Here is a 114,443-nt window from a genome sequence, read left to right as displayed (position 1 = left end):
CGGCATCGCCTCGCTCACGCACGGCCTTGATGATATCCAGCACCCGCTGATTGACCGAGTCGTCGGACACACTTTCCCAGCTCAACAGATGATCCAGATGTCGGGCGAAATCCGGATCAGCAGCGTCGAGTCGGCGAATGGCAGTGGAAGTGGTCATAGCGAGGGCCTCATTGATTGGCGAATGCTCAGGTGCCGTTAAGCTACCAAGCCGTCCGCGCGGGCACCTGAGAAATTTGGCTATGACACGGATAGCTGGGCGCGACGTAGCGTCGCGCGGGTCAGTCAGCCGCGGTGTCGCGACTCTACGGCAGTGCGCAGGGTGTCGATCAGCGCCTGGATGCGGGCGTGCTGCATTTTCATCGAAGCCTTGTTCACCACCAGGCGCGAGCTGATGGTCGCGATCAGCTCCTGGGGCTCAAGACCGTTGGCGCGCAGGGTGTTGCCGGTGTCGACGACATCGATGATCTTGTCGGCCAGGCCGATCAGTGGTGCCAGCTCCATGGAGCCGTACAGCTTGATGATGTCGACCTGACGACCCTGCTCGGCGTAGTAGCGCTTGGCAACGTTGACGAATTTGGTAGCCACGCGCAGGCGGCCCTTGGGCTCCACCGCGCCAATGGCACCGGCGGTCATCAGCCTGCACTTGGCAATTTGCAGGTCCAGCGGCTCGTACAGGCCCTGGCCGCTGTATTCCATCAGCACGTCCTTGCCCGCGACACCGAGGTCGGCCGCGCCATGCTCGACGTAAGTCGGCACATCGGTGGCACGCACGATCAACAGGCGCACATCGTCCTGAGTCGTGGGGATGATCAGCTTGCGGCTCTTGTCCGGATTCTCGGTCGGCACGATGCCCGCTTCAGCGAGAAGCGGCAGGGTGTCGTCGAGGATGCGGCCCTTGGACAGTGCGATGGTCAACATGGAAAACGTAAGTCCTTATCAGGAAACGTATGCCCGAACGCAATCGGCGTCGAACAATACCCGGACCCGTGACGCGGCCCGGGGCAAAACGAATTCGGTCATCCGGTGCTGGCACCGGATGACGCACAGCTACTAGCCCGGAACGCGACGAATCTTGGCGCCCAGCATTTGCAGCTTCTCTTCGATGCACTCGTAACCACGGTCGATGTGGTAGATGCGGTCGATCAGGGTATCGCCCTGGGCAACCAGCGCCGAGATCACCAGGCTGGCCGAGGCCCGCAGGTCGGTAGCCATGACTGGCGCGCCCTTGAGGTGGTCGACACCGGTGACGATCGCCGTGTTGCCTTCGACCTGGATCTGCGCGCCCATGCGGTGCATTTCATACACGTGCATGAAGCGGTTTTCGAAGATGGTCTCGATCACGGCGCCAGTGCCTTCACCGATAGCATTGAGCGAGATGAACTGCGCCTGCATGTCGGTCGGGAACGCCGGGTAAGGCGCGGTACGCACGTTAACGGCCTTGGGACGCTTGCCGTGCATGTTCAGCTCGATCCAGTCCGGACCGGTAGTGATTTCAGCACCGGCTTCCTGCAACTTGAGCAGGACCGCCTCAAGAATGGTCGGATCGGTGTCCTTGACCTTGACGCGGCCTCCGGTCACGGCGGCGGCAACCAGATAGGTGCCGGTTTCGATACGGTCAGGCATGACCTTGTAGGTCGCAGGGCCCAGACGCTCGACGCCATCGATAGTGATGGTGTCGGTGCCAGCACCGCTGACCTTGGCACCCATGGCATTGAGGAAGTTGGCCAGATCGACCACTTCCGGCTCGCGCGCGGCGTTCTGCAACACACTGCGGCCTTTGGCCAGACTGGCCGCCATCATGATGTTCTCGGTACCGGTCACACTGACGGTATCGAAGAAGAAGTGCGCGCCACGCAGGCCGCCTTCTGGAGCGCGGGCTTTAATGTAGCCGCCTTCGACGTCGATGATCGCGCCCATGGCTTCCAGGCCACGGATGTGCAGGTCAACCGGACGCGAACCGATGGCGCAACCGCCCGGCAGGGCAACTTCAGCCTCGCCGAAACGGGCAACCATCGGCCCCAGCACCAGGATCGATGCACGCATGGTCTTGACCAGTTCGTACGGGGCGATCAGGGTCTTGATGGTGCGTGGATCGATTTCAACACTGAGCTTTTCGTCGATCACAGGCTCAATGCCCATGCGCCCGAACAGCTCGATCATGGTGGTGATGTCGTGCAGGTGCGGCAGGTTCTGCACCACAACCGGGCCATCGGCCAACAGGGTTGCAGCCAGAATCGGCAGGGCAGAGTTCTTCGCCCCGGAAATGCGGATTTCGCCATCAAGACGAACGCCGCCAGTAATAATCAGTTTATCCATTGGAATCTCGACGCCTTTTGGCTCAGGTGCGCTCGGCCCATGCAGCGCGGCTGAAAAATTTCATGGTGACCGCGTGGATACTGCCATCGGTAATCCAGGGGTTCAGGTGCGCATAAATCTGCTGCTGACGTTTTACCGGGCTCAAGGCAGCCAGTTCGTCACTGATGACATTGAGCTGGAAATTGCAGCCTTCGCCCTCAACTTCCACCTGAGTCTCGGCCAGCTTTGCTTCAAGAAAGCTCTTAACTTCTACGGCCTGCATGCTTAACCTCAATCGGCGCCCTACGCGCGCGGGTCGGCCATCATACAAAAAAGCCCGTGCAATGCGAACCCCGCAAAGCAGGACCCGGACAGAGGGCTTTTCAGTAGACGGCGATTATGAATGTTGCAGAAGCGCTTCGAGCTCCGACACCTTGGCAATTTCGCGCATATCCAGCGGCAGTGCGCGCACGCTGACAGCCTTACCCAGAGCAGCGCCATCACGCATGAACGCCAGCAGCAAGGCCAGGCCGACACTGCTGGATTTCTCCACTGCCGAGCAGTCCAGTACCACGGACGGTGCCTGGCTCGACTTGATCAGCGCCGCACCCTGCTTGCGCAGGGCCGGGCCGGTGCGGTAGTCGAGCACGCCGACCAGTTCGATCTCTCCGGCTGCACCAAGGCGAACGAGCGACTCACTCACCTTGTGGCGCCTTCTGTGCGGCGTCGACGGTGGTTTCCTTGGCCTTGGCAACTTCGCCGGCCCAGCCATCGATGGTTTTGTCGAGGTCATTGCCATTACGCTGCATCGAATCGGCAAACTGGTCACGGAACAGCTTGCCGATATTGATGCCGTTGATAATCACGTTGCGCACCTTCCACTGGCCGTCGATTTTTTCGAGGGTGTAGGAAACCGGGTAGACCGCGCCGTTATTACCCTTGACCTGCATATCCACGCTGGTCCGGTCGGCGCCTTCTTCCTTCGCCGGCGATACGGTAATGCCCTGGTTGTTGTACTCGAGCAAGGCATTGCCGTAGAACTGGATCAGGCTGCGCTTGAAGTTTTCCTGGAAGCGCTGCATCTGCGCAGGCGTGGCCTTGCGCGAGTACTTGACGGTCATGATGCTCTTGGAAATGCCGTCGGCATCGATGGCCGGGCCGACGATACCGTTCAGCGCATCATAAAAAGCACTCGGGTTGCTTTTGTAGGTTTCTTTGTTCGCAGCCAGGTCACTCAACAGCTGCTTGGTCGTGCGGTCCACCAGATCATGGGCGGACTGGTCTGCCGCAGCGTTGGCCAGCATTGGCACTACAGCCAGCAGGACCAGCAGACCGCGGCGCAAGGTCGAGATCATGTCAAACATCCTCATTTAGCGTCTTTGCTCACTGTGTTGAGCAGGAATTTGCCGATCAGGTCTTCCAGCACAAGGGACGACTGGGTGTCGTGAATCACGCCGCCATCGGCCAACAGCTTCGAATCGCCGCCGACGCTGAGGCCGACGTACTTCTCGCCCAGCAACCCGGCTGTCAGGATCGAAGCAGTCGAATCGATTGGCAGGTTATTCACGCCCTTCTGCACTTCCATCGTCACCTTCCCGGTAAAACTTTCACGATCCAGATCGATTGCCGTGACCTTGCCGATGGTGACACCGGCCATGCTCACCTTCGCTCTGACAGTCAAACCGGCGATATTGTCGAAATACGCATAAAGTTTATAAGTATCGTTGGCCGTCGTAGCTGTCAGACCACTGACCCGCAGGGCCAGCAAGAGCAAAGCCAGCAGGCCGGCCAGCAGGAACAGGCCGACACCTGTTTCGATGGTGCGGTTTTGCATCAGAAATCTCCAAACATCAAGGCGGTCAAAATGAAGTCCAGGCCCAATACGGCCAAGGAGGAATACACGACAGTCTTGGTCGTGGCACGGCTGATCCCTTCTGAAGTGGGCTCACAGTCGTAACCCTGGAACACGGCGATCCAGGTCACCACAAAAGCAAAGACTATGCTTTTAATAACACCATTGGCTACGTCATCTGCAAAAGAGACGCTGTTTTGCATGTTGGCCCAGAAGGAACCCTCATACACACCCAGCCAATCGATAGCCACCCAGGATCCGCCCCAGATACCCACCACATTGAAAATCAACGCCAACACCGGCAGGGAGATGAAGCCCGCCCACAAACGTGGCGCTACGATGTACTTGAGCGGGTCGACCCCAATCATTTCCAGGCTCGACAGCTGCTCGGTGGACTTCATATTGCCGATCTCGGCGGTCAACGCCGAACCTGCGCGCCCGGCAAACAGCAAAGCTGTTACCACCGGTCCCAACTCACGTAGCAAGGTCAATGCCACCATTTGCCCAACGGCCTGCTCGGAACCGTATTTGGCCAGAATGCTGAAACCCTGCAACGACAGCACCATGCCGATGAATATGCCTGATACGACGATGATCGCCAGCGACAGGACACCCACCGAGTACAACTGTTTGATCAGCAGTTGAAAGCCGCCGCCAATCCCGCCACGGCCCAGCAGGGCGTGGACCAGGAACAAACCTGAGCGTCCCAGTATCGTGACGGTTTCAATGGCCCCTTGCCCCAGATGGGCAACACGGTCCAGTAATGACTTTCTGCGCATCAGCGCTTCCCCAAAAGATCTTCGCGAAAATCCGGCGCCGGATAGTGGAACGGCACAGGGCCGTCCGGGTCGCCGGTCATGAATTGGCGCAGGCGCGGGTTGTCCGAGTTCATCAGGTCCTGCGGCGTACCCTGGCCCAGCACCTGACCGTCGCCGACCACATAGAGGTAGTCGGCAATGCTCGCGGTCTCGGCCAGGTCATGGGAAACCACGACACTGGTGATCCCCAGCGCATCGTTGAGCAGGCGGATCAGGCGTACCAGCACGCCCATGGCGATCGGATCCTGACCAACAAAGGGTTCGTCGTACATCAGCACCTGAGGATCCAGGGCGATGGCACGGGCCAGGGCCACACGCCGCTTCATGCCGCCGGACAATTCATCGGGCATCAGCTCGATGGCGCCGCGCAACCCCACCGCCTGCAACTTGAGCAGGACAATGTCACGAATCATTTCTTCGGGAAGTTCGGTATGCACACGCAGCGGAAAGGCCACGTTCTCGAAGACATCGAGATCAGTGAACAAGGCACCGCTTTGAAAAAGAACACCCATTTGCTTGCGGGCATCGAACAGATCACTGCGCGACAGTTTCGGCAGATTCTGCCCATTGACCCAGACTTCACCGTTTGACGGACGAAGCTGTGCCCCCATCAGACGCAGCAAGGTGGTCTTGCCGCTGCCCGAAGGCCCCATGATGCCGGTGACCTTGCCCCTGGGAATTTGAATGTCGACATTATTGAAGATGCTGCGCGTACCGCGCTTGAAGGACACGCCCTTCAGCTCGATCGCGTAGGCGTTATCGGCGCTCATCTAGACTCCTTGCGATACAACCTCACTCTCAGCTGCCGAGCCCTATGGCAGGGGGACAGGCTATCTAGGTGGGTCGAACAAGCGGCGAACTATACCACCGCATGAGAGGGACGCCAAAGAGAGAACCCTGCTTCATTCAGCACGAGGACAGATATTTGATACATCCCTGGCACATGCAGGGATATGGCAAATGGCCCGCATTTACGGCCTGCCGCACGCAAGAAATGTGCGCAAATTCAAAGTGCGACGATCAAGCGTGAGGGAATCGTGCATTACCGTTATAATCGCCGCCTTTTTACAGGCTGATCAATTTTCACCATGAGCCAATCCAGCGACCTGATTCAATCCGCACAACGCACCATCCGCCTCGAAATGGAAGCCGTAGAAGGCCTGCTGGGCTTTATCGATGCGGAGTTCGTGCGCGCGTGCGAAATGATTCTGGCCAGTCGTGGCCGCGTCGTCGTGGTCGGCATGGGCAAGTCCGGGCATATCGGCCGCAAGGTCGCCGCAACCCTGGCCAGCACCGGCACCCCGGCTTTTTTCGTGCACCCGGCCGAAGCCAGTCATGGCGACATGGGCATGATCACCCGGGATGACATCATTCTGGCGCTGTCCAACTCGGGCACCACCAACGAAATCGTCACCCTGCTGCCGCTGATCAAACGTCTGGGCATCAAGATGATCAGCCTGACCGGCAACCCCACATCGACCCTGGCCAAGGCCGCCGACATCAGCCTGAACGCCCATGTCGAGCATGAAGCCTGCTCGCTGAACCTGGCACCGACCTCCTCGACTACTGCTTCGCTGGTCATGGGCGATGCCCTGGCGGTAGCCCTGCTCGATGCCCGCGGCTTCACCGCCGAAGATTTCGCTTTCTCCCACCCTGGCGGGGCACTGGGCCGACGCCTGTTGCTCAAGGTGGAGAACGTCATGCACACAGGCGATGACCTGCCCCAGGTGCAGCGCGGCACCCTGCTGCGCGACGCCCTGATAGAAATGACCCGCAAGGGCCTGGGCATGACCGCGATCCTGGAAACCGATGGCCGTCTGGCCGGGATCTTCACGGACGGCGACCTGCGCCGCACCCTGGACCGCCCGATCGATATCCGCCAGACCACCATCGACGAAGTAATGACCTTGCACGGCAAGACCGCCAAGGCCGACATGCTCGCCGCCCAGGCCCTGAAAATCATGGAAGACCACAAGATTGGCGCGCTGATTGTCGTCGACGAAGACGACCGTCCGGTGGGCGCCTTCAACCTGCAGGACCTTCTGCGCGCGGGCGTCATGTAATGGAGAGCGCCGAAATGAACACAGATCTGCTGCAACGCGGTAAACAGATCAAACTCGCCGTGTTCGACGTCGACGGCGTGCTGACCGACGGCCGCCTGTACTTCCTCGAAGACGGCAGCGAATTCAAGACCTTCAACACCCTCGACGGCCAGGGCATCAAGATGCTCATGGCGGCAGGCGTTACCACGGCTATCATCAGCGGACGCAAGACCCCTGTGGTCGAGCGCCGGGCGAAGAATCTGGGCATCCCGCACCTGTATCAGGGCCGCGAAGACAAGCTGGTTGTACTCGATGAATTGCTCGGCCAACTCAACTTGAGTTACGAACAGGTCGCCTATCTGGGTGATGATCTGCCAGACTTACCCGTTATCCGTCGTGTCGGCCTGGGCATGGCCGTCGCCAATGCCGCCAGCTTCGTGCGTCAACACGCCCATGGCGTGACCCGGGCACGCGGTGGCGAAGGCGCTGCGCGCGAGTTCTGCGAGCTGATTCTCAGCGCTCAGGGCAGCCTCGAAGCGGCCAACGCCGCCTACTTATAGAAGCCATTTATGCTAAGCAAAAGATTTCGTACGTTCCTGGTCTTCGGAGTGCTGGCCCTGCTGCTGGCGGCCGCAGGCTACTGGAACATCAACCCGGAAAGCTTTCTGGACAAGACCAAGGCGACCATCGACGACACTGCCATCGACTTCTATGCGACCAACGCCCATACCGTGCAGTACCTGCCCGATGGCGGCGTGCAATATGAACTGACGTCCGACAAGGTCGAGCACCTCAAGGCCACCGACGTGAGCTGGCTGACCAACCCGGACATGTTCATGTATCGCGGCACGGCCTTCCCATGGCACGTGCAGAGCAAACAGGCAGAAGTGTCTTCGGGCGGCGACCAGGTCGAACTGATCGACAATGTGCGCGTTGCGCGCACCGATGAAAGAAACCGCACCACCATCATTACCAGTAGCCGTATGACTGTATTCCCACAGAAGCAATATGCGCAGACCGAGCAAGCCGTTAGAATCGACGGCGCTGGCGGTGTGACTACGGCCAAGGGAATGAAAGCGTACTTGAATGACAGCAAGATAAACTTGCTATCCAACGTAAGAGGGCAGTATGAGGCTCGTTAATACCCTTCCTTTTTTGCTTGGCCTGGGTGCAGCACTGGGAAGCGCGAGCGCCTGGTCCCTGCCGACCGACCGCGATCAGCCAATCCACATCCAGTCTGACGATGCTCAGCTCGATGACAAGCAGGGCGTTGCCACCTACAAGGGCAACGTCATCATCACTCAGGGCACCATGAAGATCACCGGCAACACCGTGACCATCACACGTAACGCCCAGGGTGACGTCGACGTCTTCACTTCGGTCGGTAACCTGGCCTACTACGAGCAGAAGCCCCAAGTGGATAAACCCATCGTCCAGGCCTATGGCGTAACGATCCAGTACTTTGCCGCGCAGAACCGCATCGTGCTGATCGACAAGGCCAAGGTGATCAACGATGGCAACACTTCCGAAGGCGAGAAAATCGTCTACGACACCGTCAAGCAAGTGGTCAACGCCGGTCGTGCCAATGGCGCCAAGGTCACCGCGCCACGTCCGCGCATCGACATGGTTATCCAGCCGAAGAACAAAACCACTCCACCGAACACTCCGCAGAAGGCCCAGTAAATGGCAACGCTGAAAGCCCAGCATTTGGCTAAAAGCTATAAGGCCCGCCAAGTGGTGCGCGATGTGAGCCTGTCCATCGACAGCGGTCAGATCGTCGGCTTGCTCGGCCCTAACGGCGCAGGCAAGACGACCTGCTTCTATATGATCGTAGGCCTGGTCCAGGCGGACCAGGGTCGCGTACTGATCGACGATCTGGATGTCAGCCACCAGCCCATGCACGGCCGTGCCCGCGCCGGTATCGGCTATCTGCCTCAGGAAGCCTCGATCTTTCGCAAGCTGTCGGTTGCAGACAACATCATGGCGATCCTTGAAACCCGCAAGGAACTGGATACCGCTGCCCGCCGCAAAGAGCTGGAAAGCCTGTTGCAGGAATTCCACATCAGCCACATCCGCGACAACCTGGGCATGAGCCTGTCCGGTGGCGAACGTCGCCGGGTCGAGATTGCCCGCGCGCTGGCAACCTCACCGAAGTTCATCCTGCTCGACGAACCCTTCGCCGGTGTAGACCCGATTTCGGTCGGCGACATCAAGCAAATCATTTATCACCTCAAGGCCAAGGGCATCGGCGTCCTGATCACCGACCACAACGTCCGTGAAACTCTGGACATCTGTGAAACCGCCTACATCGTCAACGACGGGCAACTGATCGCCGAAGGCGACTCGGCAACCATTCTGGCCAACCAGTTGGTGAAAGAAGTCTACCTCGGACACGAATTTCGCCTCTGATGGCTGCGATGCTTCACTGCCCTGCAACGGGCAATGCCTGAGGGCCGGGGATGATGCAATTTTAATTGCATCACACTCTAGGCAAACACTTCGGTTTCAGGCATATAATTTGCTTATGTTGGCGCCCCGGCGCCCTGTAGTGGATGGCGCGTGTGCGCCGGCGAATAAGGTGTTTAGCCCCTGCCATGAAACCATCGCTAGTCTTGAGAATGGGCCAGCAGCTGACGATGACGCCGCAGCTGCAACAGGCCATCCGCTTACTTCAGTTGTCGACTCTGGACCTTCAACAGGAAATCCAGGAAGCGCTGGAGTCCAATCCCATGCTGGAACGCCAGGAAGAAGGCGACGACTTCGACAACGCCGACCCACTGGCCGACAACGTCGAAGCGAAAACCAGCACCGAGATCCAGGAGCCAACCTACCAGCAGGAATCCGCGCCAACCGTGGACAACCTGGAAGACGGTGAATGGGGCGAACGCATCCCCAACGAATTGCCGGTGGATACCGCTTGGGAAGACGTCTACCAGACCAGCGCCAGCAGCCTGCCCAGCAATGACGACGACGAATGGGACTTCACCACCCGTACCTCGGCCGGGGAAAGCCTGCAAAGCCACCTGCTTTGGCAACTGAACCTGGCGCCAATGTCCGACACCGATCGCCTGATCGCCGTCACTCTCATCGACTGCATCAACAACCAGGGCTACCTGGACGAGACGCTCGAAGAAATCCTCGACGCCTTCGATCCCGAGCTGGACATCGAACTGGATGAAATAGAAGCGGTTCTGCACCGTATCCAGCAATTCGAGCCAGCCGGCATCGGCGCGCGTAACCTCAGCGAATGCCTGCTGCTGCAACTGCGCCAGCTGCCCGCCAAGACCCGCTGGCTGGCCGAGGCTCAGCGCCTGGTCACCGACTACATCGACCTGCTGGGCAGCCGCGACTACACCCAACTGATGCGCCGCATGAAGCTCAAGGAAGAAGAACTGCGCCAGGTCATCGAGCTGGTACAGAGCCTCAATCCGCGCCCGGGCTCACAGATCGAGTCCAGCGAAGCTGAATACGTGGTCCCCGACGTGATCGTGCGCAAGGACAACGAGCGCTGGCTGGTCGAACTCAATCAGGAGTCGGTGCCGCGCCTGCGCGTCAATCCGCAGTACGCCGGTTTCGTCCGTCGCGCCGATACCAGTGCCGACAACACCTTCATGCGCAATCAGTTGCAGGAAGCCCGCTGGTTCATCAAGAGCCTGCAGAGCCGCAACGAAACCCTGATGAAGGTCGCCACCCAGATCGTCGAGCATCAGCGCGGCTTCCTCGAGTACGGCGACGAGGCGATGAAGCCTCTGGTCCTGCACGATATCGCCGAAGCGGTCGGCATGCATGAATCGACCATTTCCCGCGTCACCACGCAGAAATTCATGCATACCCCCCGCGGCATCTACGAACTGAAGTATTTCTTCTCAAGCCACGTAAGTACCTCCGAAGGCGGAGAATGCTCGTCCACGGCCATCCGCGCGATCATCAAAAAACTGGTTGCTGCGGAAAATCAGAAAAAGCCGTTGAGTGACAGCAAGATCGCTGGTTTACTGGAGGCACAAGGCATTCAAGTAGCCCGTCGCACAGTAGCCAAATACCGCGAATCACTTGGGATAGCACCGTCCAGTGAGCGCAAGCGCCTGATGTGACGATGGCAAGCTGGCAGCGTTCCAGTGGCAGGCATAAGCCTGCCTCTCTATGCACTGGCAATAAGGAGAAAGCGGTATGCAAGTCAACATCAGTGGACATCAACTGGATGTGACCGACGCCCTACGCGACTACATCACCGAGAAACTCGGACGACTGGAGCGCCACTTCGACAAAATCACCAATGTGCAGGTGATCATGGAGGTCGAGAAGTTGAAACAGAAAATCGAAGCCACCCTGCACATCCCCGGCGGAGAGGTGGTCGCCAACGCGGAACATGCCGACATGTACGCAGCGATCGACCTCCTGACCGACAAGCTCGACAGACAATTGCTCAAGCATAAGGAAAAACAGCAACGCAGCCTGCAAGGTGCAGCGGCGCGCTGATACCCCACCTACATGATCCGACTTGAAAATATCCTGACCCCCGGCCGTTCATTCGTGAACGTGCCGGGTGGCAGTAAAAAAAGCGTACTCGAAAAAATCGCCGAACTGATTACCCATGACATTGCTGCCCTGGATAATCGCACGGTGTTTGAGAGCCTTGTTGCCCGCGAAAAACTGGGTTCGACCGGTTTTGGCAACGGCATCGCCATCCCCCATTGCCGGATGAAGGGCTGCATTGACCCGGTCAGCGCGGTATTTCACCTGGAAAAGCCCATCGACTTCGACGCCATCGACGGCGCACCTGTCGATCTGCTGTTCGTCCTGCTGGTCCCCGAAGCGGCCACCGACGCCCACCTCGAGTTGTTGCGCCAGATCGCCGGCATGCTGGATAACGCAGAAACCCGCAAAGAACTGCGTAGCGCCAAAAGCAGTGATGACCTCTATGAAGTGGTCAAAAAAGTGCAGGGCAAAGGTAACTGATCATGCGCATGATCATCGTCAGCGGCCGCTCCGGCTCAGGCAAGAGCACGGCCCTCGATGTTCTGGAGGATAGCGGCTTCTATTGCGTCGACAACCTCCCCGCCGGCCTGCTGCCGGAGCTGGCTGAACGCGCCTTGATTAATACCGAGCTGGCCGAGCCGATGCTCGCCGTGTCCATCGATGCGCGCAACCTGCCCAGCCACCTGACCCGCTTCCCGCAAATGCTCGAAGAAGTTCGCTCGCGCAATATCCGCTGCGACGTTATCTATCTTGATGCGGACGAAGCCACCCTGTTCAAGCGCTTCTCGGAAACCCGTCGTCGCCACCCACTGAGCAATGCCAATCGCTCCCTGGCTGAAGCGATACGTGACGAGAGCAAATTGTTGAGCCCGATCATCGATCTGGCCGACCTGTCCATCGACACGACCCACCTGAATCTCTACCAGCTGCGCGACACCCTGAAACTGCGGCTGCTGGACAAACCGGAGCCTGGCACTGCGTTCCTGATCGAATCCTTTGGCTTCAAGCGCGGCATGCCCGTGGAAGCCGATGTGGTGTTCGACGTACGCTGCCTGCCCAACCCTTACTGGAAACCCGAACTGCGCGAGCAGTCGGGGCTTGATCAACCCGTTGCCGACTACCTCGCGGCCCAACCTGATGTCGAAGAGATGTTTCAGGACATCTTTGCCTACCTCAACAAGTGGCTGCCGCGCTTTGCCGCCAGCAATCGATCCTACGTCACCATTGCGATTGGCTGTACCGGTGGGCATCACCGCTCGGTCTATCTGACGGAACGCCTGGGCCGAGTGCTGCAACAATCCCTCAAGAACGTTCAGGTCCGCCACCGCGACCTCAGCTGAAAGGACTTTCACTGCGATGCCCGCTCGTCAAATCACCATCATCAACAAGCTCGGCCTGCACGCACGCGCAGCGGCTAAATTCGTCGGCGTGGCGGGCAAGTTCCCCTGTCAGATCAGGGTCGGCCGTACCCCGGAAAGCATGGTCGACGGCAAGAGCATCATGGCAGTCATGATGCTGGCAGCAGGCAAAGGCACCGACATCCACCTGCACACCGAAGGCGATGACGAACAGGCGGCACTGGATGGGTTGGTCGAGTTGATCAATAACTACTTTGATGAAGGCGAGTAAACCGCCGACGCCTCAGCCCCTGTGGGACCGGCTTTAGCCGGGAAGGGGCTCGTACATCCGATACATGTGCATTGTCCGTAATGCAGTCTTCCCGGCTAAAGCCGGTCCCACAGGTTAAAAAGCCAGCCAGCCCAGCGCCCGGCCAATCAACAGTAAGACACCGAGCAAAAACACAATCAATCCTGCCGCCCGGCGAAATCTTCGCCCCCTGCCGACCTTATGAATATCCAGACGCATAAACTGCCTTAATTCTTGTTATATGAGACTCAGGCCACGGCGGCCAGATAACGCCTGGACACTTCGCCCCAGTTGATCACGTTATAGAAAGCGTTGATGTATTCAGGACGACGGTTCTGATACAGCAGGTAGTAGGCGTGCTCCCAGACATCCAGGCCGAGGATCGGCGTATTGCCATTCATCAGCGGGCTGTCCTGGTTGCCACTGCTTTCAACGATCAGTTTCTTCTGCGGGGTCACGCTCAGCCAGGCCCAGCCGCTGCCAAAACGGGTCAGCGCAGCCTTGGTGAAGGCGTCCTTGAACGCATCGAAGCCACCCAACTGCTCATCAATGGCCTTGGCCACCTCGCCCTGTGGCAAGCCACCAGCGGCAGGCGCCATTACCGCCCAGAACAGCGAGTGGTTGGCATGCCCGCCGCCCTGATTGATCACGGCCGGGCGCAGTTTTTCTGGAAGCTGCTGCACCGCTGCCATCAGCTTCTCGATCGGCCATTCAGCCCATTCGGTGCCTTCGACGGCAGCGTTGAGGTTGTTGATATAGGTCTGGTGATGCTTGCTGTAGTGGATTTCCATAGTCTGCGCGTCGATGTGCGGCTCCAGCGCGTCGTAGGCGTAAGGCAAGGCAGGCAAGGTATAAGGCATATCAATGAACTCCGTAATTGTGGCCGGGGTAGGTGGAATCGGGGATGGCCGCAGCATTGCGCTGCAGTGACATGCGCGATTGCTCGCCGCCACTGATGAGCAGTCGGTGAGTGCGTGGGTACTCGCCGTATTCGCTGATGAAACCGAGCAGCTCGATGTAGGTTTTGCTGCTGTGACGCAGCGCCGCCTGGCGCAAGGCCGGGGACAGGCGCTGCTCCTGCATGACCTGGAGCAAATGCTGATGAACCGCGCAGAGGTACTCCGCGCTCTCCTCCGGCTGCCCCAGAGCCAGGTGCAGATCCGCCAGGTTGTGGTGCGAGATGACGAAGGCGGCAACCGCCTCATCCACGTTCGCCCAACGCTCGAACAACACCTGGGCCAGCGCCAGCGCCTGCAGGTACAGCTCACGGGCATCAACCAGATCGCCGCGATTGAAACAGCGATTGGCCTCTTCAATGGTGCGTTTCCAATGCTGCATGACATACCTCCTGAGACGCTGACGGGTGTCGGTCAAAGACCGGCGGCTATGAGTTCATGGGGTGTGATCGAAGGCTGCAGGACGCAGGCGGCCAATTCGTGGACGCAGGCTTGATAGCGTTCGCGACGGGCCGGGGTTTGCGCCAGAGCGTGCAGGTCACGCAGGGGGCGCCAGGCCTGATCCAGACACAGGCAGCGCCAATGCCAGGGCAATACCGTGTCGCGCGCGGTATCGAGCAAAAGACGCAAGGTGGTTTCGGCGATCAGTGGCTGAGGCGTGGCGGTGAAGCGCGCCAGATAGCGCCCTTCGGCAAGGTAATGTTCGATTGAGCGGGGTTCGTCAGCATCGAGGGCGCAGCGCACCCGCACACCCAGGAAACGCCAGTGGTCCAAATGCGCAGATTCGTGCAGAACAAGGCCCATGACTCAATCTCATTATTGAAATGATATTCATTATTAAATGAGATTGATAATCACTACAAGGACAAAGATGAATTGAACTGCGATTTTTGTGGGACCGGCTTTAGCCGGGAAAGCGGCTGATCTGAGCAAAGAGATGCAGCGGTTGGACCGGCCCTTTCCCGGCTAAAGCCGGTCCCACAGGTATCACTTCAATTCGGGGCGGTTCAGCTCCCCGCTACGGTCATGCGCTCGATCAGCACCGAACCCGTACGGATATTGCTGCGCAGCTCCAGATCGCTGCCCACGGCGACGATCTGTTTGAACATGTCGCGCATATTCCCGGCAATGGTCACTTCCTGCACCGGGAACTGGATTTCACCGTTCTCGACCCAGAAACCTGCCGCACCACGGGAGTAATCCCCGGTGACCATATTCAGGCCGCTGCCCATCAGCTCAGTGACGAACAGACCGCGGCCCATGCGGCGGATCAGGGCCGCCTGGTCTTCCGCGCCATGGGTAACGTACAGGTTGTGCACGCCGCCGGCATTGGCGGTGCTCGGCAGGCCCAGCTTGCGCCCGGAGTAAGTGCTGAGGATATAGGACACCAGATCGCCATTTTCGACGAACGGCTTGGCATAGGTGGCCAGGCCGTCGCTGTCGAACGCCGAGCTGCCCATGGCACGCATCAGGTGCGGGCGCTCGTCGATGGTCAGCCACTCGGGGAACAGGCGCTGGCCAATGGTGCCTTCCAGGAACGACGACTTGCGATACAGGTTGCCACCGGAAATTGCCCCGAGGAAGCTGCCGAACAGACCACCCGCCAGTTCGGCGGAGAACAGCACCGGCACTTCGCAAGTCGGCACCGGCCGCGCACCCAGGCGGCTGGCGGCGCGTTCAGCGGCCTTGCGGCCGATGCTCAGCGGATCGGCGAGCAGTTCACCCTGGCGGCTGACGTCATACCAGTAATCGCGCTGCATCTGGCCGTCACCTTCGGCGATCATCACGCAGCTCAGACTGTGGCGAGTCGAAGCATAACCACCGACAAAGCCATTGCTGTTGCCATAAACGCGGCAGCCCTGGTGGGTATTGAGGGTGGTGCCGTCGGCGTTCTTGATCCGGCTGTCGGCATCGAACGCCGCCGCTTCACAGATCAGCGCCTTCTCGATGGCCTGCTCGGGGCTGATGTCCCAAGCGTGGTACAGATCGAAGTCCGGCAGGTCCTTGGCCATCAGAGCGGCGTCGGCCAGGCCCGAGCTTTCGTCCTCGGACGTGTGCTTGGCGATGGCCAAAGCAGCGGCAACCGTCTCGCGAATGGCGTCGGCGCCACTGGCCGAGGTGCTGGCCGAGCCTTTGCGCTGGCCCACATACAAGGTAATACCGAAACCCTGGTCACGATTGAACTCGACCGTCTCGACCTCGCGCTGACGCACCGAAGTCGACAGCCCCTGCTCCAGCGACACCGCTACCTCACAGGCGCTGGCGCCCTGGCGACGGGCTTCGGCGATGATTTGCTCGACCTGCTCCTGCAGTTCGGGCAGGGCCTGCGGGCCGACGCTTTGGGATGCACTCATGACTTTCTCCATCAAATTCTGCTTTCGGCACAGACCGAATACCGAGCGGGCCGGACAAGCGGCCCTCGACTGGTTATCATGGCGGCGTTTATTTTCGGACGGCCCCCATGGTTGATTCTTACGACGACTCCCTCGACGGGGAGAAAAGCAAAACCCAGATCAAGCGTGAACTTCACGCTCTCGTTGATCTGGGCGAGCGCCTGACCACACTCAAGGCCGATGTACTGGCCAAGCTGCCGCTGACCGATGCGCTGCGCAAGGCCCTGGCCGACGCGCCCAAGCACACGGCGCATATCGCGCGCAAACGGCACATCCAGTTCATCGGCAAACTCATGCGCGACCAGGACCTGGACGCCATTCTGGTGTTGCTCGACCAACTCGATGCCTCCACTCGCCAATACAACGAACGCTTCCACAATCTGGAACGCTGGCGTGATCGCCTGATCACTGGCGCCGACGACGTGCTGGAGAAGTTCGTTGCCGAATATCCCGAAGCTGATCGCCAGCAACTGCGCTCCCTGATCCGTCAGGCCCAGCACGAACTGGCACAGAACAAGCCGCCAGCTTCGACCCGCAAAATCTTCAAATACATCCGTGAGCTGGACGAGACACAACGCGGATTGCGTTGAGTCCTGCCTCACTTCCCACCGACAGTGGGATTTTGACTCTGTGGGACCGGCTTTAGCCGGGAAGACTGCATTACATTCGACACATATGTAGCGAATGTACGAGCCGCTTCCCGGCTAAAGCCGGTCCCACACACAAGCCAGTGCTCACAGGTTCTGCCAATTAACCGCCAGTACCACCGACCGTGATCGCATCGATCTTCAACGTCGGCTGCCCCACGCCCACCGGCACCGACTGCCCGTCCTTGCCACACGTCCCCACGCCGCTGTCCAGCGACAGATCGTTACCGACCATCGACACCTTGCTCATCGCCTCCGGGCCGTTGCCGATCAGGGTCGCGCCCTTGACCGGTGCGGTGATCTTGCCGTCTTCGATCAGGTAGGCCTCGCTGGTGGAGAAGACAAACTTGCCGCTGGTGATATCCACCTGGCCACCGCCCAGGTTGGCGCAGTAGATGCCGCGCTTGACCGACGCGATGATCTCGGCCGGATCGCTCTGGCCGCCAAGCATGTAGGTGTTGGTCATGCGCGGCATCGGCAGGTGCGCATAGGACTCGCGACGACCGTTGCCGGTGCGGGCTACGCCCATCAGGCGGGCATTGAGCTTGTCCTGCATGTAACCCTTGAGCACACCGTTCTCGATCAGCGTGGTGCATTCGGTCGGAGTGCCTTCGTCATCGACGCTCAGGGAGCCGCGGCGCCCGGCCAGAGTGCCATCGTCGACGATGGTGCACAGCTTGGAAGCCACCATCTCGCCGACCCGGCCGCTGTAAGCGGAACTGCCCTTGCGGTTGAAGTCACCTTCCAGACCGTGGCCGACGGCTTCGTGCAACAGCACGCCGGACCAGCCCGAGCCCAGCACCACAGGCAGCGTACCCGCTGGCGCCGGAATCGCTTCGAGATTGACCAGCGCCTGACGCAGCGCTTCGCGGGCATAGCCCATGGCGCGGTCGTCAGTGAGGAAATAGCGATAGTCGGTACGCCCGCCGCCGCCGTGACCACCGCGCTCGCGGCGGCCGTTCTGTTCGACGATGACGCTGACGTTGAACCGTACCAGCGGACGTACGTCGGCCGCCAGGCTGCCGTCGGTGGAAGCCACCAGAATCCGCTCCCAGACCCCGGCCATGCTTACCGACACCTGCTGAATGCGCGGGTCCAGGGCACGGGTGGCGACGTCGATGCGCTTGAGCAGCTCGACCTTTTCCGCGCGGGTCATGACTTCCAGGGGATTATCCGGAGCATAGAGCTGGGCCACGTCCTGGCTGGTAAAGGCCTGGACGGTGCCGTGTTGCCCGGCGCGGGAGATCGAACGAGCCGCCTTGGCCGCCGAACTCAAGGCTTCCAGGGTGATGGCGTTGCTATAGGCAAAACCGGTTTTCTCGCCCGATTGCGCACGCACGCCGACACCCTGGTCGAGGTTGAAGCTGCCTTCCTTGACGATGCCGTCTTCCAGGGACCAGGACTCGGAAATCTGCCCCTGGAAATACAGGTCGGCAGCGTCGATACCCGGGCCGGCCAGTTCGCCCAGCACCGATTGCAGGCTGTCCAGGTTCAGGCCACCGGGCGCCAGAAGGTGTTCACTGACTGAGGAGACGTCGCTCATATTCACTCCGAAGCAGGCCGCACTGCGTCCTGCACAAAAAATCGCCGGTGACTGGACACCGGCATCCGCGCCCGGATGGACGCCTGTTCTTCACTGTCGCGCTGGGCCAGCAAGACCGCCTCGCCCTGTGCCTGCTCGGCCAGTACCCGACCCCAGGGGTCGATAATGGCGGCATGGCCCCAGGTCTCGCGCGGGCCTGGATGAACCCCGCCCTGGGCGGCCGCCAGCAGGTAACACTGGGTTTCAATGGCGCGCGCCCGGATCAGAATGTCCCAGTGCGCCGCGCCGGTCACAGCCGTGAAGGCCGACGGCGCGGTAATCAATTCGGCACCTGCTGCTCGCAGGGCTGTGTATAACTCGGGGAAGCGCAGGTCGTAGCAGACGCTCAAGCCCAGGCGTCCCACCGGCGTATCCACCGCGACGACATTATTGCCGTGAGCATAGTCATCGGACTCGCGATAACGCCCGCGGCTATCGGCCACATCCACGTCGAACAGGTGCAACTTGTCGTAACGCGCCACCTGCTCGCCGTGTTCATCGATCAACAGCGAACAGGCCGTGACCTTGCCATCGGGCCGATCACTCGGCGGCAGCGGCAAAGTACCGGCAACTATCCATAACTTGAGGTCGCGGGCGGTGCTTTTCAACCATGGCAGGATCGGCCCCTGCCCCAAGGCCTCGGCGCGGCCGATATCAGCGACGTCGCGACGGCCCATGGCGGCGAAGTTTTCCGGCAACACTGCAAGCCTGGCGCCGGACGCAGCCGCCTGTTCGAGCAGACGCCGAGCCTGGGCCAGGTTGCCCAGGACATCGCTCTGGCTGACCATCTGGATAACGGCAAAAGACATGGGGGCACTCCTTGTCGGTGATGACAGGCACTTTACTCCTTGCGGTATTCCCTGTGGGAGCGAGGCTTGCCCGCGAAGAGGCCATTACATCCGACACATTTTCTGTGCCTGACATATGGCCTTCGCGGGAAAGCCTCGCTCCCACATCGCATTCGATCGCCAGCAAGCCGGCCCTACGGGGGACGTCTTTGTTACTGCGGCTTTTCGAAAGGCTTGTCGAAGGTGATCTTCGGCTCTTTCCACGGCCCTTCGACCTTGTACTGCACGCTGGCAAAGCGCGCCACGCGGTCGCCCAGCAGCTTGTCCACCAGGAACAGCGCGCCGCCAATGGCGGGAGCACCAACGATCAATGCGGCAATCGGCAGGTTATTGGTCACCGGCAACGTCACCAGCAGCTTGGCGTCGACGCGGTCCTTGACCATGTCCAGAGTACCGTCCAGCTCCAGGTTGCTCGACGGCCCGGCCAGCGTGATGGGCTTGCGGGTGACGTAGACGCCGTCACTGGCGACCAGCAGGCCCTTGACCTTGTCATAGCTCAGGCCCTTGCCGAGCAGGTCGGAGAAGTCCAGGCGCAGACGGCGGCCGATGGAGTTGAAGTTGAGCAGGCCGAACACCCGCAGCGCCTGGGCGCCGCCCTCCACTTCGACGAACTGCCCGCGCTCAAGGGTGGCGTCGAGGCTGCCCGAGTAACGCTTGAGCCCGACCCAGGCCGGTGAGCCTGGCCAGCGACCATCGACGTTCAGTTCGAAACTCTCGCTGGTCACCGTCGGGGCAAAGCCCCAGCCCTTGAGTACATCGGCCAGGTTCTTGCCGCTTATCCTGCCTTTGTACCAGCTGCTGGTGGACCCCGGCGCGCCTTCCCAGCCGCCGTCACCCAGCAGCAACATACCCTTGAGGCCCATGTTCAGATCGGCCAGCTGGATACCGTTGGTGGTCGGGCGCACCTTGAGCGACCAGGCGCCGACCAGTTGATCGCCCTGGAACAGTTGGCTGATATTGATATTCAGCGCCGGAATCTGCCGGGGATCGACGTCGGCCAGCGGGTCCGGCGCATTCTCGACCACTGCCGCAGCCGGGTCTGGCGCAGGCAGGCGCACGTACTGCATATCGATGCCGATCGGCGCGGCCTTGGCATCGGGCAGGCTGGCATTGCCCTTGGCTACGGTGCTGTCCAGGGTCAGGTTCCAGGCTGCGGTGTCGCGTTTGAGCTGCACCCGCGCCTGATCGAGGGTAGTGCCCATGGCGATCAGCTTGCCGATCTGCAGATCGACGCCGCTCAACAATTTGGCGCTACCGCCCGGATCATTGCCAGCATAACGGCCGGCAGTGGCTTTCCAGGTGTTTACATCCAGCTCCGACAAACTGCCGCGAATCCGCAGACCCTTGCCATCCGGGACCGCCGCCGTGCCGTCACCGAGCAACAGCTCGCCACGGCCGTCGGCAGGCGTGCTGGCAGGCGCACTGTAGGCCAGGCTGGCCAGGTTGCCGTACAGCGCGTTATAGCGGCGCTCAGGTCCTTGCAGGCTCATGCGGAACTCACTGTCGCGGGTTTCGTCGGCGGTCTTGCCAAAAGGCGCTGGCAGGTCCACCACCAGGCCCTTGAGGTTGGAGTTGATCTTCAGCTGGCTGTCGGCGCCGCCCAGGGTCACTTGCAGTTGATAAGGCAAATCGCCGGACACCGGCAGCGGCTGGGTGATACCGAGCCAGTCGTTCAGGCGCTTCTGTGCCACCAGGCCGCTGGCATTGATCCGGGTGATCGGTGCGCCGGGCTTGCCGTCGGCAATGATCTCGGCTGTGATCGCGCGGTCGAAGGCCTGAGCCTTGATGTTCTTGCCGCTCAGCCCTTTGGTACTGTCAAAACGGAAATCGCCCTTGAGCTGGCTGAATTCCAGCACCGGATCGGCAATCTTCAAGCGGGCGTTATCGGTGCTGAAATCCACACCGATTTTCGCTTCCTGGCCTTTGACCAGCGGCACATCGAGTTTCAGCTTGCCTTGGAGCGGGCCGTCGCCAGTCCAGCCGGCAAAGGTGCTGGCCGTGCCGATCGGTGCGGTCTGGAGGATCTTCACGCCATCGGCCAGGGTGCCATTGAAGTCGCCATCGACGAACAGGTGGCTGCTCTGCCCGGCAGGTACATGGGGAATATTGACCAGTACATTGCTGACCTGGGTGTTGAGCATCTGCGCCTTGCTGGCCTTGATGCGCACGCCGCTGTTTTCCACGAAGACATTGCCATCCACGCCCGTGAGCTGCGGCCAGCCGGGCTGGAAATCGAGGGTGGCGTTACGCACCTTGAAGAACAAGCTGATCACCCGTGCCGCATCCATGGCGCCGTGATCGAGCGAGCCCTGGTACTGGAAGAAGCCCTGATCCACTGCGCCGCCCAGCACGGCCGTGCGCAGCCAGCTGTCCAGCGCCGGGCTCAACGCCGCAGGCAGGTATTTGCTGGTGTAACGGCCATCGCCATCGACCATACCGACCCGCAGGTCCATGTAGTCTTCCTGATCGTGGGTGAAGTGCAGGCGGATCAGGAAGTCGGCAGCAATCTTGCCCTCATCCCCAAGCACCTTGATGTACGGGGCGATCAGGGTGAAGCCTTCCTTGTCCAGGTGCCAGGTCAGGCGCGCGTTGGCCTTGGTATAGGTCCAGGGATTGGCGAAGATCGGCGCCAGATGCAGCATGAAGTTGTCCGTAGCCAGGCGCAGCTCGCCCTGGCCGAGGTCGCCGCTGATGGCGCCGCTGACATTCCCGGCCGCCGGAGCGCCGTGATAGGCATTGAAACCGAGTTTGTCGAGGTTGGCGGCGAACATCAGCTTCTTGTCGCCCTCCACACCTGGGCGGAAATCGAGCAGCACGTTGGTCAGGGCGCCAGTAAACTTGAGGTTGTCCAAGGCGACTTTCGCGCCGTCAGGCACCGGCACCAGGGCGTCGAACAGCGGCATCAGCGGGGTCAGGTCCAGGCGGTCGGCCTGTACGTGCCACAGCTCGTCAGTGCCGGCGGTAGCTTCTTCCTGGGTCAGTTGAATGCGGCTTTCCCAACGGTTGCTGCCCAGGCTCATTGCCAGGGAACCCAGGGTCAGGCTGAAGCCCTTGTCAGTGCGTTGCAGCCAGGCATTGAGCGCCAGGTTACCGATCTTGGCCGGCTTGCGATCGGCATAGGCGGCCTTGATGGTCGGTGCATTCAGACGCAGCGCAGCGCTCTGCATCGTGCCTTTGGCCCAGCTCAGCCACAGCTCGCCACCGGCCTGCAGGGTGTCGAAATTCCACTGTTTGGTCAGGCTTTTTGGCAGCCAGTGCGCCCAGTCACTTTGCGGCAGGCTCAGGTAGAGATCGGCGTTGCCGTCGCGCCACTCGCTGGCACGGATATGCGAGCGCACGTTGAGGGCCAGGGGCTGACCATCAGGCAAGGTTACGCGGGCATCCAGGCGCTGATTGACGCTGCCGGTCTTGAGGCTGAGGCTGATGTACTTGAAGGTCTGCGGCTGTTGCTCGAAGGGTTGCAGGGTCAACTGGCTGTCGAACAGCGTCAACCGCGAGATAACCTGCATTTGGGTCAGCAACTGCTGCGGATCGAAGGGTTTGTCGTCGCTGACCGGCAGACCTTGCAGCGCCCAGTGGCCGTCCTGGTCTTCCTTGAGGCTCAGTTGCAGGCCATCGAGTTCCAGACGAGCAATACGCACCTGCCGGGCGCGAACGCTGGCCCAGAAGTCCGGCACAGCGCGCACATGCTCCAGGCGCATGGAATTGCTGCCCTGCCCCACCACCACATCGCGGGCGACGAATATCGGCGCAAAACCGTGCCAGGTGCCTTCGAGGCCACCGATACTCACCGGCATTTGCAGCGCCGTGGCGACCTTGCTCTCGATATCAGTGCGATATTCCGCCACCAGGGGCGCCAATTGCCGCCCCAGGCTGACATACAACGCCGCCAGCACCAGAATCAGCGCGCAAAGGCTCAAGCCCCAACGGGTCAGCGTTGCCGAAAGGCGGGTCAGACGTTGCATATCAGAGCGCTCCCACACAGGGGTGGGATAACCCGGCTCGTTTTTGCAGACATCAATAGGTTCCGGGATTGCTCAATTGCCACGCATCGATCTCGTTATAAGGGCGTCCTTGCCACAGGTCCGTCGGCTGCACGGGGTTCAGGCTCGCGAGAGCGCTGCGAACTCAGAGCAAAACAACGTCGTATTGTTCCTGGGAATACATGGTTTCTACCTGAAAGCGGATGGTTCGGCCAATAAAGCCCTCCAATTCCGCGACATTACCCGATTCTTCATCGAGCAGACGGTCCACCACCCGCTGGTTGGCCAGTACACGATAGCCCACGGCCTGGTAGGCGCGGGCCTCGCGCAGGATCTCGCGGAAGATTTCGTAACAGATGGTTTCCGGGGTCTTCAGCTTGCCGCGCCCCTGGCAACTGTTGCACGGCTCGCACAGCACTTGCTCCAGACTCTCACGGGTGCGCTTGCGGGTCATCTGCACCAGGCCCAGCTCGGTAATCCCGATGATGTTGGTCTTGGCGTGATCGCGCTCCAGCTGTTTCTCCAGGGTGCGCAGGACCTGGCGCTGATGCTCGCCGTCTTCCATGTCGATGAAGTCGATGATGATGATCCCGCCCAGATTGCGCAGGCGCATCTGACGGGCGATGGCGGTGGCCGCCTCGAGGTTGGTCTTGAAGATGGTTTCCTCAAGATTGCGATGACCGACAAAGGCGCCGGTATTAACGTCGATGGTGGTCATGGCCTCAGCCGGATCGATTACCAGATAGCCGCCGGACTTGAGCGGCACCTTACGATCCAGGGCTTTCTGGATTTCATCCTCGACGCCATAGAGGTCGAAGATCGGCCGCTCGCCGGGGTAGTGCTCCAGGCGGTCGGCGATTTCCGGCATCAGTTCAGCGACGAACTGCGTGGTCTTCTGGAAGGTTTCCCGCGAGTCGATACGAATTTTCTCGATCTTCGGGCTGACCAGATCGCGTAGGGTGCGCAGGGCCAGGCCTAGGTCTTCGTAGATCACATTGGGCGGGCTGATGGTCTTGATCTGCTCGCCGATCTGGTCCCACAGGCGCCGCAGGTAGCGGATGTCCATGAGAATTTCATCGGCACCGGCGCCTTCGGCGGCCGTACGCAGGATGAAGCCACCGGCTTCCTTGATCCCTTCCAGGGCCACGCAGTCGCTGACGACTTTCTTCAGCCGCTCGCGCTCGCCTTCGTCTTCGATCTTCAGCGAGATACCGACATGGGCGGTGCGCGGCATGTACACCAGATAGCGCGACGGGATCGACAATTGAGTGGTCAGGCGTGCGCCCTTGCTGCCAATCGGATCTTTGGTGACCTGCACCACCAGGCTCTGGCCCTCGTGCACCAAGGAAGCAATGCTCTCCACGGCCGGGCCTTCGCGCATGGAAATTTCCGAGGCGTGAATGAACGCCGCCCGGTCCAGGCCGATATCGATGAACGCCGCCTGCATGCCAGGCAACACCCGCACTACCTTGCCCTTGTAGATATTGCCGACGATCCCGCGACGCTGGGTCCGCTCGACATGGACTTCCTGCAAAACACCGTTTTCCACCACAGCCACGCGTGATTCCATCGGCGTGATGTTGATCAGAATCTCTTCACTCATGGCTTTTCACCTTCCAGGCATTGCCAACAGGGTATGCCGAAACGGCTCAGCAGTTCTGCGGTTTCACACAAAGGCAGGCCGACTACCGCCGAATAACTGCCTTGCAGCGCCTCGACAAAGATCGCCGCCAGGCCCTGAATGGCATAACTGCCGGCCTTGTCACGGGGTTCGCCGCTGGCCCAGTAGGCCTGAATTTCCTCGGCGCGGATCGGCCGAAAACGTACGTAACTGCTCACCACCAGCGCCTCACTGCCCTGCCGATTGGCCACGGCCACGGCGGTCAGCACCTGGTGTTCGCGCCCGGAAAGCGCAGTGAGCATGGCGCGGGCATCGGCTTCGTCCAGCGGCTTGCCGAGAATGCGCCCGTCCAACACCACCGCCGTATCGGCACCGAGCACGCAGGCTTCGGATGCAGCACTCAGCGCCGCCAGCCCGGCCTGGGCCTTGCCGCGCGCCAGGCGCTCGACGTAGGCCAGGGGCTGCTCATCAGCAAAGGGGGTCTCATCGATTTCGGCGCTCAGAGCGGTGTAAGGCACACCGATCTGGGTCAGCAGCTCACGGCGACGTGGCGAGCCGGAGGCAAGATAAAGGGGGGACATCCAGACTTCTCCATGTCAGTGGTCATGGTGACGGCCAGCCTCATGCCAGCCGTAACCACGCAGCGCTCAATTGATTTTCAAACGCTTGCGCAGGCCACGCATACCGTAGCTCACCCAAGGCCACAGCAGGACACTGACCAATGCTGGCAACAGCAACGCCAGCGTCGGCTGACGATTACCGGTCAAGGCGCTGAGCCAGAGTTGCGCCAATTGCGCCAGGCCGAAGATAACCAGCAGGATCAGGCATTGCTGCCACATGGGGTACATGCGCAAGCGTTGCTGCAAGGACATTACCAGGAAGGTGATCAGGCTCAGGATCAGGGCGTTCTGCCCCAGCAACGTGCCATACAGCACGTCTTCCATCAGGCCCAGCACCCAGGCCGTGGTCATGCCGACCTTGTGCGGCAGGGCCAGGGTCCAGAAGGTCAGTAACAGCGCCAGCCACAGTGGCCGAAAAATTTCCATGAACTGCGGCAGCGGCGAAACGCTCAGCAACAGCCCCAGCAGAAACGAGAACCAGACAACCCAGCCATTGCGTGAAGGAGCCAGATTAACCATCGTTTCGCTCCCGGGTACCGGTCGCCGGCGCTGTGCCCGGCGCCGCAGGCGGCCGGCTCGCCGCAGGCCGGGTCGGCTTGCGCGCAGGCTTGACCGGAGCCGCAGCCGGAATCAGGGTCACCGTCGGGACCTCGGGGATGGTCAACGGCGCAGTACCCGGCACCACATGGTTGGCCGGGGAACTCGCCGGCGCTGGCGCCGTCACGGGCGTCGCCGCTGCCGCAGGGGCTGCCGACGTGCCCGGCTCCGCGCCGCGCTCGATATTTTCCTGGGCCTTGGCCGCATCGGCAGCGCGTTCTTCCGGCGAGCGGCCGTCGGAGAACACCAGCAGCAGATAACGGCTGCGGTTCAGGGCCGCAGTCGGCACGGCGCGGACAATGGCGAAAGGCTGGCCGGAGTCATGAATCACTTCCTTGACCGTCGCCACCGGGTAACCGGCAGGGAAACGCTGACCAAGGCCGGAACTCACCAGCAGGTCGCCTTCCTTGATGTCCGCAGTATCCGCCACATGGCGCAACTCCAGGCGCTCCGGATTACCGGTGCCACTGGCGATGGCGCGCAGGCCGTTACGGTTGACCTGTACCGGAATGCTGTGGGTCGAATCGGTCAGTAGCAGAACCCGCGAGGTATACGGCATCAACTCGACCACCTGGCCCATCAGGCCACGGGCATCAAGCACCGGCTGGCCCAGCACGACGCCATCGCGCTCACCCTTGTTGATGATGATGCGATGGGTAAAGGGGTTGGGGTCCATGCCGATCAGCTCGGCCACTTCGACCTTCTCGTTGACCAGTGCCGAGGAATTGAGCAACTCGCGCAGACGCACATTCTGCTCGGTCAGGGCCGCCAGCTTCTGCAGGCGCCCCTGCAACAGCAGAGTCTCGGTCTTGAGTTTTTCGTTTTCGGCGATCAGTTCAGTACGGCCGCCAAACTGGCTGGCAACGTTTTGATACAGACGCGAGGGCAGATCGACCACCCAGTAGGACTGCATCAGCACCAGTGACATCTGGCTGCGCAGCGGCTTGAGCAATTCAAACCGCGCATCGACCACCATCAGTGCTACCGAAAAAACGGCCACTGCCAACAGGCGCACGCCCAGGGACGGGCCTTTTGCGAAGAGCGGTTTAATAGGCTCCTCCCGGGCATGCATCCGATGGGCTGAGCTGTACGTGGCTGTGCTTATTCATGCGGCATTGGACCGGCCAGGACAGTAGAGAAGGTGAGCGCCAGATTTCGGCGCCAGCGCAAAGCATACAGGTAGCACAAAGCGCTACCTGTATTCAAAGGCTGCCATGAAGTGTTTTTCCGGCGATCACTCGCTGGAAAGCAGATCCATGGTGTGCTTGTCCATCATCTCCAGGGCACGACCGCCACCACGAGCCACGCAGGTCAGCGGGTCTTCGGCGACGATCACCGGAAGGCCGGTTTCCTGAGCCAGCAGCTTGTCGAGGTCACGCAACAGGGCGCCACCACCGGTCAGCACCAGACCGCGCTCGGCGATGTCCGAAGCCAGTTCCGGAGGCGACTGCTCCAGCGCGCTTTTCACGGCCTGAACGATGGTTGCCAGGGATTCCTGCAACGCTTCCAGCACTTCGTTGGAGTTCAGGGTGAAGGCACGTGGTACGCCTTCGGCCAGGTTACGGCCGCGCACGTCCACTTCACGGACTTCGCCGCCCGGATAAGCGGTACCGATTTCCTGCTTGATGCGCTCGGCGGTGGATTCACCGATCAGGCTGCCGTAGTTGCGACGCACGTAAGTGATGATCGCTTCGTCGAAACGGTCGCCGCCCACACGTACGGATTCGGCATAGACCACACCGTTGAGGGAGATCAGCGCGATTTCAGTGGTACCACCACCGATATCGACAACCATCGAACCGCGTGCTTCCTCGACCGGCAGGCCGGCACCGATAGCGGCGGCCATTGGCTCTTCGATCAGGAAGACTTCGCGGGCGCCAGCACCCAGGGCCGACTCGCGAATGGCGCGGCGCTCAACCTGGGTGGATTTGCACGGTACGCAGATCAGCACCCGAGGGCTTGGCTGCAGGAAGCTGTTTTCGTGAACCTTGTTGATGAAGTATTGGAGCATCTTTTCACAGACGCTGAAGTCGGCGATGACGCCGTCTTTCATCGGGCGGATAGCAGCGATATTGCCCGGGGTACGGCCGAGCATGCGCTTGGCTTCCATCCCGACGGCGACGACACTCTTCTGGTTGCCATGGGTACGAATGGCTACAACCGAAGGTTCATTCAGAACAATACCGCGCTCACGCACGTAAATAAGGGTATTGGCAGTCCCCAGGTCGATAGACAAATCGCTGGAAAACATGCCACGCAGTTTCTTGAACATGGGAAATGGACCCTAGGGAGCGCGTGGGTAAAAAAGTGCGGCAAACTCTAACAACGACAGGGATTTTGGGCAAGGAGCCAATATGTTAAATTGGTGGTTTTCCGAGCACGACGCTAGACGTTCGCGGCCCTTTGACCGTAAAAACCCTGTCGTGTTCCGCAATCCGCCCCACGGACTGGATCCGTGCGCATTCCACAGGAGAACCCCATGGCGCTTGATCGCTCCGACGTGGAAAAAATCGCTCATCTGGCCCGACTTGGCCTGAATGACGCCGATATCCCGCGTACTACTGAAGCACTGAACAGCATTTTGGGCCTGATTGACCAGATGCAGGCCGTCGATACCAGCGGTATCGAACCCCTGGCCCACCCCCTGGAAGCCTCCCAGCGCCTGCGCGAGGACGCCGTAACCGAGCCCAATCGTCGCGATACATATCAAGCCATCGCACCGGCGGTCGAAAGCGGCCTTTATCTGGTTCCGAAAGTCATCGAGTAAGGGATTGAGCCTTTTATGCATCAAATGACTCTGGCCGAGATCGCTCGCGGACTCGCCGAAAAAAAGTTTTCTTCTGAAGAACTGACCCGTGTTCTGCTGGCGCGCATTGCCCAGCTCGACCCTCAGCTCAACAGCTTCATCACCCGCACCGACGACCTGGCCATCGCCCAGGCTCAGGCTGCCGATGCCCGCCGCGCCAAGGGCGAGAACGGCGCCCTGCTGGGTGCCCCGCTGGCCCACAAGGACCTGTTCTGCACCCAGGGCGTACGCACCAGCTGCGGCTCGAAGATGCTCGACAACTTCACCTCGCCCTACGACGCCACCGTGGTCGCCAAACTGGCCGCTGCGGGCACCGTGACCCTGGGCAAGACCAACATGGACGAATTCGCCATGGGTTCGGCCAACGAATCCAGCCATTACGGCGCGGTGAAGAACCCGTGGAACCTGGAACACGTGCCCGGCGGCTCGTCCGGCGGTTCGGCGGCGGCTGTGGCTGCACGCCTGCTGCCTGCGGCCACCGGCACCGATACCGGGGGTTCGATTCGCCAGCCCGCGGCCCTGACCAACCTCACCGGCCTGAAACCAACCTACGGTCGTGTATCGCGCTGGGGCATGATCGCCTACGCCTCCAGCCTTGATCAGGCAGGCCCCATGGCCCGCAGCGCTGAAGACTGCGCCCTTCTGCTGCAAGGCATGGCCGGTTTCGACCCGCAGGACTCCACCAGCATCGACGAACCGGTTCCGGACTACTCCGCCAACCTGAACGCGTCGCTGCAGGGCCTGCGTATCGGCATTCCGAAAGAGTACTTCAGTGCCGGTCTCGACCCGCGCATCGCTGACCTGGTCATGGCCAGTGTCGAAGAACTGAAGAAACTCGGTGCCGTGATCAAGGAAATCAGCCTGCCGAACCTGCAACACGCGATCCCGGCCTATTACGTCATCGCTCCGGCAGAAGCCTCGTCCAACCTGTCGCGCTTCGACGGCGTGCGTTTCGGCTATCGCTGCGCAGACCCCAAAGACCTGACCGACCTGTACAAGCGCTCGCGCGCCGAAGGCTTCGGCCCGGAAGTGCAGCGCCGCATTCTGGTGGGCGCCTACGCGCTGTCAGCCGGTTACTACGACGCCTACTACCTGCAGGCACAGAAGATCCGTCGCCTGATCAAGAACGACTTCATGAATGCCTTTGCTGACGTCGACGTCATTCTCGGCCCGACCACGCCTAACCCGGCCTGGAAAATCGGCGCCAAGACCAACGACCCGATCGCCGAATATCTGGAAGACTTCTACACCATCACCGCCAACCTCGCGGGTCTGCCGGGCTTGTCCATGCCAGCAGGCTTTGCCGGTGGACTGCCGGTCGGCGTGCAATTGCTCGCCCCGTATTTCCAGGAAGGCCGTCTGCTCAACGTCGCGCACCAGTATCAGCAAGTTACTGACTGGCACACCCGCGCACCTGAAGGCTTCTGAGGAGAAACACACATGCAATGGGAAGTCGTCATCGGGCTGGAGATTCACACCCAGCTCTCGACCCAATCGAAAATTTTCTCCGGCAGCGCCACCACGTTCGGCTCCGAGCCCAACACCCAGGCCAGCCTGGTTGACCTGGGCATGCCCGGTGTCCTGCCGGTGCTGAACAAGGAAGCCGTGCGCATGGCCGTCAAGTTCGGCCTGGCTATCGACGCCGAAATCGGCCAGCACAACGTCTTTGCGCGCAAGAACTACTTCTACCCGGACCTGCCCAAGGGCTACCAGATCAGTCAGATGGAGCTGCCGATCGTCGGCAAGGGCCACCTGGATATCACCCTGGAAGACGGCACCGTCAAGCGCGTCGGCATCACCCGTGCCCACCTGGAAGAAGATGCCGGTAAGAGCCTGCATGAAGACTTCAGCGGCATGACCGGTATCGACCTGAACCGCGCCGGCACACCGCTGCTGGAAATCGTTTCCGAGCCGGACATGCGTTCGGCCAAGGAAGCCGTGGCCTATGTCAAAGCCATGCATGCGCTGGTCCGCTACCTGGACATCTGTGACGGCAACATGGCCGAAGGCTCGCTGCGTTGCGACTGCAACGTCTCGGTCCGGCCCAAAGGCCAGGTCGAGTTCGGCACGCGCTGCGAAATCAAGAACGTCAACTCGTTCCGTTTCATCGAGAAGGCGATCAACAGCGAGATCCAGCGCCAGATCGACCTGATCGAAGACGGCGGCAAGGTCATCCAGCAGACCCGCCTGTACGACCCGAACAAAGACGAAACCCGCGCCATGCGCAGCAAGGAGGAAGCCAACGACTACCGTTACTTCCCCGATCCGGACCTGTTGCCGGTGGTCATCGAGGATTCCTTCCTCGAAGAAACCCGCGCCACCCTGCCGGAACTGCCGCCGCAGAAACGCGAGCGCTTCCAGAGCCAGTTCGGTCTGTCGGCCTACGACGCCAGCGTGCTGGCCTCCAGCCGTGAGCAGGCCGACTACTTCGAACAGGTCGTGGCCATCAGCGGCGACGCCAAACTGGCCGCCAACTGGGTCATGGTCGAACTGGGCAGCCTGCTGAACAAACAGGGCCTGGACATCGAACAGTCGCCGGTCAGCGCCGAGCAACTGGGCGGCATGCTCAAGCGCATCACCGATAACACCATCTCCGGCAAAATCGCCAAGATGGTGTTCGAGGCGATGGCCAATGGTGAAGGCAGTGCCGACGAAGTCATCGAAAAGAAGGGCCTGAAACAGGTCACCGACAGCGGTGCCATCGAAGCCATGCTCGACGAGATGCTCGCCGCCAACGCCGAACAGGTCGAACAATACCGCGCCGCAGACGAAGCCAAGCGCGGCAAGATGTTCGGCTTCTTCGTCGGCCAGGCGATGAAAGTCTCCAAAGGCAAGGCCAACCCGCAGCAGGTCAATGAACTGCTCAAGAGCAAGCTGGAAGGCTGATCGGACAGGTCGGTGATTTTTTTGTGGGACCGGCTTTAGCCGGGAAGACATAGGTAAGGTCGATACATATCTATTGCCTGTCCTATTGCCTTCCCGGCTAAAGCCGGTCCCACAATGCGATGCAGGTCGCCAGGTTCATTGGCTTCAAGGAGCAACACACCATGCTACGGCTTCTCGGCGCCTCTTCCCTGCTCCTGCTGCTGGCCGGCTGTGCCAGTGATCGCGAGATCGATCCCCACGGCTACGACGAAACCGGCAGTGCCTCGTACTACGGTTCGCAACATCAAGGCAAACGCACCGCCAGCGGCGAGCGTTTCGACCAGAATTCCCTGACCGCCGCCCACCGCCAGCTGCCTTTCGGCACACGGGTGAAGGTCACCAACCTCGACAATGACAAAAGCGTCGTGGTGCGCATCAATGATCGCGGGCCCCATACCCGCGGCCGCCTGATCGACGTTTCAAGGTCGGCCGCCGAACAGTTGGGTATGCTGCGCAGCGGCACCGCCAAAGTGCGCGTGCAGGATTTGGAAGACTGACTCTTCTTACACATTAAGGGACATCACCATTCTCCAATTATCGAACCTGCCCCTGCCCGTCGTCCTGCAATTCCTCAGCGGCCTTGTGCTGCTGGTCGCAGGCGCGGAGCTGTCGGTGCGTGGCGCGGTACGATTGGCCGCCCTGCTGCGGGTGCGCCCATTGATCATCGGCCTGACCGTGGTCGCCTTTGGCAGCAGCGCGCCGCAAATGGCCGTCAGCCTGCAATCGGCGTTTTCCGATAACACGGATATCGGCGTCGGCAGCGTCATCGGCGGCAACATTTTCAATGTCCTGGTGACCCTGGGCCTGTCCGCCCTGATCATCCCCCTGCGCGTCGCCCGGGAACTGGTGCGCATCGATATCCCGCTGATGATCGGCGCCAGCCTGCTGGTCTGCCTGCTGGCCTGGGATCATCAACTGGGGCCGTTTGAAGGGGTGATTCTGCTGATCGGCCTGCTGGCCTACCTGCTGATCGTGCTGCGCCAGTCCGGCTATGGCGCCCGTCATGGCAAAGTGATTAACGACCCGCGCCCCCGGCAGACCGGCCTGCTGCTGATTCGCCTGGCCGCCATGGCCGTTGGCCTGGCCTTGCTGATCAGCGGCAGTCATCTGCTGGTCAACAGCACCGTGGTCCTGGCCGCAGACCTGGGTCTGTCCGAGCGGATCATCGGCCTCACCGTGATTGCCGTCAGCACCTCCCTGCCCGCCCTCGTCACCTCGCTGATCGCCGCCATTCGCGGTGAACGGCATATCGCCGTGGGCAACGTAGTCGGCAGCAACCTGTTCAACCTCTGCGGCGTACTGGGCCTGACCGCGCTGATCGCACCACAGCCGCTGTCAGTCTCGCCCAATGCCCTGACCTTCGATCTGCCCATCATGCTCGGCGTCGCCGTGCTGTGCCTGCCGCTGATGCTCTGCGCCTACCGCATCACCCGCGCCGAAGGCCTGCTGCTGCTTACCCTGTATGCGGCCTACGGCCTGCATCTGGTGGCCCTGAGTACCGGCATGGCCCTGGCCGAGCGCCTGGAGCAGGTGGTGATTTGGTATGTGTTGCCGGTGTTGGCGGTGGTTATTGTGTTCAGCATGATCAGAATCTGGCGCCGCTGACGGCACATGTGGGACCGGCTTCAGCCGGGAAGAGGCTTGTACATCCGACAGATGTGCGTCACCTGTAAGGCCGTCTTCCCGGCTAAAGCCGGTCCCACATTAGAGTTCCCCTATCAGGTTGATGTTAACCCCATTGATTACGTGTGTTCTTCAGGAGCAAATAGCATGAGCGAAGCAAAATCGAACGGTGAACAACTGCGTCGTCAGGTCATGGGCGATGTCTTCGTCGACCGCGCCCTGGGCAATGCCACGGACTTCACCCAGCCGCTGCAGGACTTCGTCAACGAACACGCCTGGGGCAGTGTCTGGGGCCGCGAGGGCCTGCCGTTGAAAACCCGCAGCCTGATCACCCTGGCCGCGCTGACCGCCTTGAAATGCCCGCAGGAACTCAAGGGCCACGTGCGCGGCGCGCTGAACAACGGCTGCACCGTCGACGAAATCCGCGAAGCGTTGCTGCACTGCGCGGTGTATGCCGGGGTGCCAGCCGCCATCGATGCGTTCCGTGCCGCCCAGGAAGTGATCGACAGCTACGAGAAGCCCGCCTGACGCCTTGATCCGATAGGTTGTCGGCTTTCAAAGCCGCCTACCTATCGCTCGGACATGTCTCACAACTGAAACAGATGCAAGCTGACAGCCTATTCACTCTTCCCTGAAGAAAAATGCCCGCGCCTTGTACGACCGCTCCCTGCGCGTCGCCTGGCAGCGTTTCCTCAGGAGATTTCCCTTTGACACACCTTGCCACGCGATGGACCCTCGCCGCAGCACTGCTGGCTGCCCCTCTGCTGGTAGCCGCCAAAGACATCGACTTCAGCGAAGTCCTGTCACGCTACAAACAGTCCCAGGCAGGCATTCCTCTGAACTATAAAAGCACCGGCACGCAGCAATTCCCCGGTGTGGAAAAACGCAGCTTTGCCATGGAGTCGCAAAACTGGTCACCACTGGACATGGTCGAACCCGCCAAATGGCAGCATGAGGTGGATATCTACATCCCCAACAACGCGTTGCCGGGCCAGGCGTTGTTGGTCGCCAACAATGGCACCCACTATCCAGCCTCCGACAAGATCGCCCAAGGCCCCACGGACTTTACAGAGCAAATGGCTCTGACAATTGCGACAGCTACCCGGACCATCGTGATCTCCACCAGCAATATCCCCAATCAATACCTGACCTATTCCGATGATGGCATCCCCCGCACTGAAGACAGCAGCATGGCCCATAGCTGGAAGCTGTTCCTTGAAGATCCGGCAACGAAAACCTACCTGCCAGCACATATCCCCATGATGCATGCGCTTGTCCGAACCATGGACCTGGCCCAGCGTGAACTGGCGCCATGGCAGGTCGACAGCTACATTGCCGCTGGTGCCTCGAAGCGCGGATGGGCCAGTTGGCTGGCAGCGCTGACCGATAAACGCATTGCGGCCATCGTGCCCTTCGTGATCGATATCCTGAATATGGATGAGGTCCTGGAACACACCTATCAGACTTACGGAAAAAGCTGGCCTTTGGCATTTTTTGACTACCACAACGAAGGCATCACCGATCAGCTCAACACCGAGAACTTCGCCAAGCTGCGAATGATCGAAGATCCGTTGTCATACCTGGACAGCGCCTACGCCGAGCGCCTGGCCATTCCCAAATACCTGGTCAACGCCAGTGGCGACGACTTTTTCGTGCCAGACAATTCGCGCTTCTACTTCGACAAACTGCCCGGTTCGTCAGCCCAGCGCGTGGCGCCCAACTCTGATCATTACGGCATTCGTGCCCATATCGAAGAAGCCTTGATCCCCTTCATCAATCGCCTGCGCCAAAACCGCGCCATGCCTTTGGTCGAGGTCAAGAACGAAGGCGAACACCGCCATAGCGTGCAGTTCTCAGAAAAGCCGACGAGGGTGGTCCAATGGACAGCCCTCAATCCTCAGGCTCGGGATTTCCGTAAGGCCTGCGGGATCAGCTATGCATCCATGGACCTGACAAACGAACAGCACGTGACGATAACGCTCAAGGAGCCGGAGAAAGGCTGGATGGCCAGCTTTGTCGAGGCGACATTCGATGACGGCCTGGTGCTGACTACGTCGGTTTACGTCTTGCCGCAGACCTATCCGACCCAGGCACCGCCAGTGGTGGAGCCGTCCTGCAAGACCTTACAGGGTGCCTAGATCCAACCGCCCCACTGCAGGATGAAAATGCCGATATTGGTCGTCACCGCCGCTGCCAGGGTGGTGATGACAATGATCGCGGCCGCCAACTCATGATTGCCATTGGCCGCACGGGCCATGACGAAGCTGACGGCGGCGGTCGGGCTGCCAAAGTACAGGAATAGAATCCCCAGTTCCGCATGACGGAAGCCCACCAGCCAGGCCCCGAAGGTGCATATCACCGGCAGCCAGATCATCTTGACCATACTGGCACTGATCGCCAGCTTGCCGCTTTTGCGCAGCGAGGCCAGGGACAGGGTGCCGCCGATGCAGATCAACGCCAGGGGCAACGTCATCTGCGCCAGATAGTTACCGGAGGTTTCCAGCCACTTGGGCAGGCCGATGCTGAAGTAGGCAAATGGCGCGGCAGCAAGCACGCTGATGATCAGCGGGTTGGCCAGGATGCTCTTGAAGATGCTCCACGGGTCGGACTTGATCACCGGGCTGTACACCGCCAGCACGATGGTCGACAGGGTGTTGTAAAACAGGATGATCAACGCCGCGAGGATCGCCCCCAGGGAAATCCCGTAGTCGCCGTACATGCTCGCCGCCAGGGCCAGGCCGATCACGCCGTTATTGCCGCGAAACGCGCCCTGGACAAAAATCCCCCGGTCGATCAGCGGCGCCCGCCAGATCGCATAGCCCCAGGCAAAGGCAAAACCGGCCAGGGTCGCCACGGTGAAATAGATCAGCAGTTTGGGCTGCAAGGCCGCGTGCAGGTCGGCGTGGATGATGCCGAGGAACAGCAGCGCCGGCATGGTCGCGTTGAACACCAGGGCCGAGGCGGTGATGATAAACCCGTCGTTGATCCAGCCAATGCGCTTGAGCAGCACGCCAAGAAACAGCATGGCGAATACCGGGGCCGTGATATTCACGGTTTCAAGAAAAATACCCAGCATGCCGCGATTCCCTGCCCAGTCGTTAGTTGGCTAATAATAAGTCACTAACGACTGGGTTGTTACAGAGAATTTCAGCGGTCAGGCCTTGGCAGGCTGCAATTTCTGCTCGAATACCGCCACACCATCCAGATCACGTAGCGTCACGGTCAACTCCGCGCTCTGGCCGTCGATATTCACCTCGCCAAAAAACTGAAAACCGGCAAAGGGCGAGGTGTTCTGCGCCGGTGGCGCCTTCTGGAACACCAGTTCCGGGCCAAAGGTCTTGTCCAGCGGATTGGGCCCGAAGCTGCCCGCATTCAACGGCCCGGCGACAAATTCCCAGAACGGGTCGAAGTCCTGGAAGGTCGCCAGCTCCGGCTGATAGTGGTGGGCCGCGCAGTAATGCACGTCGGCGGTCAGCCATACGCAATCGCGGATTTTCTGCGCGCGCAGGAAGGTCAGCAGCTCGGCGGTCTCCAGCTCGCGGCCCTTGGCCGGGCCGTTGTCACCATTGGCAATCGCCTCCCAGCGCCCCACGCCGGGGCTGACTTCGCCATCAGGCACACCCAGGCCGATGGGCATATCGGCAGCAATCACCTTCCACTGCGCCGTCGAGCCTTGCAGCTCGCGCTTGAGCCATTCCAGTTGCTCGCGACCCAGGAACGCCGTCTGCGCGCTGGCCTGCTCGGACAGGTTGGCATCGTTGCCGCCGCGATAACTGCGCATGTCCAGTACAAACACATCCAACAGCGGCCCGTAACCGAGCTTGCGATAAATGCGCCCGCCCTTGTCCGCCTGTTGCAGGCGCATCGGCGCGTATTCGAGGTAGGCCTGGCGCGCGCGGGTCACCAGCAACTGGATATCGCGGGTCTTGTAGCGCTCGTCCAGTTGCTTGCTCGGCGACCAGTTATTGATCACCTCATGGTCGTCCCACTGCCAGATCTGCGGCACCTCGGCATTGAAGCGACGCAGGTTGTCGTCCATCAGGTTGTAGCGGTAATTGCCGCGGTATTCGTCGAGGGTTTCCGCGACCTTGCTCTTGGCCTCGGTGGTGATATTGCGCCAGATCCGCCCGCCCTCGGTGACTACTTCGGCAGGCACCGGGCCATCGGCGTAAATGGTGTCGCCGCTGTGGATAAAGAAGTCCGGCAGGCGCAGGCGCATGGCTTCGTAGATGCGCATGCCGCCGATCTCCGGGTTGATGCCAAAGCCCTGGCCGACGGTGTCGCCGCTCCAGACAAAGCGAATATCGCGGCGCTGCTGCGGCGCACTGCGCAAGTGGCCGAACCAGGGTTCGCTGGGGGTGCCGGTCTGGGCGTCTTCGAAATGCACGCGATAGAAAATCGCCTGATCAGTGGGCAGGCCGATGAGCTCGACCCGCGCCGTGAAGTCCGTGCGCTGATCAGCCAGCAACGACACCGCACGGCGCGGGTTAGTGAACATGCTGCGGGTGTCCCACTCCACCACCATGCGCGAAGGCCGGTCGCTGCGGCTCCAGACCATGGCCCGATCACCGAGCAGGTCGCCGGACTGCACGCCATCGGTCATCTTCGGCCGGTCCTTGACCGACGCCAGCACCGCAGGCGCCAGGCCCGGCAACAGCAGGCCCGCGCCCACGGCCTGGATTACCCGACGACGCTTTAGATCGAATTCGCTCATGGCCATTCACTCGCATAAAGGTGAAAGGCACACGCTAGCAGGGGTTTGTGGGGTGAATATGACAGCGAATTTCCAGCCGGTTGCCGATCCCGTTGGAGCGAGGCTTGCCCGCGAAGGGTTCACCTTGGTATGTCTGAATTACCGCGTCGCCTGATTCGCGGGCGAGCCTCGCTCCCACAGCGGTGGCCGTTACATTTGTGTGCTTGCCTCATGCGGGCAGAATTTCAACCGACCACCGCCCCCAATGAAACGCCGCGCCCTCTACTAAAACTGATTAACCTGGACCACCAAGAGTGTTTCAGCATATTAACCAGCCAAACTATCAATTATTTAAAAGCACTCATCCAACAGCAACTTGTAGGATATTTCCCCTTTATTACGAAGGGCATTTCCCAAACTTATGCAGAGGTATGGATTAACAGTTAGAGATAATTCACTGTTGCCCATCCAGCCCCACCTGGGCTTATAGCGCCCTCCACAGCTCTGCCAAGCGATCACATCGCCATGATGCAGCCGTGCGCCTTGCAATACCCAAGATCAAATAAAAAGGAAAGGACAATGAAGTATTCACAGAATACTTATATTAAACAAAAAAACTCGCCCCCCATAAACAACCAATTCCGGCCACACTCGCACCATAACTCGACCGATACACGAAGAGTGAGCCAAGCCGGCCTACTGATTACCCCAAAACCCAAAGCCGTTGTCCCCGAACGCCTGCGGCAGAAGGGGCATCAATCCCATGCCTAACCCATTACGCCCAGCGCTGCTGTGCGGCCTGGCGGGCAGCCTGATGATGCAAGCGGTACAGGCCAGCACCATCGAAGCCATCAACCACACCCACTGGGCTATCAACCGCTTCAGCGTTGATGGCCAGTTGGGTATCGACATTATCGGCGCCTACCAACGGGGTGGCGGAGGTTGTTGCTATATCGCCCCCAAGCGGTGGCAGCCGGGTATGACGGTGCGGGTGGATTGGGAAACGGGTGCCAGTGGGGTGAGTCCCCTTGCCTATGAGTTTCCGGGATTTGCCGATAGAGCCAAGTATTACGCCTGGGTTGACAAGCTTGAGGCACAAAAACGCAAACACAGCAAAGTCGTGTCCGTCCCCGACTACACGGGCCAAAAAGTCTGCGGCATCACCGTGCATTTCCTGCCCTGCGATGAATTGCAGGTCAGCACCTCCTGCCATGCCTATGGCAGCCCCGACTACCCGATCAAGACCCCGTTGCAATTGCCGGAGCCACAATCATGTCCGCAATGAAACCTGCCTCTCTCTGGTACCCGCCGCAATTTCCCCTGCAGGGCCGTTTGCCCAGCCGCCCAGAGCAGGTCCAGCAGAATATCCAGCGTCAGCAGCAACTCGAAGACGATTATCAGGATGCCCTGAGTGTGGCGGCCGGGCACCCGGTTGAGCCACCGTGCTGCAAGACCCTGCATATCAGCCTGTTTTTCGACGGCACGGGCAATAACCTCAATAACGACCTGTATGAGTCCGGCAATGCGCCGCACCCGACCAATATCGCCCGGCTATTTCGCGTCAGCATTGGTGATGGCTATGCCGCAGGCACTGCCCATAACGATCAGGCCCAGCGCCTGACCGATGAACCCGGCACGGGCAATGGCCAGTACTACAAATACTACATGCCCGGCGTTGGCACGCCCTTTCCGGAAGTGGGCGACTTTGACTACGGCACCTATGGCCTGGCTTTCGCCGGTTATGGCGAAGAACGGATCAACTGGGGCCTGCTGATGATCATCGATGCCCTGCGCCGTGCCCTGAAGTTGCCCCGGCAGGACAACGACAGCCTGCGCGCGGCTGTCAAAGCCATGGGCACCACTCACGGCATGGAGGCCTTGAGTGGTAGCCAGAATCGCAAGCGCCAGTTCATCACGCAATTCTGGCCCCTGGTCAAACCCCTGGAAATTGCCATGCGGCCCAATGCCGGTCAGTGCCAACTGCTGGGGGTCAAGCTGTATGTCTATGGTTTTTCACGGGGCGCGGCGGCGGCGCGGGCTTTTGTCAGTTGGCTGCACGAGTTGCTGATCCCCTTCGGCAAAACGGCTTACGAGAATCCGCCTGCCCTGAAAATGAACAATAGGGTGACGCTACCCATCACGGTCGAATACCTCGGCCTACTGGACACCGTAGCCTCGGTGGGCGCGGCCGATATCATTCCCTGGGCCGAAGGCCATCAGGGCTGGGCCGACGGCAATCAGCAACTGCCCGACGGTGAACTGGTCAAGCGTTGCCTGCATATCGTGGCCAGCCATGAGCAGCGGCTGTGCTTTCCGCTGGACTCGATCCGGCGCGAGGATGGCCGTTACCCGACCAATAGCGTGGAGGTGCTGCATCCCGGCATGCACTCCGATCAGGGCGGGGGATATCCGCCGGGGGATCAGGGCAAGGCCATAAGCGACGATCCCCGGGTAGGTGACGGCCTGTTGCTGTCGCAGATTGCCCTGAACGATTTGTATGCAGATGCCTTTGCTCATGGCGCGCCCTTGAAAGTGCCCATTCTTGTCTTGCCGGTATCAAGGAGTCATGAACGCTGGCGGGTGATGGATCCTGAGCTTGGAAGAGAGTTTGATGTCGAAACACAACTGGTCAACCGCTTCAACGCCTGGCGTCAAGTCACCCTCGGTCTGCCTCCTGCCGAGCAACCCATCACAGACGAACAGGCCATACGCTATGAGCCAGTGTCCGGCAGCGTTGCGCTGGAAGAATCCCTGCTCACACAGATGGCCTGGATCACTGCCTGGCGCATTGACCGTTATGCCGGTGGCAGCCTCATGCAGACCGCGTTCTACCAAGCGGCAACGGATGATCATGCCGACCCTGCCATCCGCGCCGAGGCCGAAGCCCTGCGCAACCGCAAACATGCGCTGATCGTAGCGGACCGCAAGCAGCAATATGCCAACGAGCGCGGCGGTGGCACGGTCAAAAAGCCGATGAAACCCGGCATCAAGGACTTTGATCCGGATATGGCGCGAACCCAGTTGCGCGAAGCGGCCGAGGAGTTTGCCGAGCATTACCGCGATAGAGGCCCTGACGCCTTGGCCATCCGGTTGGGATGGGATAAGCCCACAACGGCTGAGGCTGCCCGGCAGTTCGAAGCCGCCATTACCGGGGGCGAGTGGATGACCGTGCAAGCTCAGGCCTTGGTCGGCCGGATGTTCCCACCCGCGAAAAGTCTCGCAAGTGAGCGCTGGCGCACCTACCAGGATGATGTACGTGAAGCCAGTCAGCCCGAGCGCTTGTTGCGCGATCTTTTCGACGATCAGGTCCACGACTCCCGCGCCTGGTTTCTTTATGCAACCCTGATGAAGATACCCGGCATGAACCGACGCGAGCCCCTCGGCAGCTACCTGCGCGAGCGCATGGTGTTCTTTGGCAAGACCAGCTCCAGAAAGCTGACGCCCTATGACAGAAACGGTCAGGCGCTACTGCCGGGTGACCCACGCTTGCAAGGTATTGAGCAGGCGCTGCCCGCGCAGCCAGCGCCCATGGACGCCGAGCGCAAGGCCGAGGCACAAAGATCCATCGCCGCCCGTTGGGACGCCTATCACGCCCAGGCCAGCGAGGTGAACGATGCGCCGGTCTGATGCTACTCACTATTACTTTGCCCCACTGCGCTCGCTGTTTGCTGTTCTGTGCGGGATGGCCGCCACGGTGATTAGCCTGAACGCCCAAGCCAGCACCATCGAAGCCATCAACCACACTCACTGGGCCATCAACCGCTTTAGCGTCGATGGCCAGTCGGGGATCGACATTATTGGAGCCTACCAACAAGGAGGCGGGGGTTGCTGCTATATCGTCCCTGCAACCTGGCAGCCGGGCATGACGGTACGGGTTGACTGGGAGACCGGCGTCAGCGGCATGAGCGATCTTGCCGGTGAATTCCCGGGTTTTGCTGACGAAGCAAAGTACGTGATCTGGCGAGATAAGGTCCGTGCCCAAAAACGCAAACACAGCAAAGTCATCCCCGTCCCCGACTACACCGACCAAAAAGTCTGCGGCATCACCGTGCATTTTCTGCCCTGCGACGAGCTTGAGGTCACGACGTCCTGCTACGCCTATGGCAGCCCCGACTACCCGATCAAGACGCCGCTGCGCCTGCCGGAGCCGCAGTCCTGTCCGGCGCGAGGAGGTTAGGGGCTTGCGACAGCAACTGCAGGACCGGTCGTAGGACCGGCTTTAGCCGGGAGAACGTCATCACTGATGAAGGAGATGTCGCCCTCCTGGCTAAAGCCAGTCCTACAGGCCTTGGTTGGGCCGTTACATTTGTGTGCTTGCCTCGCGAAAAACCGGGAATTAACCTCCCGGCCTGCTGAATTTTCAGCACTGGATTTGGCGATCCAGATAGGAAAAGAAGCTCACCATATCGATACCGGTACATAATTATGTACCACCCGTTTTTATGGTGGCTGTGCGTGGGAGACCTTCGGGTCTGCCGGTCTTTTCCTTCCGGTTCGCCAACCCGCGTACAGCTGCCACCTCATTTGTTTGGCGACATTTGAGTGGCAGGTATTCAACAAAGGAAAATATCTATGCTGACACCTGAACAAACCTGCCACACCCCCACCCGCTTCACCCGCCATCACCTCCACCTTCACGCCCTGCTACTGGAAGGCCAGGTGTGGTTCTGCGCCCATAATCTGGGCCGGTTGATGGGCTATCGCCTGGAGGAGCGCAGTATCCGCAAGCTCGATCCGGATCAGCACTGCCTGCTCACTGTGCGCGAGCTGGGCGAGGTGCTGATGATCAGCGAATCCGGCGCCTACGCCCTGCTGATCTACCACTCAGCGCCCCACACCCGGCAACTGCGCGAATGGCTGACCCTGCACGTCGCTCCGACCCTGCGCGACGCCAATGACCTGGGCCATAGCGAACGCCCGACCCAGGGCCTGCTGGACTGGGCCGGCGCCTCGCTGAACCTGCTGCACTGGCAGAACGAGCCGTGGATCCGCCTGCGGGATATGCCGAACGTGCTGCTCCACGAAACCCGTGAAAGCCTCGGCCAGACACAGCCATGGTGGAAGCGCGCGACGCAGTTTCTGGCGATGTAGCACGACAGTGCACCCTGTGGGACCGGCTTTAGCCGGGAAGAGGCTCGTACATCGGGTACATGTGTGTCGCCCGTAATGCCGTCTTCCCGGCTAAAGCCAATCCCACAAAAGCCCCTATACATTCAAGATGGTCGGTGAGGCCTACGCCGCAACCGGGACGATATCCATCTCCACCCCTTCCGGCCGTTTGAGCACGGCGTACAGCACGCCAGTGACGACGCTGCCGATCACAATCGCCAGCAAATACAGCAGCGCATGGTTGATGGCATTGGGGATCAGCAGCACAAACAGGCCGCCGTGGGGCGCCATGAGTTTGCAGCCGAACAGCATCGACAGGGCACCGGTCAGGGCGCCGCCGATGATGCTGGACGGGATCACCCGCAGCGGGTCTTTGGCGGCGAAGGGGATGGCACCCTCGGAGATAAAGCACAGGCCCAGCACGAACGCAGCCTTGCCCGCTTCGCGCTCGCTCTGGGCGAATTTGCGTCGGGCGATCAGGGTGGCGATGCCCATGCCGATCGGTGGCACCATGCCTGCCGCCATCGCGGCAGCCATGGGCGCGTAGCTCTGGGACGCCAGCAGGCCCACGGAGAAGGCATAGGACGCTTTGTTGATCGGCCCGCCGAGGTCGACGCACATCATCGCGCCCAACACGATACCCAGCAGAATGGCGTTGGTGGTGCCCATGCTGTCGAGGAACTGGGTCAGGCTGGCCAGCATGCTCGCCACCGGCTTGCCGACCACGTAGATCATCACCATGCCGGTGATCAGGCTGGCCAAGAGCGGGATGATCAGGATCGGTTTGAGCGCTTCGACACTGGCTGGCAGACGCACGTAGTGGTTGATCGCCTTGGCGCAGTAACCGGCAATGAACCCGGCGACGATGCCGCCGATAAAACCGGCGCCCAGGGTACTGGCGAGCAAGCCGCCGATCATCCCCGGTGCCAGGCCCGGACGGTCAGCGATGGAGTAAGCGATGTAGCCCGCCAGCAACGGCACCATCAGCTTGAACGCCGCTTCGCCACCAATCTGCATCAGGGCCGCAGCAAGGGTGCCTGGCTCTTTGAACGCGGTGATACCAAAGACAAAGGACAAGGCGATCAGCAAACCACCGGCCACCACCATCGGCAGCATGTACGACACCCCGGTCAGCAGGTGCTTGTAGACGCCGGTTTTCTCTTGCTTGGCCGGGCCGCTCGCCGCCGCATCGGTGCTCTCGACCTTGCCCTCGGCCAAGGCCTTTTTCAGGGTCGCTTCCGCTTGTTTCAGGGCAATGCCGGTGCCGCAGCGGTAGATGCGCTTGCCGGCAAAACGCGCGGTATTGACCTCGATATCGGCGGCCAGCAGCACCACATCGGACTGGGCAATGACTTCGGCGCTCAATGGATTGCGTGCGCCAACGGAGCCCTGGGTCTCGACCTGCAACTCGTAGTCCAGACGCTTGGCGGCCTGTTGAATGGCTTCGGCGGCCATAAAGGTATGAGCGACACCGGTCGGGCAGGCGGTAATGGCGACAATCCGCGGCTTAAGGCTCGGCGCGGTAACCGCGGCCACGGTTTCGGTGCTGGACTCACGCACCCGGGCCTGATCGGCAGCGCGGCGCAAAAAGCCGTCGACATCCTGCAGGGCGTGGGCCGGGGTGTCCTGAAACACGCGCTTGCCAACGAAACGCGACAGGTCCAGCACGCCGGTATTAACCACCAGCACCCAGTCCACTTCGGCGATGGCCTCAGCCGACAGTGCGCGCTCGGGGTGATGGGGGTCATGGATCTCGACAACGGTGCTCCAGCCCAGACGCTTGGCGGCAGCGTCCAGCAGGCGCGCGCTGAGTACGCTGCTGACCTGGCCGTTGGGGCAGGCGGTAATAATGGCTAGTTTCATCACAATCCCTTTCAGCGATATTTTTCCTACGGACCCCAGATATGGCGGGACCTACTTATTGTTCTGCCAGATTGCGCAGGCTGACGCCCTGTTCCAGCTTTTTGAGCTGCACGACGTCGCTGATGCCGAAGCCGATCTGGGTCACGGCCATGGCGGCGATGGCGGTGGCGGTGCGCAGGGTCTGTTGCGGTGTGTGGCCGCTGATCAGGCCGTGGACCATGCCCGCCAGCAGCGAATCCCCGGCACCGACAGTACTGGCCACGGTGACGCTCGGCGGCAGGGACTGCCAGGCGAAGCCGTCCGCAAACCAGTGCACACCTTCCGAGCCCTGGGAAATCACCACATGTTCGATACCCTGTTGCTGCAAGCGCGCGGCGGCGCCGGCCTGGGCCTGGATGGAAATGATCGGCGCGTCGAGGGCGTCGGCCAGTTCTTCGGTATTGGGCTTGATCAGCCACGGCCCGGCCTGCAGCCCGGCGCGCAAGGCTTCGCCACTGGTGTCCAGGGCGACTTTCAGGCCCAGCTCCTTGAGGCGCAGCAACAGGCTTTGCAGCCACTGAGCGCTGACGCCCTTGGGCAGGCTGCCAGCGACGACCACTACATCAAAGCCGCTGGCGATCTGTTCGATGCGGGTAAACAACGCCTGCTGCGCCTCAGCGCTGACCTGTGGCCCGCGACCGTTGATATCGGTGATGCGCCCGCTGCTTTCGGCCAACTTGATATTGCTGCGAGTCTCCCCCGGAACGCGGACGAACTCGTCGACGAAGCCGCGCTGGCCGAACAGGGTTTCGAACGGCAGCTGATTATCGACGCCGAGGAAACCGGCGACGGTCAGCTCATGGCCCAGATCGGCCAGCACTTGCGCCACGTTGAGGCCCTTGCCCGCCGCATGACTGAGCATGGCGTCGCTGCGATTGACCTGGCCGACCTGCAACTGACCCAGTTGCACGGTCAGGTCCAGGGCGGGGTTCATGGTCAGGGTCAGAATCCGGGACATTACACAGCCTCCACAAGGGCGCGGACATCCGGGGCGCTGCCCAGGGTCAACGCGGTCTGCGCCATCGCTTGCGCAGCGCTCAGGTCCAGCTCGCGCACGCAGGCCTTGACCTCGCCTATGCTGCGCGGCGCGACGCTCAATTCATCCACGCCCAGGCCGACCAGAATCGGCACAGCCAGGGGGTCGGCGGCCAGTTCGCCGCACACGCCCACCCATTTGCCATGGGCATGGGCGGCGCGCACGGTGATATCGATCAGTTGCAGCACCGCCGGATGCAGGCCGTCTGCCTGGGCAGACAGGCTCGGGTGGCCACGGTCGATAGCCAGGGTGTACTGGGTCAGGTCGTTGGTGCCGACGCTGAAGAAGTCCACCTCGCGGGCCAGTACCGGTGCCAGCAACGCGGCGGACGGCACTTCGATCATGATGCCCAGTTGCAGATCAGCCACCGGAATCTCCAGACGCAGGCGCTCGGTCATATCCCGGGCCTGGCGCCACTCTTCCAGCGTGCCAACCATGGGGAACATGATCCGCAGCGGTCGCGAGCCCGCCGAGCGCAGCAAGGCGCGCAACTGGCTTTCCATCAGCTCGGGGCGTTGCAGGGTCAGACGAATGCCGCGCACACCGAGGAAAGGGTTTTCTTCTTTGGCGATGGGCCAATACGGCAGCGGTTTGTCGCCGCCGACATCAAGGGTGCGTACGACCAATGGGCGACCGCCGAGATCATCAAGGACGCGACGGTATTCGGCTTCTTGGGTCGCCTCGTCCGGCGCCTGGGAGTGAGCCATGAACAGCAATTCAGTACGCAGCAGGCCGATGCCTTCGGCGCCCTGTTCGACGGCGGCGGGCGTGCCAGCGCTGTCACCGATATTGGCGAAGACTTCCACGGCATGACCGTCGCGGGTCACGGCGGGCTCCATGCGCAGGGCAGCAGCAGCGCGCAGACGTTGCTCGCGGTTGTCGCGATCTTCCAGGGCGCGCTGCAAGGTGGCGTCATCCGGTGCCACCACCAGACGACCGCGCTGGCCGTCGAGCAACAGGCGCGTGCCCGGCTTGATCAGCAGCACGCTTTCGCCCGCGCCGACCAGTGCCGGAATGCCCAGGGCCCGGGCGACAATAGCGCTGTGGGCCGTGGCACCGCCGCGTGCGGTGAGAATCCCCGCCACTTGCAGGGGGTCCAGGCGCGCCACGTCGGACGGCCCGACTTCATCCATCACCAGAATGTAGGGTTCGTCCGGTGCAACCAGAGTTTCGATGCCGCAAATCTGCGCCAACACCCGGCGCCCGACGTCGCGCAGATCGGCGGCGCGCTCGGCCAGCAACGCGTCGTGCAGTTGCTCCTGCTGGCGTGCAGCGGCGTCGATCACGTTATTCCACGCGGCAGCGGCGCTCTCGCCCAGTTGCAGGCGCAGGGTGACTTCGCTGCTCAGCTCGGGGTCATCGAGCATTTCCTGATGGGTGACGAAAATCTCGCGGATGGCCTTGGCCTTGCTGCGCAGCACCAGACCTTCAATATCCCGACGTACCTCGGCCAGGGCGCGGTTGAGGCGTTCGCGCTCAATCTCCACCGACTCACCCAAAAGCGGATAGTCAAAGGCTTGCAGCACTTCAATATGCGCAGGGCCAATGGCAATGCCCGGCGAGGCAGGCACGGCTTGAAGCTGGCTGCCATCAACGGGCGCAGGCGTTTGCTTGACCACTACAACTTCGGCCGGCGCGGGCGAGGTGGCCGTCGGCAGCGGCTCGACCTCTTCGCCCAGCCCTTCCAGCACCGCAGCCAGCAGCGCGGGCAAGGCGTCGGCAGCAACGCTCGGTTCAGCAATAAATTCCAGCACCTGGCCGCGACGGGCACCGAGGCTCAGCAGTTTGCTCAGGCTTTTGGCCGACACCGCCGACTCGCCGGTATCCAGCACGCGCACGCGCACTTCGCCTTCAAAACTTTTTGCCAGTTGTGCGAGGATTTTCGCCGGGCGCGCATGCAGGCCGTGGGCGTTGGCCAGGGCAATGCGTTGCGTCGGCCACTCATCCGGCACCTCGCCACCCAGGGCCTGCAAAACCGCGCGGCTGCTGGTGGCCTGGCCCAGTTCGTGGCCGCGACCTTCGATCAGCAGCGCACACAGGCGCTCAAGCAAGGCCTGATGGGCTTCACCGAGGCTGGCCAGGCAGAACAGGCCCTTGAGCGGCTGGCCGAGATAACGAATCGGTTTGTCCGGGGTGACAAACGCCAGGCCCGGGCGCTTGACCATCTGCTCGCTGTGCAGCCAATACAGGCCATCACCCAGGGGCAGCGCTTCGACCTGTTGCAGCACGGCAGCAAAACCGTTGTTGACGCAATCGGCCTTGCGCAGCAGACGGGCGCCGCGCCAGACCAACTCTTCAAAATCGTCCACCGACACGCCGAGGCTGATCAGTTGCGCATCAAGGGCCAGTTCCTGGGGCGCGCCCTGCAACAGTTGCAGCAACGCCTCGGGGCTTTTCGCCTGGCGCAGGGCTTCGCCCAGATCGGTCTCGCCCAGAGCGCGGGTCAGCAGTTGCAGCAGGCGCAGGTGTTCGTCGGATTTGGCGGCAATGCCAATGGCCAGGTAGACCATCTGCCCGTCGCCCCAGTCCACCCCTTCAGGGAACTGCATCAGGCGCACGCCGGTGGTGAACACCAGTTCGCGGGTATCGGGGGTGCCGTGGGGGATGGCGATGCCCTGGCCGAGAAAGGTCGAGCCTTGTTGCTCGCGGCCTTGCAGGCCTTGCAGATAGCCCTCGGCGACCAAACCATCGGCGACCAGCCGATCGGCCAGCAGCACCAGCGCGGCGGACTTATCCACAGCCGTCTGTGCCATGGATATTTGCTCTACGGTGAGCTCGAGCATGCCTTTCTCCTTTTAGAGCGCAAAGCGCCCAATTCTTGTTTTTAGATCGTAGGCCATCAAAGCAATATCTATGCGACAGCATCTGCATGTCGATTACAGCAGCGAAAAGGCTAGCTGAATCGTTTAATCTAATTCAGCCCGGCACGTTACTCGATTATTTGATGCGGTTGAAGCCTGTCTTTGCCGATGGCATCCGGCACTGGTCGGATAGTTGGGAAAAATGCTGTGCACGTTGCTCGTCGCCAATGGTCTGCTGTGCATAAGGGCTACGATCGGTGAAAATCGCCCCACGACGATAAGGCGCCCGCGAAAAACCGGGCATAACAAGAGGAATGTCGGCTTGAAACTCAGTGATATCGCGCGTCTGGCCGGTGTTTCCGTGACCACGGCCAGCTATGTAATCAACGGCAAGGCCGAGCAGCAACGCATCAGCAATGCGACGGTCGAGCGGGTACGCGCGGTGGTCGACGAGCATGGCTTTCGCCCCAACCCCCAGGCCGCCGGTTTGCGCAGCCGCCACACCCGCACCCTTGGCTTTATCCTGCCGGACCTGGAAAACCCCAGTTACGCGCGTATCGCCAAGCTGCTGGAACAAGGCGCCCGCGCCCGTGGTTATCAATTACTGATCGCCAGTTCCGACGACGACCCCATCAGCGAACTGCAACTCTTGCAGCTGTTTCGCGCCCGCCGTTGCGACGCACTGTTCGTCGCCAGCTGCCTGCCCGCCAGCGACGACAGCTATCGGGATTTGCAGAGCAAGGGCCTGCCGATCATTGCCATCGACCGCGAGATGGACGCCAAGCACTTCTGCTCGGTAGTCAGCGACGACCATGACGCCAGCCTGCAACTGACCCGCAGCCTGCTGAAAACCCGACCCGGACATATCGCCTTGATCGGCGCGCGGCCGGAGCTGAGCGTCAGCCGGGCGCGGGCCGGTGGCTTTACCGATGCCTTGGACGGCTTTAGTGGCGGCGTGACCCAGGTGCATGGCGAGTCCTTCAGCCGCGCCGGTGGGCAGCGCTTGATGAATGAAATCTTACAGAGCCTCGGCCATTTGCCTGATGCCTTGATTACTACGTCCTACGTACTGTTGCAGGGCGTTTTCGATGTGTTACAGGAGCAGTCGCTGAACCCGGCGCAACTGCATCTGGGCACTTTCGGCGACACCCAGTTGCTGGACTTCCTGCCGCTGCCGGTCAACGCCATGGCCCAGCAGCATCAGTTGATCGCCGAAAAAGCCCTGGCCCTGGCCCTGGCCGCCATCGAACAGGACCAATACGAGCCGGGCGTGCAGGCCATCGTGCGGACCTTCAAGCAGCGTATTCACGAGGCCTGACATGCAACTGATCGACACCCATACCCACCTCGACTTCCCGGACTTCGAAGGGGACCGCGCGGCGATCATGGCCAACTGCAAACGCTTGGGCGTGCAGCGCCTGGTGGTACTGGGTGTCTATCAGCCAAATTGGCAGCGGTTGTGGGATTTGACTGAAGCAGACCCAACGTTGCAGGCGGCCTTTGGCTTGCACCCGATCTACCTTGAACAACACCGCCCCGAGCACCTGACCGAGCTGGGTGATTGGCTGTCCCGCCTCAAGGGCCATGCGCAGCTGTGTGCCGTGGGCGAGATTGGCCTGGATTACTTTGTCGAGCATCTGGATCGTCAGCGCCAGCAGGAAATCTTCGAAGCGCAATTGCACCTGGCCGCCGACTTCGACCTGCCCGCCCTGCTCCATGTACGGCGCAGCCATGCGGCAGTGATCGCCACCCTCAAGCGCCACAAGCTCAAGCGCAGCGGGATCATTCATGCTTTCGCTGGCAGCCGCGAGGAGGCCAGGGAATATATCCGTCTGGGCTTCAAGCTCGGCCTGGGCGGCGCCCCGACCTGGCCTCAGGCGCTGCGCATGCACCGGGTCATCGCCGAACTGCCACTGGATAGCATCGTTCTGGAAACCGACTCGCCGGACATGGCGCCGGCCATGTACCCCAACATGCGCAACAGCCCCGAGCACCTGCCGGATATCTGCGCGGCGCTGGCGGGATTGTTGGGGGTCGAGACCGAGGAACTGGCGCGAGTCAGTACGCGCAACGCCTGTGAGGTGTTTGGTTGGGATCTGTAAATCAACATCGTTCTGTGGGACCGGCTTTAGCCGGGAAGGCGGGATTGAAGGCGATGAAGATGCTTCGAATGTACCGACCCCTTCCCGGCTAAAGCCGGTCCCACACTCAGTCAGACCCGGAACGCACTGATCAACTGCTGCAACTCCACCACCTGCGCCGATAGCTGGCGGCTGGCGTGTTCGGTCTGGCTGGCGCCGTCGGCGGTGCGCTCGCCGGCCAGGTTGATTTCGACGATGTTCTGATCGATATCGTGGGCCACGGCGGTCTGTTGCTCTACGGCAGCGGCGATCTGTTGGTTCTGATCGACGATAAGGCCTACCGCGCCGAGGATATTTTCCAGCGCCTGTTGCACCTGCTCCGACTGGCCCACGGTGCCGGTGGCCATTTCATGGCTGACACCCATGGCCTTGACCGCCGCACCGACGCCGGACTGCAGGCGCAGGATCATTGCGGCGATTTCCTCGGTCGACTGCTGTGTGCGCTGGGCCAGGGTGCGCACTTCATCGGCGACCACGGCAAAACCGCGGCCCTGCTCCCCGGCGCGTGCGGCTTCGATGGCGGCGTTGAGGGCCAATAGATTGGTCTGCTCGGCCACGCTCTTGATCACCTCCAATACCCGACTGATGGCGGCGCTGTCGGTAGCCAGTTGGTTGATCACCTGCACCGACTGGTCAATCTCCCCGGCCAGGCGGGCGATGCTGCCCTGCTGCGACTGCACCAGGCCGCGACCATTGACGGTCTCCTGATTGACACTCTGGGCGCTCTGCACCGCGGCCGCAGCGCTGCGGGCCACTTCGTGGGCGGTGGCGGACATCTGGTTCATCGCCGTGGCCACCTGCTCGATCTGGCTGCGTTGCCCGGCCACCGCCTGATTGCTCAAGGACGACACCGACTCCACCTGAGCGGACTGGCGCTCGACTTCGATCACGGTCTGGCCGACCTTCTCGATCAGGTCATGGATCTTCGCCACGGTGCCGTTGAACACCCGTCCCAGCTCGCCCAACTCATCACGGCTATGGGCGACAAAAGTCGCAGTCATGTCCCCCGCCGCGACCTTGTCCATGATCAACCCGAGGCGGCGCAGAGTGGTGCGGGTCGACACGTAGAAACCGCCATACAGATAGAAAATCAGCAGAAACACCGCCGCCAGGGCGCTGATCAGCAAGATCATTTGCTGACGGTTTTCACTCAGGCGCTGTTGCAGCTGCCGATCGAGAAACGCCAGAGTCGCGTCGCTGAGTTGGTAGGTCTGGGCCATCAGCCCGGTGGTCTTGTCGTAGAAGCCCTGCCACGGCGCGTCGAGGGTTTCGGCGATCATGATCTGCTCTTCGAACAGCTCGCTGCCTTGCTTGAGGGTCGCAAGGCTGGCGCTGGCCAGGCTGTCGAGACTCTTGTGCACCTCGGGGCCGGCGGCCAGGGCGTCCTGCAACTTGAGGGCGTAGTCGGCCTGGAGTTTTTCCAGGCGCTGCAACAGGTCATCGAAATGGTTGCTGGTCGCAGAATTGAGCTGGCCCTGCCCCAGGGAATACGAGCCCATGGCCCGACCTTCACCGAGTGCCTGAGTCACCAATGGCGTGACACTGGTGAGCAGTTCGGTGAGCTGGCGGATATCACTGGTGGGGTCCTGACTCAGCCCGGCCTGGCTGGCGATCACCTTGCTGAAGGTCAGGGTCTTGTTCAGCAGTTTTTCCAGCTGTGCGTTCTTGTTCTGTAAGCCCGACTCTGCCTGTTGGGTCTTGAAATCGGCAATCAGCTCATCGCGCTTGGCGTTGAACACACTGACCTGCTCTGGCACCAGAGTCACTGCGCTCAAGCCGTTGAGCTTGCCCAGCACAGTGCTTTCCAGGCTGCTGATGCGGCTTTCCAGTTCCGCGACCTTGTTGGACTGACCGAGGACCAGATTGATCGCCGCTAAATGGCTGAGGGTCTCGACGTCACGGCGCAGGCTCAGGCTGTCACCGAACAACACCAGGCTTTGCTGCTCGGTACGGGTCACCAGCAGCTCGCGATAGGCTTCGCGCACCAGATAGAAATTGGTCACCAGCATGGGCACGAAAAACAGCACGCTGATCAGGCTGAATTTCATACCAAAGCTGAGGCGGTTCATCAGCGCGATAGCCGGAGACAAAAGGCTCTTCACAAGAACTCTCCCTTTTCTTTTATTGTTTTGGGGGTGCGGCAGTAGCTCAACGCCATTAGCGGGCGCCGAACCTGTATACCGGAAACCTGGGAGGTTTTTTGTAAGTAAAAGTAAATGTGAGGGGAGAAGAGATCAGGAGATCAATGGGGGCCAGATGTGGGACCGGCTTTAGCCGGGAAAGCCTATTCCCGGCTAAAGCCGGTCCCACAGAAGCTCAGACCAATAGAGTCCACAGGGCAAACCCGGCGTACCAGACAATCGCCGCACGAATCAGCAACTCCCACAGCACGTCGAGACTGGACACCCCGTCGGCGCCCAACTCCGGCGCCGGAACTTCACTGGCCACGCAGCCGATATGGGCGATCAGTTGCGCCGAGCTGATATTCCAGTTGAGCAGTTCGTGCAGCATCACCCGGCTGACCGCAACGAAATTGCCGACCAGGGCAAAGCTGGCGGCAAGTAGACGCACAGGCACCCAGTCAAAGGCATGACGCAGTTGCCCGGCGCGCTCGATCAGGGCCGCGCTGCTGCCTTGCTCCGCCGCGAGCGCCAGCAGGCGATAAGCCAATGCCGCCACCGGGCCGAGCAGGAAGTACCAGAAGATCACCACGAAGAAACTCTGGAATGCCTGCCACATCAGGTAGCGCTGCACGCCCGCAAGCAGTTGCTCGCCATTCTCGGCCTGCACGCCCATATCCCGCTCGGCGACCAAAGCTGCCGCTTCGACATCACCGCGCCGACAGGCATCGCGAAATGGCCCCAAGGCAGCAATCAGGTCGCCGCGCCCAAGGCTGTAGATCAGCACCAACAGGTGCAGCGGGAACACCAGCCAGCCATAGGCCACCGAGCCCAGCACAAACAGGATCAGGCCCAGAATCGACACCGGCAGCAACACAGTGAGCAGCAAAACCAGCCAGGGATGCGCGCCCAGACGCGGGCTCGCCTCCAACCGCGCCAAGGCCCGCAGCCAAGGGCCGTCGCGCTGGACACGCTGGCGCAGTGCCGAGAATTTTTCGATCCAGACTGCCAGCAGCAACACCAGAAAACTCATTACCTGTTCCTCAAATTCAGTCCTGCAACGCCGCCAAAAAGCGCGGCCACTCGAAAAACGGCCCGGGATCGGTTTTGCGCCCCGGAGCAATATCACTGTGCCCACAAATGCGTTGCGTCGTGATGGCTGGAAACGCCGCCTGCAACTGTCGGGTCAAATCGATCAGCACCGCATACTGGATATCGGTGAACGGCTGATCATCGGTGCCTTCCAGTTCGATACCCACGGAAAAATCATTACAGGTTTCCCGCCCTTGGAAGCGCGACACACCGGCGTGCCATGCGCGCTCAAGACAAGAGACGAACTGCGTCACCTCGCCATCACGTTCAATCAGAAAATGTGCGGAAACCCGCAGGTCGGCAATGCTTGCGAAATAGGGGTGCTCGGCGGGGTCCAGGCGGTTCTGGAACAGCGCCTGAACCTTGCCGGTCTTGAACTGGGCGGGTGGCAGGCTGATGTTGTGGATCACCAGCAGAGAGATTTCGGCGTCCGGTCGTTCATTGAAATTGGCCGATGGGCAATGCTGTATGCCTTGGCACCAGCCTGTTGCGCGGTCCAGCAGCATGAAGGCTCCTTGAGGGGCGGTCAGGGCTGTCAGTATGCCCGCGATGGGAGGGGATGTGGGGCAATTATGGATCTGATGTGGGACCGGCTTTAGCCGGGAAGAGGCCATCACAGCCGAAAGAAATGCCTGGGTAATTCTGACCCATTCCCGGCTAAAGCCGGTCCCACACGCAGCCCATTACATAAGCTGAGATCAGCTGGATTTACGCTTGCTCAGGCTGCCGATCACCGACTCCAGCGCCCGGTCGAACAACAGGGTGTCGTCGAGGACGCGGATGGAACTGCGACGGAATTCCACGGCCAGGCCCATGCGGGTCTTTTCCATGACTTTCATGCCGGTGCGGTTGACGAAGATGTAGCGCCCGCCCGGCTCGACAATGGCCGCCAGCTTGCAGCGCAGCTTGTGATCTTCGTCTTCCTGCATCTCGACCCAACTGCCGAGCCGCAACTGGTCAACCTTGAGCAGACCCTCGTCATCGGCGGGCAGGCTCAAGGCCGGCTCGTTGAAAACTTGCTCGCCGGGCGCGATCAGGACAATTTCCTCGACCACGGCCATCATCGCCGGCGTCGGGTCCTGCTCGGCGGTCAGCGCGCCGCCATCGACTTCCTGAATCCGCGCGAAATGCTGGAAAGCCTGGACGTGCAGCACTTCCAGCTGGCTGAAGAATTCGCCGGTGGCGAAGGGGTCGAACGCCGCGCTGGTCAGACCGTCGCGCAAGGCCTTGAGCAGGCCCGGGACCAGCTCCAGCAGACGCTGACGCGCCTCGGGTTCCTCATGCAGCTCGACGCTCCAGACCAGATCGTCCATGGCGGCCAACCCCGCCTGCCACTCCGACGACTCCTCGCCGTGCTTGAGGCAAGTAAGCAGCAGCACCTTGCTCCAGGCTTCCTGCAACAGGCGCACCACCACTTCCGGCAGGGTCTTGCCCAGCAAACGCTGGTTCAGTTCAAGCTGCACGCGCTGGCGGGCCAGTTCGGCACGGGCGCGGCCCTCTTCGGCGTCGCGGGTGCGCTGTTCGAGCAGTTCGCTGCGGCGGCGTTCGTCGCTGGTAAAGGCGAGGAAATCCACCAACAGCTCGGAAAAGATCGCCGGGTCATCGACAAAATCATTGAGCAGGCGCTGCACGATCTGCTCGACCCGCACATATAAGGTATCGCGCTGATAATCATCACGGCCGCCCCAACCTAACGCCGCCGAGGCGATTTCATTGAGCAGGCGCCGGGCCGGATGGCTGCCGCGACTGAAGAAACTCTTGTCCAGCACTGCCACTTTCAGCATCGGAATCTGCAGGCGCCCAATCAGCGCGCGCAGCGAATGAGGCAGGTTGCGGTCGTCGAGAATGAATTCGAAGAGCATGGCGATCAGGTTGATCACGTCTTCGTCACCGGCGCCGACCACGCGGAACTTGCCGCTCTTGACGCTGACCCGGGTCAGCAGCTGTTCCAGCTGGTTGCGCAGGTCGAAGTCGTCACGCATATCGGCGTGGGGCACGAACTGCTGCAAGTGCGACAGCAGGCGCAGCAGGTCATTACTGGAAATCGGTCGGGCTTCGGCGCCAGCGTCATGACGTGGCGCCAGATTGCCGCGCAGCTCAGAGACCAGCGCCTGCAGGGCGGAAAACACTTCCTGCACGCTCTTGTCGAGTTTGTCTGCGGCCTGAATCAATTCGGGATCGGCGATGCTGACAGTGCGCTTTTTTTCCGGCGCCCGGTCGCTGGCCCGGCGCGATGGCAAAGCCTTGAGTTCCGGGAGAATGCCGGTGGCGATGAGCAGGCGGTTGGCTTCGCTGTACAGGTGATCGACGTCGGCCAACACGTACTTTTCAAACAGCTTGAGGATGATCAGCTTGACCTTGATCTCCATGCCCAGGCTGCGCGCGGCCTGCAGGAAGAACTCACAGAGCTGGGCCGGGCCCATGGGGTTGGTCTGATCGGTGACCGGTTGCGGGATCAGGGCATTGAAACGCGTAGTCAGTTGGCCCAAAGCAATGCTGTCGCGGCTCATGACCCTAGCGACCATGGCATCGACGGCCACAGTGCGTTCCAGATCATCGTTGGCCACCAGGGCCAGTTTGTCGAACGGCACCGGGGCAGGGGTCAGCAGCGGATCGCTGACCTGGTAGTGCCCCAGACGCAGGACGGCCTCATAGAATTTGTCGAGAAAAGTGCGCTCGATGCTTTTGCGTTTCAGGCGCAAGTCGCGCATGGCTTCGAAGAACAGGTTCTGTTCACTGTTACTTTTGGCGCGGTCGGCCATTTCGAAAAGGGTGTCGTCGGCATTGTCGAACAACGCCTGCAAGGCTTCCTTGAGCTGCTGGGCCGCTTTATCGCGCACCTGCAGCAGCACCACCGGCAGGCGGGCAAGGGGAGATTGAGCCGCCATATCGGCAGTCACCTTGTTCAACGGCACTACTTTTTCGTCGCCCTGCATCAAGCCCCCAGTCCGTAAAAACACCCACGATCCCTATGCAAACCGGGCCTCTTGCCCTTGTCTGTGAAGTGATCCCCGCTGCCCACAATTAACGTCAAAGTCATGACGTCAAATACAAGTCGCCGCATTATCTGGCAAAACATTGCTATTCGCCAGTAGGGGAATCTCTATAGCAGGCACAGTGCCTGCTCAGGGGTAGACCGTGAAAAAGCCGATCCATCGCAAACAACAGTGAAAACCCGACCAACAGCATCTATCTTGGGCAAACACAATGTCCGTTGGAGCGAGGCTTGCCCGCGAATGGTCCACCGAGGCGTATCAGAAACACCGCGCCGTCTGGTTCGCGGGCAAGCCACGCTCCAACGATGGTCGGCGATGGCTAACGGGTGGGTTACAGCGAGGACGTGCCTTATACTCGGCCCACTTTGAAAGTGGAGCCCGCTATGCCGAATGTACGACTCGCCACCCTGACGGCCGAAATCGAAGCCAACGTGCGCCGCGCACTGCTGGAGGATGTCGGCAGTGGCGATATCACCGCCCAGCTCATCCCCGCCGAACGCCTGGCCAAGGCCACCATCATCAGCCGCGACGATGCGGTGATCGCTGGCAGCGCCTGGGTCGATGCGGTGTTTCGTCAGTTGGACCCACGAGTCGCAGTGCACTGGCAGGTGGCCGATGGCGACCGGGTCACGCCCAATCAGGCGCTGTTCCACCTTGAAGGCCCGGCGCGCTCGCTGCTGACCGGCGAGCGAAGTGCGCTGAACTTCCTGCAGATGCTCTCGGGCGTCGCGACCCGGGCACAGTACTTCGCCGATAGGGTGGCGGACACCCAGGTCAAACTGCTCGATACCCGCAAAACCCTGCCGGGCCTGCGTCAGGCGCAGAAATACGCAGTAACCTGCGGCGGCTGCCATAACCACCGCATCGGCCTGTTTGATGCTTTCCTGATCAAGGAAAACCATATCGCCGCCTGCGGTGGCATCGCCCAGGCGATCAGCGCCGCCCACAAGATCGCCCCCGGCAAGCCGGTTGAAGTGGAAGTGGAAAGCCTGGAAGAGTTGCAGGAAGCCCTCGACGCCGGCGCCGACATCATCATGCTCGACGAACTGAGCCTGGATGACATGCGCGAAGCCGTGCGCCGCACCGCCGGCCGCGCCAAGCTGGAAGCCAGCGGCGGCATCAATGAACAGACCCTGCGGGTGATTGCCGAGACGGGCGTCGATTACATCTCCATTGGCTCGATGACCAAGGACGTGAAGGCGGTGGATCTGTCGATGCGTTTGAGTCTCTGATCAAAACCCGGCGTATCCCAACCCAAGATTTGCAATGGGATTCTGTAGGAGCTGCCTAAGGCTGCGAATGGGGCTGCCAGATACTCGGCTTTCGCAGCCTTCGGCAGCTCCTACAGGTTCGTGCTTGCCACCCTGCCCCCTCGATAATCCCCCCGCTTCGCCATTGATGAATTCCCCTCATCAGCGCTTGCCAGCCAAGCCCTATAGTCTTCCCCCTGCCTGCTGGTTACCGTCGAGCCCTGTCAGCTCACGGGCGTTTGTTCGTGCGCCCTACTGCGCAATTCTGGCTGAACCTGCAAGCTACCTATGATTTGCGCAAGGCTGAAATTGAAAGCGGCGACAGGATAAGCCGCGAGGTGCACTTGCTTGCATATTGCGCCCAGGTGCAGTCGACGGTTTTTGGCAGGAGCCAGTCGCCCCTACCCTGCCCGGGTTTACAGCGTGACTTCACTTCTTGCCCGGCCACTGCAGGTCTGGCTGTGTGAATCGGCAGGTTCTCTCAAATTTGACCGTGTCCGGCCAAGGCATGCCTGCATCATGCGTAAGGGTCAGCGCCCCCTCCATATATGCTTGTTGGCTATAGGTATGACCGCACGGCATTACCAGGGTATAAACCCGGGAGTCATGGCCATCGTCGAAGTGGGTCAGGGTTAAGCGCTCAGTGTCGCCATCTCTTGCCGCCGCTCCTCACGCAGTTGCTCAAGCTCGGCAGGAGACCGGGCGATCAGCATCAGGGCGTAGTCCTGGGGCGTGGTGCGGCGCTCTTCGGCGGCGCGGACGAATGCGGCGTGGGCGTGGTCTTCCTTACGCTTCTGGATAAACAGGCCGCCCGGATGGATATGGAAATTGGCCAATTCCCAGCGCAGGTTTTCATTGCGGCTGATAAAGATTTCGAGGGCGGTGGTCATAAGCTGGGTGTTGCGGAACATGTGCGTCTCTCCTTGAGTGTGGCGGCATCGCTATCGGCCGCCCTGCATCGTCCTTTATGCAGTTCGTCGCCATTCCCTCAGAGCGGCGTGCGTTGAGCGATGGACGGGATCACATCCGGCGCAGTCGCCAGACTCTCGGCCACTCGGCGCAACTCACTGATGGACGACCCCAACCCCTGCACCTGCCCCAGCACCTCATCGGCATCGCGCTGATGGATCGTATGCCGCAGATACTCGAAATGCCCCGCCATCGCGACCTTGACCCGCTCCAGATCCTGGGCGGTGACCTGCAGGTCATCGCGGATGGTATTCAGCTCGTAGGGCAACGGGGGTTCTCCCTGGTTTGTTTGTGGAGTTTTGGCTGTGGGGGTGAATCGGGTTATTGGGCCATTAAGGTTGATCACGGTCTTTGACAGTGGTCATGGGTGAGGCTTTTTTGACCCGCAAAGCAAAAGCCCCGGAGGCATTGGGTGCCTTCCGGGGCTTTTGGTGCTGCGTTGCTGGTGCCGAAAACAGGAATCGAACCTGCGACCTTCGCGTTACGAGTGCGCTGCTCTACCGGGCTGAGCTATTTCGGCGCACTTTTAACTTTAGCAGTACTTCAATGAAATACACTGGCGGAATAACGAAGGCCTACGCAAAAACCAAATAAAAAAGCCCGACTTTTAATTCGGGCTTTTTATCATGCAACCAACACAAAATTACGGTTTAACGTAACCATTGTCGACGCACTTATCGCTATATGTCCAAACGATTTTGTCAGTCGAAGGAGTAGGAGTCAAAATGCAAGTATCTCCTGCCACAATACCTTTGTAAGCATTCGGCGTCGCCGTGATGGCGCCAGATGTTGCGTCAATAGTAATAGTTTTCAAAGCACCAGTAGTGTTGGCAGTCGGCAGCGTGATACCGATTGCAGAAGCAGTAGTACAACCTGTAACAACGTTCCCAACGTTTTGAGCTGCACAGATCGAAATAGCCGTTTTAACAGGCGCCATCCCAGCAAGCACTTCGGTATAGGCTGCTTTCTTGATGTAGTTCTGATAAGCCGGCAATGCCACTGCTGCCAGGATACCTACGATTGCAACCACGATCATCAGTTCGATAAGCGTGAAGCCCTTTTGCAGGGATTTCGATGCGTTTTTCATTTACTGCTTCTCCAGGCGTCAAATGGGTGTTGCCCTGATCCGACAGAAGCACAGGCTGTGCCAATTCCTGATTTTGTGACAAGGGTTGCATTTTGCCTGCATTCTCCCGTCCCAACCATTCCCTCACCCAGCACAAACTGACAATTTATGTCACTTGCTGCGTCAGGATTTGGCAGTAAGGTCCGACTGCGCTATAAACCTCACACTGTCTGTGTCTGGTGGTTTTATGACTGATGTCGTCCTTACGGGTTTGGCCAAACAACTGGTTGTGGCCGAGCTTCTCAACGAAAAAATTGCGCAGCAGGCCTACCAACAAGCGCGGCGCAACAAGAGCTCCTTCGTCAGTTACCTGGTACAGAACAAACTGGTCAAAAGCTTGACCCTCGCGGAGATGGCTTCGGAGCAATTCGGCCTGCCCTTCCTTGACTTGGCAACCCTTGATAAAGAGGCGCAGCCTCAAGGCCTGGTCAGCGAGAAGCTTATCCGCCAGCATCACGTCCTACCTTTATGGCGACGCGGCAACAAATTATTTGTCGGTATTTCCGATCCGGCTAACCATCAAGCCATTACCGATGTTCAATTCAGCACCGGGCTGAATACCGAAGCGATTCTGGTGGAAGACGATAAGCTCACTATTGCTATCGATCGGTTTTTTGATGGCGGCAGCGGCATGGGCGACCTCGGCGATATCGACCTCGGGGTCGAATTCGAGTCCAGCCAGGACGATATTAAAGAAACCTCCATCAGCGGCAAGGACGATGCGGAAGACGCGCCGGTGGTTCGCTTCGTCAATAAGATGCTGATGGACGCCATTCGTATGGGCTCGTCCGACCTGCACTTTGAACCCTATGAAAAAAGCTTTCGTGTACGCCTGCGTACCGACGGCATTCTTCACGAAGTGGCAAAGCCACCAATCAATCTGGCCGGACGCATCGCTGCGAGACTGAAAGTTATGGCGGGGCTGGACATTTCCGAACGGCGTAAACCTCAGGACGGCCGGGTCAAGCTGCGCATCTCGAAGAACAAGGCCATCGATTTTCGGATGAACACCCTACCGACGTTGTGGGGTGAAAAGGTCGTGATGCGGATCCTCGACCCTACCAGCGCGCAAATGGGCATTGATGCCTTGGGCTACGAGCCGGATCAGAAACAGCTGTATCTCGACGCGCTCAAGCAGCCCCAGGGCATGATTCTGGTCACTGGCCCTACTGGCTCGGGTAAAACCGTTTCTCTTTATACCGGGCTGAATATCCTTAATACCGTGGATATCAATATTTCCACCGCCGAAGACCCGGTGGAGATCAACCTGGAAGGGATCAATCAGGTTAACGTCAATCCGCGTCAAGGAATGGACTTTGCCCAAGCGTTGCGCGCATTCTTGCGTCAGGATCCTGACGTGATCATGGTCGGTGAGATTCGCGACCTGGAAACCGCAGAGATCGCGATCAAGGCGTCCCAGACCGGGCATATGGTGATGTCGACCCTGCATACCAATAGCGCCGCTGAGACCCTGACTCGATTGCATCATATGGGCGTGGCGGCTTTTAACATCGCAACAGCCATCAACCTGATTATCGCCCAGCGTCTGGCGCGCAAGCTGTGTCAGTACTGCAAAAAAGAGGTGGATCTGCCACGGGAAACCCTGATTCAGGAAGGTTTCCCGGAAGCGGAAATCGGTAAGTTCAAAATCTACGCGCCCGTGGGCTGCGATCAATGCAATGGCGGTTATAAAGGCCGCATCGGAATTTACGAAGTGGTCAAGAAAACCGCCGCGCTGGAACGGGTGATTATGGAAGAGGGCAATGCCCTGGATATCGCGGTACAAATGCGCAAGGACGGTTTCCCGGATCTGCGCACCTCGGCCCTGCGCAAAGCAATGCAGGGCGTTACCAGTCTTGAAGAAGTCAACCGCGTGACCAAGGATTAAGCAATGGCGAGCAAAGAAGTTAAAGTCAGTGTTTACACTTGGGAAGGCAAAGACCGTAAAGGCGCAACAGTCAACGGCGAACTAAGCGGGCATAATATTCCGCTGATCAAGGCACAGTTGCGTAAACAGGGAATTAATCCGCTGAAAGTGCGGAAAAAACCTGTATCCCTCTTTAGCAAGGGCAAAAAAATCAAGCCCTTGGATATCGCATTTTTTGCCCGGCAAATGGCAACCATGATGAAGGCCGGTGTCCCGCTGCTGCAGTCGTTCGACATCATTGGCGAGGGCGCGGAAAACCCGAATATGCGCAAGATGGTCGACGACATCAAGCAGCACGTTGCGGCCGGCAACAGCTTTGCTTCTGCGCTGAGAAGCAAACCGGAATATTTCGATGATCTGTTCTGCAACCTGGTCGACGCGGGTGAGCAATCCGGTGCTTTGGAGTCGCTGCTCGATCGAGTCGCAACCTATAAAGAGAAAACCGAGGCCCTGAAGGCCAAGATCAAGAAAGCCATGACCTACCCGATTGCGGTCATGGTAGTGGCATTTATCGTAACCGGGATTCTGTTGCTCAAGGTGGTTCCGCAATTCCAGAGTATTTTTGCTGGTTTTGGTGCTGAGTTGCCTGCGTTTACGCTGATGGTTGTCGGTCTGTCACAGATCGTTCAGGACTATTGGCTGATGATTCTTATCGGGATGGTCGGTGCGTTTTTTATGTTCAAACGCGCCTACAAACAATCCGAAGCGTTCCGTGACTGGTTGGACAGAAATCTGCTGAAGATGCCGGTAATCGGGCCGCTGATCTATAAATCATCGGTTGCGCGATATGCACGGACCTTGGCAACGACTTTTGCAGCAGGCGTTCCCTTGGTTGAGGCTCTGGACTCGGTGGCAGGGGCTACAGGCAATATCGTTTTCAAGAATGCCGTACACCGCGTCAAACAAGATGTTTCCACAGGCATGCAATTGAACTTCTCCATGCGCTCAGTCGGCGTCTTCCCCAGCCTCGCCATCCAGATGACGGCCATCGGCGAAGAGTCTGGCGCCCTGGACTCGATGCTGGACAAGGTCGCGACCTACTACGAAGGCGAGGTCGACAATATGGTCGATAGCCTGACCAGCCTGATGGAGCCCATGATCATGGCGGTCCTCGGCGTAATCGTCGGCGGCCTGGTTATCGCGATGTATCTGCCTATCTTCAAACTCGGAAACGTCGTCTGACCATGCCCCTCTCCGATTTCTTCACCAACTTCCCCCTGCCCTTCACCCTGGCCATGCTGGTCCTGGGCCTGCTGATCGGCAGTTTCCTCAACGTCCTGATCTACCGCCTCCCCGTGATGATGGAGCGCGACTGGCGCGCTCAGGCTCGGGACATGCTCGCCCTGCCCGCCGAGGATAAAACCGAGACCTTCAACCTGTTCCTGCCCCACTCCCGCTGCCCCTATTGCGCTCACAAGATCCGCGCCTGGGAAAACCTGCCGGTCATCAGCTACCTGTTCCTTGGCGGCAAATGCTCCGGTTGCAAGGCGCCGATCAGCAAGCGCTACCCGCTGATCGAGCTGGCCTGCGGGTTGTTGTCGGCATTCATTGCCTGGCATTTCGGCTTTGGCTGGCAGGCGGGGGCAGTGTTGGTGTTGAGTTGGGGGCTGCTGGCGATGAGTGTGATCGATATGGATCACCAGTTGCTGCCGGACTCGTTAGTGTTGCCGTTGCTGTGGCTGGGGCTGATCGCCAATACCTTCGGGCTGTTTACCAATCTGCACGATGCCTTGTGGGGCGCGGTGCTGGGGTATATGAGCCTGTGGTCGGTGTTCTGGATTTTCAAGTTGCTCACCGGCAAGGAAGGCATGGGCCAGGGTGACTTCAAGCTGCTGGCGCTGTTTGGCGCCTGGGGTGGCTGGCAGATTGTGCCGCTGACCATTCTGGTGTCTTCGGCGGTAGGCGCGGTGTTGGGCCTGATTATTCTGCGCCTGCGCAATGCCGAGACCAGCACGCCGATCCCCTTCGGTCCTTATCTGGCCATTGCAGGCTGGATCGCGCTGCTCTGGGGTGGTCAAATAACCGACTCATATTTGCAGTTTGCCGGTTTCAAATGACCAACCCTGTTAACAAACCCTGGATTCTCGGCCTTACCGGCGGGATCGGCAGTGGCAAAAGCGCGGCCGCCCAGCACTTTACCGACCTCGGTGTGCACCTGGTGGACGCCGATAACGCCGCCCGCTGGGTGGTGGAACCGGGGCGTCCGGCGCTGGCGCGGATTGTCGAGCACTTTGGCGACAGCGTGCTGCAGGCCGATGGCAGTCTGAATCGCGGCGCTTTGCGTAGGCTGATTTTTCAGGATGCCGAGCAACGGCGCTGGCTGGAAGCCTTGCTGCATCCGTTGATCGGTGAGGAAATCGCCAGTTACCTGGCTCGTGCGCAATCGCCCTACGCCATTTTGGTATCGCCGCTACTGGTCGAGTCGGGTCAGTCGCGTATGACTCAGCGCATTCTGGTGATTGACGTGCCGGAGGCCCTGCAGATCCAGCGCACCATGCAACGTGACGGCTCCAGTGCCGAACAGGTGCAGGCGATTCTCAAGGCGCAAGCTGATCGCGAAGAGCGTTTGCGTCATGCCGACGATGTATTGGTCAACGACCGCGATCAGGCTTGGCTGCAACAGGAAGTCGAGCGGCTGCATCACTTTTATCTGACTTTACGTGGAGGCCAATCATGAGCCCGACAACCGTGCAATGCCCGACCTGCGGCGCCCCTGTTGAATGGAGCGCGGCAAGCACCGCGCGGCCGTTCTGCTCCGATCGCTGCAAGCTGATCGATCTGGGGGCCTGGGCGTCCGAAGAACATGCCATTGCGGGCAGCCCGGATGCTGAGGATGAATTGTTTTCCGGGGATTTACCGCCGCGAGAGCATTGATTCAAGGGCTGACCGGCGCTCGGTGGAGCGAGGCTTGCCCGCGAAGGGTTGACGCGGTTTCCCTCAAATACCAAGGTGTCTGATTCGCGGGCAAGCCTCGCTCCAACGGGTTGTCATATGCCTTGGTGGCACTTTCGTAGAGTCAGCCCCCCAAATATCACTCACCCTCCTTCCACGGCGCCGACAGGTAGCGCGTGCGGTTGAAGGTCTCCAGCCACTCGGGGGCAAAGACCACCAGGGCGCTGATGATCATGCCGTTGATAAAGGCCTCGGGGAAAATGATCAACCACAGGTAGCCGATGAAGTCCTCCAGCCATTCCGGCATCGCGAACAATCCCTCGAACCACAACAGCCCCAGCGCCAACAGCAGGCAGAGCAAGGCCGACAGCGCTGCGGCGAAGAATCCAGAGCAGAAGATGTAGACGAAGGGGCTTTTGGGCTGCGCCCGCTCGACGCAGATCGCGCAGATTTCCGTGACCAGCACCGGCAAGGCCACGAACAGCAGGCCGTTGACGCCCAGGGCAGCCCAGTCCTGTCGCCCGAGCAACGCCAGGCCCAGTTGCGCCACGCAGCCGCCGAGCAGGGCCAGGGGCCAGTCCAGCAGCAGGGTCACGGCGGTCATGCCGAGGAAGTGATAGGACACGCCAGTCTCAAAATCCCGGCGCATCAGCCACAGCAAAAAAAGGCCAAAGATGGTGGCGAACAGCAAGTGCTGGCGGCGGCTGTCGGTAAACAGTTCAACCCAGGGCGAGCGCCAGAGCGCCCAGCATAAGAGCGGCGCGTAGAGCAGCCAGCCAACCAGCAGAGTCGGCGTGGTCAGGACCTCGCTGCCGATCATGGCCGTTCGAGGGCGGCGCGCAACTCATCGCTACTGCTGAATTGCTGTTGTTTGACCAACCGCCCGTTCTGCACCTGCAACCACAGCACTTTGTCGATATCGCCCTCATAGCGCGGTACTACCCGGGCGTCGCGGTCGAGCATGATCCGGTAGGAATAGGCGCGCATGCCCGGCACGGCGAACATTTTGCTGATCAGCGCGGGCATCTTGTGGATATCGGCGACAAACACCGTCTTGCGCGCTTCCAGGAAGCCCTCGGGCTTGTCTTGCAGGGCGCCGTTGACCAGTTTGGCCGCGTCCATGCTGCGCGCCACCAGCAGGATCTGGGTCTGTTCGTTGAAGGTATAGGGTTTGTCGAATTGATCGAGCAGGGTCCACGGCGCCAGGCGCTCGCCGACTTCCAGGGCTTGGGCGGCGTACGGCACGAGGATCAGCAACAGTAACGGCCAGAGTTTCAAGACAGGGTCCTCAATCGCTTCATCGGTGAAATTTCGCTCAATAGTCTACAGCGCAGGCTTTCGTACTTTCAGTTGTAGTGATTACAACGTTAAGCTTGGGCCATGGATGACTCAGACTTTCTGCGCCTGCTTACGATTCAGGCCGAACAAGCCAACTCGTTCCTGTCCAACGCGCGCAAGTGGGAGCGCGAACGATGGGTGTGCGAGCGGCTGCTCCAGGGTCTGAATATCCGCCATCGCGACGAAGACTTCACTGCCGCCGGTCAAGAACCGCCCGATGTGCTGTTTCGCAACGCCTGTTTCGAGGTGTTTTTTGTGCTCGATGAGGGCCGTCGCCTCAACGATGAATGGCGCGAAGAACTGGAACGGCGGCGCAGTGCTGATTCCCTCAGTGAACTGGTGCGCCGCCAGGCCAAGCCCAAGCGCATCCCCGCCGCCGATCTGCTGGAACGCCTGGGCCCGACCCTGCGCAAGAAAGCCGGCAACTACCGCGAGCGCGGCCTGGACCTGAGCAAGCTGGATCTGATCGCCTTTGTCAGCCTCAAGCGCGAAGTGCTCGACCTCAACAGCCACTTCCCGCCGCCGACCGAATACCTGCGTCAGGGCTGGCGCTCGCTGTCTCTGGTCGGTCCGACCTTTGCCCGGGTGCTGTTCGCTCATCCCGAGGCGCCGGATTTTCTGCGGACAAATCTGGGGCGCAGCGTGATTTTCGACGTGGGCATCAGCCTGTAGGCCGCGCATGTCGATGGCGTAATTGCCCCGTCAATGTTACAAATGGCAATCATTCCTACGGATTTTACTGCGTCATGCAGTATTCCCAGAGGCCGACATGTCCAGCCGCCTGAACCCTGACGACCAGCAACGGGTCGAACAGTATCTGCAAGCGCCCCAGCATCGAGTCGAGCGCCGGCCTTTTCGGCCATGGCTACTCCTTGTGCTGGTGGTCGCGGTCGTGGTCGGCCTGGGTCTGCTGAGCCGCCTGCTGGCCTGGGTGGCGCTATGAGCTGCTTCGCGCTCGCGCCCCCGGCCCTGCCGCTGCCCCCGAACTCCTTAAACCTTATGAGATATCCCTATGACTCATCGCATCGTGATCGTTGGCGGAGGCGCCGGCGGTCTGGAGCTGGCTACCCGTCTGGGCAAGACCCTGGGCAAACGCGGCACGGCCAGTGTCACACTGGTCGACGCCAACCTCACCCATATCTGGAAGCCGTTGCTGCATGAAGTGGCCGCCGGCTCGCTGAACTCCTATGAGGACGAGCTGAACTACGTGGCCCAGGCCAAGTGGAATCATTTCCAGTTCCAGCTCGGGCGCATGACCGGCCTGAACCGCGAGACTAAACAGATCCACCTGGCCGCCACCGCCGACGAGAACGGTGCCGAGCTGGTTCCGGCGCGCAGCCTGGATTACGACTCGCTGGTGATAGCCGTAGGCAGTACCACCAATGATTTCGGCACCCAAGGCGCAGCAGAGCATTGCCTGTTCCTTGATACGCGCAAGCAGGCCGAGCGCTTCCATCAGCAGTTGCTCAATCACTATCTGCGTGCCCACGCCGGGCAGGACGAGAGCCCGACGCAAATCAACGTGGCCATCGTCGGCGCCGGGGCGACCGGGGTCGAACTGGCCGCCGAGCTGCACAACGCCGCCCATGAACTGGCCGCCTATGGCCTGGGCCGGATCAAGCCGGAAAACCTGCGCATCACGGTGATCGAGGCCGGGCCACGGGTCCTGCCCGCCTTGCCGGAGCGTATTGGCGGGCCGGTGCACAAGACGCTGGAGAAACTTGGCGTTACCGTGCTGACCAATTCGGCGGTCAGTGAAGTCACCGCTGAAGGCCTGCACACGGCGAACGGGCAGTTTATTCCGGCGACCCTCAAGGTCTGGGCGGCGGGGATTCGCGCGCCGGGTTTCCTGCACGAACTGGACGGTCTGGAAAGCAACCGCATCAATCAACTGCAAGTGCGCCCTACCCTGCAAACCACCCGCGACGACAATATCTTCGCTTTCGGCGACTGCGCGGCCTGCCCGCAGAAAGGCACCGACCGCAACGTCCCGCCGCGCGCCCAGGCGGCGCATCAGCAGGCGTCAATGCTGGTGAAATCCCTGAAGGCACGCATCGAAGGCCAGGTATTGCCGGAATACACATATCAGGATTACGGCTCGCTGATTTCCCTGTCGAGTTTCTCGGCGGTGGGCAATCTGATGGGGAGCCTGATGGGCAGCGTGATGCTCGAGGGCTGGCTGGCGCGGATGTTCTATATCTCGCTGTACCGCATGCACCAGGTGGCGCTGTACGGGATGTTCCGCACCTTGATGCTGATGCTCGGCAGCCGGATTGGCCGAGGGACTGAGCCGCGGATGAAGTTGCATTGATGCGCGACCGATAGAAAATCGGCGTTGGAGCGAGGCTTGCCCGCGAAGGGTTTGACGCGGTTTTCCGGAAATACCGCAGCGCCTGGTTCGCGGGCAAGCCTCGCTCCAACGGGATGAGACCTATTGCAGTGAAGAGGTGCTGGATGTATCGGCCCCTTCGCAGGCAAGCCTGCTCCCACTGGTTTTGTGCTCGCCGCTGAACCCTGTGGGAGCCGGGCTTGCCCGCGAAGAGGCCGGTAAAATCGGCCTGGCTTCTGCGGCTTAGACATTGCCCTCGAACATACAATGTCCCAGTCAGCCCATCTCCAGAGTATGGGTTACATACCGCCCGCGCCCCATTTTCTTGGCCTGGTACATCACCCGGTCAGCCGCCAGCAGCAATTCGTCCGAGGTATTGGCGCCGTCACTGATGGCGATGCCGATGGATACGCCGAGCCGGCAGTGCTTGTTGAACAGGCAAAACGGCTGCTCCAGTGACGCAATGCAGCGTGCGGCAACGGTGCCTGCCACCAGTTCGGCGTTGCTTCCAAGGCCACTGAGCAGCAGGATGAACTCGTCGCCGCCAATCCGTGCCAGGGTGTCCGCCTCGCGCACGGCATCGTTGAAACGGGCCGCCACTTCGCGCAGCACCTCATCACCGGCTTCGTGGCCCATGCTGTCGTTGATGTCCTTGAAACCATCCAGATCCATGAACAGCAGGCCGACCTGGCTGCCATTCTCGCGCGCCTGTGCCAGCAAGTAAGGCAGGCGCTCGGAGAGGTGCACGCGGTTGGGCAGGCCGGTCAGGGTATCGGTGTGGGCCAGGCGCTTGAGTTCGTCCTGATTCTCGTCCAGCTTGAGCAGCAAGCGATTGAACGCCGAGATCAGGTGACCGACTTCGTCTTCGCGATGAATCGGCAACGGCTCCAGAGGTATCTCGCCCCGGCTCATGCGATCGGCGCATTCAGCGGCGCGGAACAGGTGGCCAAGGACGAAATACAAAGCCGCGCAGGCAAGTAGCATGAAGAAAAAGGTCGCGATAGTGGCGTTCTTGATCAGGAAATGTTGCAGCCGGCCGATGGTGGCAAAGGCAATGCTGGTCGGCATGCGTGACACCACCAGCCAGCCTGCGCTAGGCACCGAGACCATGGCTGAAACCTGCTCGACGCCCCGGTCATCCAGGGCAATCCCCGTGCCCCGAAAACCTTTCATGGCCTGATCGAGCATCGGGTCGGCGCCCGGCATGGTCAGGGGTGAGAGCATCGACTGAGTCTGCGACGAGGCGACGAACAACTGATCTCTCGGTGAAACCAGCATGAATCCTGTCGCGACATTGTCGCCACGGCTTTGCAGCAGGGAATCAAGAAAGCCATGCCCGGATAGAATCGTACTGCCCACCAGTACCGCCATGACATCGCCGTTGGCGTTTTTGATCGGCACGGAGATGGGCAGAATCGGCACTTTGGCGTAAGTGCCGACTCGTGGCCGACCAATATAGCTGGAGCCGCTCGAGGCAATTTTGAAGTAGTCGCGCTGGGAAAAATCGGTACGCTCGCGCTCGGGATAGATCGGATAGTCCGCGAGGTTCTTGCCATCCAGGCCGATGACATAGAGCCCCGAAGAAAACAGGGTCTGATAAACAAAGCGCTCCTTGAGCCAGGCCCGCAGGGCTTCGGGCTGGCTCAGCAGATTAAGCGGCAGGGAAGCGGCAATACGATCCAGTAATACCTGACGGCTGATGATTTTGCCGTCGATATCCCGCGCAACATAAGTCGCCAGGGCCAATTGCTGTTGTTCGGCAACGGACCCCAGGTCCTGTCGCAAAAAATCACTCAAGACGTAATAACGCAAAAAGGAACCGAGAATTACAATGCCCAGCGCAACGCACAATAGCCGTGTGATCACGCTATTAAAAATGCGCGGCAGAGGCTTCTGTGCGAGGTATTTATTCGGCATTCATCGAGTGTACCCGAAACAAATGCCGTCGATGATATCGTTACTGGCGTTTTGCCTTGAATTGCTGCACCAGGCCATACAATCTGCCGGTCAGTTGCATGACTTCGCTGGCACTCTTGCGATTGTTTTCGCCCGTCAGCACATTGCGCTGCGCCGCGTCGCGAATGCTGGCGATAGTGCAGTTGATGTCCTCACTGACGACCCCCTGCTGCTCCACCGCCGCAGCAATCTGCGTATTCATTTGCGCGATATCGGTGACCCGCTGACCAATACCGACCAACGCCGTTGCGGCCTGCCGGGCATGCTCGACCGATGACTGAGCCTGTTCACGACTCTCATCCATCACGCTGACCGCCGACAACGCGCCCTGCTGCAGCCCGGCGATCATGTGGTGGATATCCATGGTCGACTGCTGGGTGCGCGCGGCCAGGCTGCGCACTTCATCGGCCACCACCGCGAAGCCGCGGCCCTGCTCACCGGCACGCGCCGCTTCAATGGCTGCATTGAGCGCCAGCAGGTTGGTCTGCTCGGCAATACTGCCAATGACGTCCAGCACCTTGGAGATTTCGCTGCTACGCCCCTCCAGCTCATGCACGACCTGAACGGCCTGCTGGATCTTGCGCTCCAGCTCGCTGATCGACTCGCTGGTCAGGGCCACCAAGTCCTGGCCGGCCAGGGTCTCATCACCGGCAAGCCGCGCGGCATCGGCGGCGTTCCGGGCGTTGCGCGCGACGTCCTGGATGCTGGAGACGACTTCATTGACCGACAGGGCGATCTGATCCGTGGCCACCTGCTGCTGCACGCTGAGCGTGTTGCTGGCATCGATCTCGCCCAACAGGCTCTGGGTATGGCGATCCAGACGGCCTGACGCATCGGCGATCCGGCCAATGACCGCACCGGTCTCGGCCTGCACCATGCGCAAGGCAAAGTCGATTTGCCCGAGTTCGTCACTGCGCCCGGTGTACAGCACCTGACTCAGCGGGTTATCGGCAATCTGCCGAGCCCGTTCGACCAACTCACGCAACGGTGCCAGCAGCCACCACACCGCGGCGCCGCTCAGTACGGCACTGGCCCCGGCGAGCAGCATGTCATCCGTAACGGGCAGGCTTAGAAGACCGGCGCAGCCGCCTACGCCGAGAGCCATGACTGCCGCGACCGAGATCGCGGATTTGCTGCGCAAGCCAAGACTGCGCGGCGATTTACTTCCGTTTTTGATGCGCTCATAGAGTGCTTCGGCGGCTGCAAGTTGTTCAGGCCGGGGCCGGGTGCGCACTGACTGATATTCAACAATATCGCCGTTCTGGCTGATGGGCGTGACATATGCACTGACCCAATAATAATCACCGTTCTTGCAGCGGTTTTTAACCAGGCCCATCCACGAACGGCCAGCCTTCAATGTGGCCCACATATGTTCAAACGCTTTCGCCGGCATATCCGGGTGACGAACAATATTATGCAATTGGCCTATTAACTCGCCTTCGGAAAAACCGCTGATGGAAACGAAATCTGAATTGACGTAGTTGATGCAACTTTGCGTATTGGTTGTCGACAATATATTGGCGTCAATAGGAAGCTCAACCTGGCGCCCACTGGATAACGTCTTGCGCTGCATCGCACTATCCTCGAAATGGTATTTCAGACCCAGTGTGGCCTGACAGCCACGGGGATACCTGCCGTGGAATATGCTCAGGCAAGTTCTGACTGTTCTACGCGCTCCGCATTTAACAGCGTTTGATCGGGATCAAGGATGGAGGGGTTTAGCGAGATATAGAGCTCAGGTGGGACCGGCTTTAGCCGGGAAGAAAATAAGTCTGGCGACGCAGGGTTTCGATCATGACAACGCATTCCCGGCTAAAGCCGGTCCCATATAAAATTTATATCTTGCGTGTCATCGAGGGAACGCATTTTTTTCAGGCAAAAAAAAACGTCCCGAAGGACGCTTTCTCGATTCATGCACTAAGCAGCGCATGGATCCTGTTTCTTACTCAGATATAGCTTGAGCAAAAATGGTCGGGGTAAGGGGATTCGAACTCCTGACATCCTGCTCCCAAAGCAGGCGCGCTACCGGACTGCGCTATACCCCGGTTGAAGCTTTACAAGGCAGCTCTGAGACAAGCTCTCTGCCTGCGATCTGGCGCACAAGGCATCAGATCTATAAGATTCGGCCCCAACATTGCTGTTGAGGCCAAAAATGGTGGGTCGTGTGGGATTCGAACCTACGACCAATTGGTTAAAAGCCAACTGCTCTACCAACTGAGCTAACGACCCAAAAATGGTCGGGGTAAGGGGATTCGAACTCCTGACATCCTGCTCCCAAAGCAGGCGCGCTACCGGACTGCGCTATACCCCGATACAGTTACTTGTGAAATCTGGCTCCACGACCTGGACTCGAACCAGGGACCCAGTGATTAACAGTCACTTGCTCTACCAACTGAGCTATCGCGGAACTATTAGATTTCAGCTGTAACCGGTACATCTACTGCGCTGAGCTAACTCATTGTTTCTGAATTAATTCAGCCTCTTTGCCTTGTCCGTATCGCTACGTTCACGTCTCTGAGGCGCGCTATTCTACATTTTCAAAAACACCTGTCAACCCTCTAAATTGCTTTTAAGACAATGATTTGCGATTTTTTTTCAGATCGCCGATCAGGGGTGCGAAATCGAGGGGTTGGGGCGGTGCTTCTATATAAAGAGCAGTAATCGGTCCCGTTGGAGCGAGGCTTGCCCGCGAATCAGGCACTGCGGGGTGTCTGGGGTACCGCGTCGAACCGTTCGCGGGCAAGCCTCGCTCCAACGAGAAGCAAGCAGCCAGCAGAAGGGGCCTAAGCCCCCTCATCGTCCTCAGGCAAACACAATCTCGTCGTCGACCACGGTACCGGTAATACTGCTACCCGGCTCGAAGTTGCCCGACAGGATCAGTTGCGCCAGCGGGTTCTCGATCCAGCGCTGGATTGCACGCTTCAACGGCCGCGCGCCATAGACCGGGTCGTAGCCGATGGCAATCAGCATATCCATGGCCTCCTGGCTCAGGGTCATGCTCAGGTCGCGCTCGGTCAGGCGGCTGCGCAGGCGGCTCAGCTGGATCTCGGTGATACCGGCAATCTGCTCGCGCCCCAGCGGCTCGAACACCACCACTTCGTCGATACGGTTGACGAACTCCGGACGGAAGTGCGAACCCACGGCATCCATCACCGCTGCGCGCTGCGCTTCACGATCACCGACCAGTTCCTGAATCTGCGCCGAGCCCAGGTTCGAGGTCATGACGATCACGGTATTGCGGAAGTCCACCGTACGACCATGGCTGTCGGTCAGGCGGCCGTCTTCCAGCACCTGTAGCAGGATATTGAACACATCCGGGTGGGCCTTTTCGACTTCGTCGAGCAGGATCACCGAGTAAGGCTTGCGCCGTACCGCTTCGGTCAGGTAACCGCCTTCTTCATAACCGACGTAGCCCGGCGGAGCACCGATCAGACGAGCCACGGAGTGTTTCTCCATGAACTCGGACATATCGATACGCACCATGGCCTCTTCGGTATCAAAGAGGAACTCGGCCAGGGCCTTGCACAGCTCGGTCTTGCCGACGCCGGTCGGGCCGAGGAACAGGAACGAGCCGCTTGGCCGGTTCGGATCGGACAGCCCGGCACGGGAACGCCGCACCGCGTTGGCCACCGCCACCACCGCCTCGTTCTGGCCAATCACACGCTGGTGTAGCAGGCTTTCCATTTTCAGCAGTTTGTCGCGCTCACCTTCGAGCATCTTGGAGACCGGAATACCGGTCCACTTGGACACCACTTCGGCGATTTCTTCCTCGGTGACCTTGCTGCGCAGCAACTGGTTCTCCGGCTTGCCGTGCTGATCGACCATCTGCAGACTGCGCTCCAGGTCCGGGATGATCCCGTACTGCAACTCGGCCATGCGGTTCAGGTCGCCGCGACGGCGGGCCGCTTCCAGTTCCTGGCGGGACTGCTCGATTTTCTGCTGGATCTGCGCGGAGCCGGTGACTTCGGCTTTTTCCGAGGTCCAGATTTCTTCCAGGTCGGCATATTCCCGCTCAAGGCGTACGATTTCTTCCTGGAGCTTCTCCAGACGTTTCTTCGCCGCCTCGTCGCTTTCTTTCTTCAAAGCTTGGGATTCAACCTTGAGCTGAATCAGACGGCGCTCCAGACGATCGAGCACTTCCGGCTTGGAGTCGATTTCCATGCGAATACGGCTGGCCGCTTCGTCGATCAGGTCGATGGCCTTGTCCGGTAACTGGCGGTCGGTGATATAGCGATGGCTGAGTTTGGCCGCCGCAATGATCGCGCCGTCAGTGATCGCCACTTTATGGTGGACCTCGTAACGTTCCTTGAGGCCACGCAGGATGGCGATGGTGTCCTCTTCGCTCGGTTCGTCGACCTGGACTTTCTGGAAGCGCCGCTCGAGGGCCGCATCCTTCTCTATATATTGACGGTATTCGTTGAGGGTGGTCGCGCCGACGCAATGCAGCTCGCCGCGGGCCAGGGCAGGCTTGAGCATGTTGCCTGCGTCCATGGAGCCCTCGCCTTTACCGGCGCCGACCATGGTGTGCAGTTCGTCGATGAACAGGATGATCTGGCCTTCCTGCTTGGACAGCTCGTTGAGCAGGGATTTGAGCCGCTCTTCGAACTCGCCGCGGAACTTGGCGCCGGCGATCAGCGAGCCCATATCCAGAGACAGCAAACGCTTGCCCTTGAGACCGTCCGGCACTTCACCATTAATGATGCGCTGGGCCAGGCCCTCGGCAATGGCGGTCTTGCCCACGCCGGGTTCGCCGATGAGTACCGGGTTGTTCTTGGTGCGGCGCTGCAGCACCTGGATGGTCCGGCGAATTTCGTCGTCGCGGCCGATCACCGGGTCAAGCTTGCCTTCTTCGGCGCGCTTGGTCAGGTCGACGGTGTATTTATCCAGGGCCTTGCGCGACTCCTCGACATTGGCGTCATTCACCGCCTCGCCGCCGCGCAGGTTGCTGATGGCGTTTTCCAGGGCTTTCTTGCTTACCCCCTGGCCGAGCAGCAATTTGCCGAGCTTACTGTTCTCGTCCATGGCCGCGAGCAGTACCAGCTCGCTGGAAATGAACTGATCGCCCTTCTGTTGCGCCAGACGGTCAGCCTGGTTGAGCAGGCGCGCCAGATCCTGGGACATATTCACGTCACCGGTAGGATTCTGGATTTTCGGCATCTGATCGAGTTCTTTGGTCAACTCCTTGCGCAGGCTGTTGACGTCAAAGCCGACCTGCAGCAGCAGAGGCTTGATGGTGCCGCCCTGCTGATCGAGCAGGGCCTGCATCAAATGTGCGGGCTCGATGGCGGGATGGTCATGGCCCACCGCCAGGGATTGAGAATCGGATAAAGCCAGTTGCAGCTTGCTTGTCAAACGGTCAATACGCATTGGTCACCTTCCTATTGAGCAGGCCGGAGCGATGGACACACCTGTAAAGAAAACCTGCCAGATAGCCCGTTAGATGCGGCCGATTCTGCGAGATTCAAGCACGGGTTAGTTGACCCAAGTCAGCGTACCAGTGAAGCGAGCTTAGCTGGCCTGAAGCAATCAGGCGTGTTCGAGCCAGATAAGAGAGGCAAAACGACCGGTGCAAGCAGCACGGCGGTAGGAATAAAAGCGCGGGTCGTTGAAGGTATCCAGGCCACCGCCATAGACAGCCGTCACGCCGTGGGCCGCCAGACGCAGGCGCGCCAGGGCATAAATATCGGCCATGAACCGCCCGGCATTGACGCTGGGGATTAAGGCTTCAGCGGTCTGCGGATGCTGCGAGACAAAGGTCTCGAAGACTTCGCCGCCCACTTCAAAGGAAGGTTGGCCAATGGCCGGGCCCAGCCAGACCAGAATTTCACTGGCCTGAACCTGCAAACTGTCGGCGGCGGCTTCCAGCACACCAGCGGCCAGCCCGCGCCAACCGGCATGCGCCGCGGCCACGCGAGTACCGGCGCGGTTGCAGAACAATGCAGGCAGGCAATCGGCGGTCATGATGGTGCAGGCAATGCCGGGGGTTGCGGTCCAACTCGCGTCGGCCTCGACGACAACCGACGGATCGGCCTGGACCACAGTTACGCCGTGAACCTGACGCAGCCAGGCAGGCTGCACATGCAGCTGCGAAGTCAGACTCAGACGGTTGGCGGCGACGAATTCAGGCTGATCCTCGACATGATCACCCAGATTGAAGCTGTCGAACGGTGCGACGCTGACGCCGCCCGTGCGGGTGGTGATGCACGATTTGACGGCTGCCGGAGCAGGCCAGTCAGGAATCAGCCAGTCATTCACCCGATGAACGCCTCCCGGTCCTGTTTGAGCAGCGACAGCAGCCAGACGAAATCGTCAGGCAGTGGCGATTCCCAGCTCATGCGCTGACCGGTGGTCGGATGATCCAGTTCCAGGAAACGCGCATGCAGCGCCTGACGCGGGAAATGTTTCAGCGAATCGACCATGGTCACACTGGCCGCCGGCGGAATACGGAAGCGGCCGCCATAGGCCGGATCACCCACCAGGGGATAGTTGACGTGGGCCATGTGCACACGAATCTGGTGGGTACGGCCGGTTTCCAGCTTGACCCGCACATGAGTGTGGGAGCGGAAACGCTCCAGCACACGGTAATGGCTGACAGCCGGCTTGCCGCCTTCCATCACCGCCATGCGCTGGCGCTGCTGACCGTGACGACCGATAGGCGCGTCGATCTTGCCACCCGAAGTCACCACGCCGATCACGATGCACTCGTAGATGCGGCTGACGCTGCGTTTCTGCAATTGCGCGACCAACTGGGTCTGGGCCTGAATGGTCTTGGCCACCACCATCAAACCGGTGGTGTCCTTGTCCAGGCGATGGACAATACCGGCGCGGGGCACATTGACGATATCCGGCACATGGTGCAGCAGGGCATTCAACAGGGTGCCGTCGGCATGCCCGGCAGCCGGATGCACGACCAGGCCGGCCGGCTTGTTGATGACCAGGATCTGGTCGTCTTCGTAGACGATATCCAGTTCGATATCCTGGGCAACCCACTCGCCCTGAGCTTCCTGCTCCGCGATAAGTTGCAGGATGGCGCCGCCGTGCACGACGTCACGCGGGCGCAATACACCTCCATCAACGGTCAGACGACCGTCCTTGATCCAGGCGGAAAGGCGCGAGCGCGAGTGCTCTGCGAATAATTGTGCGGCGACTTGATCGAGGCGTTGACCGCCCAATTCGGACGGCACCTCTGCGCGGAGTTCTATATTCTCGGACATGCTCAGACTAGAAGGCGGTGTCAGCCTAGGTTTCAGCTGCACGCTTGTGGTTAAATACGGCGTCTTTTGCCCCGGGGGTTCCACGGGGCGCTCATCATAACAGGACGGTCACGCCCAAGACAGCGACCGTTATAGGGACGCAAGCCGCCATGCAAGTGAAACACCTGCTGCTGATCGCCATCCTCGCACTCACCGCGGCCTGTTCGTCGAAGAAAGAAGTCATCGACGAAAACCTCAGCGAAGTCGAGCTGTACCAGCAGGCGCAGGCCGACCTGGGTAATAGCAGCTTCAACAGTGCCACTGAAAAGCTCAAGGCCCTGGAGTCGCGCTATCCGTTCGGCCGTTATGCCGATCAGGCACAGCTGGAACTGATTTATTCCAACTACAAGAACGGTGAGCCGGAAGCTGCCAAGGCTGCGGCCGAGCGCTTCATCCGTCTGCACCCCCAGCACTCGAACGTCGACTACGCCTACTATATGAAAGGCCTGACCTCGTTCGATCAGGACGTTGGCCTGCTGGCGCGCTTCCTGCCGCTGGACCAGACCAAGCGTGACCCGGGTGCTGCCCGCGACTCGTTCAACGAGTTCGCCCAACTCACCAGCCGCTTCCCGAACAGCCGCTACGCGCCGGACGCCAAGCAGCGCATGATTTATCTGCGCAACCTGCTGGCTTCCTACGAAATCCACGTGGCCGACTACTACCTGACCCGTCAGGCTTATGTAGCTGCTGCCAACCGTGGTCGCTATGTAGTGGAAAACTTCCAGGAAACGCCATCGGTCGGTGACGGCCTGGCAGTCATGGTCGAGTCCTACCAGCGCCTGCATCTGGACGACCTGGCCGCGACCAGCCTGGAAGTGCTCAAAACCAACTTCCCGAATCACCCGCAACTGGAAGATGGCAAGTTCACCCCCCGCGTTGCCGATGTCGACAACCGTTCGTGGCTGACCCGCGCAACCCTGGGCCTGATCGAAAGCAACCCGCCGCTGCCGCCGGGTGAAACACGCGCCAACCAGGACGTGATGAAGCAATACCAGGACGCCAAGGACGCTATCCCGGCTGACCTGCTGCCAGAGAATCAGTCCGAAGTGGACGAGCAGAACCACGAAGCCGAAGGCAACAGCAAGAGCCGCTCCTGGTTCAGCTATATGACGCTGGGTGTTTTTGACTGATACCCCGCTTCAATAGCGATATCAAAAAGCGCATGACTTTCTGAAGTCATGCGCTTTTTTTGTAGGGGCTGCCCAAGGCTGCGAAAGCGTTGTATCTGACAGTCCCATTCGCACCCTTCGGCAGCTCCCACAGGTTGAGCGTTGACACACCGGATCATCCTGTTGCAATCCCCCTGTCCCGCTGATGGCTCCTTGGCTACACTGGCAAGTCTTCGTTCACTAAGCTGGTAGTCATGGTTCGCCTAATTATGTGGGTCGCGTTGATCGCGGCAGCCGTATGGTTCATCAAACGCCTGATCACCCCCCCTGCCCCACGCACTAAACCCGAGCCTCCCGAAATCGCCGCCACGCCAATGGTCCGGTGTGCCCATTGCGGCGTGCATCTGCCCCGCGACCGAGCCCTGAGCCAGGAGCAGCAGTGGTATTGCAGCGAGACCCATCGGCTGCAAGGCCCGGCAGCACGTGACCACTGAGACCCTGTCACTCGGCAGTGCCCTGGCCCAGCGCGTGCTGCGCCTGTACAACCTGTATCGCCTGACCATCGGCACCATGCTGGTGGTGCTGGCAACAACCAGCCTCGACTCGCAGCTGCTGCAGATGGCCAACCAGGACCTGTTCCGCGCGGGCTGCTGGCTGTATCTGGTGTTCAACATCATGGTCGTTGCGCTGCTGGATCGGCCCGTGCACCAGGCCCAGGTGTTCAGCCTGGCCATGGCCGACGCGCTGATGCTGTCGGCGCTGTTTTATGCCGGCGGCGGCCCGCCCAGCGGCATCGGCAACCTGCTGATTGCCTCGGTTGCCATCAGTAATGTCTTGCTGCGCGGTCGCATCGGCTTGCTGATTGCCGCCATTTCCGCCATCGGCATCATCTACCTGACCTTTTATATAAGCTTCAGCACCGCCAGTACCGCGACCTCCTCCACTTACTACGTGCAGGCCGGCTCTCTCGGCGCCCTGTGTTTTGCCGCTGCCTTGCTGGTCCAGGCCCTGACCCGGCGCCTGCATCTCACCGAAGCCCTGGCCCAGCAGCGCGCAGACGATGTCGATAATCTTGAAGAACTCAATGCCCTGATCCTGCAACGCATGCGCACCGGCATCCTCGTGCTCAATGCCCGGCGTCAGGTGCTGCTGGCCAATCAGAGCGCCCTGAGCCTGCTGGGCCACGAGCATTTGATCGGCGAAACCATCGATAACTATTCACCGCTGCTGGTCGAACGCCTGCGCCAGTGGCTGATCAACCCGATCCTGGCGCCGCGCAACATTACCACCTCGTTGTCAGGGCCGATCCTGCAACCCAGCTTCGTTCCGCTCAATCGTGGCGATCAGCGCCAGACCCTGATCTTTCTCGAAGACCTTTCGCAAATCGCCCATCAGGCCCAGCAACTCAAGCTGGCCGCACTCGGTCGCCTGACCGCCGGTATCGCCCATGAAATTCGTAACCCTCTGGGGGCGATCAGCCATGCCGCACAATTGCTCAACGAGTCAGAAGAGTTGACCGCGCCTGATCAACGTCTGGGCCAGATCATTCAAGATCAATCGCGACGCGTGAATATCGTCATTGAAAACGTCCTGCAACTGTCCCGCCGCAACGAGTCGGCCCCGCAACTGCTCGATCTGAAAACCTGGCTGGAAGAATTCGTCGACAGCTTTCGCAGCTCGGCTCCCGCCAACAAGCGCTTGCACACCGATATCGGCCCCGGCAGCCTGACCACACGCATGGATCCGGAACAGCTCAACCAGATCATGAGTAATCTGGTGGACAACGGCCTGCATCACAGTGGCAAGCGCCATGACCTGGCTCAGGTGTGGATCAGGCTGTTTCATGCTCCACTAAGCGAGCTGCCGGTGCTGGAAGTACTCGATGACGGCGCGGGCGTGGCCAGCGAGCATCTGAGCAAGATTTTTGAGCCTTTTTTCACCACCGAAAGCAAAGGCACCGGTTTGGGCCTGTATCTTTCGCGTGAACTCTGCGAAAGCAACCAGGCCAATCTGGACTACACATTCCGGGAAGGTGGCGGCAGTTGCCTGCGCATCACCTTCGCCCATCCGTTCAAATTGAGTTGAACATGAGCCAACGGCAAAAAATCCTGATAGTCGACGACGAGCCGGACATTCGCGAACTCCTGGAGATAACCCTGGGGCGCATGAAGCTCGATACCCGCAGCGCGCGCAACGTGCGCGAGGCTCATGACTGGCTGGCGCGGGAAGCGTTCGACCTGTGCCTGACCGACATGCGTCTGCCTGACGGGAACGGCCTGGAGCTGGTGCAGCATATCCAGCAGCGCCACCCGCAAGTGCCCGTGGCCATGATCACCGCCCACGGCAACCTCGACACCGCCATTCACGCTCTCAAGGCCGGGGCATTCGACTTCGTCACCAAGCCGGTGGACCTTGGCCGTCTGCGCGAACTGGTCGGCAGCGCCCTGCGCCTGCACCCGGTGGGCGCCAATACCGAACGCAGCATCGACAGCCGCCTGCTCGGCGACTCACCGCCGATGCGCGCGTTGCGCAAACAGATCGGCAAGCTGGCACGCAGCCAGGCGCCGATCTATATCAGCGGCGAATCGGGCAGCGGTAAAGAACTGGTCGCGCGGCTTATCCACGAACAAGGCCCGCGTGTCGACCATCTGTTTATTCCCGTCAACTGCGGCGCCATTCCTACAGAACTGATGGAAAGCGAGTTCTTCGGCCATCGCAAGGGCAGCTTTACCGGCGCCCACGAAGATAAGCCAGGCCTGTTTCAGGCGGCCAATGGCGGCACGCTGTTTCTCGATGAGGTGGCGGATTTGCCCCTGGCCATGCAGGTCAAGCTGCTGCGGGCGATTCAGGAGAAGTCCATACGCAGCATTGGCGGTCAGCAGGAAACCGTCGTCGACGTACGAATTCTCTGCGCCACCCATAAGGACCTGAGCGCCGAAGTGGCAGCCGGGCGCTTCCGCCAGGACTTGTACTATCGGCTGAACGTTATCGAACTGCGCGTACCCTCGTTGCGCGAACGCCGCGAAGATATCGAACAGCTGTCGAGCAGCGTGTTGCAGCGCCTGGCCGATAACTCCGGGCAACCCGTGGCCCAACTGCATCCCCAGGCCCTGGAAACCCTCAAGGGCTACCGCTTCCCGGGCAACGTGCGGGAACTGGAGAACATGCTCGAACGGGCCTACACCCTGTGCGAAAACGACCAGATCGACGCCAGCGACCTGCGTCTGGCCGAAACCAGCCACACGGCTGAACAGGGCGAGCACAACTTCGCCGACATCGACAACCTGGAAGACTACCTGGAAAGCATCGAGCGCAAGCTGATCCTGCAAGCCCTGGAAGAGACCCGCTGGAACCGCACCGCAGCCGCACAACGGCTGAACCTGACGTTCAGGTCGATGCGTTATCGGTTGAAGAAGTTGGGGCTGGATTGAGTATCGCAATGACCTGACTTTTATGTGGGACCGGCTTCAGCCGGGAAGAGGGCGAGACAGGCGATAAAAATATATCGCCCCTGCCCTAGCCTTCCCGGCTGAAGCCGGTCCCACAATCGCGCTTCAAGCCTGCGTTTTCATCGTGATTCGCGCATCCGGACTATAGGGCCGCGCATCAATAATCGGCTCACGCCCCAGCAGCAGATCCGCCAGCAACTGGCAGGACGCCGGCGCCAAAACCAGGCCATTACGGTAATGCCCGCAGTTCAGCCACAAACCCTCGAACCCCGCCAGCGGCCCGATGAAGGGAATGCCATCCGGTGAGCCGGGGCGCAGGCCTGCCCAATGGCCAACGACTTCGGCATCAGCCAGGGCCGGAATCAGCTCAACCGCCGACGCCTTGAGACTTTCCAGCGCGGCGTCCGTCGGGGTCTTGTCGAAGCCTTCATGCTCCAGGGTACTGCCCACGAGGATATGCCCGTCGCGACGCGGAATCGCATAACGGCCCTTGGCCAGGACCATGCTCGGCAGAAAATCCGCTGCGCACTTGTACAGAATCATCTGACCTTTGACCGGCTCGACCGGCAGCTCGAGACCGAGCGTCCTGAGCAACTCACCGCTCCAGGCGCCAGCGGTCAGGATCACCTGGTCGCCCAACACATCGCCACCGGCCGTGGTCACGCCCAGCACCGTATCGCCATCACGGACAAACCCCTGCACCTCACACTGCTCGTGGATCGTCACATTGGGCAGCGCGACGAGCGCAGCCTTGAGCGACTTGACCAGTCGTGGATTGCGCACGTTGGCGACATTGGCCATATAAATAGCCCGTGAATAACCTTCACCCAGCACTGGTACGGCCTGCTGCACGGTGTCGATCGACACAGTGCTCAGCGGCCTTTGCTCACGCAACGCCCATTGCAGTGCCTGCGCCTCGTCATCCAGATCGAGCCAGTACAGCCCGGTGGTATGCACCTCGGGATCGACGCCGGTGCTCTTGAACAAGCGCTCGCCCAACTGTGGGTAAAAATCCTGAGACCAGTGCGCCAGAGCCGTCACGGCCTGGCTGTAACGCCAAGGGTAAAGTGGCGAAACGATTCCACCACCAGCCCATGACGACTCCTGCCCTACCGCAGAACGATCCAGCAGCACGACCTGCTCGACATCCGCAGCCAGGTTGAAGGCCGTCAATAACCCGATGACACCACCGCCCACGATCACTACCTGCCGAGGTTTGGTCATGATTCATCCGACTGAAGAAAAATGGAGGGGCGCAGTCTAGCCCTTTCGCCGGGTCGCTGGCGCGATGAGCGGGGAAATTTGCGCGCAGGGCTGACGCAAATCAATCGGCTGATCGCGCCGACTACTTCGGAGACAGCTTGTAGGACCGGCTTTAGCCGGGAGGACGCCCTCGCGGCTAAAGCCGCTCCTACGGGCGACCCTACAGGCAAAATGCCGCCTGTCTGGCCATTTGCCCGGATATCCATTACCAAAGGACTTTTTCTGTCGTTAACATCAAGATAATCCTCGCGTGTATTACGGAAAATTCCTACATGAATTTCGACACTTACGTCAGGCAATTGAAGACGCTATGTAGCCGTCGGAATTCAACCGCACTGGCCACCCGACAAGCGGGTTTCACTTTGGTAGAGCTGCTCGTCGCCGTCGCGATCGTCGGCATCTTCGCCGCCATTGCCGTGCCCAGCTTCGGCTCGCTGATTCGTCGGCAGAACGTCAACTCGGCAGCCAACGAACTTTATGACCTGTTGCAGTATGCCCGTAGTGAGGCGGTGACTCAGTCCAGAAGCATCTCCATAAGTAGTACGTCCTGGAACAGCGCCATCACTGTAGCCACCATAGGCGCGTCACCCACAAACCTGCGCCAAGTCGGCAGCGACGGTCTCGCACAGGGCGTGACGATCGCCACGACCGTCGCTGCCCTGACTTTCTCGCCGACGGGCAACTCATCGGCCGCCGCCTGTTTCAGGTTTACCTCGACGTCAGACGCCACCGTGCCGACACAATTCGTGGGTGTGCAAGCCAGTGGCCGTATTACCCCTCCGAATAGAAGCGCGCCCGCTTCCGGGGAGTGCAACTGATGAATTCATCATTCAATAAGTCTGCGGGCTTCAGCATGATCGAGGTGATGGTCAGCCTGTTGGTAATCGTCGTTGGCGTGCTTGGCCTCGCGGGGCTGCAAAGTAAAACCATTCCGTACACACAGGACTCGGCGCAGCGTAATACCGCGATCATGTTGGTCGATGACCTGGTCGACCTGATGCGCAGCAGCAGCTATGACCCCAGTCGGAGCATTAGCGACTTTCAGAAAGCACCCGGCGCTGCCTTCCCCTCTGCGCCGAGCAGCTGTGTGCCGACGCCAAGCAGCATCAGCGACCGGCTGGGTTGTTGGGCGGCACAGGCTGCCAAGGTATTGCCGGGCTCCAGCACTCTGCTGACCAGTGATTCCTATATTTGCCGCAGTAACGCCCCCGGAGATGTAAGTGCCAGCAGTTGTTCCGGATCGGGGACGGAAATCGAAATCCGCCTGGCCTGGGCGGTCGTAAAGGGTGGAGACTGCCTGGACGGCACGACCGGAACAACCTGTACTTACACCATCAGGACGCGCCTGTGATGACCTTAACCGCAAAGCGCCAACAGCAGGGCCTGTCGCTGATCGAGCTGATGGTAGCCATGCTGATCGGGACTTTCCTGATCCTCGGAATTACCGAAATCTTTATCAATAACCAGAAGAGCTACCTGTTTCAGCAAAGCCAGGTCAGCAATCAGGAGAACGGCCGTTTTGCCCTGGCTGTACTAAGCCAGGAATTGGCCAAGGCTGGGTATCGCAGCCTGCCGGTAGACCCTATTGCGGCTAATAACAGCACGGTGGCCGGCTGCAACTTCGCGGCTGGAGCTGCGGTGGTCGCCGTCTCTACTACCTCCCTGTGCATTCAGTACCAGGCCGCCAACCAGACAGACATCGGCTGCCAAGGTATCGCCTTGGGAAATGCGGGCCTGATCAAGAAACCTTACGGCCAGAGCAATCCGTTGATCGTCGAAAGAATCACCCTGGATACGGCAACCAACTCACTGGTCTGCACTACGGCTGCTGGCGCACAACCATTGGTCACAGGCATCAGTGATATCCGCTTCGAGTATGGCTCGGGCAGTGAAAAGAACGTGACCACCTATGGCGCCAACCCGAGCATGGCTATCGGCGCGGTGCGCTACGCAGCCCTGATGCAGAGCATGGGCGGCGCAAGCATCCGGGACAGCTCGGATGTACCAGCCGCCCTGACCGAATGGAACGGCCGCTACGGTACGACCCTGAATGACACCACGCGGCTTTATCAGATCGTGCAAGGCACGGTCACGCTCAGGAACCAGATGCGATGACTGCGCTCACACGTCTGCAACCCAGGCCCGGCCAAACCGGCGTCACGTTGATCGTGGCCCTGGTATTCCTGCTGATCATCACCGTGCTGGGCATTTCCAGTATGCGTGGCGTGGCGCTGGAGTCGCGCATCACCGGTAACCTCAAGCAAGAGCGGATTCTCGAGGAAGCGGCCGAGGCCGGCTTGCGGATTGGCGAAGCCAGCTTTCCGAAAAACAGGCTTCCCGATCAAAACACAGCGGGTTGTACAAGCACTGACTGCATGCCGTGGATGCTCTCCCCTGACCTGACGAACGCCACCACAGCCAATATCGACACACCTGCTCGCTTTACTGCTGCCTTTGCCAACAAGGTGGCTACGGTGACCGGCAGTTATGACACCAAGATCCAATGGTACGTCGTGCAGATCGGAAAATTGGGTATCAGCGAGAACGCTTGTGCGACGACCGGCTGCGGGATCATTTACTTTGAAGTGAACTCATGCGCCTCTACCGTGCCTTGCACCAGCGATACCACAACGCGACGGGTCATAAAACGCACGGTATACGCGCACTTCTATCAGTAATGAACAGCAGCACTATTGGGCCAACCATGAATACTTCAAAAGCCATCCGCCATTTTTTCACGGCCCTGCTCCTGTTGATTGGCTTGGCCCCGTATTTGGCCAACGCGTTAGTCAGCCAGATTCCGGCGCAAGTCCCGCTGTTCGTCAACAACGCGGTGCCGCCGCTAAATATGCTGGTGGTCGGTCGCGACCATAAGCTGTTCTTTCCGGCCTATAACGATGCCTCCGACCTGGACGGCGATGGTTCCATCGATATTCGCTATAAACCGTCCATTGATTACCTGGGCTATTTCGACTCTTACAAGTGCTACACCTACAACAACGGAAACGGCTACTTCTCGCCAACCGGCACCACCACAGCAGCGACTCTGAAAACATGTGGCAACGGATGGAGTGGCGATTACCTGAACTATCTGACCACCTCGCGTGCCGATGCCCTGCGCAAGGTGCTCTATGGCGGTTACCGATATGTCGATACGACTTCGCAGACCATCCTGTCCCGCGCCTACATCACCACCGATGCCCATACATGGGGTAAAGAGTACATAGGAGCGGGGTCGCCGGCTCTACTGCTAAAAGCCAACGGTTATCTGCTTTCCGACTACACGCCGCTGACTGACCCCGGTGCGGGTAACTACACCTTGTTCGCCAACAACAGCCAAGGCACTAACGAAGCCTCGAACCCGCCCTTGCTGCGCGTTCTGTCCAACCAGTCCAATATCCGTATTTTCGGCTGGGTTTCACGCGAAGTGACTCAAGGAGGCAATACCGCCACTAACACCAGTTTCAACGACGTGACCGTCAGTCCAACCGACTACGCAGTCAGGGTCGAGGTCTGCAAGACCGGCTACCTGGAGACTAACTGCAAGATCTACCCAAATAACCAGTACAAGCCAACTGGCATCCTTCACGACTACGGTGAAGGCAATCAGATGTACTTCGGCCTGATGACCGGCACCTACACCAACAACACCCAAGGCGGTGTTTTGCGCAAGGCCATGAGCAGCTTCTCAACGGAAGTTGACCCTAGCACCGGGATTTTCGGAACTCGCTCCGGATCGGGCAACAATGTCACCTATACCAAGGGCAGCCTGATCGGCACCCTTGATGGCCTCAAACTGGCATCCGGTAGTTGCTACCTTTACACCAACAGCATGAATAATGGCGATTGCTCGAACTGGGGCAACCCCTTGGGCGAAATGATGTTCGAGACCCTGCGTTATTTCAGCGGGACCACTTCTCCTACCAGCGGTTATCTCTCAGGCAGCGCCGACAGCGCTCTGGGCCTGACCGGTTTGAGCACGTGGAGTAACCCTTACTCAAACGCACCCGACGCCAATGCCACGCCGCCCACTTACGCGAGATGCTCCAAGCCTTTTGAGACCTTGGTCAGTGACGTAAACCCTAACTATGACTCTGACCTGCCCGGCAGCAGCTTCGCCATCAACGGTGCCACTTCGGCCACCAGTGTCCTGAGCAACCTCAATGTCACGACACTGGGCGGCACCATCTGGAGCAACGATGTCGGTGGTAGTAAGCGCATCAACATCGGCGAGACCACTACCCAGAGCGACACAGCACCCACCGCCAAGACCGCTGCCAGCTTCGGCAGCATCCGCGGTCTACCCGAAGAACCGACCAAGCAAGGCACTTACAACGCGGCAGCCGTCGCCTATTACGGCAACACCACTGCGATCACCACGCCAGGCGATCAAAAAGTGCAGACTTTTTCCATAGCCTTGTCGTCGACCCTGCCGCGCATCCAGATGCCAGTGGGCGGCGGAACAATCACGCTGGTCCCCTTCGGCAAGGTGACCAATGGCGTGACCGAACAGTTGACCGGCTTCTACATCGACTCGATGTACAACATGCCCGGCCAGCCCTCGGACTCCACCGTCAACGGCGGCCGCGCCCAGGCGATTTTCCGCGTGGTGTTCGATGACTGCGCCCAAGGCTGCGACTACGACATGGATGCCATCGTGCTCTATACCGTAGCGGTTACAGCAACTGGCACCCTCAGCGTCACGACCCAGACCGTCTATTCGGTATCCGGCTCCGAATCGCACATGGGCTACACCATCTCCGGCACTACCAACGATGGTATTTATCTGGAAGTCACCGGTGGTGGCTCCACCGGTGCTACCCACTACGCCCTCGATACTCCGGGGAGTCAACTACCGGGCTCCTGTGCCAGCGGCTGCACGGGTAGCAGCACCTTGCTGCCTGGGCGCAAAAGCCCCAGCGTGATAGTCAATGGCGGCGATACTCATGTGCGCACCTTTACCGCGTCCTCTGCGACCACCATTACCAACCTGCAAAACCCGCTGTGGTATGCGGCCAAGTGGGGCGGGTTCGGCGATACCAACAATGTCACCGGCAGCACACCGGTTTCAGGCCAATGGGACTCCATCACTCCTGGCACCCCGAATAACTACTTCCTGGTGACCAACGCCTCGACCCTGAGGACGCAATTAGCAGCAGCCTTCAACCAGATTCTGCAAAAGAACAGCTCGGTGGCTGCGCCCGCCGTATCCCCTGTACTGGGTACGAATAACGCCAACTCCACCTACGTCAACAGCATGAATATCGCCTACTGGAGCGGTGACCTGACCAAAACCACCATCACCACGACAACAACAGCTACAACGGTGACCACCAATTGGGCGGCCAGCCAGCAAATGCCTGCCTGGGGCTCTAGAAATATCATGATGGCCAACAACGCAGGCACTGCCTTGCAAGCTTTTACCTTCGGCAACCTGGCGGGCAAAAGCTATGCGGGAGTCGCCCTGCAAGGCACCCTGACCTCCGATCAAGTGGACTTTATCCGTGGCGACACCAGTAAAGAGACGTCCACCTTCCGCAAACGCGCATCTCTGATCGGCGATATCGTCAATTCGGGTCCGGCCGTTGTGACTACCGCCAAATACATCCCCTCCATCGCCGAAACCCTCGGTGGTTCGGTCGGGGATTATCAAGCGTTCAAGACCTCGCAGGCATCGCGTCGCGGTCAGGTCTATGTCGGTGCCAACGATGGCATGCTGCATGGTTTCGACACGCTCACGGGTGTCGAGAAGTTTGCCTTTATCCCCACTGCCGTGATTGCCAACCTCAATGCCCTGGCTGCCAAGACCTACAACACGGATTCGTCATTGCACCGTTTCTTTGTCGACGGTTCGCCGGTCACCTCGGATATTTACTTCGGCGGCGCCTGGCATACCATTCTGGTCGGCACCCTGGGTGCTGGCGGCAAAGAAGTCTTCGCCCTGGATGTGACCGACCCGGACAATATCAGCCTGCTCTGGGAGTACACCGCGCAGACCGATAGCGACCTTGGCTACACCTTTTCCAAACCCCTTATCCTGAAAATGCACTCGGGTGACTGGGGCGTGATCATTGGTAACGGCTACAACGGTAATAACGGTAACGCCTCGCTACTGGTAATCAATGCTGCGACCGGCGCATTGCTGAAAAAGCTAACTACACCGGCTATCGTCAACAACGGCCTGTCCTCTCCCGTGGTGCTGGACTCTGAGTCCGATGGTATTGCCGATTACGCCTATGCCGGCGACTTGAATGGCAATCTATGGCGCTTCGATCTAAACGGCACCTCTGTCGGCAGTTGGATCATCTCCTTCAATAACACCCCGCTGTACAAGGCCACAATCAGCGACGCCGCAGGCTCTGATGTGCAGTCGATCACCGCCCCACCGGTGGTCATCCGTCATCCAACCTCGGGCGGGGTTCTGGTGATCTTCGGCACGGGCCGTTATTTCACCTCGGCAGACAAAATCAGCACCGATCTGCAAACCCTCTACGGTATCTGGGACAAGCAGACCAGCACCAGTACGACAACCCTGAACCGCAGTAATCTGCAGTCACAGACCATTACTGCGCAAAGTACGAGTACCTTCGGTTCAACGACACAGACCGTGCGCACGGTCAGCGGCAACGGTGTGGACTGGACGTCTAAATACGGCTGGTATATGGATTTCGCAGTCGGCACTACTTATCTTGGAGAACGCATGGTCGATCCTATGCTCATGACCGGTAGCGTATTGCTGGTCTCGACCCGTACGCCGAGCACGGACATTTGCACGCCAGGCATCACCGGCTGGACCTATGGCCTGGACCCGAACACCGGTGGCAAAACTACCTTCAGCGTCTTCAACTTCAGCCGCACCGGCACCATCACCGATGCCGACAAACTCAACGGCGGTGTAGTGAGCGCTTACTCCAGTGCTGCAGGTGGGTTAGCCTACTTGTCTAACGGCAACGGCGGCGCACCCGGAGCAGTCAACGGTACGGCCATTGGTCCCGACGGCGGGAGTGGGAGCGGTGGGGCCAAGCCTCCTGGCATGAGCCTGGGCTTCCAATTCGAAGGTCGACAAAGCTGGCGTACTCTGCCATGGAGCCAATAATGAGAATTCACATGCAAAAACAACGTGGCTTCACACTGATTGAGTTGATGATCGCCGTGGCCGTTGTCGGCATCCTCACTGCCATCGCCTACCCTAGTTACGTCAAGTACGTGCAGAAGAGCTATCGCTCGGAAGGTATCGCCATGCTTGCCGACGCCACAGCGCGGATGGAACGGTATTACGCGCAGAACAACAGCTATCCAGTTGGGACCTCTGCTGCGGCTATCGGTATCACCAATATCAACTCGCCTACGAACAAGTACACACTCAGCGTAAGTGGCACGGCCACAACCTACACCGTGCAGGTCGCCCCACAAGGCAGCCAGCTCACTGACAGCTGCGGCATCATGAGTGTGGACCAAGCGGGAGCCAGGTTACCGTCGCCCGCCACCACGGACTGCTGGAAATAATCGCCAGATGGTATGTGATAGCGAACTCTGTGGGAGCGAATTCATTCGCGAAGAGGCCGTTACAGTCGACACATGCTTTGCGCCTGACATACCGCTTTCGCGAGTAAATTCGCTCCCATAAAAGCTTTCAGTGATTCAGTAAATTACGCGTAACTTGCACCTAGAGGACCGCATTTCAGCTGCGTCCCCAACAAAACGCCGTATCAGTGCTGCTCTCGCGATTATCCCTGCGTCCTAGATGATCCAGCACAAACCGCCCACAGCGATCTCCCGTCATCTTGCCACCCGCCAGCGGTGAAGCGCTCAACACAAATCGCTGACCATCACCCCGCTCGGCCTCGATAGCGTATACGCCGTTATCGGCGGGAATCTCCGGTTTGAAAGGCGGCGGCCCGGGCACGTCGGCGTATTGCCCATGGCGTGAATAGAAGCGCTCCAGTTGATGGGCGATATCGCTGAGCAACCCGCTGATATCCGCGCGATGGGCACGGCGGACGTATTCGTTGTAGGCCGGGTAGGCGATGCTGGTCAGAATCGCGACTATGGCCATGGCGATCAGTAGTTCAAACAGGGTGAAGCCGGTGATTCTGGATTTCATCGAATAGCCTCCTGGCAAACACATCTACCTGAATTGGAATGGGCTTTTTGTAGGAGCTGCCGAAGGCTGCGAAAGCGCTATATCAGGTAGACGCCATTCATAGACCCTATTCGCAGGCAAGCCTGCTCCCACACCCCCTATTGCAACTGCCGCCACATGATCCGGCAGTCAGCATAAATCGTCTCAAGTACCGTCCGTGACCTCCCCTGCATCGCCACGGCGGTGACGCGATGCAACGTCATCGGGCCGGACGCCGGGCAATTGGGCGGGCGACTGACGGGTACGTCGCTCTGGCCCAGTTTCTGGATCAGGTAATAGCCGCCCGCCGTGGCCAGCCAGGGCAAGCCAGAGCCGCCTTGTACTCCGGCACGATCGACCTTGAACGACTCGGGTGGCGGCAGGCAGTAGAGGCAGTCGGGCAGCATACCGCCGGGCGCGCGCAATGAAGACTCAGCACTGCGTAGCACCGCTTCGGCTTTCTGCAGGGAGACATTGCCCAGGTGCTGACTGGCGACGACTTTCTCTTGCAGGGTTGCGGTTTGCAGGCTGGCCCCGCTCAGCAGAAGCAGCATCAACAGGAATATCAGGCTGACCGGCAAGGCCAGCCCGCGTTGCGCCGCGCGGCTCATGTGCGCCAGCCATTGCGCAGGGCCACAGCCAAATGCCAGGTCTGATCGGCTGCGCGCTGTTGCGGGTCGGTCAAGGTCAGGCTCAGGCGTACGCTGCGCAGGTCTGCCGCGCGTTCGGGGGGCAGTATCGGGCTGTAGCTCATCGGCGTACCGGCCAGGCCGAAGGAGACGCTGAACGCCTTGACGTTCTGTACCAGTCCCCGGCCATTGAGTTGCAGTTCATCGCCGGTGTAAGCGTAAACCAGCTGCTGCAGGTAAAAATTGACCTGCTCGGGCCGGACGACCTTGCCCTTATAGAGCTTTGCCGCAGCCTTGCAGTCGGACACGACCGTCCAGTCCGGCGAGCCGCCTGTATCTGCGGTGATCAGGGTCAGGCTCCGTTTTTGTTGATCCCAGCGCAGCGGCTGCTCAAAAGCCTTGGGCACGCTGACCGTGGCATCGAAGGCGGTGCAGCCATACATCCCGGCCATGCGGATTTCCTGGGCCAGTTTATGCAACAGGAAGCGGGCGTCTTCCTGCATGCGCATGGCGGCATCCTGGGCCAGATAGCTGCTCTGAGTGGCCAGCAGCAAGCGTGTCAAACCGAGAGACAGGATCAGACCCAATGCCAGGGCGAGCATGATTTCAATCAGGCTGAAGCCCTTCATGGTGTAAGCACCAGACGGCTATCAAGGGCGCTATCCAGGGTGAACGCCCTTAACGCGCCCTCCTGACCTGCTGCGCGGCGATCGCTCCATTGCAAATTGACGATCATTGAGGGGGCATTGAGAACGATGCTGGCTTCAGCGTCTTTACCTGCGAACGCCTGGATATTGCTTTTGAAATCGAACAGATCCTGATCACGGGCGTTGCCCGGATTACCGCTGGATGGCGCCTGATCCAGAGAGGCCAGCGCATAACTGGCGAAGATCGCCGCCGCGCGGTGAGGGTTGCCATCTACATTGGCGCGGATGCGGTCAAGGATGTCATAGGCGATCAGGCTCGCCTGGGCGTCCATGCGCGCGGCATCGGCATACTGCAAGGCCTTGAGCTGAACCGCTGCAGCCCCAAGCAGCCCGACAGTCAGTACCAATGCGGTAATCAGCACCTCGATCAGGGTTATCCCGTTTTGGTGACGCAACGCACCCTTACACATCGTTCAGCTCCTCCTTGAGCCTTTGGCGTTGCAAGTGAAGCCGAGAACCTTGAGGTTCGCTGGCGCAATGTGTAACGGTTTTTCACTCGCGCAGAGGCGCAGGCAGGTGTCTGCTTGTGCGTCTGATCACTGCGCAAAGGAGTGCGCCATGACATGTCAGAAGGGTTTCGGGCTGATTGAGCTGTTAGTGGGACTTACGCTCGTAGGCGTGCTCGCCAGCATTGCCTACCCCGGTTTCTCCGGAATGATCGAGGCACAGCGTCATCGTGATGCAGCCCTGCAACTTTCCCACAGCCTGCGCAGCGCAAGGACTGAGGCGCTCTTACGAAGTCAGACGATGTGGGTCGAAGCCATTGATGCTGACTGGAGCCGGGGCTGGCAGATTCGCCCGGACAGCGACGACGAACAATTGTTACTGGCCGAACGAGCGCGTAACGGCAAGCCGCGTATTATCGGCAATACCAACATCATCAATCGTATCGGCTTCAGCGCTCAGGGAACGCCGCTGCAAATCGGCAATGGCTCGCTGTTCATGTGCATGCGCGATCAGGCACGCAGCCACTATCAGGTGATAGTGGCGTCCAATGGCCGGGTACGCGTCGATGACAGCAAGAGCAAACAGGCGCTCTGCGGCTGATTCAGCTCAAAGCAGGGATTTGACCCGCAGTTCCTTGGGCATCGAGAAGGTGATGTTCTCGGCACGACCGGCCAGTTCATCGGCGCCGACGGCACCCCAGGCCTGCAACTGCTGAATCACACCCCGTACCAGCACCTCCGGCGCCGAGGCACCGGCGGTGATGCCGATACGCTCGACACCGTCGAACCAGCTGCGCTGCATGTCTTCGGCGCCATCGATCAGGTAGGCCGGCGTCGCCATGCGCTCGGCCAGCTCGCGCAGACGGTTGGAGTTGGAGCTGTTCGGGCTGCCCACCACCAACACCACATCACACTCGCTGGCCAGTTGCTTGACCGCGTCCTGGCGGTTTTGCGTGGCGTAGCAGATGTCGTCCTTGCGCGGCCCGCCAATACTCGGGAAGCGCGTACGCAGGGCATCAATGACCCGGCTGGTGTCATCCATGGACAGTGTGGTCTGGGTCACGAACGCCAGAGATTCGGGGTGATTTACCTGAAGATTGGCGACATCTTTCTCGTCTTCGACCAGATAGATCGCACCACCATTACTGGCGTCGTACTGGCCCATGGTGCCTTCGACTTCCGGGTGGCCTTCGTGGCCGATCAGGATGCACTCGCGGCCATCGCGGCTGTAGCGGGCGACTTCGATATGCACCTTGGTCACCAGCGGACAGGTAGCATCGAAGACCTTGAGGCCACGGCCTGCCGCTTCCGTACGCACGGCCTGGGAGACGCCGTGGGCACTGAAGATGACGATGACGTCGTCCGGCACCTGGTCCAGCTCTTCGACGAAAATCGCCCCACGGGCGCGCAGGTCTTCGACGACGAATTTGTTATGAACCACTTCATGCCGCACATAGATCGGCGGCCCAAACACTTCCAGCGCCCGATTGACGATTTCGATGGCGCGGTCCACTCCAGCGCAGAAGCCGCGGGGGTTGGCGAGTTTGATTTGCATGCTGTGCCTCGTATTACGAGCAGGTGAACAGAAACGAAAAGGCCCCACCAAAGGCGGGGCCAGCAACGCATCAGACAATCAGAGCGCCTTGACCTCGAAGATTTCCACTTCGAATGTCAGGGTCTTGCCCGCCAACGGGTGATTGAAATCGATGGTCACCTGAGCCTCGTCGAACGCTTTGACCACGCCCGGCAACTCAGTATTGGCCGCATCGTTGAAGATCACCAGCAAACCTTCCGACAGCTCCATGCCCTGGAACTGCGAACGCGGCATGATCTGCACGTTCTGCGGGTTGGGCTGACCGAAGGCGTTTTCCGCAAGGACTTCAAGCGTGCGCTTGTCGCCGGCCTTGAAGCCGAACAACGCGGCCTCAAAACCAGGCAGCAGGCTGCCATCACCGACCTTGAACGTGGCCGGAGCCTTGTCGAAGGTGCTGTCCACGGTATCGCCGTTTTCCAGGCGCAGCGCGAAGTGCAGCGTGACCTGAGTGTTCTGGCCAATGCGTTGCTCGGTCACTGACGATTCAGCCATTGGCGGTCTCTCCGGTTTTCCTGGTTTTGAACATATCCAGCGCCAGCATGATTGCGCCCACGGTAATGGCGCTGTCGGCAAAGTTGAAGGCCGGGAAGCGCCAGCGGTCCTGCCAGTGCACCAGTACGAAGTCGATCACATGCCCGAGCACGATACGGTCATACAGGTTGCCCAGCGCGCCGCCCAGCACCAGTGCCAGGGCGATTGCCAGCCAGGTTTCGTTACGGCCCAGGCGCTTGAGCCAGATGATCAGCACCAGGCTGACCACCACGGCGATCAAGGCAAACAGCCAGCGCTGCCAGCCGGAGCTGTCGGCCAGAAAGCTGAAGGCTGCGCCAGTGTTGTAGGCCAGGGTCCAGCTGAACAGGTCGGGAATGACCACGATCTGCTGGTACAGGCTCAGGGCGTTCTCGAAATGAGCCTTGCTGACCTGATCGATGATCAGCACCAGCACGCTCAGGACCAGCCAGCCGAGACGGCCGGCGCCATTGGCTTTAGGCATAGTGACGAACCTCGCCATTGCCGCTGATGTTGTCTACGCAACGACCGCAGATTTCCGGATGCTCAGGATTGACCCCGACGTCCTCGCGGTGATGCCAGCAACGGGCGCACTTGGCGTGACCGGACTTGACCACCTTGAGCTTGAGGCCGGCCACTTCGGTGACCACGGCATCGGCCGGAGCGCTGGCCAGAGGGACAACGCTGGCGGTGGAGGTAATCAGCACGAAGCGCAGCTCGTTGCTCAGCTTCGACAGATCGGCCACCAGGGAGTCTTCGGCGAACAGGGTCACTTCGGCTTGCAGGTTGCCGCCAATGGCCTTGGCTGCCCGCATGTTTTCCATTTCCTTGTTGACCGCGACTTTGACCGCCATGATCCGCTCCCAGTAGGCGCGGTCCAGCTCGAAGCCTTCGGGCATCTCGCTCAGGCCCTGGTACCAGGTGTTGAGCATGACCGACTCGTTGCGCTCGCCCGGCAGGTACTGCCACAGCTCGTCAGCGGTGAAGGCCAGGATCGGTGCGATCCAGCGCACTAGCGCCTCGGAGATATGGAACAGCGCGGTCTGGCAGGAACGCCGCGCGGTGCTGTTGGCACCGGTGGTGTACTGACGGTCCTTGATGATGTCCAGGTAGAAGCCGCCCAGCTCCTGCACGCAGAAGTTGTGCACCTTGGAGTAGACGTTCCAGAAACGGTATTCGCTGTAGTGCTCTTCCAGCTCGCGTTGCAGCAGCAGCGCGCGGTCCACTGCCCAGCGATCCAGGGCCAGCATCTCGTCATTGGGCAACAGATCGGTCGCCGGATTGAAGCCGCTGAGGTTGGAAAGCAGGAAGCGCGCGGTGTTGCGGATACGCCGGTAGGCGTCGGCACTGCGTTGCAGGATGGTCTCGGAAACCGCCATCTCGCCGGAGTAATCGGTAGCCGAAACCCACAGACGCATGATGTCGGCGCCCAGGGTGTCGTTGACCTTCTGCGGTGCGATCACGTTGCCCAGGGACTTGGACATCTTGCGACCGTTCTCGTCCACGGTGAAGCCGTGGGTCAGCAGTTCGCGGTACGGGGCGTGGTCATCGATGGCGCAGCCAGTCAGCAGCGACGAGTGGAACCAGCCGCGGTGCTGGTCGGAACCTTCCAGGTACAGGTCGGCACGCGGACCGCTCTCGTGACCCATAGGGTGCGAACCGCGCAGGACGTGCCAGTGCGTGGTGCCGGAGTCGAACCAGACGTCCAGGGTGTCGGAGATCTTGTCGTACTTGGGCGCTTCGTCACCGAGCAGTTCGGCGGCGTCCAGCTTGAACCAGGCCTCGATGCCCTCTTTTTCTACGCGCTGGGCGACTTCTTCCATCAGCTCGACGGTGCGTGGGTGCAGCTCGCCGCTTTCCTTGTTCAGGAAGAACGGGATCGGCACACCCCAGTTGCGCTGACGGGAGATGCACCAGTCCGGACGGTTGGCGATCATCGAATGCAGGCGCGCCTGGCCCCAGGCCGGAACGAACCTGGTGTCTTCGATGGCCTTGACCGCACGCTTGCGCAGGGTCTCGCCGGTGGTCGGTTGCTTGTCCATGCCGACGAACCACTGCGCGGTCGCGCGGTAGATCAGCGGCGACTTGTGCCGCCAGCAGTGCATGTAGCTGTGGGTGATGGTCTCGGTGTCCATCAGGCTGCCAACTTCGGCCAGCTTGTCGATGATGTTCTGGTTGGCCTTGAAGATGAACTGGCCGCCGAAGAACTCCAGAGACTCGGCGTAAACGCCATTGCTCTGCACCGGGCTGAGGATGTCGTCGTTGGTCATGCCGTAGCGTTTGCAACTGTTGAAGTCGTCTACACCATAGGCCGGGGCGCTGTGCACCACGCCAGTACCGGCGCCCAGTTCGACGTAGTCAGCCAGATAGACGGGCGACAGGCGGTCATAGAACGGGTGACGGAAGTTGATCAATTCCAGCGCTTTACCGGTGGTCAGGGCGATGATCGAACCTTGCAGCTTGTAACGAGCCAGACAGGCTTCAACCAGCTCTTCAGCCAGCACCAGCAGCTTGTCGCCGACGTCGACCAGGGCGTAGTTGAATTCAGGATGAACGTTCAACGCCTGGTTGGCCGGGATGGTCCACGGGGTAGTGGTCCAGATCACGATGGAAGCAGGCTTGCCGAGCGCTGGCAGGCCAAAGGCTTCGGCCAGTCTGGCTTCATCGGCAATCGCGAAGGCGACGTCAATGGTCGAGGATTTCTTGTCGGCGTACTCGACTTCCGCTTCGGCCAGGGCCGAACCGCAGTCAAAGCACCAGTTCACGGGCTTCAAGCCCTTGAACACAAAACCGCCCTTGACCATTTCCGCCAGGGCACGGATTTCCCCGGCCTCGTTGGCGAAGTTCATGGTCAGGTACGGGTTGTCCCAGTCGCCCAGCACACCCAGACGGATGAATTCAGTCTTCTGCCCGCCAACCTGCTCAGCGGCATACGCGCGGCACAGCTCGCGAGTCTTGTCGGCGCCCAGGTTTTTGCCATGGGTGACTTCGACCTTGTGCTCGATCGGCAGACCGTGGCAGTCCCAGCCCGGAACATAAGGCGCATCGAAGCCCGACAGGGTTTTCGAGCGCACAATCATGTCCTTGAGGATCTTATTGACCGCATGACCGATGTGAATATTGCCGTTGGCGTAAGGAGGACCGTCGTGCAGCACGAACTTTGGACGATCCTTGCCAATTTCGCGCAGCTTCTGGTACAGGCCAATGCTGTCCCAGCGCTGCAAGATTTGCGGCTCGCGCTGGGGCAGGCCGGCCTTCATTGGGAAGGCGGTGTCCGGAAGGTTTAGCGTGGCTTTGTAATCGGTCATTTCAGGCTCTTGGTAAGGATATGCATGAAAAATTTCTGCGCTCGCTCAGGCGGCGTTGCGTACAGTCTCGAAATGCTCATTTACTGGCGTAAACTCCGCTTTCTCGCCTGTGCGCGCCTTGCCTGACCTTCGCTCGACTATTTTTCATACACATCCGTCGGGTTGGCCATGCCAATGGGCACGGGCGGCGGCGACATCCGCATTGATCGCCGTCTTCAGCGCCTCCAGTGAGGCGAAACGCTGCTCATCACGCAGCTTTTGGTGGAATACCACCGTCAAACGCCGGCCATAAAGATCACCGGCAAAATCCAGCAAATGCACTTCCAGGTGGGCACTGCCATCACCTGCCACCGTCGGGCGCACGCCAATATTGGCGACACCCGGCCATGCCGTGCCGTCGATCAGCGTACTGACCAGGTAAACCCCGGTCATTGGCACGCGACGGCGCTTGAGTTGTACGTTGGCCGTGGGCGTACCCAGCTGCCGGGCGAGTTTCTGCCCGTGCAGCACGCGACCGGTAATCTGATACGGACGCCCGAGCAGGCGTTCAGCCAAGGCAAAATCGGCCGCTGCCAGGGCATTGCGAATCTGTGTGCTGCTGACCCGCACGCCGTCGATCTCGACGGTCTGCGCTGCCTCGACGCTGAAGCCCTGGGCGTTGCCGACCTGTTGCAAAAAGTCGAAATCACCCAGGCGATCACAGCCGAAACGGAAATCGTCGCCGACTTCCAGATGGCGAACGTCGAGGCCTTCGATCAGTACCGTATCGACGAACTCGGCGGCGCTGAGCTTGCTCAGACGCTCGTTGAACGACAGGCACAGCACCTGATCGACGCCTTCGGCCGCCAGCAGTTCAAGCTTGTCGCGCAGACGGGCCAGACGCGCCGGAGCGGTCTCGGGAGCAAAAAACTCGCGCGGCTGCGGCTCGAAAATCACCACGCAACTGGGCAGGCCCAACTCGACCGCACGCTCACGCAGGCGCGCCAGGATAGCCTGGTGGCCACGGTGAACACCGTCGAAGTTGCCAATAGTGGCGACACAGCCCCGATGCTGGGGGCGCAGATTGTGGAGGCCTCGGACCAGCTGCATAACGCGCTTCTTGCTCATAAAGTGGGCGATTATAACCACACACAGCCTTGGACGACAGGCAACAGACCAAGGCAAAACCACGGCAATCGGCTCGCAATGCGAAAAACCGACGACCACCCTTCATACAAATCTACAGGATCGCCTTGCGGGCGAAGTCCTTCAGGCGAAAACCCAGCAGCAAAAGCATGCCGAAATACGCCACCAGCCCGGCCGCGACCAAGCCTCCCAGGCGAATAAAGCGCTCAAGCATATGTCCTTCGTCCCAGGCCGGCATCACCTGCATCAGGCCCAGCAACACGCCGGACATCACCGCCACGGCCAGTACCAGCTTGAACAGGTACTTGGCCCAGCCCGGTTGCGGCTGGAACAGCCCCTGGCGCAGCAATTGCCAGAGCAGCAGCCCGGCATTGATGCAGGCACCGCCACTGATCGCCAGTGCCAGGCCGGCATGCTGCAGCGGGCCGATGAAAATCAGGTTGAGCAACTGAGTAACAATGAGGGTGAAGATGGCGATTTTCACCGGGGTGCGGATATTTTGTTGCGCGTAAAACCCTGGTGCCAGCACCTTGATCATGATGATGCCCAGCAGACCCACTGAGTAAGCGACCAATGCGCGCTGGGTCATGAGCGCATCGTGGGCATCAAATTGGCCGTACTGGAACAGAGAAACTGTCAAAGGCTTGGCCAGAATACCCAACGCCAGGGTGCACGGCAGCACCAACACAAAACACAGGCGCAGGCCCCAATCGAGAATCCGCGAATATTCGTGACGATCCTTGCTGGCGTAGGTTTTGGCCAGGATTGGTAACAGAATCGTCCCCAGTGCCACTCCGAGCACGCCGGAAGGCAACTCCATCAGACGGTCGGCGTAATACATCCAGGACACCGAGCCGGCTACAAGAAACGAGGCAAAAATCGTGTTGATGATCAGGGAAATCTGACTGACCGAAACGCCAAGGATCGCCGGCAACATCTGCTTCATCACCCGCCATACGCCACTGTCACGCAAATTCAGGCGCGGCAGCACCAGCATGCCGATCTTTTTCAGGTGCGGCAGTTGATACAGCAACTGCATCAGGCCACCGACCAGCACCGCCCAGCCCAGCGCCATGACCGGCGGATTGAAATACGGAGTCAGGAACAGGGCAAAGACAATCATGCTGACATTGAGCAGGGTCGGCACGAACGCCGGGACCGAAAAGCGGTTCCAGGTATTGAGGATCGCCCCGGCCAGGGAGGACAGGGAGATCAGCAATATATAAGGAAAAGTCACGCGCAGCAGATCGCTGGTCAGGGCGAATTTCTCCGGCGTATCGGCAAAGCCCGGCGCCGTGGCCCAGATCACCCAGGGTGCGGCGATGATGCCCAGCGCCGTGACCAGGGCCAGGACCAGCGTCAGCAGCCCGGTGACATAAGCGACAAAGGTACGGGTCGCCTCCTCACCCTGCTGGCTCTTGTATTCCGCCAGAATCGGCACGAATGCCTGGGAAAAAGCGCCCTCGGCAAAGATGCGCCGCAGCAGATTGGGCAATTTAAAGGCGATGAAAAAGGCGTCCGTGGCCATGCCCGCGCCGAAAGTACGCGCAATGATGGTGTCGCGAATAAAGCCCAGCACCCGGGAAAGCATGGTGATAGAGCTGACGGCGGCCAATGATTTGAGTAGGTTCATCGAAAGAATGTGCTTCCTGGCAAAAGGATCGGCCATGCCGACATCCTTTTATGCGATACTCCGCGCCGCAAAAGCGACAGAGCCAAAGTCCGCGAGTTTACAGGTCGTACGCCGGAAATAAATATCCGATAACACTTGGCGACCATTCAGCGGAACACAAGAACTGCCCTTGACAAGCTGTCAACTCATCGGCATGATTCGCGGCCTATTTTGTTTGCTATTCCCTAAAAAGTCTTTCGAGGAGCTCGACGGTGGCCAACACACCTTCCGCCAAAAAACGTGCAAAACAGGCTGAGAAGCGTCGCAGCCACAACGCCAGCCTGCGTTCCATGGTCCGCACCTACATCAAGAACGTAGTGAAAGCCATCGACGCAAAAGACGCTGAAAAAGCACAAGCTGCTTACGTTCTGGCTGTGCCTGTTCTCGACCGTATGGCCGATAAAGGCATCATCCACAAGAACAAAGCTGCTCGTCATAAAGGCCGCCTGAATGGCCACATCAAGGCTCTGAACCTTGCTGCTGCAGCCTAAGCGATCTGCTTGTTAAAAAACCGACCCAAGGGTCGGTTTTTTATTGTCTGCGATTTGGCGAAAACCAGATGGGAGAAATTCTGTAGGAACGAATTGTGGGAGCGAATTCATTCGCGAAGAAGCCAGCACACTCACCGCATCAGCGCCTGACTGCCGCCTTCGTGGATGAATCCGCACTACCATAACAAACAATTATGGCGCCGGAGCGGGCGCCCACGGCAGGATCGGGATCGCTGTCACAGCATTCTGCGGACTACCTTCGATGACCCGGTCGCTATAGACCAGATACACCAGGGTATTGCGCTTCTTGTCGAGGAAACGCACCACCTGCATGGTCTTGAACACCAGCGACGTGCGCTCCTTGAACACCTCTTCGCCATCCTTCAGCTCTTCGCGAAAGTGGATGGTCCCGACCTGGCGACAGGCAATCGATGCCTCGGCACGATCTTCAGCCAGACCCAGACCACCTTTGAGGCCGCCGGTCTTGGCCCGGGACAGATAGCAGGTCACCCCCTCCACCTTCGGATCATCAAAGGCCTCGACCACAATACGGTCGTTGGGGCCGACGAACTTGAACACCGTCGACACCTGACCAATCTCTTCCGCCGAAGCCAGCGCCGGTAAAACCAGCAGCGCCGCCAACAATCCCTTCATGATGCGCATAGCACTTCCTTATCCAGACAGGATTTAAACCAGGATCAGGTTATCCCGGTGAACCAGTTCAGGCTCAGCCATATAACCCAACACGCGGACAATCGCCTCGGACGACTGACCAATGATCTTCTGCGCCTCAAGGGCGCTGTAGTTGCTCAGGCCGCGGGCGATCTCGCGACCGTCCGCCGCCACGCACACCACCATCTCGCCGCGCCGGAAGCTGCCCTGAACCAGCTTCACACCGACCGGCAGCAGGCTCTTGTTGTCACGCACCAGCGCCTTGACCGCACCATCATCCAGCACCAGGGTGCCGCGGGTCTGCAGGTGCCCGGCCAACCACTGCTTGCGCGCCGCGAGCATTTCCCGCTCAGGCGACAGCAGCGTACCCAGGCGCTCGCCGACCTTGAGCCGCGCCAGCACCTGATCGATACGCCCACCAACAATGACAGTGTGCGCACCCGAACGCGCCGCCAGGCGCGCTGCACGCAGCTTGGTCTGCATGCCGCCACGCCCCAGAGCGCCGCCGGTGCCGCCCGCCACAGCATCCAGTGCCGGATCGTCGGCACGCGCCTCGTAGATCAACTGAGCGTCAGGGTTATTGCGCGGATCGGCATCGAACATGCCGTCGCGATCAGTGAGAATGACCAGCAGGTCGGCCTCGACCAGGTTCGCCACCAGGGCGGCCAGGGTGTCGTTGTCACCGAAACGGATCTCGTCAGTGACGACGGTGTCGTTTTCGTTGATCACCGGCACAACGCCCAGCTCGACCAGGGTGCGCAGGGTGCTGCGAGCATTCAGGTAGCGCTTGCGGTCAGACAAATCGTCATGGGTCAGCAGAATCTGCGCAGTATGCCGGTCATGCTCGGCAAAGCTCGACTCCCAGGCCTGCACCAGACCCATCTGACCGATCGCAGCAGCAGCTTGCAGCTCATGCATGGCACTGGGTCGCACCGTCCAGCCCAAACGGCTCATACCGGCTGCTACGGCCCCGGAAGACACCAGCACCAGCTCGACGCCTGCCTCACACAACGCCACCATCTGCTCGACCCAAACACCCATTGCGTTGCGGTCAAGACCCTTGCCGTCCGCCGTCAGCAGCGCACTTCCGATCTTCACAACCCAACGCTGGGCACCTGTCACCTTGCTGCGCATGATCTTTCAACCTTAACCAGAGAGTCCAAATTCGAGATACAAAAACGCCGCTATCAAAGCGGCGCTTAGTTTACTGCACTGAATCAGTCACGGACGTAAATGATTTCCGGACCGTCTTCATCATCCACATCTTCTTCGTCCCAATCATCGTCGCCGATGTCGTGAACGCTCTTCACGCCGCTGCGACGCAGGGCACGCTGATCATCCAGGGCCTGCAACTGGGCACGGGCCTCGTCTTCGATGCGCTGATCGAGGTCTGCCAGCTCTTCGGCGTAGGCCGGGTCGTTGGTCAGGCGATCAAGACGATCCTCCAGGTAGCGCATGATGTCGCGGCTGAGCTGCTCGGTGCCCTCTTTGGCGATGGCCGAAATCACGTAGACCGGACCGGTCCAGTTCAGACGCTCGATGATCTCCTGCTTGCGCTCTTCGTGCTCTTCTTCAAGGATCTGATCGCACTTGTTCAGCACCAGCCAGCGATCACGCTCAGCCAGAGACGGACTGAAGCGGATCAGCTCGTTGACGATGACTTCAGCGGCATCAGGCGCACTGCTTTCGTCCAGCGGCGCCATGTCGACGAGGTGCAGCAACAGACGGGTCCGCGCCAAATGCTTGAGGAAGCGAATACCCAGACCAGCACCATCGGAAGCACCTTCGATCAGACCCGGAATATCGGCAATGACGAAGCTTTTCCAACGATCGACGCTGACCACACCCAGGTTCGGCACCAGGGTGGTGAACGGGTAATCAGCCACTTTCGGCTTGGCAGCGGAAACCGAACGAATAAAGGTACTTTTGCCCGCATTCGGCAGGCCGAGCAGGCCGACGTCAGCCAACACCTTCAATTCCAGTTTCAGGTCACGCTGATCGCCCGGCTTGCCTGGCGTGGTCTGGCGTGGCGCGCGATTGGTACTGGATTTGAAACGGGTATTACCCAGACCGTGCCAGCCACCATGAGCCACCAACAGGCGCTGACCGGCCTTGGTCAGGTCGCCGATGATTTCCTGGGTGCCCGCATCGATAACGGTAGTGCCAACCGGCACACGCAGCTCCAGATCCTCACCCTTACGCCCGGTGCAGTCAGTGCTGCCACCATTGGAACCGCGCTCGGCATCGAAGTGACGGGTATAGCGGTAGTCGACCAGGGTATTGAGGTTTTCGTCGGCGACCATATAGATCGAGCCGCCATCACCACCATCACCACCGTTGGGACCACCGTTTTCGATAAATTTTTCACGACGGAAGCTCATGCAACCGTTGCCGCCGTCACCGGCCTTCACTCGAATGGAAACTTCATCAACAAACTTCATAACACACGCCTCCCGCCATTACGGCGAGCAGAACAACACTGAACACATAAGGCTCTTGCAAAGATGAGCGTTGCGAGACCGATCAAAAACCAGCGATTCCAGAAGAACCATCACAACAGCTCGCACAAACAGCTTTGCAAGAGACTCACCGACTTCTAAAAACGAAAAAGCCCCGTCGCGAGACAGGGCTTTTCCAGCTAAGCGAGATTATGCTGCGACTTCAGTCGCTGGCACGATGCTCACGTAGCGGCGACCGAAGGCGCCTTTAACCTGGAACTTGATCACGCCTTCCACTTTCGCGAACAGGGTGTGATCCTTGCCCATGCCAACGCCGTAGCCAGCGTGGAATTGGGTACCGCGCTGACGCACGATGATGTTGCCCGGGATGATGGTCTGACCGCCGTACATCTTAACGCCAAGGCGTTTGGCTTCTGAGTCGCGACCGTTACGGGTACTACCACCAGCTTTTTTGTGTGCCATGAGTTCAATACTCCTATTAGGGTATCAGGCTGAAATTCAGGCCTGGATACCGGTGATTTTGATCTCGGTGAACCACTGGCGGTGGCCCATACGCTTCATGTGGTGCTTACGACGACGGAACTTGATGATGCGGACTTTATCGTGACGACCTTGGGAGATCACTTCAGCCACGACGGTAGCGCCAGCAACAACTGGAGCACCGATGTTGACTGCGTCGCCATCAGCAACGAGCAACACACGGTCAAAAGTCACGGATTCGCCAGTGGCGACTTCCAGTTTTTCGATTTTCAGGTATTCACCTGGGGCGACTTTGTACTGCTTGCCACCGGTAACAATTACTGCGTACATGGGTATATCTCCGAAAATCCTGCTCACCCAGCTCTTTATAAGTAGAGTATCGGCTGGCATGGCTGCATGGGGCTGGAACGGCCCGCTAGCAATTGCGTAAGGCAGGTGCTGCCCAGGAAAGTTAGGGTGCGCGATTGTACGCAAGGCTGCAACGCCTTGCAATAGCGACTCGGTCATACCTTGACACGCTCTGACCCGCGACCTAGCATGCGGCGCAACCATTCTGGAGCACCTGTCGCTGATGCAACCCCAAGCCTTCTACCGCGCGGTGGCGGACGATTTTAGCGCCGTCGACCTGATCATCAAGAAGCAGCTGACGTCGCGGGTACCGCTGGTCTCGAAAATCGGCGACTACATCACCTCGGCCGGCGGCAAGCGCCTGCGCCCGCTGCTGGTGCTCCTGTGCGGCAAAGCCCTGGGTCGCGAAGGCGATGACCTGCGCCTGCTGGCTGCTACCATCGAATTCCTGCACACCGCCACCCTGCTGCATGACGACGTGGTCGACATGTCCGGCATGCGTCGCGGTCGCTCCACCGCCAATGCCCTGTGGGGCAACGCACCCAGCGTACTGGTCGGTGACTTCCTCTATTCGCGCTCCTTCGAGATGATGGTCGAACTGGGCTCCATGCCGGTCATGAAGATCCTCTCCAAGGCCACCCGCGTGATCGCTGAAGGCGAAGTGCTGCAACTGTCGAAAGTGCGCGACGCCAGCACCACCGAAGAAACCTATATGGAAGTCATCCGCGGCAAGACCGCGATGCTCTTCGAAGCCTCGACCCACAGCGCCGCCGCCCTTTCCCAGGCCTCACCTGAGCAGACAGAAGCCCTGCGTACCTTTGGCGACCATCTGGGCGTGGCCTTCCAACTGGTCGACGATCTGCTCGACTATCGCGGTGACGCCGAGACCCTGGGCAAGAACGTCGGCGACGACCTGGCCGAAGGCAAGCCGACCCTGCCGCTGATCTACACCATGCGCGAAGGCAGCCCGGAACAAGCTGCTCTGGTGCGTCAAGCCATTCAGAAAGGTGGCCTGGAAGACCTGGAAAGCATCCGCAATGCAGTCGAGGCCGCTGGTGCGCTGGATTACACCGCGCAACTGGCTCGCGACTACGCCAGCCGTGCCATCGCTTGCCTGGAGGCCCTGCCGCCAAGCGAATACCGCGATGCCCTGGTCGAACTGAGCGAGTTCGCGGTCGCCCGTACGCACTGATCCACGATCAATGCCGCACAAGAGCCCGTCCATGTGACGGGCTTTTTATTGGCCCACATCAACCGCTCGTAACAAAATGCGAATCAATCTCAAATAGAACTTTGCGATTGGATTGATAGGAACTATTCTCATTACACCCTCAAACAAGGAGATGAGACATGACCTATCTGATTGATGCCTGGCTGGATCGCCCGCACCCTTACCTGCGAATCCTCCATCGGGAAACCGGACAAGTATGTGCCGTGCTGGAAGAAGAAGCGCTGGATGAGCTGCGTGATCAGGGCGACCTGGATGTCGACAGCCTGAGTTCGTGCGAACCGGTGATTCTCAAAGAGATGGTGCGAAACCTGTTCCTGTTCTGCTATGCCAGAGCCTTGCGCCCGACCATCGAGTTGCATTGAACATGGCAGTAAAACCCACCCCGCCCACTGCCGAACGATAATTCGTCCGGCAGTGGCAGAGCGTCGAGCAGACGTTACTTACAGAACGTCCAGCAGCTCGACATCAAACACCAGCACGCTGTGCGGCGGAATGCTGCCGACGCCTTGAGCGCCGTAAGCCAGCTCGCTCGGTACGTGCAGACGCCATTTGCTACCGGCGTTCATCAGTTGCAGTGCTTCGGTCCAGCCGGCGATCACACCACCGACCGGAAATTCAGCAGGCTCGCCACGCTCATAGGAACTGTCGAACACGGTGCCGTCGATCAGGGTGCCGTGGTAGTGGGTGCGCACCTGGTCTTCGCGGGATGGCTTGGCGCCGTCGCCTGCGGTCAGGACTTCGAATTGCAGGCCCGAGGCCAGAGTGGTCACGCCTTCGCGCTTGCCGTTCTCGGCCAGGTAAGCCAGTCCGGCGCCAGCAGCAGCTTCAGCCTTGACTGCAGCTTCGGCCTGCATGATTTCGCGGATGACCTTGAAGCTGGCGGACATTGCTTCCGGGCTGACACGGCTTGGCTCGCCACCGAATGCATCGGTCAGGCCAGCCAGGATCGCTTCCAGATTGACACCCGGCGGCGGGTTATCACGCAGCTGATCACCCAGCTGACGGCCGATACCGTAGCTGACGCGGGTTTCGTCGGTGGACAGATTGACTTCGGACATAACACTGCTCCGCATAGGGAGCGCTCGTCTGGCACATTGCCCGCAAGCGCCCCGAACAAAAGGGCGAGCAGCCTAGCACATGATGCTGCGCAATCAATGCTTGGTCAGTTTGTCCAGCACGCCCATGAGCACGGCCGAGATCACGAAGGTCATGTGAATGATCACGTACCACATCAAATACTGCGTCTCGATGTTGCGCGCGTCCATGAACACCCGTAGCAGGTGGATCGACGAGATAGCCACGATGGAAGCGGCGACCTTCATCTTCAGCGAAGACGAGTCCATCTTGCCCAGCCAGCTGAGCTTTTCCTTGTGCTCATCGATATCCAGCTGGGACACGAAGTTTTCGTAGCCGGACATCATCACCATGACCAACAGGCCACCGACCAGGGACATGTCGACCATGGACAGGAGCACCAGGATCAGGTCCGACTCGGCCATGGAGAAGATGTTGGGCAGGACGTGAAAGACTTCCTGAAAGAACTTCAGCATCAATGCCAGCAGGCCCAGGGACAAGCCGAAGTAAATGGGGGCCAGCAACCAGCGCGAGGCGTACATCGCGTTTTCGAGAAAGCGTTCCATTGAAACTCACACGAGGGGAAATTGCGCGTGAGTATACCAGCCGTAATTTACGTTCTGAATTGCAATACTTGTGGGACCGGCTTTAGCCGGGAAAAGGCCTTTGACTCTCTGGATCTCTACGAGCAATACGACGCTCTCCCGGCTAAAGCCGGCCCTACAGTCCTACGGTCCGCTGTCTGCTATTTCAATCAATACAGGGACGAGCGCTGCAACCGTGACCGATCACCATTGAGCCTGCGCAACTCACCCTGCAGGTGCAGACTCCAGATCGGTACATCCGGCGCTTGTTGATAACCGTGCAGCGAGAGGCTTTCGGCAATCGCGCAGAGCACGGACTCTGCAGCCGGTTCGCCATCAAAAGGGCCTTGCGTCTTGATCGCGGAAGGCTGCTCCCCTGCCATGCCGGCGGCAAACAGCAACGTCCACATGCCGTTGTCGCCAGAGAGGGGGCGAATCGCACATTCAATGCGGGTGATCAGCCCCAGGCATTGACGGGTAAGACAGAGACTGCGCGTCATGGCGAGCTCCTCGATGAATACAGTATTCACCCTCCGTCCTGCTGGAGCGGTGCGTCAATCCTTTTGACCACTGTGGTAGCAGACAGAATAGAAGAAAAACGCAAAACCCAAAATGCAGCGGATGAATGGCACCGCCGGGACTGATCCCGCGACGGTGCCTGTACTCCCGAGCGGGTCAGCGCCGACGACGAGCCTTGAGCTTGGAGGCTACCGCCACTTCACCCTGGGCCTGAACGGCTTCCTTCTCCAGTTCTTCCTTGAGTTCTTCATCGCTGAGCATTTCGGCGATATCACGCAGACGCTCGACCACGCGAGCGTTGACGCTGCCTTCCGGGAACTCGCCGTTCTCGTCCGGCGCACCGGCAGGCTCGCCGACCAGCAGGCTCAGGGCTTCGTCAGCCTGACGCACCGCATAGACGTGGAACTGCCCGGCACGTACCGCCTGCAACACTCGCTCGTCGAGCATCAGGGTGGCGACGTTGGCCTGCGGAATGATTGCACCCTGCTCGCCGGTAAGGCCACGGGCCTCGCACAAGCGGAAGAAGCCTTCGATCTTCTCGTTGACCCCGCCCACTGCCTGCACTTCGCCGAACTGGTTGATGGATCCGGTAATGGCAAAGCACTGCTTGAGCGGGGTTTTCGACAGGGCCGAAATCAGCGTGCAAGCCTCGCCCAGCGATGCACTGTCGCCATCCACATAACCGTAGGACTGCTCCAGGGCAATACTGGCCGAGATGGCCAGAGGGAATTCCTGAGCGTAACGGCTGCCCAGATAACCGGTGAGGATCATCACGCCCTTGGAGTGAATCGGCTGGCCGAGGTTAACCTCACGCTCGATGTCGACGATGCCGCTGCCACCGGGATAGACGGTCGCGGAAATCCGCGCTGGCACACCGAAGGCCGAATCACCGACTTCCAGCACGGTCAGACCGTTGCACTTGCCCACGGCCGCGCCATCGGTGTCGATCAGAATGATCCCGGCCAGCATATCGTCGAGAATCCGCGCAGAAACCCGTCCGGTACGAGTGGCCTTGGCCTTCAGCGCCCGCTCGATATGACCGACATCGGTCTGCTCGTCGTTGGCCAGTTGGCGAATGAAATCAGCCTCGCTGACCAGCTGGAACAGATCGCCGATACGCGCCGACAGCCGACCCTGATGCTCGGCCAGACGCGCACTGTAGGTCGCCAGACGCGCCACCGCATCGGCGGTCAGGGGCGCCATGCCCTCTTCCGAAGTACGGGTCTTCATCAGCTGGGCGAACTGCTCCAGGCTTTCGTCGACCATGGGAATATCTTCGTCGAAGTCCACCAGGACGCGGAACATCTCCTGGAAGTCCGGATCCAGGTCTTGCAGGGTGTAGTACAGGGAGCGGGCACCAATAATGATGACCTTGACCTGCAACGGAATGACTTGCGGCGTCAGCGTTACGGTCGCCAGGCGGCCCAGCTCACCCAGTGGCGACTCCATTTTCAGCTTGCGCGATTGCAAGGCGCGCTTGAGCGCGTCCCAGACGAAGGGCTCGCTGAGCATCTTCTCCGCTTCCAGCACAAGGAAACCGCCATTGGCGCGATGCAGGGCACCGGGACGCAACTGCCGGTAAGTGGTGTAGAGCGCGCCCTGATCGGTGCTGTACTCGATGCGGCCAAACAGGTTGTCGTAGGTCGGGTGCGGCTCGAATACCACCGGCGCCCCGCCATTGGCACCATGGCCAACCACCAGGCTCGGGCAGTATTGCTCCTCCAGCAGCTTGCGCGCCTGGGCGTCGGTCTTGCTGTCGTCGACCAGTTGCTCGACCACGGTTTTCAGCAGATAGACCTGCATGGCCTGGAGATAGGCGCAGACAGCAGCATTTTCCGCATATTTTTCCGACAATGGCGCCAGCAGTGGCTGCAAGGCGAGGGTGATGGTTTCTTCGTTGAGCTGACGCATCTGGTTGCTGGATTCACGCTTCCACTGAGGCAGACTGGCCAGCTCTTCGTTGAGGCGCTCTTCCAGACCGGCGATATCGTCATGGAAACGCTCGCGGTCGGCTTCCGGCAACTGGGCGAACTCCGCCTCGTCCAGCGCCTTGCCTTCAGCCATCGGGGTGAACGCAATGTTGGTGCTGTCGCGATACAGGGCGATGTCTTTTTCCAGGGCCAGACGTTCGATCACATCAAGAGCACGGTCGTAGCGCTGATTGAAGGCGCGATCGATGCCGCTTTTCTTCTGTTGGTAGGACGGGTGTTCAAACACCGCCGGAAAGGTCGACAGCAGATTGTCGATCAAGCCACCGATATCGGTAATAAAAGCGGCGGCGCTGCCCGGCGGCAGTTCCAGGGCGCGGGGTTCGCGGGGCTCGTCAAAATGGTTGACGTAGACCCAGTCCGAAGGCGTCTGCATGCGCTTGCCTTCGGCCTTGAGGTAGCGTTTGACGAAGGAGAACCGGCCAGTGCCGGGCTCGCCCATGACAAACACGTTGTAACCGGGACGCGGCATGGCCACGCCGAATTGCAGGGCTTCTACGGCTCGCTCCTGGCCGAGCACGCCACGAAAGGGTTCCAGATCATTGGTCGTCGTGAAGCTGAACTGTTCAGCGGAAAAAGGGCGGGTCAGCGCTTCAGGCGCAATACGCAGGCTGGCAGCAACAGGATCGGGCATCGGACATCCTTAAATCAGGCGGGGCAGTTGGCGCATTCTGGCGCTCGCTGCGCATGACTTGCAAGGCAGGAAAAATCCCATGGATTTCAACGCACCTCATTCAACCAATAAGTGTGGACCGACACGCACTGCCGTCAACAATTTGCAATAGATCACGGAACCCTTGGCGACGGCCTAAACTCAAAGTTGCGCGGGTGGTCGATAAACCCATTCGTATCGATACGAAAACCTCCCTTGGTTGAACATAAATAGAGAATAACGCTATGAAACGGATTCTTCTGGGTACGCTCTTTACCGCTGTTTCCCTCAATGCCATGGCTCAGGCGCCAGGCGGTCCGGATTGCGGCTGGGGCAACATGTTGTTCGAAGGCCAACGCGGCACACCGGCACATTTCCTCGCATCGACCACCAACGGCACCTCGGGTAACGCCACTTTCGGCATGACCTCGGGCACCAACGGCTGCTCCACCAACAGCGCACTGACCTATGGCGGCAAGTCCTGGATTGCCATGAACGGCATGATGGACGAGCTTTCCAAAGACATGGCCGTAGGCAAGGGCGAAGCCCTGACCACCTACGCCGTCGTTCTGGGCGTTGCACCGGAAGACCGTGCGCATTTCGCCGCTGTCACCCACGAACACTTCACCCAGATCTTCAGCAAGGCTGACGACACGGCCGAGGACGTTCACACCAATACGCTCAACGTACTGAAGAACGATCCGACCCTGGCCAAGTACGCTACCCAGGCATAAGCTCGCTCTGTTCGATCCGCCGGCCCCTCGCTCTGAGGGGCCGGTTCCGTCCCTTTGACTAGTTGCCCTCTATGCTCAAACGCCTTGTGTACCTGGCGCTGTGTGCCTGCGCCCCGTTTTCCGCCACCGCACAAGCCGCGCCAAATGTGGGCGCTGAACGTTTGCAGCAACTGGCCAATGCGCCGTTCTGGATATCCCTGGGCCACTACGAGACCGGCAAACTCGGCGGCTGGCGCAGCTATGTCGATGACCCGAAATTCTTTCTCGCCGCCGATGGCGCTCACGACCCCAAGGCGGAGCTGAGCGCAACCCTGGCGGCGATCTACAAGCCATTGCACGCGGGCGATGACCCGGACAAGCACGCCCAGTGCATCTACCCGGCACGTACCCGCTGGTTGCGTGACCAGTTGCAGCTGAGCGACCTGCCCGCTGTGGACTGCAAGGCCTTCAAACAGTGGTTCAGCGATGTGGCCCCGGACAGCGCCGTACTGGTGTTCCCGGCGGCCTACCTGAACAGCCCGTCGTCGATGTTCGGCCACACCCTGCTGCGCATCGACCAGGCTGATGTGAAAACCAACCACACCGCCCTGCTCAGCTACGCGATCAATTTCGGCGC

General features: G+C 60.0%; 109 protein-coding genes and 5 tRNA genes (2 of these 114 only partly in view). 49 read left to right on the top strand and 65 right to left on the bottom strand.

Annotation, left to right across the window (positions count from 1 at the left end; all coding sequences use genetic code 11):
* The 9 genes from hisD to AC1Z24_RS04900 form a co-directional block, all read right to left on the bottom strand.
* On the bottom strand, positions 1-157 hold the 5' portion of the coding sequence (gene hisD, locus AC1Z24_RS04940) for a histidinol dehydrogenase (RefSeq protein ID WP_483744768.1). 1,190 nt of this gene lie to the left of the window's left edge; 157 of the gene's 1,347 nt are visible here — the first part of the coding sequence; its start codon is at positions 155-157; its stop codon lies beyond the left edge, outside the window.
* A 125-nt stretch (positions 158-282) separates the two neighbouring features.
* Positions 283-918: an ATP phosphoribosyltransferase gene (gene hisG / locus AC1Z24_RS04935; protein WP_259098322.1), complete on the bottom strand. Its 636-nt coding sequence runs from the start codon at positions 916-918 to the stop codon at positions 283-285.
* A gap of 132 nt (positions 919-1,050) precedes the next feature.
* The gene (murA, locus tag AC1Z24_RS04930) at positions 1,051-2,316 is read right to left on the bottom strand and encodes a UDP-N-acetylglucosamine 1-carboxyvinyltransferase (protein WP_483744767.1); all 1,266 of its coding nucleotides are present in this window, start codon (positions 2,314-2,316) and stop codon (positions 1,051-1,053) included.
* A 22-nt stretch (positions 2,317-2,338) separates the two neighbouring features.
* Positions 2,339-2,578, bottom strand: a complete 240-nt coding sequence (locus AC1Z24_RS04925) for a BolA family protein (RefSeq protein ID WP_259098319.1) — start codon at positions 2,576-2,578, stop codon at positions 2,339-2,341.
* Between the two features lie 114 nt (positions 2,579-2,692).
* Positions 2,693-2,998 (bottom strand): STAS domain-containing protein, encoded by a 306-nt coding sequence (locus tag AC1Z24_RS04920; protein ID WP_483744766.1) that lies wholly within the window; start codon positions 2,996-2,998, stop codon positions 2,693-2,695.
* A complete protein-coding gene (locus tag AC1Z24_RS04915; protein ID WP_259098316.1) occupies positions 2,991-3,650 on the bottom strand; it encodes an MlaC/ttg2D family ABC transporter substrate-binding protein in 660 nt (219 codons plus the stop codon). Before AC1Z24_RS04915 ends, AC1Z24_RS04920 begins: the two co-directional genes overlap by 8 nt.
* Positions 3,651-3,661: 11 nt before the next feature.
* Positions 3,662-4,129 carry an outer membrane lipid asymmetry maintenance protein MlaD gene (gene mlaD / locus AC1Z24_RS04910; protein ID WP_483744765.1) on the bottom strand — a complete coding sequence of 156 codons (468 nt, stop codon included), beginning with the start codon at positions 4,127-4,129 and terminating at the stop codon, positions 3,662-3,664.
* Entirely contained in the window at positions 4,129-4,926 is a 798-nt protein-coding gene (gene mlaE / locus AC1Z24_RS04905; protein ID WP_483744764.1) for a lipid asymmetry maintenance ABC transporter permease subunit MlaE, read from the bottom strand. The genes mlaD and mlaE overlap by 1 nt, the downstream gene beginning before the upstream one ends.
* Entirely contained in the window at positions 4,926-5,735 is an 810-nt protein-coding gene (locus tag AC1Z24_RS04900; protein WP_259098311.1) for an ATP-binding cassette domain-containing protein, read from the bottom strand. The genes mlaE and AC1Z24_RS04900 overlap by 1 nt, the downstream gene beginning before the upstream one ends.
* 318 nt (positions 5,736-6,053) lie before the next feature.
* Between AC1Z24_RS04900 and AC1Z24_RS04895 the strand changes: the two genes are divergently transcribed.
* From AC1Z24_RS04895 to AC1Z24_RS04850, 10 genes are all read left to right on the top strand, one after another.
* Entirely contained in the window at positions 6,054-7,028 is a 975-nt protein-coding gene (locus AC1Z24_RS04895) for a KpsF/GutQ family sugar-phosphate isomerase (RefSeq protein WP_483744763.1), read from the top strand.
* Positions 7,029-7,042: 14 nt separating this feature from the next.
* Complete coding sequence (locus AC1Z24_RS04890; protein ID WP_483744762.1) at positions 7,043-7,567, top strand: KdsC family phosphatase; 525 nt, start codon at positions 7,043-7,045, stop codon at positions 7,565-7,567.
* Positions 7,568-7,576: 9 nt separating this feature from the next.
* The gene (gene lptC, locus AC1Z24_RS04885) at positions 7,577-8,149 is read left to right on the top strand and encodes an LPS export ABC transporter periplasmic protein LptC (protein ID WP_483744761.1); all 573 of its coding nucleotides are present in this window, start codon (positions 7,577-7,579) and stop codon (positions 8,147-8,149) included.
* On the top strand, positions 8,136-8,690 hold the full coding sequence (lptA, locus tag AC1Z24_RS04880) for a lipopolysaccharide transport periplasmic protein LptA (protein ID WP_483744760.1): 555 nt from the start codon (positions 8,136-8,138) through the stop codon (positions 8,688-8,690). Before lptC ends, lptA begins: the two co-directional genes overlap by 14 nt.
* Positions 8,691-9,416: an LPS export ABC transporter ATP-binding protein gene (gene lptB / locus AC1Z24_RS04875; RefSeq protein ID WP_483744759.1), complete on the top strand. Its 726-nt coding sequence runs from the start codon at positions 8,691-8,693 to the stop codon at positions 9,414-9,416.
* 185 nt (positions 9,417-9,601) lie between these two features.
* Positions 9,602-11,098 carry an RNA polymerase factor sigma-54 gene (locus AC1Z24_RS04870; RefSeq protein WP_483744758.1) on the top strand — a complete coding sequence of 499 codons (1,497 nt, stop codon included), beginning with the start codon at positions 9,602-9,604 and terminating at the stop codon, positions 11,096-11,098.
* Between the two features lie 76 nt (positions 11,099-11,174).
* Positions 11,175-11,483 carry a ribosome hibernation-promoting factor, HPF/YfiA family gene (gene hpf / locus AC1Z24_RS04865; RefSeq protein ID WP_259098298.1) on the top strand — a complete coding sequence of 103 codons (309 nt, stop codon included), beginning with the start codon at positions 11,175-11,177 and terminating at the stop codon, positions 11,481-11,483.
* A gap of 12 nt (positions 11,484-11,495) precedes the next feature.
* Positions 11,496-11,963, top strand: a complete 468-nt coding sequence (gene ptsN / locus AC1Z24_RS04860; protein ID WP_483744757.1) for a PTS IIA-like nitrogen regulatory protein PtsN — start codon at positions 11,496-11,498, stop codon at positions 11,961-11,963.
* Between the two features lie 2 nt (positions 11,964-11,965).
* Entirely contained in the window at positions 11,966-12,823 is an 858-nt protein-coding gene (gene rapZ / locus AC1Z24_RS04855; protein WP_483744756.1) for an RNase adapter RapZ, read from the top strand.
* 16 nt (positions 12,824-12,839) lie between these two features.
* Positions 12,840-13,112 (top strand): HPr family phosphocarrier protein, encoded by a 273-nt coding sequence (locus AC1Z24_RS04850; protein WP_259098293.1) that lies wholly within the window; start codon positions 12,840-12,842, stop codon positions 13,110-13,112.
* Between the two features lie 266 nt (positions 13,113-13,378).
* On the opposite strand, the gene AC1Z24_RS04845 is transcribed toward AC1Z24_RS04850, so the two are convergent.
* The 4 genes from AC1Z24_RS04845 to pmbA form a co-directional block, all read right to left on the bottom strand.
* On the bottom strand, positions 13,379-13,990 hold the full coding sequence (locus AC1Z24_RS04845) for a superoxide dismutase (protein ID WP_483744755.1): 612 nt from the start codon (positions 13,988-13,990) through the stop codon (positions 13,379-13,381).
* A 1-nt stretch (position 13,991) separates the two neighbouring features.
* Positions 13,992-14,468 carry a hypothetical protein gene (locus AC1Z24_RS04840; protein ID WP_483744754.1) on the bottom strand — a complete coding sequence of 159 codons (477 nt, stop codon included), beginning with the start codon at positions 14,466-14,468 and terminating at the stop codon, positions 13,992-13,994.
* Between the two features lie 32 nt (positions 14,469-14,500).
* On the bottom strand, positions 14,501-14,890 hold the full coding sequence (locus AC1Z24_RS04835) for a FagA protein (protein WP_483744753.1): 390 nt from the start codon (positions 14,888-14,890) through the stop codon (positions 14,501-14,503).
* Between the two features lie 203 nt (positions 14,891-15,093).
* Entirely contained in the window at positions 15,094-16,440 is a 1,347-nt protein-coding gene (pmbA, locus tag AC1Z24_RS04830) for a metalloprotease PmbA (RefSeq protein WP_483744752.1), read from the bottom strand.
* 107 nt (positions 16,441-16,547) lie between these two features.
* Between pmbA and yjgA the strand changes: the two genes are divergently transcribed.
* Positions 16,548-17,069 carry a ribosome biogenesis factor YjgA gene (yjgA, locus tag AC1Z24_RS04825; RefSeq protein ID WP_259098286.1) on the top strand — a complete coding sequence of 174 codons (522 nt, stop codon included), beginning with the start codon at positions 16,548-16,550 and terminating at the stop codon, positions 17,067-17,069.
* Positions 17,070-17,229: 160 nt separating this feature from the next.
* Here yjgA and tldD read toward each other — a convergent pair whose 3' ends face one another.
* From tldD to mreB, 8 genes are all read right to left on the bottom strand, one after another.
* Positions 17,230-18,669, bottom strand: coding sequence for a metalloprotease TldD (tldD, locus tag AC1Z24_RS04820; protein WP_483744751.1), 1,440 nt, complete (start codon positions 18,667-18,669; stop codon positions 17,230-17,232).
* Between the two features lie 2 nt (positions 18,670-18,671).
* Positions 18,672-19,517 (bottom strand): carbon-nitrogen hydrolase family protein, encoded by an 846-nt coding sequence (locus tag AC1Z24_RS04815; RefSeq protein WP_483744750.1) that lies wholly within the window; start codon positions 19,515-19,517, stop codon positions 18,672-18,674.
* Positions 19,518-19,708: 191 nt separating this feature from the next.
* The gene (locus AC1Z24_RS04810) at positions 19,709-23,521 is read right to left on the bottom strand and encodes a YhdP family protein (RefSeq protein WP_483744749.1); all 3,813 of its coding nucleotides are present in this window, start codon (positions 23,519-23,521) and stop codon (positions 19,709-19,711) included.
* Between the two features lie 163 nt (positions 23,522-23,684).
* On the bottom strand, positions 23,685-25,142 hold the full coding sequence (gene rng, locus AC1Z24_RS04805) for a ribonuclease G (RefSeq protein WP_259098279.1): 1,458 nt from the start codon (positions 25,140-25,142) through the stop codon (positions 23,685-23,687).
* A complete protein-coding gene (locus AC1Z24_RS04800; protein WP_483744748.1) occupies positions 25,139-25,741 on the bottom strand; it encodes a Maf family protein in 603 nt (200 codons plus the stop codon). The genes rng and AC1Z24_RS04800 overlap by 4 nt, the downstream gene beginning before the upstream one ends.
* A 66-nt stretch (positions 25,742-25,807) precedes the next feature.
* Entirely contained in the window at positions 25,808-26,299 is a 492-nt protein-coding gene (mreD, locus tag AC1Z24_RS04795) for a rod shape-determining protein MreD (protein WP_483744747.1), read from the bottom strand.
* Positions 26,292-27,392 carry a rod shape-determining protein MreC gene (mreC, locus tag AC1Z24_RS04790; protein WP_483744746.1) on the bottom strand — a complete coding sequence of 367 codons (1,101 nt, stop codon included), beginning with the start codon at positions 27,390-27,392 and terminating at the stop codon, positions 26,292-26,294. Before mreC ends, mreD begins: the two co-directional genes overlap by 8 nt.
* 219 nt (positions 27,393-27,611) lie before the next feature.
* Positions 27,612-28,649, bottom strand: a complete 1,038-nt coding sequence (gene mreB, locus AC1Z24_RS04785) for a rod shape-determining protein MreB (protein WP_020292894.1) — start codon at positions 28,647-28,649, stop codon at positions 27,612-27,614.
* A 207-nt stretch (positions 28,650-28,856) separates the two neighbouring features.
* Between mreB and gatC the strand changes: the two genes are divergently transcribed.
* The 7 genes from gatC to AC1Z24_RS04750 all read left to right on the top strand — a co-directional run bounded on the left by gatC (position 28,857) and on the right by AC1Z24_RS04750 (position 35,869).
* Positions 28,857-29,144 (top strand): Asp-tRNA(Asn)/Glu-tRNA(Gln) amidotransferase subunit GatC, encoded by a 288-nt coding sequence (gatC, locus tag AC1Z24_RS04780; protein WP_259098265.1) that lies wholly within the window; start codon positions 28,857-28,859, stop codon positions 29,142-29,144.
* Positions 29,145-29,159: 15 nt separating this feature from the next.
* Positions 29,160-30,611, top strand: a complete 1,452-nt coding sequence (gene gatA / locus AC1Z24_RS04775) for an Asp-tRNA(Asn)/Glu-tRNA(Gln) amidotransferase subunit GatA (RefSeq protein ID WP_483744745.1) — start codon at positions 29,160-29,162, stop codon at positions 30,609-30,611.
* Between the two features lie 12 nt (positions 30,612-30,623).
* The gene (gene gatB / locus AC1Z24_RS04770; protein WP_483744744.1) at positions 30,624-32,069 is read left to right on the top strand and encodes an Asp-tRNA(Asn)/Glu-tRNA(Gln) amidotransferase subunit GatB; all 1,446 of its coding nucleotides are present in this window, start codon (positions 30,624-30,626) and stop codon (positions 32,067-32,069) included.
* A 161-nt stretch (positions 32,070-32,230) separates the two neighbouring features.
* A complete protein-coding gene (locus tag AC1Z24_RS04765; protein WP_483744743.1) occupies positions 32,231-32,605 on the top strand; it encodes a septal ring lytic transglycosylase RlpA family protein in 375 nt (124 codons plus the stop codon).
* A 46-nt stretch (positions 32,606-32,651) separates the two neighbouring features.
* Positions 32,652-33,713, top strand: coding sequence for a calcium/sodium antiporter (locus AC1Z24_RS04760; RefSeq protein ID WP_483746525.1), 1,062 nt, complete (start codon positions 32,652-32,654; stop codon positions 33,711-33,713).
* Positions 33,714-33,878: 165 nt separating this feature from the next.
* The gene (locus AC1Z24_RS04755; RefSeq protein WP_259098259.1) at positions 33,879-34,259 is read left to right on the top strand and encodes a carboxymuconolactone decarboxylase family protein; all 381 of its coding nucleotides are present in this window, start codon (positions 33,879-33,881) and stop codon (positions 34,257-34,259) included.
* Between the two features lie 179 nt (positions 34,260-34,438).
* Positions 34,439-35,869 (top strand): PhoPQ-activated pathogenicity-related family protein, encoded by a 1,431-nt coding sequence (locus tag AC1Z24_RS04750; protein WP_483744742.1) that lies wholly within the window; start codon positions 34,439-34,441, stop codon positions 35,867-35,869.
* Here AC1Z24_RS04750 and AC1Z24_RS04745 read toward each other — a convergent pair.
* Together AC1Z24_RS04745 and AC1Z24_RS04740 are read right to left on the bottom strand one after the other, a co-directional pair.
* Positions 35,866-36,807 (bottom strand): AEC family transporter, encoded by a 942-nt coding sequence (locus AC1Z24_RS04745; RefSeq protein ID WP_483744741.1) that lies wholly within the window; start codon positions 36,805-36,807, stop codon positions 35,866-35,868. The two genes, AC1Z24_RS04750 and AC1Z24_RS04745, sit on opposite strands and share 4 nt — an antisense overlap.
* A gap of 78 nt (positions 36,808-36,885) precedes the next feature.
* Positions 36,886-38,445, bottom strand: coding sequence for an alkaline phosphatase D family protein (locus tag AC1Z24_RS04740; protein ID WP_483744740.1), 1,560 nt, complete (start codon positions 38,443-38,445; stop codon positions 36,886-36,888).
* A 742-nt stretch (positions 38,446-39,187) separates the two neighbouring features.
* Between AC1Z24_RS04740 and tli1a (AC1Z24_RS04735) the strand changes: the two genes are divergently transcribed.
* The 4 genes from tli1a (AC1Z24_RS04735) (at position 39,188) to AC1Z24_RS04720 (ending at position 43,515) form a co-directional block, all read left to right on the top strand.
* On the top strand, positions 39,188-39,709 hold the full coding sequence (gene tli1a, locus AC1Z24_RS04735) for a Tli1a family immunity protein (RefSeq protein ID WP_483744739.1): 522 nt from the start codon (positions 39,188-39,190) through the stop codon (positions 39,707-39,709).
* Positions 39,697-42,051 carry a T6SS phospholipase effector Tle1-like catalytic domain-containing protein gene (locus AC1Z24_RS04730; protein ID WP_483744738.1) on the top strand — a complete coding sequence of 785 codons (2,355 nt, stop codon included), beginning with the start codon at positions 39,697-39,699 and terminating at the stop codon, positions 42,049-42,051. The genes tli1a (AC1Z24_RS04735) and AC1Z24_RS04730 overlap by 13 nt, the downstream gene beginning before the upstream one ends.
* Before the next feature lie 55 nt (positions 42,052-42,106).
* On the top strand, positions 42,107-42,601 hold the full coding sequence (tli1a, locus tag AC1Z24_RS04725) for a Tli1a family immunity protein (RefSeq protein ID WP_483746524.1): 495 nt from the start codon (positions 42,107-42,109) through the stop codon (positions 42,599-42,601).
* Positions 42,602-42,996: 395 nt separating this feature from the next.
* Entirely contained in the window at positions 42,997-43,515 is a 519-nt protein-coding gene (locus AC1Z24_RS04720) for a BRO-N domain-containing protein (RefSeq protein ID WP_483744737.1), read from the top strand.
* Between the two features lie 141 nt (positions 43,516-43,656).
* On the opposite strand, the gene AC1Z24_RS04715 is transcribed toward AC1Z24_RS04720, so the two are convergent.
* The 3 genes from AC1Z24_RS04715 to ptsP are packed head-to-tail and all read right to left on the bottom strand — an operon-like array spanning position 43,657 to position 49,254.
* Positions 43,657-45,396, bottom strand: coding sequence for a PTS fructose-like transporter subunit IIB (locus tag AC1Z24_RS04715; RefSeq protein WP_483744736.1), 1,740 nt, complete (start codon positions 45,394-45,396; stop codon positions 43,657-43,659).
* Between the two features lie 55 nt (positions 45,397-45,451).
* Positions 45,452-46,393: a 1-phosphofructokinase gene (gene pfkB, locus AC1Z24_RS04710; protein WP_483744735.1), complete on the bottom strand. Its 942-nt coding sequence runs from the start codon at positions 46,391-46,393 to the stop codon at positions 45,452-45,454.
* Entirely contained in the window at positions 46,393-49,254 is a 2,862-nt protein-coding gene (gene ptsP / locus AC1Z24_RS04705) for a phosphoenolpyruvate--protein phosphotransferase (RefSeq protein WP_483744734.1), read from the bottom strand. The genes pfkB and ptsP overlap by 1 nt, the downstream gene beginning before the upstream one ends.
* Positions 49,255-49,594: 340 nt before the next feature.
* On the opposite strand from ptsP, the gene cra reads away from it, so the two are divergent.
* On the top strand, positions 49,595-50,590 hold the full coding sequence (gene cra / locus AC1Z24_RS04700) for a catabolite repressor/activator (protein WP_483744733.1): 996 nt from the start codon (positions 49,595-49,597) through the stop codon (positions 50,588-50,590).
* Between the two features lies 1 nt (position 50,591).
* Positions 50,592-51,374, top strand: a complete 783-nt coding sequence (locus tag AC1Z24_RS04695) for a TatD family hydrolase (protein ID WP_483744732.1) — start codon at positions 50,592-50,594, stop codon at positions 51,372-51,374.
* A gap of 110 nt (positions 51,375-51,484) precedes the next feature.
* On the opposite strand, the gene AC1Z24_RS04690 is transcribed toward AC1Z24_RS04695, so the two are convergent.
* From AC1Z24_RS04690 to AC1Z24_RS04675, 4 genes are all read right to left on the bottom strand, one after another.
* Positions 51,485-52,189, bottom strand: a complete 705-nt coding sequence (locus AC1Z24_RS04690) for a methyl-accepting chemotaxis protein (RefSeq protein WP_483746523.1) — start codon at positions 52,187-52,189, stop codon at positions 51,485-51,487.
* Between the two features lie 1,540 nt (positions 52,190-53,729).
* Positions 53,730-54,566, bottom strand: coding sequence for a regulatory signaling modulator protein AmpE (gene ampE, locus AC1Z24_RS04685; RefSeq protein ID WP_483744731.1), 837 nt, complete (start codon positions 54,564-54,566; stop codon positions 53,730-53,732).
* A 16-nt stretch (positions 54,567-54,582) separates the two neighbouring features.
* Entirely contained in the window at positions 54,583-55,131 is a 549-nt protein-coding gene (ampD, locus tag AC1Z24_RS04680; RefSeq protein WP_483744730.1) for a 1,6-anhydro-N-acetylmuramyl-L-alanine amidase AmpD, read from the bottom strand.
* A 192-nt stretch (positions 55,132-55,323) separates the two neighbouring features.
* Entirely contained in the window at positions 55,324-57,561 is a 2,238-nt protein-coding gene (locus AC1Z24_RS04675) for a DUF1631 domain-containing protein (protein ID WP_483744729.1), read from the bottom strand.
* 443 nt (positions 57,562-58,004) lie between these two features.
* Between AC1Z24_RS04675 and nadC the strand changes: the two genes are divergently transcribed.
* Positions 58,005-58,853: a carboxylating nicotinate-nucleotide diphosphorylase gene (gene nadC, locus AC1Z24_RS04670; RefSeq protein ID WP_483744728.1), complete on the top strand. Its 849-nt coding sequence runs from the start codon at positions 58,005-58,007 to the stop codon at positions 58,851-58,853.
* Positions 58,854-59,503: 650 nt separating this feature from the next.
* On the opposite strand, the gene AC1Z24_RS04665 is transcribed toward nadC, so the two are convergent.
* The 4 genes from AC1Z24_RS04665 to AC1Z24_RS04650 all read right to left on the bottom strand — a co-directional run bounded on the left by AC1Z24_RS04665 (position 59,504) and on the right by AC1Z24_RS04650 (position 60,927).
* Positions 59,504-59,782 (bottom strand): DUF6388 family protein, encoded by a 279-nt coding sequence (locus AC1Z24_RS04665; protein ID WP_483744727.1) that lies wholly within the window; start codon positions 59,780-59,782, stop codon positions 59,504-59,506.
* Positions 59,783-59,859: 77 nt separating this feature from the next.
* Positions 59,860-60,108, bottom strand: a complete 249-nt coding sequence (locus tag AC1Z24_RS04660) for a hypothetical protein (RefSeq protein ID WP_483744726.1) — start codon at positions 60,106-60,108, stop codon at positions 59,860-59,862.
* A 175-nt stretch (positions 60,109-60,283) separates the two neighbouring features.
* Positions 60,284-60,360: transfer RNA gene (locus tag AC1Z24_RS04655), tRNA-Thr, on the bottom strand.
* 123 nt (positions 60,361-60,483) lie between these two features.
* Complete coding sequence (locus AC1Z24_RS04650; protein WP_483744725.1) at positions 60,484-60,927, bottom strand: pilin; 444 nt, start codon at positions 60,925-60,927, stop codon at positions 60,484-60,486.
* Positions 60,928-61,153: 226 nt separating this feature from the next.
* Between AC1Z24_RS04650 and pilB the strand changes: the two genes are divergently transcribed.
* Genes pilB through yacG form a run of 5 tightly spaced genes read left to right on the top strand, consistent with a single transcriptional unit; the run spans position 61,154 to position 65,767 of the window.
* Entirely contained in the window at positions 61,154-62,854 is a 1,701-nt protein-coding gene (gene pilB / locus AC1Z24_RS04645) for a type IV-A pilus assembly ATPase PilB (RefSeq protein WP_483746522.1), read from the top strand.
* A 3-nt stretch (positions 62,855-62,857) separates the two neighbouring features.
* The gene (locus AC1Z24_RS04640; RefSeq protein ID WP_259098213.1) at positions 62,858-64,075 is read left to right on the top strand and encodes a type II secretion system F family protein; all 1,218 of its coding nucleotides are present in this window, start codon (positions 62,858-62,860) and stop codon (positions 64,073-64,075) included.
* A gap of 2 nt (positions 64,076-64,077) precedes the next feature.
* Complete coding sequence (locus AC1Z24_RS04635; RefSeq protein WP_483744724.1) at positions 64,078-64,950, top strand: prepilin peptidase; 873 nt, start codon at positions 64,078-64,080, stop codon at positions 64,948-64,950.
* Positions 64,947-65,570, top strand: a complete 624-nt coding sequence (gene coaE / locus AC1Z24_RS04630; RefSeq protein ID WP_483744723.1) for a dephospho-CoA kinase — start codon at positions 64,947-64,949, stop codon at positions 65,568-65,570. Before AC1Z24_RS04635 ends, coaE begins: the two co-directional genes overlap by 4 nt.
* A complete protein-coding gene (gene yacG, locus AC1Z24_RS04625; RefSeq protein WP_259099814.1) occupies positions 65,564-65,767 on the top strand; it encodes a DNA gyrase inhibitor YacG in 204 nt (67 codons plus the stop codon). Before coaE ends, yacG begins: the two co-directional genes overlap by 7 nt.
* A gap of 157 nt (positions 65,768-65,924) precedes the next feature.
* Here the strand turns inward: yacG and AC1Z24_RS04620 are convergent, their stop codons facing one another.
* Together AC1Z24_RS04620 and AC1Z24_RS04615 are read right to left on the bottom strand one after the other, a co-directional pair.
* A complete protein-coding gene (locus AC1Z24_RS04620) occupies positions 65,925-66,605 on the bottom strand; it encodes an energy-coupling factor ABC transporter permease (RefSeq protein ID WP_483744722.1) in 681 nt (226 codons plus the stop codon).
* Entirely contained in the window at positions 66,602-67,063 is a 462-nt protein-coding gene (locus AC1Z24_RS04615) for a hypothetical protein (protein ID WP_483744721.1), read from the bottom strand. The genes AC1Z24_RS04620 and AC1Z24_RS04615 overlap by 4 nt, the downstream gene beginning before the upstream one ends.
* A 102-nt stretch (positions 67,064-67,165) precedes the next feature.
* Here AC1Z24_RS04615 and AC1Z24_RS04610 point away from each other — a divergent pair, with 102 nt between their 5' ends.
* The 3 genes from AC1Z24_RS04610 (at position 67,166) to AC1Z24_RS04600 (ending at position 69,434) form a co-directional block, all read left to right on the top strand.
* On the top strand, positions 67,166-67,795 hold the full coding sequence (locus tag AC1Z24_RS04610) for a DUF1780 domain-containing protein (RefSeq protein ID WP_483744720.1): 630 nt from the start codon (positions 67,166-67,168) through the stop codon (positions 67,793-67,795).
* Between the two features lie 97 nt (positions 67,796-67,892).
* Positions 67,893-68,066 carry a DUF3094 family protein gene (locus AC1Z24_RS04605; protein WP_483744719.1) on the top strand — a complete coding sequence of 58 codons (174 nt, stop codon included), beginning with the start codon at positions 67,893-67,895 and terminating at the stop codon, positions 68,064-68,066.
* A gap of 69 nt (positions 68,067-68,135) precedes the next feature.
* Positions 68,136-69,434: an NAD(P)/FAD-dependent oxidoreductase gene (locus tag AC1Z24_RS04600; protein ID WP_483744718.1), complete on the top strand. Its 1,299-nt coding sequence runs from the start codon at positions 68,136-68,138 to the stop codon at positions 69,432-69,434.
* Between the two features lie 294 nt (positions 69,435-69,728).
* Here AC1Z24_RS04600 and AC1Z24_RS04595 read toward each other — a convergent pair whose 3' ends face one another.
* The 9 genes from AC1Z24_RS04595 to rluD form a co-directional block, all read right to left on the bottom strand.
* Entirely contained in the window at positions 69,729-71,237 is a 1,509-nt protein-coding gene (locus tag AC1Z24_RS04595) for a diguanylate cyclase domain-containing protein (protein WP_483744717.1), read from the bottom strand.
* A 172-nt stretch (positions 71,238-71,409) separates the two neighbouring features.
* Positions 71,410-72,981, bottom strand: coding sequence for a methyl-accepting chemotaxis protein (locus tag AC1Z24_RS04590; protein ID WP_483744716.1), 1,572 nt, complete (start codon positions 72,979-72,981; stop codon positions 71,410-71,412).
* 395 nt (positions 72,982-73,376) lie between these two features.
* Positions 73,377-73,453: transfer RNA gene (locus tag AC1Z24_RS04585), tRNA-Pro, on the bottom strand.
* Between the two features lie 108 nt (positions 73,454-73,561).
* Positions 73,562-73,637 (bottom strand) — tRNA-Lys (locus tag AC1Z24_RS04580).
* 5 nt (positions 73,638-73,642) lie between these two features.
* Positions 73,643-73,719 (bottom strand) — tRNA-Pro (locus AC1Z24_RS04575).
* A gap of 20 nt (positions 73,720-73,739) precedes the next feature.
* Positions 73,740-73,815 (bottom strand) — tRNA-Asn (locus AC1Z24_RS04570).
* A 395-nt stretch (positions 73,816-74,210) separates the two neighbouring features.
* Positions 74,211-76,775 (bottom strand): ATP-dependent chaperone ClpB, encoded by a 2,565-nt coding sequence (gene clpB, locus AC1Z24_RS04565; protein ID WP_483744715.1) that lies wholly within the window; start codon positions 76,773-76,775, stop codon positions 74,211-74,213.
* Between the two features lie 159 nt (positions 76,776-76,934).
* Positions 76,935-77,663 (bottom strand): peptidoglycan editing factor PgeF, encoded by a 729-nt coding sequence (pgeF, locus tag AC1Z24_RS04560; RefSeq protein ID WP_483744714.1) that lies wholly within the window; start codon positions 77,661-77,663, stop codon positions 76,935-76,937.
* The gene (rluD, locus tag AC1Z24_RS04555; protein WP_483744713.1) at positions 77,660-78,622 is read right to left on the bottom strand and encodes a 23S rRNA pseudouridine(1911/1915/1917) synthase RluD; all 963 of its coding nucleotides are present in this window, start codon (positions 78,620-78,622) and stop codon (positions 77,660-77,662) included. Before rluD ends, pgeF begins: the two co-directional genes overlap by 4 nt.
* Before the next feature lie 149 nt (positions 78,623-78,771).
* Here rluD and AC1Z24_RS04550 point away from each other — a divergent pair, with 149 nt between their 5' ends.
* The 4 genes from AC1Z24_RS04550 (at position 78,772) to AC1Z24_RS04535 (ending at position 83,201) form a co-directional block, all read left to right on the top strand.
* Positions 78,772-79,791: an outer membrane protein assembly factor BamD gene (locus AC1Z24_RS04550; protein ID WP_259104877.1), complete on the top strand. Its 1,020-nt coding sequence runs from the start codon at positions 78,772-78,774 to the stop codon at positions 79,789-79,791.
* 233 nt (positions 79,792-80,024) lie between these two features.
* Complete coding sequence (locus AC1Z24_RS04545) at positions 80,025-80,264, top strand: PP0621 family protein (protein ID WP_483744712.1); 240 nt, start codon at positions 80,025-80,027, stop codon at positions 80,262-80,264.
* Positions 80,254-81,855: a two-component system sensor histidine kinase NtrB gene (locus AC1Z24_RS04540; protein ID WP_483744711.1), complete on the top strand. Its 1,602-nt coding sequence runs from the start codon at positions 80,254-80,256 to the stop codon at positions 81,853-81,855. The genes AC1Z24_RS04545 and AC1Z24_RS04540 overlap by 11 nt, the downstream gene beginning before the upstream one ends.
* Positions 81,856-81,857: 2 nt before the next feature.
* Entirely contained in the window at positions 81,858-83,201 is a 1,344-nt protein-coding gene (locus AC1Z24_RS04535) for a sigma-54-dependent transcriptional regulator (protein ID WP_483744710.1), read from the top strand.
* Positions 83,202-83,324: 123 nt separating this feature from the next.
* Here AC1Z24_RS04535 and thiO read toward each other — a convergent pair whose 3' ends face one another.
* The gene (thiO, locus tag AC1Z24_RS04530; protein WP_483744709.1) at positions 83,325-84,443 is read right to left on the bottom strand and encodes a glycine oxidase ThiO; all 1,119 of its coding nucleotides are present in this window, start codon (positions 84,441-84,443) and stop codon (positions 83,325-83,327) included.
* Between the two features lie 311 nt (positions 84,444-84,754).
* Between thiO and AC1Z24_RS04525 the strand changes: the two genes are divergently transcribed.
* From AC1Z24_RS04525 to AC1Z24_RS04500, 6 genes are read left to right on the top strand one after another with little or no spacing between them, the layout of a single operon-like run.
* Positions 84,755-85,300, top strand: coding sequence for a GspH/FimT family pseudopilin (locus AC1Z24_RS04525; protein WP_483744708.1), 546 nt, complete (start codon positions 84,755-84,757; stop codon positions 85,298-85,300).
* On the top strand, positions 85,300-85,833 hold the full coding sequence (pilV, locus tag AC1Z24_RS04520; protein ID WP_483744707.1) for a type IV pilus modification protein PilV: 534 nt from the start codon (positions 85,300-85,302) through the stop codon (positions 85,831-85,833). Before AC1Z24_RS04525 ends, pilV (AC1Z24_RS04520) begins: the two co-directional genes overlap by 1 nt.
* Positions 85,833-86,597, top strand: a complete 765-nt coding sequence (locus AC1Z24_RS04515) for a PilW family protein (RefSeq protein ID WP_483744706.1) — start codon at positions 85,833-85,835, stop codon at positions 86,595-86,597. The genes pilV (AC1Z24_RS04520) and AC1Z24_RS04515 overlap by 1 nt, the downstream gene beginning before the upstream one ends.
* Positions 86,594-87,160 (top strand): pilus assembly PilX family protein, encoded by a 567-nt coding sequence (locus AC1Z24_RS04510; RefSeq protein ID WP_483744705.1) that lies wholly within the window; start codon positions 86,594-86,596, stop codon positions 87,158-87,160. Before AC1Z24_RS04515 ends, AC1Z24_RS04510 begins: the two co-directional genes overlap by 4 nt.
* A gap of 26 nt (positions 87,161-87,186) precedes the next feature.
* Positions 87,187-91,578, top strand: coding sequence for a pilus assembly protein (locus AC1Z24_RS04505; protein WP_483744704.1), 4,392 nt, complete (start codon positions 87,187-87,189; stop codon positions 91,576-91,578).
* An 11-nt stretch (positions 91,579-91,589) separates the two neighbouring features.
* Positions 91,590-91,988 carry a type IV pilin protein gene (locus AC1Z24_RS04500; protein ID WP_483744703.1) on the top strand — a complete coding sequence of 133 codons (399 nt, stop codon included), beginning with the start codon at positions 91,590-91,592 and terminating at the stop codon, positions 91,986-91,988.
* Between the two features lie 175 nt (positions 91,989-92,163).
* Here AC1Z24_RS04500 and AC1Z24_RS04495 read toward each other — a convergent pair whose 3' ends face one another.
* From AC1Z24_RS04495 to pilV (AC1Z24_RS04480), 4 genes are all read right to left on the bottom strand, one after another.
* Entirely contained in the window at positions 92,164-92,586 is a 423-nt protein-coding gene (locus tag AC1Z24_RS04495; protein ID WP_483744702.1) for a type IV pilin protein, read from the bottom strand.
* A 137-nt stretch (positions 92,587-92,723) separates the two neighbouring features.
* On the bottom strand, positions 92,724-93,215 hold the full coding sequence (locus AC1Z24_RS04490) for a pilus assembly PilX family protein (RefSeq protein ID WP_483744701.1): 492 nt from the start codon (positions 93,213-93,215) through the stop codon (positions 92,724-92,726).
* The gene (locus AC1Z24_RS04485) at positions 93,212-93,862 is read right to left on the bottom strand and encodes a PilW family protein (protein ID WP_483744700.1); all 651 of its coding nucleotides are present in this window, start codon (positions 93,860-93,862) and stop codon (positions 93,212-93,214) included. Before AC1Z24_RS04485 ends, AC1Z24_RS04490 begins: the two co-directional genes overlap by 4 nt.
* Positions 93,859-94,350, bottom strand: a complete 492-nt coding sequence (pilV, locus tag AC1Z24_RS04480) for a type IV pilus modification protein PilV (RefSeq protein ID WP_483744699.1) — start codon at positions 94,348-94,350, stop codon at positions 93,859-93,861. Before pilV (AC1Z24_RS04480) ends, AC1Z24_RS04485 begins: the two co-directional genes overlap by 4 nt.
* A gap of 148 nt (positions 94,351-94,498) precedes the next feature.
* Here pilV (AC1Z24_RS04480) and AC1Z24_RS04475 point away from each other — a divergent pair, with 148 nt between their 5' ends.
* The gene (locus AC1Z24_RS04475; RefSeq protein ID WP_483744698.1) at positions 94,499-94,987 is read left to right on the top strand and encodes a GspH/FimT family pseudopilin; all 489 of its coding nucleotides are present in this window, start codon (positions 94,499-94,501) and stop codon (positions 94,985-94,987) included.
* Between the two features lie 6 nt (positions 94,988-94,993).
* Here the strand turns inward: AC1Z24_RS04475 and ispH are convergent, their stop codons facing one another.
* From ispH to murJ, 6 genes are all read right to left on the bottom strand, one after another.
* Positions 94,994-95,941, bottom strand: a complete 948-nt coding sequence (ispH, locus tag AC1Z24_RS04470; protein WP_483744697.1) for a 4-hydroxy-3-methylbut-2-enyl diphosphate reductase — start codon at positions 95,939-95,941, stop codon at positions 94,994-94,996.
* A 78-nt stretch (positions 95,942-96,019) separates the two neighbouring features.
* Positions 96,020-96,472, bottom strand: a complete 453-nt coding sequence (locus tag AC1Z24_RS04465; protein WP_259104850.1) for an FKBP-type peptidyl-prolyl cis-trans isomerase — start codon at positions 96,470-96,472, stop codon at positions 96,020-96,022.
* A complete protein-coding gene (gene lspA, locus AC1Z24_RS04460; protein ID WP_483744696.1) occupies positions 96,465-96,974 on the bottom strand; it encodes a signal peptidase II in 510 nt (169 codons plus the stop codon). The genes AC1Z24_RS04465 and lspA overlap by 8 nt, the downstream gene beginning before the upstream one ends.
* The gene (ileS, locus tag AC1Z24_RS04455) at positions 96,967-99,798 is read right to left on the bottom strand and encodes an isoleucine--tRNA ligase (RefSeq protein ID WP_483744695.1); all 2,832 of its coding nucleotides are present in this window, start codon (positions 99,796-99,798) and stop codon (positions 96,967-96,969) included. Before ileS ends, lspA begins: the two co-directional genes overlap by 8 nt.
* Positions 99,799-99,942: 144 nt before the next feature.
* Positions 99,943-100,887 carry a bifunctional riboflavin kinase/FAD synthetase gene (gene ribF, locus AC1Z24_RS04450; RefSeq protein ID WP_483744694.1) on the bottom strand — a complete coding sequence of 315 codons (945 nt, stop codon included), beginning with the start codon at positions 100,885-100,887 and terminating at the stop codon, positions 99,943-99,945.
* A 130-nt stretch (positions 100,888-101,017) separates the two neighbouring features.
* Positions 101,018-102,556, bottom strand: coding sequence for a murein biosynthesis integral membrane protein MurJ (gene murJ, locus AC1Z24_RS04445; RefSeq protein WP_483744693.1), 1,539 nt, complete (start codon positions 102,554-102,556; stop codon positions 101,018-101,020).
* A gap of 251 nt (positions 102,557-102,807) precedes the next feature.
* On the opposite strand from murJ, the gene rpsT reads away from it, so the two are divergent.
* Entirely contained in the window at positions 102,808-103,086 is a 279-nt protein-coding gene (gene rpsT / locus AC1Z24_RS04440; RefSeq protein WP_259104846.1) for a 30S ribosomal protein S20, read from the top strand.
* Positions 103,087-103,278: 192 nt separating this feature from the next.
* On the opposite strand, the gene AC1Z24_RS04435 is transcribed toward rpsT, so the two are convergent.
* The 5 genes from AC1Z24_RS04435 to rplU form a co-directional block, all read right to left on the bottom strand.
* Positions 103,279-103,749 (bottom strand): CreA family protein, encoded by a 471-nt coding sequence (locus tag AC1Z24_RS04435; RefSeq protein WP_259104845.1) that lies wholly within the window; start codon positions 103,747-103,749, stop codon positions 103,279-103,281.
* 24 nt (positions 103,750-103,773) lie between these two features.
* Positions 103,774-104,892 (bottom strand): glutamate 5-kinase, encoded by a 1,119-nt coding sequence (gene proB, locus AC1Z24_RS04430; protein WP_483744692.1) that lies wholly within the window; start codon positions 104,890-104,892, stop codon positions 103,774-103,776.
* A gap of 83 nt (positions 104,893-104,975) precedes the next feature.
* Positions 104,976-106,199, bottom strand: coding sequence for an Obg family GTPase CgtA (cgtA, locus tag AC1Z24_RS04425; protein ID WP_259104843.1), 1,224 nt, complete (start codon positions 106,197-106,199; stop codon positions 104,976-104,978).
* 207 nt (positions 106,200-106,406) lie between these two features.
* Positions 106,407-106,679, bottom strand: a complete 273-nt coding sequence (gene rpmA / locus AC1Z24_RS04420) for a 50S ribosomal protein L27 (RefSeq protein ID WP_259104842.1) — start codon at positions 106,677-106,679, stop codon at positions 106,407-106,409.
* A 36-nt stretch (positions 106,680-106,715) separates the two neighbouring features.
* On the bottom strand, positions 106,716-107,027 hold the full coding sequence (gene rplU / locus AC1Z24_RS04415) for a 50S ribosomal protein L21 (RefSeq protein ID WP_259104841.1): 312 nt from the start codon (positions 107,025-107,027) through the stop codon (positions 106,716-106,718).
* A 241-nt stretch (positions 107,028-107,268) separates the two neighbouring features.
* On the opposite strand from rplU, the gene AC1Z24_RS04410 reads away from it, so the two are divergent.
* Together AC1Z24_RS04410 and AC1Z24_RS04405 are read left to right on the top strand one after the other, a co-directional pair.
* On the top strand, positions 107,269-108,237 hold the full coding sequence (locus AC1Z24_RS04410) for a polyprenyl synthetase family protein (RefSeq protein ID WP_483744691.1): 969 nt from the start codon (positions 107,269-107,271) through the stop codon (positions 108,235-108,237).
* A 158-nt stretch (positions 108,238-108,395) separates the two neighbouring features.
* Positions 108,396-108,638 carry a PA4570 family protein gene (locus tag AC1Z24_RS04405; protein ID WP_259104839.1) on the top strand — a complete coding sequence of 81 codons (243 nt, stop codon included), beginning with the start codon at positions 108,396-108,398 and terminating at the stop codon, positions 108,636-108,638.
* Between the two features lie 78 nt (positions 108,639-108,716).
* Here AC1Z24_RS04405 and bamJ read toward each other — a convergent pair whose 3' ends face one another.
* From bamJ to AC1Z24_RS04385, 4 genes are all read right to left on the bottom strand, one after another.
* On the bottom strand, positions 108,717-109,334 hold the full coding sequence (gene bamJ / locus AC1Z24_RS04400; RefSeq protein ID WP_483744690.1) for a BamJ family beta-barrel-assembly machinery protein: 618 nt from the start codon (positions 109,332-109,334) through the stop codon (positions 108,717-108,719).
* Between the two features lie 93 nt (positions 109,335-109,427).
* Complete coding sequence (locus AC1Z24_RS04395; protein WP_259104837.1) at positions 109,428-109,916, bottom strand: TIGR00645 family protein; 489 nt, start codon at positions 109,914-109,916, stop codon at positions 109,428-109,430.
* A 188-nt stretch (positions 109,917-110,104) separates the two neighbouring features.
* Positions 110,105-110,434 (bottom strand): PA4575 family protein, encoded by a 330-nt coding sequence (locus AC1Z24_RS04390; protein ID WP_483744689.1) that lies wholly within the window; start codon positions 110,432-110,434, stop codon positions 110,105-110,107.
* Positions 110,435-110,609: 175 nt separating this feature from the next.
* A complete protein-coding gene (locus AC1Z24_RS04385; RefSeq protein ID WP_483744688.1) occupies positions 110,610-113,075 on the bottom strand; it encodes a Lon protease family protein in 2,466 nt (821 codons plus the stop codon).
* 263 nt (positions 113,076-113,338) lie between these two features.
* On the opposite strand from AC1Z24_RS04385, the gene AC1Z24_RS04380 reads away from it, so the two are divergent.
* Positions 113,339-113,827 carry a DUF3015 domain-containing protein gene (locus tag AC1Z24_RS04380; RefSeq protein ID WP_259104834.1) on the top strand — a complete coding sequence of 163 codons (489 nt, stop codon included), beginning with the start codon at positions 113,339-113,341 and terminating at the stop codon, positions 113,825-113,827.
* A gap of 71 nt (positions 113,828-113,898) precedes the next feature.
* Positions 113,899-114,443, top strand: the beginning of a protein-coding gene (locus tag AC1Z24_RS04375) for an Lnb N-terminal periplasmic domain-containing protein (RefSeq protein ID WP_483744687.1). The gene runs 1,330 nt beyond the window's last position; the window shows 545 of its 1,875 coding nt (coding positions 1-545); the start codon lies at positions 113,899-113,901; its stop codon lies off the right edge, out of view.

Source organism: Pseudomonas sp. JL23, from assembly GCF_056933585.1.
This window is presented reverse-complemented; position numbering and strand designations above follow the sequence as displayed.

Bases quoted from the DNA above. Each gene is read 5' to 3' on its own strand.
- gatB (WP_483744744.1), top strand. From the start codon at position 30,624: ATGCAATGGGAAGTCGTCATCGGGCTGGAGATTCACACCCAGCTCTCG.
- AC1Z24_RS04720 (WP_483744737.1), top strand. From the start codon at position 42,997: ATGCTGACACCTGAACAAACCTGCCACACCCCCACCCGCTTCACCCGC.
- pmbA (WP_483744752.1), bottom strand. From the start codon at position 16,440: ATGAGTGCATCCCAAAGCGTCGGCCCGCAGGCCCTGCCCGAACTGCAG.
- hpf (WP_259098298.1), top strand. From the start codon at position 11,175: ATGCAAGTCAACATCAGTGGACATCAACTGGATGTGACCGACGCCCTA.
- AC1Z24_RS04485 (WP_483744700.1), bottom strand. From the start codon at position 93,862: ATGAAGGGCTTCAGCCTGATTGAAATCATGCTCGCCCTGGCATTGGGT.
- tli1a (WP_483746524.1), top strand. From the start codon at position 42,107: ATGGCCGCCACGGTGATTAGCCTGAACGCCCAAGCCAGCACCATCGAA.
- AC1Z24_RS04765 (WP_483744743.1), top strand. From the start codon at position 32,231: ATGCTACGGCTTCTCGGCGCCTCTTCCCTGCTCCTGCTGCTGGCCGGC.
- rplU (WP_259104841.1), bottom strand. From the start codon at position 107,027: ATGTACGCAGTAATTGTTACCGGTGGCAAGCAGTACAAAGTCGCCCCA.
- thiO (WP_483744709.1), bottom strand. From the start codon at position 84,443: ATGACCAAACCTCGGCAGGTAGTGATCGTGGGCGGTGGTGTCATCGGG.
- AC1Z24_RS04390 (WP_483744689.1), bottom strand. From the start codon at position 110,434: ATGACGCGCAGTCTCTGTCTTACCCGTCAATGCCTGGGGCTGATCACC.
- AC1Z24_RS04835 (WP_483744753.1), bottom strand. From the start codon at position 14,890: ATGGGCCTTGTTCTGCACGAATCTGCGCATTTGGACCACTGGCGTTTC.
- AC1Z24_RS04525 (WP_483744708.1), top strand. From the start codon at position 84,755: ATGAATTTCGACACTTACGTCAGGCAATTGAAGACGCTATGTAGCCGT.
- AC1Z24_RS04610 (WP_483744720.1), top strand. From the start codon at position 67,166: ATGGATGACTCAGACTTTCTGCGCCTGCTTACGATTCAGGCCGAACAA.
- AC1Z24_RS04650 (WP_483744725.1), bottom strand. From the start codon at position 60,927: ATGAAAAACGCATCGAAATCCCTGCAAAAGGGCTTCACGCTTATCGAA.
- coaE (WP_483744723.1), top strand. From the start codon at position 64,947: ATGACCAACCCTGTTAACAAACCCTGGATTCTCGGCCTTACCGGCGGG.
- AC1Z24_RS04815 (WP_483744750.1), bottom strand. From the start codon at position 19,517: ATGTCTTTTGCCGTTATCCAGATGGTCAGCCAGAGCGATGTCCTGGGC.
- AC1Z24_RS04515 (WP_483744706.1), top strand. From the start codon at position 85,833: ATGACCTTAACCGCAAAGCGCCAACAGCAGGGCCTGTCGCTGATCGAG.
- AC1Z24_RS04590 (WP_483744716.1), bottom strand. From the start codon at position 72,981: ATGCAGCGCAAGACGTTATCCAGTGGGCGCCAGGTTGAGCTTCCTATT.
- AC1Z24_RS04605 (WP_483744719.1), top strand. From the start codon at position 67,893: ATGTCCAGCCGCCTGAACCCTGACGACCAGCAACGGGTCGAACAGTAT.
- rpmA (WP_259104842.1), bottom strand. From the start codon at position 106,679: ATGGCACACAAAAAAGCTGGTGGTAGTACCCGTAACGGTCGCGACTCA.
- AC1Z24_RS04385 (WP_483744688.1), bottom strand. From the start codon at position 113,075: ATGCCCGATCCTGTTGCTGCCAGCCTGCGTATTGCGCCTGAAGCGCTG.
- AC1Z24_RS04550 (WP_259104877.1), top strand. From the start codon at position 78,772: ATGCAAGTGAAACACCTGCTGCTGATCGCCATCCTCGCACTCACCGCG.
- proB (WP_483744692.1), bottom strand. From the start codon at position 104,892: ATGCGCAGCAAGGTGACAGGTGCCCAGCGTTGGGTTGTGAAGATCGGA.
- AC1Z24_RS04690 (WP_483746523.1), bottom strand. From the start codon at position 52,189: ATGTCCGCCACCGCCCACGAAGTGGCCCGCAGCGCTGCGGCCGCGGTG.
- lptA (WP_483744760.1), top strand. From the start codon at position 8,136: ATGAGGCTCGTTAATACCCTTCCTTTTTTGCTTGGCCTGGGTGCAGCA.
- pilV (WP_483744707.1), top strand. From the start codon at position 85,300: ATGAATTCATCATTCAATAAGTCTGCGGGCTTCAGCATGATCGAGGTG.
- hisG (WP_259098322.1), bottom strand. From the start codon at position 918: ATGTTGACCATCGCACTGTCCAAGGGCCGCATCCTCGACGACACCCTG.
- gatA (WP_483744745.1), top strand. From the start codon at position 29,160: ATGCATCAAATGACTCTGGCCGAGATCGCTCGCGGACTCGCCGAAAAA.
- mreB (WP_020292894.1), bottom strand. From the start codon at position 28,649: ATGTTCAAGAAACTGCGTGGCATGTTTTCCAGCGATTTGTCTATCGAC.
- AC1Z24_RS04505 (WP_483744704.1), top strand. From the start codon at position 87,187: ATGAATACTTCAAAAGCCATCCGCCATTTTTTCACGGCCCTGCTCCTG.
- mreD (WP_483744747.1), bottom strand. From the start codon at position 26,299: ATGGTTAATCTGGCTCCTTCACGCAATGGCTGGGTTGTCTGGTTCTCG.
- AC1Z24_RS04635 (WP_483744724.1), top strand. From the start codon at position 64,078: ATGCCCCTCTCCGATTTCTTCACCAACTTCCCCCTGCCCTTCACCCTG.
- AC1Z24_RS04755 (WP_259098259.1), top strand. From the start codon at position 33,879: ATGAGCGAAGCAAAATCGAACGGTGAACAACTGCGTCGTCAGGTCATG.
- ampD (WP_483744730.1), bottom strand. From the start codon at position 55,131: ATGCTGCTGGACCGCGCAACAGGCTGGTGCCAAGGCATACAGCATTGC.
- ileS (WP_483744695.1), bottom strand. From the start codon at position 99,798: ATGACCGATTACAAAGCCACGCTAAACCTTCCGGACACCGCCTTCCCA.
- AC1Z24_RS04870 (WP_483744758.1), top strand. From the start codon at position 9,602: ATGAAACCATCGCTAGTCTTGAGAATGGGCCAGCAGCTGACGATGACG.
- AC1Z24_RS04380 (WP_259104834.1), top strand. From the start codon at position 113,339: ATGAAACGGATTCTTCTGGGTACGCTCTTTACCGCTGTTTCCCTCAAT.
- AC1Z24_RS04475 (WP_483744698.1), top strand. From the start codon at position 94,499: ATGACATGTCAGAAGGGTTTCGGGCTGATTGAGCTGTTAGTGGGACTT.
- murJ (WP_483744693.1), bottom strand. From the start codon at position 102,556: ATGAACCTACTCAAATCATTGGCCGCCGTCAGCTCTATCACCATGCTT.
- lptC (WP_483744761.1), top strand. From the start codon at position 7,577: ATGCTAAGCAAAAGATTTCGTACGTTCCTGGTCTTCGGAGTGCTGGCC.
- nadC (WP_483744728.1), top strand. From the start codon at position 58,005: ATGCCGAATGTACGACTCGCCACCCTGACGGCCGAAATCGAAGCCAAC.
- AC1Z24_RS04465 (WP_259104850.1), bottom strand. From the start codon at position 96,472: ATGGCTGAATCGTCAGTGACCGAGCAACGCATTGGCCAGAACACTCAG.
- AC1Z24_RS04895 (WP_483744763.1), top strand. From the start codon at position 6,054: ATGAGCCAATCCAGCGACCTGATTCAATCCGCACAACGCACCATCCGC.
- AC1Z24_RS04730 (WP_483744738.1), top strand. From the start codon at position 39,697: ATGTCCGCAATGAAACCTGCCTCTCTCTGGTACCCGCCGCAATTTCCC.
- AC1Z24_RS04900 (WP_259098311.1), bottom strand. From the start codon at position 5,735: ATGAGCGCCGATAACGCCTACGCGATCGAGCTGAAGGGCGTGTCCTTC.
- AC1Z24_RS04410 (WP_483744691.1), top strand. From the start codon at position 107,269: ATGCAACCCCAAGCCTTCTACCGCGCGGTGGCGGACGATTTTAGCGCC.
- AC1Z24_RS04490 (WP_483744701.1), bottom strand. From the start codon at position 93,215: ATGAGCCGCGCGGCGCAACGCGGGCTGGCCTTGCCGGTCAGCCTGATA.
- tldD (WP_483744751.1), bottom strand. From the start codon at position 18,669: ATGAGCGACGTCTCCTCAGTCAGTGAACACCTTCTGGCGCCCGGTGGC.
- ribF (WP_483744694.1), bottom strand. From the start codon at position 100,887: ATGCAGCTGGTCCGAGGCCTCCACAATCTGCGCCCCCAGCATCGGGGC.
- rapZ (WP_483744756.1), top strand. From the start codon at position 11,966: ATGCGCATGATCATCGTCAGCGGCCGCTCCGGCTCAGGCAAGAGCACG.
- AC1Z24_RS04545 (WP_483744712.1), top strand. From the start codon at position 80,025: ATGGTTCGCCTAATTATGTGGGTCGCGTTGATCGCGGCAGCCGTATGG.
- AC1Z24_RS04695 (WP_483744732.1), top strand. From the start codon at position 50,592: ATGCAACTGATCGACACCCATACCCACCTCGACTTCCCGGACTTCGAA.
- AC1Z24_RS04395 (WP_259104837.1), bottom strand. From the start codon at position 109,916: ATGGAACGCTTTCTCGAAAACGCGATGTACGCCTCGCGCTGGTTGCTG.
- AC1Z24_RS04675 (WP_483744729.1), bottom strand. From the start codon at position 57,561: ATGCAGGGCGACGAAAAAGTAGTGCCGTTGAACAAGGTGACTGCCGAT.
- tli1a (WP_483744739.1), top strand. From the start codon at position 39,188: ATGCCTAACCCATTACGCCCAGCGCTGCTGTGCGGCCTGGCGGGCAGC.
- rluD (WP_483744713.1), bottom strand. From the start codon at position 78,622: ATGTCCGAGAATATAGAACTCCGCGCAGAGGTGCCGTCCGAATTGGGC.
- bamJ (WP_483744690.1), bottom strand. From the start codon at position 109,334: ATGTCCGAAGTCAATCTGTCCACCGACGAAACCCGCGTCAGCTACGGT.
- AC1Z24_RS04495 (WP_483744702.1), bottom strand. From the start codon at position 92,586: ATGAAATCCAGAATCACCGGCTTCACCCTGTTTGAACTACTGATCGCC.
- AC1Z24_RS04405 (WP_259104839.1), top strand. From the start codon at position 108,396: ATGACCTATCTGATTGATGCCTGGCTGGATCGCCCGCACCCTTACCTG.
- AC1Z24_RS04810 (WP_483744749.1), bottom strand. From the start codon at position 23,521: ATGCAACGTCTGACCCGCCTTTCGGCAACGCTGACCCGTTGGGGCTTG.
- AC1Z24_RS04800 (WP_483744748.1), bottom strand. From the start codon at position 25,741: ATGTCCCCCCTTTATCTTGCCTCCGGCTCGCCACGTCGCCGTGAGCTG.
- lspA (WP_483744696.1), bottom strand. From the start codon at position 96,974: ATGCCTAAAGCCAATGGCGCCGGCCGTCTCGGCTGGCTGGTCCTGAGC.
- lptB (WP_483744759.1), top strand. From the start codon at position 8,691: ATGGCAACGCTGAAAGCCCAGCATTTGGCTAAAAGCTATAAGGCCCGC.
- AC1Z24_RS04915 (WP_259098316.1), bottom strand. From the start codon at position 3,650: ATGATCTCGACCTTGCGCCGCGGTCTGCTGGTCCTGCTGGCTGTAGTG.
- AC1Z24_RS04850 (WP_259098293.1), top strand. From the start codon at position 12,840: ATGCCCGCTCGTCAAATCACCATCATCAACAAGCTCGGCCTGCACGCA.
- gatC (WP_259098265.1), top strand. From the start codon at position 28,857: ATGGCGCTTGATCGCTCCGACGTGGAAAAAATCGCTCATCTGGCCCGA.
- AC1Z24_RS04640 (WP_259098213.1), top strand. From the start codon at position 62,858: ATGGCGAGCAAAGAAGTTAAAGTCAGTGTTTACACTTGGGAAGGCAAA.
- AC1Z24_RS04510 (WP_483744705.1), top strand. From the start codon at position 86,594: ATGACTGCGCTCACACGTCTGCAACCCAGGCCCGGCCAAACCGGCGTC.
- ispH (WP_483744697.1), bottom strand. From the start codon at position 95,941: ATGCAAATCAAACTCGCCAACCCCCGCGGCTTCTGCGCTGGAGTGGAC.
- yjgA (WP_259098286.1), top strand. From the start codon at position 16,548: ATGGTTGATTCTTACGACGACTCCCTCGACGGGGAGAAAAGCAAAACC.
- AC1Z24_RS04890 (WP_483744762.1), top strand. From the start codon at position 7,043: ATGAACACAGATCTGCTGCAACGCGGTAAACAGATCAAACTCGCCGTG.
- rng (WP_259098279.1), bottom strand. From the start codon at position 25,142: ATGAGTGAAGAGATTCTGATCAACATCACGCCGATGGAATCACGCGTG.
- ptsN (WP_483744757.1), top strand. From the start codon at position 11,496: ATGATCCGACTTGAAAATATCCTGACCCCCGGCCGTTCATTCGTGAAC.
- AC1Z24_RS04535 (WP_483744710.1), top strand. From the start codon at position 81,858: ATGAGCCAACGGCAAAAAATCCTGATAGTCGACGACGAGCCGGACATT.
- AC1Z24_RS04745 (WP_483744741.1), bottom strand. From the start codon at position 36,807: ATGCTGGGTATTTTTCTTGAAACCGTGAATATCACGGCCCCGGTATTC.
- mlaD (WP_483744765.1), bottom strand. From the start codon at position 4,129: ATGCAAAACCGCACCATCGAAACAGGTGTCGGCCTGTTCCTGCTGGCC.
- AC1Z24_RS04715 (WP_483744736.1), bottom strand. From the start codon at position 45,396: ATGAAACTAGCCATTATTACCGCCTGCCCCAACGGCCAGGTCAGCAGC.
- AC1Z24_RS04620 (WP_483744722.1), bottom strand. From the start codon at position 66,605: ATGATCGGCAGCGAGGTCCTGACCACGCCGACTCTGCTGGTTGGCTGG.
- AC1Z24_RS04840 (WP_483744754.1), bottom strand. From the start codon at position 14,468: ATGCAGCATTGGAAACGCACCATTGAAGAGGCCAATCGCTGTTTCAAT.
- AC1Z24_RS04845 (WP_483744755.1), bottom strand. From the start codon at position 13,990: ATGCCTTATACCTTGCCTGCCTTGCCTTACGCCTACGACGCGCTGGAG.
- clpB (WP_483744715.1), bottom strand. From the start codon at position 76,775: ATGCGTATTGACCGTTTGACAAGCAAGCTGCAACTGGCTTTATCCGAT.
- AC1Z24_RS04665 (WP_483744727.1), bottom strand. From the start codon at position 59,782: ATGTTCCGCAACACCCAGCTTATGACCACCGCCCTCGAAATCTTTATC.
- mlaE (WP_483744764.1), bottom strand. From the start codon at position 4,926: ATGCGCAGAAAGTCATTACTGGACCGTGTTGCCCATCTGGGGCAAGGG.
- cgtA (WP_259104843.1), bottom strand. From the start codon at position 106,199: ATGAAGTTTGTTGATGAAGTTTCCATTCGAGTGAAGGCCGGTGACGGC.
- AC1Z24_RS04600 (WP_483744718.1), top strand. From the start codon at position 68,136: ATGACTCATCGCATCGTGATCGTTGGCGGAGGCGCCGGCGGTCTGGAG.
- pfkB (WP_483744735.1), bottom strand. From the start codon at position 46,393: ATGTCCCGGATTCTGACCCTGACCATGAACCCCGCCCTGGACCTGACC.
- AC1Z24_RS04925 (WP_259098319.1), bottom strand. From the start codon at position 2,578: ATGCAGGCCGTAGAAGTTAAGAGCTTTCTTGAAGCAAAGCTGGCCGAG.
- AC1Z24_RS04740 (WP_483744740.1), bottom strand. From the start codon at position 38,445: ATGAGCGAATTCGATCTAAAGCGTCGTCGGGTAATCCAGGCCGTGGGC.
- pilB (WP_483746522.1), top strand. From the start codon at position 61,154: ATGACTGATGTCGTCCTTACGGGTTTGGCCAAACAACTGGTTGTGGCC.
- pilV (WP_483744699.1), bottom strand. From the start codon at position 94,350: ATGTGTAAGGGTGCGTTGCGTCACCAAAACGGGATAACCCTGATCGAG.
- ampE (WP_483744731.1), bottom strand. From the start codon at position 54,566: ATGAGTTTTCTGGTGTTGCTGCTGGCAGTCTGGATCGAAAAATTCTCG.
- murA (WP_483744767.1), bottom strand. From the start codon at position 2,316: ATGGATAAACTGATTATTACTGGCGGCGTTCGTCTTGATGGCGAAATC.
- AC1Z24_RS04435 (WP_259104845.1), bottom strand. From the start codon at position 103,749: ATGCGCATCATGAAGGGATTGTTGGCGGCGCTGCTGGTTTTACCGGCG.
- AC1Z24_RS04500 (WP_483744703.1), top strand. From the start codon at position 91,590: ATGCAAAAACAACGTGGCTTCACACTGATTGAGTTGATGATCGCCGTG.
- ptsP (WP_483744734.1), bottom strand. From the start codon at position 49,254: ATGCTCGAGCTCACCGTAGAGCAAATATCCATGGCACAGACGGCTGTG.